A 112,971-nucleotide genomic window follows, 5' to 3' on the forward strand; every position below is an offset into this window, starting at 1 on the left:
CCCTGACCCGCGACGTCCGTGACCTGGGCGGTCAGCCGGTGGCGGCGAGCGCCGCGTACGCGCTGCCGTTCCCGGTGCCGGACGCGGCGGCCGCGGTGCGGCTGGCCGCCCGGCTGGAGGAGCGGGTGGCCGGGGTGTACGCCGACCTGGTGCGGGCGGCGACCGGCGAGCGGCGCGGCTCGGCCGCCGGCGCGCTGCGGGAGGCCGCGGTGCGGGCGGTGCGCTGGAGCGGGGAGAGCGTAGCCTTCCCTGGGCTCGCCGAGCGGTCCTCCGGCGAGGAGACCGGCGCGGCCGGTGCGACGCCGTCGGCCTCCGCCTCGGTCACCCCGTGACCGCGCAGATGTCCGTACGACAGGACCCGGACCGAAGGGAACGACTCGCGCATGGCTTTCGAACCGCCGCAGCGCCTCGTACGGGCGCTCGGTGAGACGGCACCGGCCGGGGACGACTGGCTGGCGAAGCTGCCCCGGACGGCCGAACGAGCCGTGGCCGGGCGCGAGTTGACCGTGGAGCGGGTGCAGGTGCCGGGTGGCCGCAGCAGCCTGGTGGTGCTGGTGCGGCGGGCCGACGGCACCCCCGCCGTGCTGAAGCTGGCCCCGCCGCGCGCCCGCCCGGAGAGCGAGCGGGCGGCCCTGGCGCACTGGGGCGGCCTGGGTGCCGTACAGCTTCTCGAAGCCGGCACGGAGCAGTCGGAGGAAGGGGTGCTGCTGCTGGAGCGGCTGCACCCGGACGTGTCGGTGCGGTCACTGCCGGAGGCGAAGGCGCTGCTGGAAGCGGCGGGCACGCTGCGCCGGCTATGGGTCGAGCCACCGGCCGGCCACGCCTTCGAGAGCGTCGCGGAGCGCACCGGGCGGCAGGCGACGGCGATGCGGGCGGGCGCGGAGGCCGCCCCGGAGGTGGCACCGCTGGTCGACGCGGCGCTCGCGGCCCGCGAGGTGCTGCTGGCGGAGCCGCCCGAACACCGTTTGCTGCACGGCACGTTCCGGCAGAGCAAGGTGCTCGCCGGCGAACGGATGCCGTGGCTGGCGGTGGGCCCGGACCCGGTGGTCGGCGAGAGCGCCTTCGATCTGGCCCGGCTGGTGCGGGACCGGGTGGAGGACCTGATCGCCGCACCGTCCGGCCCGGCCGTCGTCCGGCGCCGGATCAAGCGGCTCGCGGAGTCGCTGGAGGTGGACCAGGAACGGCTGCGGGGCTGGACGCTGTTCCGGGCGGTGGAGTCCGGGGTGCGGGCGCTGCGGGTGGGGCGGCCGAAGGACGCGGAGCTGTTGCTGGAGTTCGCCGGGTGGCTCTGAGGGCCGCACGAGAAGCCCCCTGAGACCTCCACTGGTCACAGGGGGCTCTCCTCGCCGCGGGCTTTTCTCGGCTAGGCCGTCAGGCGGGCGATCGCGTCCTCGACCGACAGCTCCTCGCGCTCACCGGTCTTGCGGTCCTTCAGCTCCAGGACGCCCTCGGCGGAGCGGCGGCCGGCGACCAGGATCTGCGGGACGCCGATCAGCTCGGCGTCGGTGAACTTCACGCCCGGGGAGACGCCGGCCCGGTCGTCGACCAGGACGCGGACGCCCGCGGCGGCCAGCTTCTCGGCGACGTCGAGGGCCAGCTCGGTCTGCAGGGCCTTGCCTGCGGCGACCACGTGCACGTCGGCCGGGGCGACCTCCTTGGCCCACACCAGACCCTTGTCGTCCGCGTTCTGCTCGGCGAGCGCGGCGACGGCACGGGAGACGCCGATGCCGTAGGAGCCCATGGTGACGCGGACCGGCTTGCCGTTCTGGCCGAGGACGTCGAGCTTGAGGGCGTCGGCGTACTTGCGGCCCAGCTGGAAGATGTGGCCGATCTCGATGGCGCGGTCCAGCTTCAGGCCGGTGCCGCACTTCGGGCAGGGGTCGCCCTCCTGTACGACGACGACGTCCACGTACGCGTCGGCCTCGAAGTCACGACCGGCCACGACGTTCTTGGCGTGCGTGTGCTCCTTGTTGGCGCCGGTGATCCAGGCGGTGCCGGGGGCCACGCGCGGGTCGGCGATGTACTTCACCTTCTCGCCGAGGCCCTGGGGGCCCACGTAGCCGCGGACCAGGTCGGGGCGGCCGGCGAAGTCCGCCTCGGTGACCATCTCGACGACGGCCGGCGCGAAGTGCGCCTCGACCTTGTCCAGGTCGACCTCGCGGTCCCCGGGCACGCCGACGGCGACGATCTCGCCGTCCACCTTGACCAGGAGGTTCTTCAGCGTGGCGGAGGCCGGGACGCCGAGGGAGGCGGCCAGGGTCTCGATCGTCGGGGTGTCCGGGGTGGGGATCTCCTCCAGCGCGGGCACGTCCGAGGCGTCGACGGGCCGCAGCGCGTAGGTGATCGCCTCCGTGTTGGCGGCGAAGTCGCAGTTCGGGCAGTCCGCGAAGGTGTCCTCGCCGGCCTCGGCGGGGGCCAGGAACTCCTCGGACTTCGAGCCGCCCATGGCACCGGCGGTGGCCGCGCAGATGCGGTAGTCCAGGCCGAGGCGCTCGAAGACACGCTGGTAGGCCTGGCGGTGCAGGGCGTAGGACTGGGCGAGGCCCTCGTCGTCGGTGTCGAAGGAGTACGAGTCCTTCATCAGGAACTCACGGCCGCGCAGGATGCCGGCGCGGGGGCGGGCCTCGTCCCGGAACTTGGTCTGGATCTGGTAGAGGATCACCGGCAGGTCCTTGTAGGACGTGCACTGGTCCTTGACCAGGAGGGTGAAGATCTCCTCGTGGGTCGGGCCGAGGAGGTAGTCGCCGCCCTTGCGGTCCTTGAGCCGGAACAGCTCCTGGCCGTACTCGTCCCAGCGGCCGGTCGCCTCGTAGGGCTCGCGCGGCAGCAGGGCGGGGAGCATGACCTCCTGGGCGCCGATGGCGTCCATCTCCTCGCGGACGATCCGCTCCACGTTGGAGAGGACCTTCTTGCCGAGGGGCAGCCAGCTCCAGATGCCGGCGGCCGTGCGGCGCACGTAGCCGGCGCGGACGAGGAGCTTGTGGCTGAGGACCTCGGCGTCCGCCGGGTCGTCGCGCAGCGTCTTCGCCATCAACTGGGACATGCGCTGGACCGGTGCGTTGGCCATGGTTCTCGTACTCCTGCCGGGTGGGGGTCCCCCGCTCGAGCGAAGCCGAGAGTGGGGGAGGTGTTGGCAGGAGGTTAGCCGGGCTGCCTGGGCCGGTGGAAATCGGTTAACGCCTGCGCAGCGGCAGGGGGGCGCCCATCACCGCGTACGGCCGCGGCGCGCTCGGGAAGTGCACCTGACGGGCGAGGTCCACATAGCCGAGCGAGTGGTAGAGGCCGCGGGCCGGGCTGTCGGTGTCGATCGCCGAGAGGATCGAGCGGGGTTCGGCGGCGGTGTCGGTGATCCTGGTGATCAGACGCCGGCCGATGCCGCGGTTCTGGTGGTCGGGGTGGACGTGGAGTTCCGTGATCACGAAGGAGTCGTCCAGCCAGAAGTCGTTGCCGCCCGCACGGAGGTAGGGCTCCACGACCGTCGACCACCAGTGGGTGCGCGAGTTCGGCATGCCGTACACGAAGCCGACGAGGTGGCCCCCGGCCGTCGCACCGAGGGCCCGTGCGCCGCGGTACTGCATGTGGCGCTGCACGATCTGGCGGCGTACGGCGACTTCGTCCGGACCCAGCCCGAAGGCCACGGCCTGGACGGCCAAGGCCTCGTCCACGTGGGCTGCGAGGTCCAGTGTGCCGATCACGAGGTCCATGCGGGGAGCGTACAGGGGGCCGCGCACGGCCGGGCGGGCGTGCGGAGGCCGGGCCCGACCGGTCCGGCCACGGTCCTAGGTCCCGCGGACGAAAGGCGGTTCGACCTCCCGGCCGATGAACCCGCCGCCGCGGCCACCTAGCGTCCTGTGTCATGAACACGGACAGCATGGGCGGCGACAGCCCTGGCACCGACGGCACCCTGGACGAGGCCTACGGCCGACTGCACCGGACCGGGCCGGAGTTCGAAGGGTGGCTGAGCAATCACGGCCCCATGGCCGTGGAGGCGATGGTCCGGCACGGGTACGCGCATCAGGTCCACCGCTGGCTGGACCACTACATGGACCGGCTGGACGAGCTGCCGCGCGGTCTGTCGCCGGTCACCGCCGACGACTGGCGCACGGCGCTCGGCGACCCCCACCGGCTCGGTGACTGGCTCGCGTTCTTCGCGCGGGAGGTCGTCGAACGCCCCTGGCGCGCCGTGCTGGAGACCTGGTGGCCGCGGCTGCTGCCCGGTGTCGCGGCCGGCGCCACCCATGGGGTGATCCGGACCGGCCACGCCGTCCACGCCCTGCTCGCGCACGAGGACGCTCCCCGGCTCGCCGAGCTCGGCCAGGCGCTCGGCTACTGGGCGGCGCGCTGGCAGCCGGTCCCGCTCACCGCCCCGTCCGGAGCCGCCGGGCCCGCCGCCGCCCTGGCCGCTGTGCCCCGGGTCCCCGACCAGAGCGCCGGCATCAACCACCGGCTGGGCCAGCTCTCCGGCCTGGCCGGATGGCCGACCGCGCTCGCCGCCCTGCGCCCGGCCGCCGACGCCGGGCAGGCCCGCGAGCTGCTGGCGGAGGTGACCACGGCAGCGGTGCTGCACTACCTCCCGAACGCACACGGCTCACCGGTGATGCTGGTGCACGCGGCGACCGCTCCGACGGCCGTGCTGCGCACCCTGCCCGCGCTCCCCCGCGCCCTGTGGGTGCCGAGCCTGGGCGCGGCGTGGGCCGCGAGCGCCGCCGTGACCGCGGCGTACGCCCCTGCCGAGCCCGCGCCGGCCGGGAGTCTGCCCGCCGCTCCCGGGACGGCGGACGAGGTGTTCGACCTGGCCGCCCGGCACGGGGACGAGCACGTCATCAAGCTCGCCGACACCTGCCTGGACGTGCACGCCCGCACCGGTCACCCGGAGGCGCTGGCCGCGGTGGCGCGCGCGGCGGCCCTGGTCGGGGAACCGGCCGGCTGAACCGTCCGCCGGAGCAGCACGCCCGCGACCGGGCGCCCGCGACCGGGCCCACCCCCCGAAAGGCCCGACCCCTGGAGGACCACCCCGAACCCGGCCGGCTGGTCGAGGAACCGGCCGTCCGAGCCGCCCGCTAGAACAGCACGCTCATGAACGCGCCGACCTCCTGGAAGCCGACGCGCCGGTACGTCCGCCGCGCCGCGGTGTTGAAGTCGTTCACGTACAGGCTCACCACGGGGGCCACGTCCGTGAGGGCGTGGCGCAGCACCGCCGCCATGCCGGGCGCCGCGAGGCCGACCCCCCGGTACTCGGGGGCGACCCAGACGCCCTGGATCTGGCAGGCGTGGCGGGTCGCCGCGCCGATCTCGGCCTTGAACACGACGCGGCCGTGGTCGTCGAGACGGGCGAACGAGCGCCCGGAGCCCACGAGTTCGGCGACCCGGGCCTGGTAGAGCAGGCCCCCGTCGCCCGCCAGCGGCGAGACGCCGACCTCCTCGGTGAACATCGCCACGCACGCCGGCATGATCGTCTCCATCTCGTCCTTGCGGACGCGGCGGACGTAGGGATCCGGGGCGATGTCGGCGGGCATGCGGTCGGTGACCATCAACGGCTGGTGCGCGCGGACCTCGCGGGCCGGGCCCCAGTGGGGCTCCAGCAGGCGCCACAGCGCGCCGGTGGATTCGGCGGGGCCGACGATGGAGGAGCAGCGGCGGCCGGCCCGCCGGGCGCGGTCGGCGAAGGCGCGTACGGCGCGCGGGGTGGCGCAGATGGGGACGAGGTTGGCGCCGGCGTAGCACAGGGACGTCAGCATGCCGTCCTCGTACCAGCCCCACATCTCGCCGCCGAGGCGCCAGGGGTCGAGACCCGCGACCTGGACCCGGGCGGAGACGAAGGCGTTGGCGACCGGCTCGCGGTCGAGGACGGCGAGCGCGGCGTCGAGGTCGCTCGGTTCGAGCACCCGGGAGGTGGTCTGGGTCAACACGTATGGCGCCTCACCCTGGGGTTCTGCTGGTCCCGGCACTTTACCTCGCAGGATGATGACCTGCTCCGCGGTGCGGGACGAGATCCTTTCCCCCCGGGCGCGGGGACGGCCGAGTCCCGCCACCAGGGGTGACGGGACTCACGGCGAGTGGGTGCGGGCGCCGGCCCGCGGGGCTCCCGGTCGGTGCGTACGGCGTCAGCCCGCGACCGAGACGGACGGCTCGCCCGACTCCACGCCCTCGTCCTGCATCTGCTCGGCCAGCTTCATGGCCTCTTCGATGAGGGTCTCCACGATCTTGGACTCGGGGACGGTCTTGATGACCTCGCCCTTGACGAAGATCTGGCCCTTGCCGTTGCCGGAGGCGACGCCGAGGTCGGCCTCGCGGGCCTCGCCCGGGCCGTTCACCACGCAGCCCATGACGGCGACGCGGAGCGGGACGTCCATGCCGGTCAGGCCGGCGGTGACCTCTTCGGCGAGCTTGTAGACGTCGACCTGGGCGCGGCCGCAGGACGGGCAGGAGACGATCTCCAGGCCGCGCTGGCGCAGGCCGAGCGACTGGAGGATCTGGAGGCCGACCTTGACCTCCTCGGCGGGCGGGGCCGACAGGGAGACGCGGATCGTGTCGCCGATGCCCTGGCTCAGCAGGGCGCCGAAGGCCACGGCCGACTTGATGGTGCCCTGGAACGCCGGGCCGGCCTCCGTGACGCCGAGGTGGAGCGGGTACTCGCAGCTCTCGGCGAGCTGCCGGTAGGCCTCGATCATCACGACGGGGTCGTTGTGCTTGACGGAGATCTTGATGTCCCGGAAGTCGTGCTCCTCGAAGAGGGACGCCTCCCACAGCGCGGACTCGACCAGCGCCTCCGGGGTGGCCTTGCCGTACTTCTGCAGCAGGCGCCGGTCGAGGGAGCCGGCGTTGACGCCGATGCGGATCGGGGTGCCGTGCTCCTTGGCGGCCCGCGCGATCTCCTTGACCTTGTCGTCGAACTGCTTGATGTTGCCCGGGTTCACCCGGACCGCCGCGCAGCCGGCCTCGATGGCCGCGAAGACGTACTTGGGCTGGAAGTGGATGTCCGCGATGACCGGGATCTGCGACTTGCGGGCGATGGTGGCGAGGGCGTCGGCGTCGTCCTGGGTGGGGCAGGCGACACGGACGATCTGGCAGCCGGACGCGGTGAGTTCCGCGATCTGCTGCAGGGTGGCACCGATGTCGGACGTACGGGTCGTGGTCATCGACTGGACCGAGACCGGCGCGTCTCCGCCGACCGCCACGCTTCCGACCTGGATCTGCCGGCTCTTCCGGCGCTCGGCGAGCTTGGTCGGAACGGACGGCATGCCGAGAGAAATCGCAGTCATCTGCTGTGCAACCCCAAGTCGTGGATCAAGGTCCGGTCCCGTGAACAGCGGGCTCCAGGCTTCGAGATTACGGCACGGGTCTCTGCGCGGGCACATCCCACCCGGCAAACACACCCGATGGGGGGCGGCCCGGAACCGTGGGGTTCCGGGCCGCCGCGAACGGCCGACGGCTACGAGATTTTGACCGGGTTAACGACGTCCGCAATGAGGACCAGGATCGTGAAGCAGACGAAGATCCCGGCCACCACGTAGGCCACCGGCATGAGCTTGGCCACGTCGAACGGGCCGGGGTCCGGGCGGCGCAGCACCCGGGCCACGTTCCGCCGCAGGGCCTCCCACAGGGCGCCCGCGATGTGCCCGCCGTCGAGCGGGAGCAGCGGGAGCATGTTGAACAGGAACAGGGAGAGGTTGAAGCCGGCGAGCAGCATCACGAACATCGCCACCTGCTGGGAGGCGGGGATGTCCAGGGTGGCGATGTCGCCGGTGATGCGGGCCGCGCCGACGATGCCCACCGGGGAGTCCGGCTCGCGCGGGCCGTCGCCGAAGGCGGCGTTCCACAGGGCCGGGATCTTGCCGGGGATGGCGGCGAGGGAGTCGACGGCGTCGCCGACCCGGTCGGTCATCCAGGTCACGGACTCGCCGAAGTTCTGGTGGACGACGCCGGTGGCCGCGCTGAAGCCGAGGAAGCCGGCCTTGACGTACTTGCCCTCGACGTAGCTGCCGCTCGAGTCCTTCTCGGTGACCAGGTTCGTGGTGATCTTCGCGTGCAGGGTCTCCTGGTGGCCCTTGCGGTCGACGACGATCACCACGTTCTTGCCGGCGCTGTCGCGGATGAGGTCCGAGAGCGTGTTCCAGTCCTTCGTCGGCACGCCGTCGAAGGAGACGATCTTGTCGCCGGCCTTCATGCCCGCCCGGGCCGCCGGGGACGCCGGGTCGGACTTCTTGCAGCTGTCGCGGTGCTCGCTCTGCGCGATGGAGCAGGGCGAGACGGCGGCGACGGTGGTGGTCTGCTGCTGGATGCCGAAGCCCATGAGCACGGTGAAGAACAGGCCGATCGCGAGGATCAGGTTCATGAAGGGGCCCGCGAACATGACGATGACGCGTTTCCACGGCTTGCGCGTGTAGAACATGCGCGTCTCGTCACCCGGCTGCAGCTCCTCGAAGGCCGCCGAGCGGGCGTCCTCGATCATGCCGCGCCACGGCGAGGTGGAGCGGGCGGAGACCCGGCCCTCCTCGTCGGGCGGGAACATGCCGATCATGCGGATGTAGCCGCCGAGGGGGATGGCCTTGATGCCGTACTCGGTGTCGCCCTTCCTCCGCGACCAGACGGTCGGGCCGAAGCCGACCATGTACTGCGGCACACGGATGCCGAACAGTTTGGCCGTGGACAGGTGCCCCAGCTCGTGCCAGGCGATCGAGACGAGCAGGCCGACCGCGAAGACCACTATGCCGAGGATGAACATCAAGGTCGTCATGCACGCGCCTCCGCGGTCGCCGTCGTGGCTGTGAGTTCGCGGGCCCGGGCCCGCGCCCAGGTCTCCGCTTCGAGGACGTCCGACACGGTGAGTGAAGTTCCCCGGGCCGGGGTGCCGTGCTCTTCGACCACCCGGGTGACGGTCTCCATGATCCCGTTGAAGGGCAGCGCGCCGCGGCGGAAGGCCTCGACGCACTCCTCGTTGGCCGCATTGAACACCGCCGGGGCCGTGCCCGCGAGCTGCCCCACGTGCCGGGCGAGGTTCACCGAGGGGAAGGCCTCGTTGTCCAGCGGGAAGAATTCCCAGGTGGAGGCCTTGCTCCAGTCGAAGGCGGGAGCCGCGTCGGGGACGCGCTCGGGCCAGCCAAGACCGATGGCGATGGGCCCGCGCATGTCGGGGGGCGTCGCCTGGGCGATCGTGGATCCGTCGGTGAACTCGACCATCGAGTGGACATACGACTGGGGATGCACGACCACCTCAATGCGGTCGAAGGGAATGTCGTAGAGGAGGTGCGCCTCGATGACCTCCAGGCCCTTGTTGACGAGGGTCGCGGAGTTGATCGTGATCACCGGGCCCATCGCCCATGTGGGGTGGGCGAGGGCGTCCTCGACGGTGACGTTCGCCAGCTCGGCCCTGGTCCGGCCGCGGAAGGGGCCGCCGGAGGCGGTGACGACCAGCTTGCGGACGTCGGCGCGGGTGCCGGAGGCGAGGGCCTGGAAGAGGGCGGCGTGCTCGGAGTCGACCGGGATGATCTGGCCGGGCTTGGCCAGCGCCTTGACCAGCGGGCCGCCGACGATCAGCGACTCCTTGTTGGCGAGCGCGAGGGTGCGGCCCGCCTCCAGGGCGGCGAGCGTCGGCGCGAGGCCGATGGAGCCGGTGATGCCGTTCAGCACGGTGTGGCAGGCGGAGCCGGCGACCTGGGTGGCCGCGTCCGGTCCGGCGAGGATCTCGGGAACCGGCTCCCCGGCGCCGTACTGCGCGGCGAGCGCCTCGCGCAGGGCGGGTACGACGTCCTCGCGGGCGACAGCGACGGTCCGCACCCGCAGCCGGTACGCCTGCTCGGCGAGGAGGGCGACGCGGCCGCCGTTCGCGGACAGGGCGGTGACCCGGAAGCGGTCCGGGTGGCGCAGCACGAGGTCGATGGCCTGGGTGCCGATGGATCCGGTGGAACCGAGGATCACCACGTCCTTGGGGCCGTCCCCGGCGGCGGGGTCGTAGACGAGGTGCGGATCGGCGAGGGGTGCCGGACGGGCAGGGCTGTCGGTCATCCCCCCATTGTTGCCGCAAGCGGTGACCGCCCGTGCGACCCGGGTGGCGGGCCGCACGGGAACGTGAGTCCTCGGGGCAATTTCACATCGGAGGAACCCTCCCATCCAGTGACGAAACCGCCGTACTGAATTCAGGGGAGGCCGTTGCGAAATCACGCACCCGCGCACGGCGGAGATGGCATCCTGCCCGGTGCGGCCCGTCGAGCGGGCCAGAACGGGGAGGACCCATCACGATGAACCGCATGCGCACGGCCGCGACCGCCCTCACCACGGTCGGACTCGTCACCGCCGCCCAACTCGGTCTGGCGGGAGCGGCGTCGGCCGCGACCGCCGCGCCGGCGAGCAGCGGCTGCCCGGTCGACCTGGTCTACCCGAGCCGGTTCTCCGTCGACTCGCACGGCTGGGTGACGAACGGCGGCCTGTACTTCGGCATCAGGAACAAGAGCACGGCCAAGAGCTTCTCGAAGGTCACGTTCACCGTCACGGACGTGAAGAACATCCGCTTCGGCGCGGCCACGCCCACGGGCGGCAAGGTCACCCACAAGACGTCGAAGACCGTCTCCGTGTACACCTCGACGCTGAAGAAGAAGGCGAGCCTCGGGATCAAGGTGCGCACGCACCTGCTCAACTTCCGCACCTACCGGGTGAAGTTCACCCTGCACGGCTCGGGCTGGACCTGCTCCGTGGACCAGGGCACCTGGGGAGCCTGACCCCAGGTGTCCTGGTCCCGTCGAGGGGACTAGGCGCCGAAGGGGCGGCGCGCGTTGTCACGGGTGGCCGGTCCGGGGGTCGCGTCGGCGATCCACGGGCCGTCCTCGGACGGGTCGACGATCCCGTCCTCCAGCCAGGTGTAGGCCCCGCCGAGGACGCCCCTGACCACGTTGCGGTCCAGTTCGTCGGTGTTGGTCCACAGGCGGCCGAAGAGCTCCTCGACCCGGATGCGGGACTGGCGGCAGAAGGCGTCGGCGAGCTGGTAGGCCTCGCGGCCGTGCTCGCCCTGCCGGCGCAGCCGCTCGGCGCGGACGCAGGCGGCGCTCATCGCGAACAGTTCGGCGCCGATGTCCACGATCCGGCCGAGGAAGCCCTGCTTGGTCTCCATCCGGCCCTGCCAGCGGGACATGGCGTAGAAGGTGGAGCGGGCGAGTTTGCGGGCGGTGCGTTCGACGTAGCGCATGTGCCCGGAGAGATCGACGCCGTGTTTGAAGTCGCTGTACGACGTGGGAAGCTGACCGGGGCCGGCGACCAGCTTGGGAAGCCACTTGGCGTAGAAGACGCCCGCGTTCGCGCCGGCCTTCGCCTTGTCCGTCAGGGACTTGTCGGGGTCGATGAGGTCCCCGGCGACGGAGAGGTGGGCGTCGACGGCCTCGCGGGCGATCAACAGGTGCATGATCTCCGTCGAGCCCTCGAAGATGCGGTTGATGCGCAGGTCGCGCAGCATCTGTTCGGCGGGGACGGCCCGTTCGCCGCGCGCCTTCAGGGACTCCGCCGTCTCGTAGCCGCGGCCGCCGCGGATCTGGACCAGTTCGTCGGCCATCTTCCAGGCCATCTCGGAGCCGTAGAGCTTGGCGAGGGCGGCCTCGATGCGGATGTCGTTGCGGTCCTCGTCGGCCATCTGCGAGGACAGGTCGAGGACGGCTTCGAGGGCGAAGGTGGTGGCCGCGATGAAGCTGATCTTGGCGCCGACGGCCTCGTGCAGCGCGACCGGCTTGCCCCACTGCTCGCGCTCCGCCGACCACTCGCGGGCGATCTTCAGACACCACTTGCCGGCGCCGGCGCACATCGCGGGCAGGGAGAGCCGGCCCGTGTTGAGGGTGGTGAGGGCGATCTTCAGGCCGGCGCCCTCGGGGCCGATGCGGTGGGCGGCCGGCACCCGGACCTGGTGGAAGCGGGTGACGCCGTTCTCGATGCCGCGCAGGCCCATGAAGGCGTTGCGGTTCTCGACCGTGATGCCCTCCGCCGTGGCCTCCACCACGAAGGCGGTGATGCCGCCCTTGTGGCCCTCGGACTTCGGCACGCGTGCCATGACGACGAGCAGGTCGGCGACCACCCCGTTGGTGGTCCACAGCTTCACTCCGTCGAGGACGTAGTCGTCGCCGTCGGGCACCGCCGTGGTGGCGAGGCGGGCCGGGTCGGAGCCGACGTCCGGCTCGGTGAGCAGGAAGGCGGAGATGTCGGTGCGGGCGCAGCGGGGCAGGAAGGCGTCCTTCTGCTCCTGGGTGCCGAACATCTTCAGCGGCTGCGGTACGCCGATCGACTGATGGGCGGAGAGCAGCGCGCCGACGGCGGGGCTGGCGGAGCCGGCCAGGGCGAGGGCCTTGTTGTAGTACAGCTGGGTGAGGCCGAGGCCGCCGTACTTGGGGTCGATCTTCATGCCGAGGGCGCCGAGCTCCTTCAGCCCGGCCACGACCTCGTCGGGGATGCGGGCCTCGCGCTCGATGCGGGCGCCGTCGATCGTGGACTCGCAGAAGGCGCGCAGCTTGGCGAGAAACTCCTCGCCGCGCCGGACGGATTCGGGGTCCGGGAGCGGATGGGGGTGGATGAGGTCGAGCCGGAAGCGGCCGAGGAACAGTTCCTTGGCGAAGCTGGGCTTGCGCCAGTCCTGTTCCCGGGCGGCCTCCGCCACCTGGCGGGCTTCACGCTCGCTGACGGTGGTACGTGGGGTGGTGGTGGCGGACATGGGGGCTCACCTCACCGCTGAGAGGGACGACTGGGATGGTTCACTACCGACCAGTGCTACTGGATCGTTGGTACCCGAAACGGGCCGACCCCACCACCCCTGGCGCGTCCGATCGGCCGATGCGGTGTGTCCGGCGCGCCACGGAAAGAAGCTGTCGAAGCGCTTCAGAAAGCTTCGAGAGCTGGATGGTCACCCTCGCCGAGGCCGCCCAGCCCGCCGGAGTCTCGGCGAGCACGGTGAGCCAGGTCCTCAGCGGCAAGCGGTCCGTCTCCACCACCACCCGGCAGCGGGTCGAGCAGAGCATCCGGGAGGTGGGCTACCACCCGAACGCCGGCGCCCGCGCCCTGGCCGGCAAACGGTCGAACATCATCGCGCTGATGACCCCGCTGCGCACCGACATGTACGTGCCGGTGATGATGGAGATCGCCATCGCGGTGACCCCCACGGCCCGGACGCACGGCTACGACGTCCTGCTGCTCACCGGCGAGGAGGGGCCCGACGCGGTGCGGCGGGTGACCGGCAGCGGTCTGGCCGACGCCATGATCCTGATGGACGTCGAGCTGGAGGACGAGCGGCTGCCGCTGCTGCGGGATACTGACCAGCCCTCCGTCCTCATCGGTCTGCACGCCGACACCACCGGACTGACCTGCGTGGACGTGGACTGGAGCGCGACGGGCGCACTGTGTGTGGAGCATCTCGCGGGGCTCGGGCACCGTGACATCGCTGTCATCGGCGAGGCCCCGGCCGTCCACGAGCGGCACACCGGGTTCGCCGAGCGCACCCGGGACGGACTCCGCTCCCGGGCCCGCGCGTCGGGTGTCCGGGTGCTGCACCGGCCGTGCGAGGGCGGGTACGACGCGAGGGCCCTCACCCTGGCCCGGGTCTTCGACGAGCGGCCCGGGGCCACCGGGTTCGTGGTGCGGAACGAGTCGGCGGTGGAGCCGCTGCTCGCGCCGCTGCGCCAGCAGGGCCGGGCCGCGCCCGAGGACGTGTCGGTGGTGGCGATCTGCCCGGACCAGGTCGCCGTCCAGGCCTCGGTGCGGCCGACCTCGGTCGCCGTGCCCGCGCAGAAGATGGGCCGGCATGCCGTGGAGCACCTGATGGCCAAGCTGGACGCGCGGGGCAGCGACGAGGTCGTGCTGCCGGCGCCCGAGCTGACGGTACGGGCGAGGTCGGGACCGGCGCCGGCCGCGTCCTGACCCGCTCCGCACTGCGGTCCCCGATCCGGCGGGGCACACCTCTGCCTGCTTCCCCTGTCTGCACTCCTCGCTTCAGGAGCACGCCCTGAACCAGCATGCCGTCGCACAGCCCGAGGTCAGCCTCGCCCACTCCTCCCCCACCGTGGGCACCTTCCGGGAACGGGACGGCGCGCCGGAGTGGAGCGGCCGTCAGGAGACGCTGCGGATCGAGCCGTGGGGTCCGGGCGCGGTCCGGGTGGTCCGCGAGCTGGAGGGGCCGGGCATCAAGCTGGTGGTGTCCGTGTGGCCGTCGGTGTCCCCGGTGTCGGAGAACCACCAGCTGATGGAGCAGCGCGGGTGGTTCATCGGCACCCGGTACGGTCCGACGGCGCACGCCGACCTGGTACGCGTCGGACGCGGACCTGCCGAGCCTGCTGGACTACGACGTGATCGGCAGCCGTCAGACGTACCTGTAGTTCGAGGGCGCGCCCCTCTTCCCCTTCGGCCACGGCCTCCCACGCGTCCTTCGCCTGTGCCGGCCTGACGGCGCGGCCGAGGGCGGCACGCTGCGGGTGTCCTGCACGATCACCAACTCCGGTGACCGTCCCGCGGACGAGGTGGCCCAGCTCTACGCACGCGCCGTGGCCCCCTCGGCGCCCCGCCCGCGCCGCGAACTCCTGGCCCACCGCCGTGTCACTCTCATCCCCGGCGAGCGGACCGAGGTCTCCTCGAAGTCCCGCTCGCGGCGCTGGAGTTCTGGGACGTGGCCCGGGGCGGCCGACGCCTCGAACAGGGCGCGTACGACGTGCTGGTCGGCGCGTCGAGCGACGACATCCGCCTGCGGACGACCCTCGTCCACGACGGGGAGCCGCCGGCTCCGCGCCCGGTGGTCCGACGCGGCCTGGCGGGCGCGGACTTCGACGAGCAGACGGGCATCGCGATCGTGGACCGGACGAAGGCGGCGGGCGACGCGGTGACACCGGCGGGGAGCGGCACGGGCGAACTGATCCACCGCGGGTGCGACTTCGGCACAGGGGTGACCGGACTGACCGCACAGCTCGCGGGCGAGGGCACCCTGGACCTCTCCCTGGACGACGGCCCGGTCCTGGCGCCCCGCACCCTCGGCACGCCCACGGCGGACGCCTACGCCTCCACCACCCTCACGGCCCGCTTCGCCGCCGAGGGCGTGCACGACGTCCGCCTCGGGCTGCGCGGAGCCCTGCGGCTCGCGCACGTCGGGTTCTCCGGTTGAGGGTCCGGAAGGGGCCGGCGAAGGAAGGGGCCCGGCACCGCGGGACAGCGGTGCCGGGCCCCTGGGTCAGCCGCCCGACGTTCTCAGAACCGATCCGGCGTCAGCTGTGACGGGCTGCCTTCGCCAGGGCGGGTACGAAACGGAGGGCGTCGAGCGTGCCCACGCCCGTGGCCATGTCGTAGCCCTTGACGGCCTTGTAGCCCTTGACGCCCTGGTAGGTGTTGTCGGTGCCGTCGTTGACGTCGACGACGCCCGGGGCCTTGTGCTGGGCGAGGGTGTAGAGCGCCTGGTTGATGTTGCCCAGGCGGTGGCCGGCGGCCTGGTCGGCGAGGGCGACGATGCCCGAGAAGAGCGGGCTCGCCTCGCTGGTGCCGCCGCTGACGTCCCAGCCGGTGGCGGTCGGGTCGTAGCTGGAGTACACCCAGGCACCGCCGTTGACCGCGGCGGCCATCGAGATGTCCGGGGTGCCGCGGCGGGTGCCGACGACCTTCTTCACGCCGTCCTGGAAGGACGGCCGCGTGAACACGTGGGACTGGCCGCCGCCGCTCGCGCCGTAGTCGTTGTACACGCTGTCCGGCTTGACCCGCTCACCCTTGTCGTCCAGGTGGAGCTGCGTGCCGCCGATGGAGGTGACCAACGGGTCGGAGGAGGGCCAGGAGTTGACCCGCTTCTTGTAGTAGGTCTTGCCGTCCAGCTGCATGTCGGTGGCGCCGCCGTCGCCGGAGGAGGCGAGGACCGTGACGTGCTTGCGGTTCGCGTCCTGGAAGGCGTAGCGCAGGTTCTTGAGGCTGGAGAAGTCGCCCTTGCCGAAGCCCGGGAAGGTGTTCTCCGTGGCGCCGAAGCTCTGGCTGATGACGTCACCGACGCCCTGGTCGATGAGGTGCTTCTCGGCGCTCATCATCTCCGGCAGACCGGTGGTGCCCTCGGTCTCCGCGACCGCCGTCTCCACGAGCACGATCTTCGCGCCCGGCGCCACGGCGTGCGCCATCTCGACGTCCAGCGTGGTCTCGCCGGCCCAGCCGGTCATGTCGGCGTCCTTGGGGTCCCACTTGGGGAGGTGGCCCCACTTGACGACCTTCACCTTGGTGCTGGGCAGGCCGAACTGCTTGCTGTAGACGTCGAGGTCGTGCTGGACGGTCGGGGAACCGAAGGAGTCGACGATGACGATCGTGCGCCCCTTGCCCGTGATGCCCTTCTTGTACAGCGGGTTCAGGTGGTACGCGGTGCGGTACTGCAGCGGGGTGTAGCAGTTGATGTGCCACTTGCTCTGGCACTGCGCGATGGGCAGCGGGCTGGCCACACCGTGGACCAGGGTGTGCCCCGCGACGGCCGGTGCCGCGAAGGTGTGCGGTACGCCGACGGGCGCGGCGCTGGTGGCGCCGGCCGAGGAGGTGGTCGCCAGCGCGGCGGCCACGAGTGCGGCGGTAGCGACCGCGGAGGCCGCGACGCCGCGCCCGGTACGGGCTATGTGCATGAAATCCCCTGAGTGGTCCGGAGTCGGACGTGATGGTCGAGACGCATCCCATCGAGTGAGTCATGCACAGAACAAGACTATTGACCGGTCGATGCCGAATCCTTTACCCGGCAAGAGTAAATCCCGGCCGAAGGCCGGGGAAGCGGCGGGGAAAGAGGGAAACGGCCGGAGCCCCCGCACAGTAGGCTCCGGCCGTTCCGTTCTGACCTGTCCGTGGCAGGTCAGAGCGCGAGACCGGTGAGAACCAGCACGCGCTCGTAGGTGTAGTCCTCCATCGCGAACCGCACGCCTTCACGGCCCACACCGGACTGCTTGGCGCCGCCGTACGGCATCTGGTCGGCGCGGTAGGACGGGACGTCGCCGATCACCACGCCACCGACCTCCAGGGCACGGTGGGCGCGGAAGGCGACCTGCAGGTCGTGGGTGAACACACCCGTCTGAAGGCCGTACTTGGAGTCGTTGACCGCGGCGAACGCCTCGGCCTCGCCGTCCACCTTCTGCACGGTGAGGACCGGTCCGAAGACCTCCTCGCAGGCCAGCGTCACGCCGGCCGGTACGTCGGTGAGGACGGTCGGCGCGTAGGAGGCGCCGTCGCGCTTGCCACCGGCGAGCAGGGAGGCGCCCGCGGCGATCGCCTCGTCCACCCAGGACTCCACGCGCTTGGCGGCGTCCTCGCTCACCAGCGGGCCGACGTCCGTCGCGTCGTCGCTCGGGTCACCGGTGACCTGGGCCTCGACGGCGGCGACGACGCGCGGCAGCAGCCGGTCGTAGACGGAGGCGTCGGCGATCACGCGCTGCACGGAGATGCAGGACTGGCCGCCCTGGTAGTTGGAGAAGGTCGCGATGCGGGTCGCGGCCCAGTCCAGGTCGGCGTCGCTCGCCCAGTCGCCGAGGACGACGGCCGCGCCGTTGCCGCCCAGCTCCAGGGTGCAGTGCTTGCGCGGCGCCGAGTCCATGATCGCGTAGCCGACCTTGTCGGAGCCGGTGAAGGAGATGACCGGCAGGCGCTCGTCCTGGACGAGGGCGGGCATCCGGTCGTTCGGCACCGGGAGGATCGACCAGGAACCGGCCGGCAGGTCGGTCTCGGCGAGCAGCTCACCGAGGATCAGGCCGGAGAGCGGGGTGGCCGGGGCCGGCTTCAGGATGATCGGGGCACCGACGGCGATGGCCGGGGCGACCTTGTGGGCGCACAGGTTCAGCGGGAAGTTGAACGGCGCGATGCCGAGCACGACACCCTTGGGGAAGTGACGGGTCAGCGCCAGGCGGCCCTGGCCGCCGGCGTCGGTGTCGAGGCGCTGGGCCTCGCCGCCGTTGAACCGGCGGGCCTCCTCGGCGGCGAACCGGAACACGGAGACGGCACGGCCGACCTCACCGCGGGCCCACTTGATGGGCTTGCCGTTCTCGGCGGAGATCAGCTGGGCGATCTCCTCGGTGCGCTCGGCCAGCCGCTTGCTGACGTGGTCGAGGGCGGCGGCGCGCACGTGCGCCGGGGTGGCGGCGAACTCGTCCCGGACGGCGTACGCGGCGGCCACGGCCTCCTCGACCTGGGCGTCGTTCGGCACGCCGACCGTGCCGACGAGCCGGCCGTCCCACGGGGAGGTGACGTCGAAGGTGTCCTCGCCGGTGACCTGGCGGCCGGCGAGCCAGAAGGCGGTGGAAGTCATGTGCGCGTCCCGGCCTTTCCGCGTTGAGGGGTGTGCTTGGCTTTCGTGCTCCACGGTAGGGGCGGGGCGGCCCGAGGTCGTTTGTCCGAGTCGTAGCAGTCGGGGCGAGGGGCACTACGGAATGGCGGGATGACCGGCGCCGGTGGTCACTCCGGCGAGGTCGCCTTCAGGGCCAGCCACAGCTCCATGCGGACGTCGGGATCGTCCAGCGACCGTCCCAGGATCTCCTCGACCCTGCGCATCCGGTACCGCAGGGTGTGCCGGTGCACCCCGAGGTCCGCCGCGGCCGCGTCCCACTGCCCGTGCCGGGACAGCCACGCCCGCAGCGAGGCCACCAGGTCCCCCCGCCCCGTCGCGTCGTGCTCGTGCAGCGCCCGCAGCAGCCCGTCGGCGAAGGCCTTCACCGCGTCGTCGGCCAGCAGCGGCAGCACCGAGCCCGCGGCCAGCTGCTCGTGCTCCACCAGCACCCGCCCCCGCCGCCGTGCCACGGACAGCGCCTGCTCGGCCTGTTTGTAGGCGGCCGCCGCGGCGATCGGGCCGGTCGGCGCGGACAGGCCGACGACCAGCTCCTCCTCGTCGGCACCCGCCGGCTCGGGCACCGCCCGCGCCGCCTCCAGCGCCGCCGCGTACTCCGTGCACGCGGCCACCGCCGCTCCGCCGTCCGCGGCCAGCACCACCAGCCGCTCCCCCTCGGGCACGACCAGCACGGCCTCGCCGGAACGCGCCGCGGCGGACTCCACGCCCTCCGCGAGCCCGCCCAGCAGATCACCGCCCGCGTCGGCGGCGAGCGCTGCGGCGGCGCTCGGCCTGGCGCCGGCCACGGCGGGCGCGGGCACGCGCCCCCGGGCCTCCGCGTGCGCCCGTGCGGCCGTGCCGGACGCCGACTCGGCGACGATCATCCGGAACGGCGCGTCGAGCAGCCCGCCGTACAGATCCCCGGCGACGGCCCGGGCGTGGTCCGGCTCCCCGGCGAGCAGCATGCGCAGCACCGCCGTACCCACGCGCTGCTCGGCCGCGTGCAGCGAGCGGGAGCGTTCCGTGGTCAGGGTGAGCAGGGCGATGGCGGAGTGGACGGCGTACCGCTCGGCGGTGCCGAGGGCGGCGGCCGTACCGACGGCGAGGGCCGCGCGCGGGCGCCGGCCCGTGCCCAGCGAGTGCAGCTCCACCCGGTCCTCGTGCTCCGGTCCGCCGACCACCGAGGACGCGGGGGCGGGCCGCTCCCGCAGCCGCTCGACCTCCGCGGTGAGCCGCCCGGCCCGCCGGCCGGCCCACTCCGGCGCGGCGGCGACGACGGCGCCGGAGGCGTCGTACAGCGCGGCCCAGCCGTCGACCTGCCCGGCGAGCACGGTGAGCACCCCCTCGGGGCCGGAGTTCAGGGCCTGTTTGGTCAGTTCGCGCTGGGCGGCGAAGCCCGCCGTGACCGCCCGGTACTGGTCGGCGGCGATCGCCGCGGACACGGCCTTGCTGATCGCGAGGAAGGGGGTGCGCCGGGGCACCTCCAGCAGCGGGAGCCCCTCCTCGGCGCAGGCGTCGACGAGGGGTCCCGGCGTCTCCTCGTAGTTGACCCCGACGGCGAAGCCGAGCCCCACGACGCCCGCCCCGACCAGCCGCCGTACATAGCGGCGCATCGCCTCGGGGTCCTCGGCGTCCAGCTTGAGGGCGGTGACGAGCAGCAGCTCGCCGCCCTCCATGTAGGGCACGGGGTCCGCCAGTTCGCTGACGTGGGCCCAGCGCACGGGCACGTCGAGGCGGTCCTCGCCCGCGCGCACGGTCAGCTTCAGCGCGGAGTGGTGGACGAGCGAGGCAAGCGTCGGGGGCATGAGGCCTTCACGGTGAGGGGACACGGAGCGGGGTGCCAGGTTCCCGGGTCCGAGGGATCCGGGGATCGCGGTGATCTCTTGGCCGCCGCGTATGAACGGCCTACGCCGATTCTGCCTCACCGTACGGTCAGCCGCTGGACCTCCGCCCGCTCCCTCCGCATGCTCCGCCGCCCGCTTCTCAGCCCCGCAGATCCACCAGCAGCGGCGGAGCGTGCTCCCCCTGCACGGTCGTCAGCGACAGCACCGCGTGGCCCGGCGGCACCCCGTGCGCCAGCTCGGACGCCGACCAGCGCTCCCGCTCCACCTGGCGGACGGTGACGGCCCGTGCCGTCGGCGCCTGGCCCGTGATGACCCGGCGCAGCATGTGCACGGCCTTGCCGGCCGGGGTCTCGGCGATGATCTGCCGGTCGGTGACGTCCCGGGTCTCCGTCCACTCCTTGCCCCACACCTCGGCGAAGTCCTGCCCGTCCCAGGGGGTGAGCCCCGACAGCGCCATCCGGCAGCCGGTGGCGCCGAGCAGCGGACCGCGCAGCGGCCGGGGGGCGTCGTCCAGGGTGCGCAGGGTGAGCACCACCCCGGCGTGGGCCGAGCGCAGTCGCTGGACGGCGCGGACCGACTCCGGGGTGACGACTCCGGTGGCGTCGTCCAGCAGCAGGCAGGCGAACAGCGAGCGGTCCTCCCGTACCGCCACGCTCGCCGTGAACTGGGCGAGCACCAGCCGGGCGAGGATCCGGGAGGCGTCGGCGTGGCCGCGCTGGGGCAGGTCGATGCGGACCCGGACCGGGTGGTCGAGGGCCTTGAGGGAGAACGGCCGGGTCTGCCCGGAGGTGTCGAAGAAGGACGCGAAGGCGGGCCGGTCGAGCAGCGCGATCCGGTCGGCGAGCACGCTGCCGACGTCCCCGGGGTGGGCCATCTGCCGCTCGCGGGCGTCGAGTTCGCGCAGGAGTGATTCGTGCCCGGTGTCCGCCAGCGCCTTGCGCAGCGCGGCCAGCGGGCCGGGCGTGCCGTCGAGGAGCTGGCGGAGCTCGGGGACGGAGGGGAAGCGGCCGTGGACGGCCTTGTAGGGGCCGAGCAGCTGGGCGAGGACGGTGGTGGAGCGGCGGCTGTCGCTGCCCGGGTGCGGGTCGGCGAGGTCGCCGACGAGGGCCTCGGCCAGTATGGCGGCGGCCTCGTCGGGATCGGTGGTGCCGCCGTACAGGTCGAGGTCGTGGACGGACTCCGGGTGGCCGATGCGTACGACGACGTCGTAGGCCTCGGCCGGGCCGAGGCCGGCGCCCGCCGCGCCGACCACCACCACGGACGCGCGGCCGGCGAGGGCGTGCAGGCACAGGGACTCGGCGAGCGGCCGTACCACCGAGCCGGTCTTGCCCGAGCCGGCCGGGCCGACGGCGAGCAGCGAGGTGCCGAGCAGGTCGGGCCCGAGGCCGAGGCCGGCGCCGCGGTAGTGGTACGGGTTGCGGGGGTCGTCGGCGGCGGTGCCGAGCCGGACCTGGCCGGTGAGCAGGTCGTGCCGGGCGTGCCGGGCGGGCAGGTCGCGTTCGCCGGAGGGGTGCAGACAGGCGGCGGAGCCGTCCTTCAGCACGGCGCCGGTGAAGGTGGCGAGGCTGTGCCGGCCGGACCGTACGCCCTGCCAGGCCCGCTGGATCCGGGCGTGGTCGACGTCCCGCATCAGCCCGGCCCTGGCCTCGGCGGCCAGCCGCTCGGCGGCGTCGTGGGCGCCGGCGTGGCGCAGCTGCGGCCATTCGGCGGGGTCCTGCTCGGGCGCGGGCGGACGCTCGGCGACCGGCAGGGCGGGACGCCAGGCGGGCGGGCCGTAGCGGCGCCAGACCTCGCCCCAGCGGCCGAGGCGGCCGACGACGAGCAGGATCGCGAGGCCGATGAGGCTGTAGTAGCCGTACCAGAGGAAGGCCTGGGAGACGCTGCTGTCGCTGTTGCGCCAGGAGTCCGGGACGAGCAGGTCGAGGGGGAGCACCCACCAGCTGCCGAGATAGCCGTTCCACAGCAGCGACCACACCAGCCAGCCGACGAGGAACGCGATCAGCGCGCCGCTGATCAGCTGCCGGGCGGGGGTCTGGGCGGGTTCCTGGGCGGGCCGCGGCCGGTGCCCGAGGCGCCACACACCGGGGGCCGCCTCGGGGCGGGGGGTGCGCAGCCAGGTCAGGAAGGCGGAGCCGTCCGGTTTCGGCGGTGCGCCGGGGGGCACCGGGGGCATGGGCGGCACGGCGGAGCCCTCGACCGGAGCCGCTGGGCGTGGCACCGGATTCGCATGCGTACCGCGCACGTCCCGCGTCCCGTCGCTGTCCATCGGTCTTGCCCCCTGACCAGCCGTTCCGTCCACCGTCAGCGAGCCAATCTAACGCCCCTGCAGGGCGAGTTCACCGCTTACGCGGCCGAGAACCCGGCCCGACCGTGCGCACCCGACCCGGACGGCTATGTCCACCAAGGACAATGCGGGGCGCCGACAACGCCCACATGGAGCATGCCCACCCTCCGCGCCCGGCCCTAGCCTGCGAAGAAAGATAGGTAAGCGTCCGAAAAACGCCTCACCGGAACCGCCCGGGACCTACCCGGACCGCCCGGGACCGCCCGGTACGCAAGATCATCAGGGAGCCCCCATGACCGCACTTCCGCAGGAGCGCCGCGTCGTCACCGCCATCCCCGGCCCGAAGTCGCAGGAGCTGCAGGCCCGTCGTACCGCCGTGGTCGCCCAGGGCGTGGGCTCCGTGCTGCCGGTCTTCACCACGCGCGCGGGCGGCGGCATCATCGAGGACGTCGACGGCAACCGCCTGATCGACTTCGGTTCCGGTATCGCCGTGACCTCCGTGGGCGCCTCCGCCGAGGCCGTCGTGCGCCGTGCCTCCGCCCAGCTGGCCGACTTCACCCACACCTGTTTCATGGTCACCCCGTACGAGGGCTACGTGGCGGTCGCCGAGGCCCTCGCGGAGCTCACCCCGGGCGACCACGCCAAGAAGTCCGCGCTGTTCAACTCGGGCGCCGAGGCCGTCGAGAACGCCGTGAAGATCGCCCGTGCGTACACCAAGCGCCAGGCGGTCGTCGTGTTCGACCACGGCTACCACGGCCGGACCAACCTGACCATGGCGCTGACGGCCAAGAACATGCCGTACAAGCACGGCTTCGGTCCGTTCGCCCCCGAGGTCTACCGCGTCCCGGTCGCCTACGGCTACCGCTGGCCGACCGGCCCGGAGAACGCGGGCCCCGAGGCCGCCAAGCAGGCCATCGACCAGATCACCAAGCAGGTCGGCCCGGACAACGTGGCCGCGATCATCATCGAGCCGGTCCTGGGTGAGGGCGGCTTCATCGAGCCGGCCAAGGGCTTCCTGCCGGCGATCAGCCAGTTCGCCAAGGACAACGGCATCGTCTTCGTCGCCGACGAGATCCAGTCCGGCTTCTGCCGCACCGGCCAGTGGTTCGCGTGCGAGGACGAGGGCATCGTCCCGGACCTGATCACCACCGCCAAGGGCATCGCCGGCGGTCTGCCGCTGGCCGCCGTCACCGGCCGCGCCGAGATCATGGACGCCGCGCACGCCGGCGGCCTGGGCGGCACCTACGGCGGCAACCCGGTGGCCTGCGCCGGTGCGCTCGGCGCCATCGAGACGATGAAGGAGCTGGACCTCAACGCCAAGGCGAAGAACATCGAGGCGGTCATGAAGTCCCGCCTGGGCGCCATGGCCGAGAAGTTCGACATCATCGGTGACGTCCGTGGCCGCGGCGCGATGATCGCCATCGAGCTGGTCAAGGACCGCGCCACCAAGGAGCCGAACCCCGAGGCCACCGCCGCGCTGGCCAAGGCCTGCCACGCCGAGGGTCTGCTCGTCCTGACCTGCGGCACCTACGGAAACGTGCTGCGCTTCCTGCCCCCGCTGGTCATCGGCGAGGACCTGCTGAACGAGGGCCTCGACATCATCGAGCAGGCGTTCGCGCGCATCTGAGCAGCAGGTCTGCACCTCTGAAGGGCGCCTGCGGCAGGCCGTGTGAAGAACGTGTGCGAGGTGGATGACGGGACGCGATTCCGTCTGCCCAACCGACTCGGCCTGCCGTAGGTTCTACCCAGATGAGAGATACACCCCGCCCACAGGGGACTGTGGGCGATCTCAGGACGGGGCCTCCCCAGCTTCGACCTGGTCGTGCCCTCGCGCACACAACCGGCGCCTGACGGCTCCGGGATCTCCTCACCGATCGGACGGTCGCCGCCCCAAACCCCCCGGGGCGCGCGACGTTCCGATCCGGACGGCCGCCTCGGAACGCCCCCCCCTGTTCCGGGGCGGCCGACCTCCTTCTCCGATTCCGACACCGGACCTGCCAAGCTGAGTGCCGTGTCGACCCCAGCCCGCCGCGCGCTGCCCCTCCTCGGGGTCCCGGCCGTCCTCTTCGCGCTGATCACCTCGCAGGTGGTGTCCCACGGTCCGCTGCTGCGTCTGGACGCCCGCGTCAGCGCGGCCCTCGTCCGTCCGGACCGGTTCTCCGGGCTGCTCTCCGACCTCGGCGACATCCAGGTCGCCGTCCCCGTGCTCGCCGCGGCCGTGCTCCACGCGGCCTGGCGGGGCCGCACCGCCGGTGTGGACCGGTGGTGGCTGCCGCCGCTCGCCGCGGCCCTGCTGATGGCGCTGCTCCCGGCGATCGTCGTCCCGCTGAAGGACTGGACCGCCCGGCCGGGGACCCCCGTGGTGCCACCGGCCGTCGGCTACTTCCCGTCCGGCCACACGGCGACGGCCGCCGTCGCCTACGGCGCCGCCACCCTGCTGCTGCTCCCCTGGCTCCGGACGGCCTACGCCCGGCGGGAGCTGGTCATCGGCTGCGCTGTCCTCAATGCCGGCGTCGGCTTCGGGCTGGTCCGGCACGGCTATCACTGGCCGCTGGACGTGGTGGCCAGCTGGTGCCTGTGCACGGTACTGCTGACCGTCCTCGCGCTCGTCCTCCGCCTCGGTCTCGGCCTCGGTGACGGCCTCGGCGTCAGCCGAAGTACGCGTCGAAATTCCTCTGGAACTCCCAGTTCGCGTAGCGGTCCCAGTTCACCGACCACGTCATCAGGCCCCGCAGCGCCGGCCAGGTCCCGTGGGTCGTGTACGAGCCGCAGTTCGTCCTCTTCGTCAGACAGTCCAGGGTCTTGGTGACCTCGGACGGGGAGACGTAGCCGTTGCCCGCGTTGATGGACGCCGGCATGCCGATGGCGACCTGGTCGGGGCGCAGCGGCGGGAAGACGTTGTTCTGATCGCCGGCGACCGGGAAGCCGGTGAGCAGCATGTCGGTCATGGCGATGTGGAAGTCGGCGCCGCCCATGGAGTGGTACTGGTTGTCCAGGCCCATGATCGGGCCCGAGTTGTAGTCCTGGACGTGCAGGAGCGTGAGGTCGTCGCGCAGGGCGTGGATCACCGGGAGGTACGCGCCGCAGCGCGGGTCCTGGCCGCCCCACTTGCCGGTGCCGTAGTACTGGTAGCCGTTCTGCACGAAGAACGTCTCCGGGGCCATGCTCAGCACGAACTTGGAGCCGTACTCGGCCTTCAGGGTCTTCAGGGCCGAGATGAGGTTGACGATCACGGGCGTCGTCGGGTTCTTGAAGTCCGTGTCGTTCGTGTCCAGGGACAGGGAGTGGCCCTCGAAGTCGATGTCGAGGCCGTCGAGGCCCCAGGTGTCGATGATCTTCGAGACGGAGGAGACGAAGGCGTCGCGGGCCGCCGTGGTGGTCAGCTGGACCTGGCCGTTCTGGCCGCCGATCGAGATCAGCACCTTCTTGCCGGCGGCCTGCTTGGCCTTGATCGCGGCCTTGAAGTCGGCGTCGCTCTCCGCGTTCGGGCACTCGGTGACCGGGCAGCGGGTGAAGCGGATGTCGCCGGAGGTGGCCGAGGTGGGTTCGCCGAAGGCCAGGTCGATGACGTCCCAGCTGTCGGGGACGTCGGCGAGACGGGTGTAGCCGGAGCCGTTGGCGAAGCTCGCGTGCAGGTAGCCGACGAGGGCGTGCGCCGGCAGGTCGGCCGAGCCGCCTCCGCCGCCGCTGCCGGCGCTGGTCGTCGCCGTCACGACCGCGGATCTCGCGGATTCGCCGGCGTCGTTGCTCGCGGTGACCTGGAAGCCGTACGCCGTCGAGGCGGACAGCCCGGTGACGGTGGCCGATGTGCCGGTCACCGTCTGGACCTTCACCCCGTCGCGGTAGACCGCGTAGCCGGTGGCGCCGGTGACCGCCGACCAGGACAGGGCGACGGAGGACGAGGTGACTCCGGTGGTCTTCACTCCGGTGGGTGCGGCGGGCGGCTGTGCGGTGGTGCCGCCGTCCGGGCCGACCAGGGAGATGTCGTCGGCGTAGTAGGTGCCGGTGCCGTACCAGCCGTGGGTGTAGATCGTGACCTTGGTGGTGGCGGGTCCGGTGCGGAAGGTGGTGCTAAGACGCTGCCAGTCGGGGGCGGACTGGGTCCAGGTGGAGACGTCGGTGGTGCCGGTGCCGTTCGCACCCAGGTAGACGTAGGAACCGCGGACGTAGCCGGACAGGGTGTACTGGGCGTCGGGCCGGACGGTCACCGTCTGGCTGCACTGGGCGTCGTCGCTGCCGGCCGGGGTCGCCCGGAGCGCGGTGCTCCCGGTGTGCACGGGCGAGCCGACCGTCGTGCCGGCCGTGCAGGTCCAGCCGGTCAGGCCGGACTCGAAGCCGCCGTTGGTCGCGACGTCCGCGTCGGCCGCCCGGGCGGCCGACGAGAGCGCGGTGATGCCGGGCACGGCCAGCAGGGCGGCCGTGAGCACGGCGAGGACGGATCCGGGACGTCGTACGCGCGGGGCGCGTGGGGTACGTCTGGCGCGGTCCACAAGGGCCTCCGGGGGCAGGGGAGTTGGAGGAGCGGAGCGCACACAACTTGGTCCAGACCAATCCTGTTGTCAAGGTGTCGCGGCGCTATCCGTCCTCGCTCCCGCCCCTGGCCGGGCCGGCGGCGGCCTCGTGCATCGCCAGCTCCAGCAGGGCCGGGTCGGTCAGCGTGGCCGCCCCGTCCGGCGGCACCAGCCAGCGCACACCCCGGGTGGGCCGGCCCGGGTACGGCACGACGATCCAGGTGCCGGCCCCGGCGGTGCGGATGCCGGTGCCGAGCCAGCGGGCCGCGGTGCCGGGCGGCACGAAGAACCCGACGCGGTTGTCGCCGAAGTCGACGAGCACCGGGCCGGGCCGGTCGAGGACGCGGGTGAGCACGTCCAGGGTCGGGTAGCCGAGGTCCCCCGGCAGGATCAGGACGTCCCACGCCTTGCCGGCGGGCAGCAGGGTGACCCCCAGGGGGCTGCGCTCCCACTCCCAGCGGCAGGCGTCGGGGTCCGGTGCCACGGATGCGAGCCATTCGACCGCCGTCTTCGCCCCGGTCATCGCAAGGCCTCCCTCTCTCTTCTCCGTGCGACGCGGTCGCGTCAGGAGGAGAGAGGGAGGTCTTCCGGGGGCATTACGCGGGTTCCAGGCTCCCTTTGGAGTGAACCGGGTCACCCTCAGCTGTCGAAGCCCAGCCCCAGCCGGTCCATCGTCCGCAGCCACAGGTTGCGGCGGCCGCCGTGCGCGTCCGCGCGGGCCAGGGACCACTTGGTGAGGGCGATGCCGGTCCAGGCGAACGGCTCCGGCGGGAACGGCAGCGGCTTCTTACGGACCATCTCCAGCTCGGTCCGCTCGGTCCGCTCGCCGTCGAGCAGGTCCAGCATCACGTCCGCGCCGAAGCGGGTCGCGCCCACGCCCAGCCCGGTGTAGCCGGCCGCGTACGCGACGTTCCCCTGGTGCGCGGTGCCGAAGAACGCCGAGAAGCGCGAGCAGGTGTCGATCGCGCCGCCCCAGGCGTGGGTGAAGCGGACGCCCTCCAACTGCGGGAAGCAGGTGAAGAAGTGGCCCGCGAGCTTGGCGTACGTCTCCGGCCGGTCGTCGTACTCGGCGCGGACCCGGCCGCCGTAGTGGTGGATCGCGTCGTAGCCGCCCCACAGGATGCGGTTGTCGGCGGACAGCCGGAAGTAGTGGAACTGGTTGGCGCTGTCCCCCAGCCCCTGCCGGTTCTTCCAGCCGATCTCCGCCAGTTGGTCGGCGGTCAGCGGCTCGGTCATGAGCGCGTAGTCGTAGACCGGGACGGTGTAGGAGCGCACGCGGCGCAGCAGGCTCGGGAAGATGTTGGTGCCGAGCGCGACCTTGCGGGCGCGGATCGCGCCGTAGGGGGTGCGTACGGCCATCCCGGCGCCGTAACTCTTCAGCGTCAGCGCGGGCGTGTGCTCGTACACCCGCACGCCCAGCTCCAGGCAGGCCTTCTTCAGGCCCCAGGCCAGCTTCGCGGGGTGCAGCATGGCCACGCCCCTGCGGTCCCACAGGCCCGCCTCGAAGGTGGGCGAGTTCACCTGCTCGCGCACGGCGTCGGCGTCCAGGAACTCGAAGCCGTCGGCGAGGCCCTTCTCCTCCAGCTCCCGGTGCCAGTCGCGCAGCCCCCAGGCCTGGTAGGTCTCGGTGGCCACGTCGATCTCGCCGGTGCGCTCGAACTCGCAGTCGATGCCGTGCCGGGTGACCGCGGCCTCGATCTCGTCGAGGTTGCGCCGGCCCAGCTCCTCCAGCTTCCGGATCTCGTCGGGCCAGCGGGCCATGCCGTTGGGCAGGCCGTGGGTGAGGGAGGAGGCGCAGAAGCCACCGTTGCGGCCGGAGGCGGCCCAGCCCACCTCGCGGCCTTCCAGCAGGACCACATCGCGCTGCGGGTCGCGCTCCTTGGCATTGAGCGCGGTCCACAGGCCGCTGTAGCCGCCGCCGACGACCAGCAGGTCACAGGTCTCGGTGCCGGTCAGGGCGGGCTCGGCGGCCGGCTTGCCGGGGTCTTCCAGCCAGTACGGGACCGGCTGGGCTTCGGAAAGAGAGGCGATCCAGTTGTCTTTGCCACGGCTCATGGCGCTTGGGGCCATGATTTCAACTCCCTACAGAGGACTGCCGGAAAGGCCTACGCCTTTTGCTTGTTCCGGCGATTGCTGATGAGCATCGAGGTCAGGACGAACAGCACGGCGACGAGGAACATGGCCGTCCCGATCACGTTGATCTGGACGGGCGTGCCGCGCTGGGCCGAGCCCCAGACGAACATGGGGAACGTGACGGTCGAGCCCGCGTTGAAGTTGGTGATGATGAAATCGTCGAAGGAGAGCGCGAAGGACAGCAGCGCGCCCGCGGCGATTCCGGGTGCCGCGATCGGCAGGGTGACCCGCAGGAAGGTCTGCACGGGGCCGGCGTACAGGTCCCGGGCGGCCTCCTCCAGGCGCGGGTCCATCGACATCACGCGTGCCTTGACCGCGGTAACGACGAAGCTGAGACAGAACATGATGTGGGCGATGAGGATCGTCATGAAGCCGAGCTGTGCGCCCATGTTGAGGAACAGGGTGAGCAGCGAGGCGGCCATGACGACCTCGGGCATCGCCATCGGCAGGAAGATCAGCGAGTTCACGGCGCCGCGGGCCCGGAAGCGGTAGCGGACCAGCGCGAAGGCGATCATCGTGCCGAGGACGGTCGCGCCGATCGTCGCCCAGACGGCGATCTGCAGGCTGATGGAGAGCGAGCCGCACAGGTCGGCGACGCCGCACGGCTGCTTCCAGGCGTCCAGGGAGAAGTGCTGCCACTCGTAGTTGAAGCGCCCCTTCGGCTTGTTGAAGGAGAACACCGTGACGATGACGTTGGGCAGCAGCAGGTACGCGAGCGTCAACAGACCGGCGATGACGACGAGACGGCGCTTGAGCCAGGTGACGGCGGGCATCAGACCAGATCCTCCGTCCCGGAGCGGCGAATGTAGATCGTGACCATGGCCAGGATCGCGGCCATGAGGATGAACGAGAGGGCCGCGGCGGTCGGGTAGTCCAGGATGCGCAGGAACTGCGTCTGGATGACGTTGCCGATCATGCGGGTGTCGGTGGAGCCGAGCAGTTCGGCGTTGACGTAGTCACCGGCCGCGGGGATGAAGGTCAGCAGCGTGCCGGAGACGACGCCCGGCATCGACAGCGGGAAGGTGACCTTGCGGAAGGTGGTCCAGGGCTTGGCGTACAGGTCGCCGGCCGCCTCGTGCAGCCGTCCGTCGATCCGCTCCAGCGAGGTGTAGAGCGGAAGGATCATGAACGGCAGGAAGTTGTACGTCAGACCGCAGACGACCGCGAGCGGCGTGGCGAGCACGCGGTCGCCGGCCGTCCAGCCGAGGAAGTCGGTGAGGTCCAGGACGTGCAGCGAGTTCAGGGTGTGCACGACCGGGCCGTTGTCCGCGAGGATCGTCTTCCAGGCCAGGGTGCGGATCAGGAAGCTGGTGAAGAACGGCGCGATCACCAGGACCATGAGCAGGTTCTTCCAGCGGCCCGCGCGGAAGGCTATGAGATAGGCCAGCGGGTAGCCGAGCAGCAGGCACAGGACCGTCGCGGCGGCCGCGTAGAAGACCGAGCGCAGGAACTGTGGCCAGTACTCGCTGAGCGCGTCCCAGTAGGTCGCGAAGTGCCAGGTGACCTTGTAGCCGCTCTCCAGGGAGCCCGTCTGCACGGACGTGGAGGCCTGGTAGATCATCGGCAGTGCGAAGAAGACGACCAGCCAGAGCAGGCCCGGCAGCAGCAGCCAGTACGGGGTGAACCGGCCGCGCTTGCGCGGAGGCTTGTTCTCCTCGGCGGCGGGGGCGAGAGGCGGGGGCGCCTCGGTGAGCGTCGACATCAGGCGGCTGCCTCTTCCTCGGTGCCCGCGTCGATGTCCTGGGCCGCGTCCAGGCCGAAGGTGTGTGCCGGGCTCCAGTGCAGGACGACGTCGGCGCCGGGGACGAGCCGGCCGTCGCGCTCGACGTTCTGGACGTACACCGACAACTCGTCGCAGACGGGGCTGTCGATCACGTACTGCGTGGAGACGCCGATGAAGCTCGCGTCGGCGATCGTGCCGGTGAGGCGGTTGCGGCCCTCGGGGATCTCGCCCGCGTCGTCGGCGTGCGTGAGGGAGATCTTCTCGGGGCGGATGCCGAGCAGCACCTTGCCGCCGGCCGTCGTCGGGGCGGCACATCGCGCCTCGGGCAGCACCAGCTTGCCGCCGCCCGCCTTGAGCACGATGTCGTCGCCGTTCTTCGTGTCGACCTCGGCCTCGATCAGGTTGGAGGTGCCGAGGAAGTTCGCGACGAACGTCGTCTGCGGGTTCTCGTACAGGTCGCTCGGCGAGCCCAGCTGCTCGACGCGGCCCGCGTTCATCACGGCGACCGTGTCGGCCATGGTCATGGCCTCCTCCTGGTCGTGCGTGACGTGCACGAAGGTGATCCCGACCTCGGTCTGGATGCGCTTGAGCTCCAGCTGCATCTGGCGGCGCAGCTTGAGGTCGAGGGCGCCGAGCGGCTCGTCGAGGAGGAGCACCTTCGGGTGGTTGATCAGGGCGCGGGCGACGGCGACGCGCTGCTGCTGGCCACCGGAGAGCTGGTGCGGCTTCTTGCGCGCCTGCTCGCCGAGCTGGACCAGCTCCAGCATCTCCTCGACCTGCTTCTTCACACTCTTGATGCCCCGTCGGCGCAGGCCGAAGGCGACGTTCTCGAAGATGTCGAGGTGCGGGAAGAGGGCGTACGACTGGAAGACCGTGTTCACCGGCCGCTTGTACGGCGGCAAGTGGGTGACGTCCTGGTCGCCGAGGCGCACGGTCCCGGAGGAAGGTTCCTCCAGGCCGGCGATCATGCGCAGGGTGGTCGTCTTGCCGCAGCCGGAGGCGCCGAGCAGGGCGAAGAAGGAGCCCTGCGGCACGGTCAGGTCGAGCGGCTGCACGGCGGTGAAGCCGTTGTCGTAGGTCTTGCTGATACCGGAGAGGCGGACGTCGCCGCTGTTGTCTGGTGTCGTCATCGTCGTCACGCCCCTGTGAGCTTCGAGAACTTGGTCTGGTAGGCCGTCTCTTCCTTCTGCGTCAGCGCGCGGAAGGCGTGGGACCTCGCCTGCATGGCCTTGTCGGGAACGATCAACGGGTTGCTCGCCGCCGTTTTGTCGATCTTCGCAAGGTACGGCTGCACCCCCGCGACGGGGCTCACGTAGTTGATGTACGCGGCGAGCTCGGCGGCCGGATCGGGCTCGTAGTAGTAGTCGATGAGCCGCTCGGCGTTCGTCTTGTGGCGCGCCTTGTTGGGGATCAGCATGTTGTCGGTCGACGTCATGTAACCGGCGTCCGGGATGATGTAGCCGACGCGCGGGTTGTCCGACTGGAGCTGGACGATGTCGCCGCCCCAGGCCACGCACGCGGCGAGGTCGCCCTTGGCGAGGTCCGAGGTGTAGTCGTTGCCGGTGAAGCGGCGGATCTGGCCTTTGTCGACGGCCTTCTGGAGGCGGGCGATCACCTTGTCGTAGTCGTCGTCGGTGAACCTCGCCGGGTCGATGCCCATGTCGAGCATGGTCATGCCGACGCTGTCGCGCATCTCCGTCAGGAAGCCGACACGCCCCTTGAGCTTCGGGTTGTCGAGCAGGTCGGAGATCGACTTCACCTCGACACCGTCGAGCGCCTGCTTGTTGAACGCGATGACGGTCGAGATGCCCTGCCACGGGTACGAGTAGGCCCGGCCCGGGTCCCAGTCGGGGTCACGGAACTGTTCCGACAGGTTGGCGAAGGCGTGCGGCAGGTTCGAGGCGTCCAGTTTCTGGACGTACCCCAGCCGGATCATGCGGGCGGCCAGCCAGTCGGTGAGGACGATGAGGTCGCGGCCGGTGTCCTGGCCGGCGGCGAGCTGCGGCTGGATCTTGCCGAAGAACTCGTCGTTGTCGTTGATGTCCTCGGTGTACTTGGCCTGGATCCCGGTCCGCCGGGCGAACGCGTCCAGCGTGGGATGGCGCTTGCCCTTGTCGTCGACGTCGATGTACTCGGGCCAGTTGGAGAAGTTGACGACCTTCTCCTTGGCCGAGTGGTCGTCGGCGGACACGCCGCCCTGCGTCCGGGTCGCCGCGGGGATCCCGCAGGCGCTCAGCGCCCCGAGTCCGCCGGCCGCGAGCGCACCGCCCGCAGAGGCGCGCAGCAGCGACCGACGCGTCAGGGCGGCCCGGCCGGTACGGAGGCTGCGCCGCATCGCGGCGGCTTCGACCGGCGTCAGACGGTCGGGCTCGAACTGCTCCATGCGTGGTGCCTTTCGGGAGGGAGGGGTCGGTCGGCCTGGTCGAGGGCCATCGTCACGCCCGGCGGCAGCCGGTCAAGCGGCTGCTACCGGTCCCCGAAGATCGTGCGGTGCCAGTCCTTCCTGGCCACCGCCGTGTTGTCGAACATTACGTGTTTGACCTGCGTGTACTCCTCGAAGGAGTACGCCGACATGTCCTTGCCGAAGCCGGAGGCCTTGTAGCCGCCGTGCGGCATCTCACTGATGATCGGGATGTGGTCGTTGATCCACACACAGCCCGCCTTGATCTCGCGGGTGGCGCGGTTCGCGCGATAGACGTTGCTGCTCCACGCGGAGGCGGCCAGGCCGTACGGCGTGTCGTTGGCCAGCCGGATCCCCTCATCATCACCGTCGAAGGGCAGCACGACCAGTACCGGGCCGAAGACCTCGGACTGGACGATCTCGCTGTCCTGCGCCGCGTCGGCGACCAGGGTGGGCCGGTAGTAGGCGCCGTTCTCCAGCTCGCCCTTCGGCACCTCGCCGCCGGTCACCACACGCGCGTAGGCACGCGCCCGGTCCACGAAGGCGGCGACGCGGTCCCGCTGGACGTGTGAGATGAGCGGCCCGAGGTCGGTGCCGGGGGCGAAGGGGTCGCCCAGCCGCACGGTCTCCATCAGGGCGGCGGTCCGCTCCACGAAGGCGTCGTAGAGCGGGCGCTGCACGTACGCGCGCGTGGCGGCCGTGCAGTCCTGCCCGGTGTTGATGAGCGCACCGGCGACGGCACCGTGGACGGCGGCCTCGAGATCGGCGTCGTCGAAGACCACGAAGGGCGCCTTGCCGCCCAGCTCCAGATGGAGCCGCTTGACGGTGGCGGTGGCGATCTCGGCGACGCGCTTGCCCACGGCGGTGGAGCCGGTGAAGGAGGTCATGGCGACGTCGGTGTGCCCGATCAGGTGCTCACCGGCTTCCCTGCCGGTCCCGGTGACGATGTTGATCACACCGTCGGGGATGCCGGCGTCGGTGGCGGCCTGGGCGAAGAGCAGGGAGGTCAGCGGGGTCAGCTCGGCCGGCTTCAGCACGATGGTGTTGCCCGCGGCGATCGCCGGGAGGATCTTCCAGGCGGCCATCTGCAGCGGGTAGTTCCAGGGCGCGATGGACCCGACGACACCGATCGGCTCGCGCCGGACGTAGGAGGTGTGGTCCCCGGAGTACTCACCGGCGGACTGCCCCTGCAGATGCCGGGCGGCGCCCGCGAAGAAGGCGGTGTTGTCGATGGTCCCCGGTACGTCGAACTCGCGGGTGAGCTTCAGCGGCTTGCCGCACTGCAGCGACTCCGCGCGGGCGAAGTCCTCGGCACGCTCGGCCAGCACTGCGGCGAACCGGTGCAGCGCGTCGGAACGCTCGCCGGGGGTGGCCGAGGACCAGCCCGGGAAGGCATCCCGGGCGGCGGCGACGGCCGCGTCGACGTCGTCGGTGCCGGCCAGTTCGTACGTGTACACCTCCTCGCCGCTCGCCGGGTCGACCACGGCGTGGGTGCGGCCCGAGGTGCCCTTGGTGAGGCGACCCGCGATGAACTGCGCGCCGTCGGCGAAACGGTCCTGTGCGGGGAATCGTTCCGGGGTGGCAATACCCGGGTTGTGCATGTCGCTCTCCTCCGCCGTGCGCCCCGTCCCGGGGGGCGGGTGGCGTAGCTCCAGCTCGATTTGAGTGCCGATCCTGACAGAGCAATAGGACTCCAACAAGTGATTCCGTTGTTGCCTTTTGGTTACGCGACGGAATCTGTCGACCAGGTGTCGAGTCGGAAGGGAAAAGGGCGGACGGACTGTCAGTGGTGCCTGCCAGACTGGCGTGCATGGGGAAGATCGACGGGGTGGATGCCCTGATCAGCGAGGTCCGGGCAGGGGCCCGGGTCAAGTACCTGCACTTCTGGGGGCACCGGCCCAGGCCCGACGGCAGGATCGGCACGAGCTGCCTGAGTCAGTGGTGGCCGTCGCCCTTCGTGGTGGACGGGGTGCAGTACGCCACGGCGGAGCACTGGATGATGGCGGAGAAGGCGCGGCTGTTCGGGGACGCGGAGGCGGAGCGCCGGGTGCTGGCCGCGGGGCATCCCTCGCAGGCCAAGAAGGCGGGGCGGCTGGTCCGTGACTTCGACGAGGCGATATGGCAGCGGGAGCGCTTCCGGATCGTGGTCGAGGGCAGCGTCCACAAGTTCGCGTCGGACGACGATCTCCGGCTGTTCCTGCTGAACACCGGCGACCGCGTCCTGGTGGAGGCGAGCCCGGTGGACCGCGTGTGGGGCATCGGCCTCGCAGCGGACGACGAGGCGGCATCGGACCCGGAGCAGTGGCGCGGCCCGAACCTGTTGGGCTTCGCGCTGATGGAGGCCCGCGAACGGCTGGCGGGGGCGGGGGCCTGAGGCGGCGGAGCGGGGGCCCGCGAAAACCCGGGCCCGGGAGAATCAGGGCCCGGGAGAGTCAGGGTTCGCAAGGGCCGAGGCCCGAAAGGGCCGGCCTTGGGGCCGGCCCCTGTGACGCTGCTGGTGCGGCGGGCGCCAGGGTCGTCAGAACGTGCTGGCGCTGCCCATGATGCTGGCGAAGATCGTCAGACCCAGCACCGGCAGGATCACCGTGGCGACGATCCCGCAGACCAGGCCCGCGGTGGCCGCGCCCTTGTTGGTGGCCTCACCACGATTGGCCTTGCCCCGGCCGATGGCACCGAAGATGATCGCGAGGATGCCCAGGATCACGCCGAAGAACCACAGGAAGACCGTGAGGCTGCAGACCACGCCGATGATGCCCAGCACCAGACCCGTGGTCCCCATTCCGTTGCTCGGCTGCATCGGCATGCCGTAGCCGGGGGCCTGCGGGTAGCCCACGGGCGGAGCCGCCGGGTAGGACGGACCCGACTGGGGGTAGCCGTAGCCGGGAGCCGGCTGCTGCGGGGGCTGGTTCGGCGGGCCGAACCCGGGTGCGGGATTGGTGTTGGACATGAAGTGGTCTCCCCTCCGGTGATCTCAAGGCATCGTAATGGCCGGATAAGGAGCGCAGGACACGTTTTCGCAGGCCGGTACGGAAGGGCCCGGACCGGCGCCGGTCTCAGCGGCCGGTCGCGACGGTCGCCGAGAGGGTGTGCGCGGAGCCGTAGTAAGGGTCGGGTTCCGAGTCGTGGTCCTTGATGGCGGCCGTGATGCCGATCGCGAGCAGGACGATCACGGCGATGCCGATGACGATGCCGATGACGCCCATGATCAGACCCGCCTGGGCCTGGCCGTGGTTGGTGGCCTCACCGCGCTCGGCCCGCCGGCGGCCCTTGACGCCGAAGACCACCGCGAGGATGCCGCAGATCACGGAGACCACGCCGTACAGGCAGAACAGGCATATCGAGAGGATGCCGAGCACCAGCGCCGCGACGCCCATGCCGTTCTGCGGAGCCATCGGCATGCCGGGCCAGCCGTAGCCCCCGGGGTAGCCGTAACCGCCGGGTGCGGGCGGGGCGGCCATGGCCGGGCCGGAGGGCGCGATCGGCGGGGGCGGCACCGGGTCACCGCCGGCCGGGACGCCGCCGGGCATGCCGAAGCCGGGGGCGGCGGCACCGGGCGGGGCGTACCCGGGTGCCGCCGGGCCGGGCGGGGCGAAGCCGGGCTGCGGCGCGGGCACGCCGAAGCCGTCGGACGGGAAGGAGGCCAGCGTGGCCTGGTCGTGCACGGACGGCTGCGCGGCCGGGGGCTGTCCCGGCGGCTGGTCCTGCACCCGGGGCTTCTTCTCCAGCGACGTCCGCTCCTCGGGCGGCGCCCACGGGTCGTGGTCACCGGCTCCGGCGGCGCCACTCGACTGCGTTTCGTCCGTCACGTGCGGATCCCCCTCGGTCGTTCGTGCCGCCATGCTACGACCTCGCTCGTACGGCATCACCGCCCGGTCCTCCCCCTGTTCCCACCGGCGACCCGCACCACGGCACCCGCGTGCCTACGATGTGCGTGGCCACCGATCAGCCGATCACCCGCGCCGCGCCCGACAGGGCCCGTCGGCGCCCTGCCCGGGGAGGACCCCTTGACCGACAGCAGCTCCGTACCCGCCGCCGGCACGGCCGACCGCGATCTGCGTGCCTTCATCGCCGGGCTCCCCAAGGCCGAACTGCACGTCCACCACGTCGGCTCCGCCTCCCCCCGGATCGTCTCGGAGCTGGCCGCCCGGCACCCCGACTCCAAGGTGCCCACCGACCCCGAGGCCCTGGTCGACTACTTCACGTTCACCGACTTCGCGCACTTCATCGACGTGTACCTGTCCGTCGTCGACCTGATCCGCACCCCGGAGGACGTCCGGCTGCTGACGTACGAGGTCGCCCGCGATCTGGCCCGCCAGCAGGTGCGGTACGCCGAGTTGACCATCACCCCCTTCTCCTCCACCCGGCGCGGCATCGACGAACTGGGCTTCATGGCCGCGATCGAGGACGCCCGGAAGGCCGCCGAGGCCGAGTTCGGCACCGTGCTGCGGTGGTGCTTCGACATCCCCGGCGAGGCGGGACTGGAGTCCGCCGAGGAGACCGCCCGCCTCGCCACCGACGACCGGATCCGCCCGGAGGGCCTGGTGTCGTTCGGGCTCGGCGGGCCCGAGATCGGTGTGCCCCGGCCGCAGTTCAAGCCGTACTTCGACCGGGCCGTCGCCGCCGGTCTGCACTCGGTCCCGCACGCCGGCGAGACGACCGGCCCGCAGACGGTGTGGGACGCCCTGACCGAGCTGCGCGCCGAGCGCATCGGGCACGGCACCAGCTCCGCGCAGGACCCGAAGCTGCTCGCGCACCTCGCCGAGCACCGCATCCCGCTGGAGGTCTGCCCGACCTCCAACATCGCCACCCGCGCGGTGCGCGCCCTGGACGAGCACCCGATCAGGGAGTTCGTCGAGGCGGGTGTGCTGGTCACGATCAACTCGGACGACCCGCCCATGTTCGGCACCGACCTGAACAACGAGTACGCGGTGGCCGCCCGCCTCCTCGACCTGGACGAGCGGGGCCTGGCCGACCTTGCCAGGAACGCGGTGGAGGCGTCCTTCCTGGACGCGGCGGGCAAGGCGAGGATCGCGCGGGAGATCGACACCTACACCGCCGGGTGGCTCGCCCCCTGACACACTGGTGGCCATGCAGACCGTGACCGCCGTGGCCCACCGCGGCGACCCCTACCGCCTCCGCGAGAACACGATCGACTCGCTGCGTTCCGCGCTCGACCGGGGCGCGGACGCCGTCGAGGTCGACGTACGGCTCACTCGTGAAGGCGTTCCCGTACTGCTGCACGACGAGACGCTGCGGCGGCTGTGGGACCTCGACCGGCCGTTGCGCGCGCTGTCCGCCGAGGAGTTGCGCGGGCTCACGGCGGGCGGTGTGCCGACGCTGGCGGAGGCGCTGGCCGCGACCGGGGACAGCCGGGTGATGGTGGACCTGTGCGGGCGGGTCGACCGCCGGCTCGTCGACCCGGTCGTGGACGTGGTCCGGCAGAGCGGGGCCCGGGACCGCGTCTACTACACCGCGGGCGCCGAGGCCATGCTCGCCGTCCGCGCCGCCGACCCGGCCGCCGAGATCGCCCTGACCTGGACGAGCCTCGCCCCGCCGCGGCCCGCCCTGCTCGACGTGATCCGCCCGCGCTGGCTCAACTACCGCTTCTCACTGGTCGACCACGATCTCGCCGCCCGCGTCCACCACGACGGCTACCTCGTGTCCGTCTGGACCCCGGACACCCGCCGCTCCCTGCGCCGTCTGCTGGACCTGGGCGTCGACTCGATCACCACGAACCGCGTCGACGTGCTGCACGCGCTGCGCGCTGCGGGCGCCCCGCTCCCGTAGGGGTCGTCCCGTACCAACTCCCCTATGTGCACGGGGGTTTCCTGGGGGACACACCGGGGTCGGGCACCCTCCTCGGCGACGATCCGGGCGGCTGCGCGGGACCAGAGGATGATCACGTCTCTTCACCCCGATCCCCTCAAGGAGCCCCGCATGCGCCGAAACAGCCGCTCGACCCTCCTGGCCGCCGGTCTCGTCCTCGCGCTGGGCGCCGGCCCCCTGGCCGCACCCGCTTTCGCCGCGGCCGACCGGCCGGCGACGAGCACGGCGGCCGGCACGGCGAGCAGGGCGGCGGGCGGCACGACGACCACGCCGGGCGGCGCACCGGGCCGTACGGCCACCGGTCCGGACGCGGAGGCGCTCTCCGCCGCGCTCGCCGGTCTGCCCGACCATGACGCCACGGCCGCGCTGATCCGCGTCGGCGGCGACGGGACCTGGCGTGGCACGGCCGGGGTGCGGGACGTCCGGAGCGGGGCGCCGGCCCTGGCGAACGCCCGCTTCCGGGCCGGTTCGGTGACGAAGGTGGTCACGGCGGCGATCGTGCTGCAACTCGCCGCCGAGGGGCGCATCGACCTCGACGGCACGGTGCAGCACTATCTGCCGGGACTGCTCACGAAGGACTTCGGCCCGATCACCGTACGCGAACTGCTCAACTACACCAGCGGCCTGAAGTCGGGCGCCTCCCTCGGAGACACCGTCGAAGAGGGCTACCCGCACCGCTTCGAGACGCTGACGCCCCGGCAGGTCGTCGAGGCCTCCGTCGCGAAGGGCCCGGCGTACGCGCCCGGGGAGCACCAGGACTACGACAACATCCACTACACCGTCCTCGGCATGCTCATCGAGAAGGTGACCGGCGACTCGTACGCGCACCAGGCCGAGGTGCGCGTCTTCCGGCCGCTCGGCATGCGGGACAGCTCGTTCCCGGTGGGCGCCGATCCCCGTATCCACGGTCCGCACAACCGGGGTTATGACTGGATCGACGGCAAGCTGGTCGACGTGACCGACTGGAACATGTCCGACCGGTTCGCGGCCGGCGACCTGATCTCCACGACCGCCGACCTGGAGCGGCTGCTGGTGGGCTTGTTCCGCGGCCAGGTGGTGCCGCAGCCGCAGCTGAAGGAGATGTTCACCGTGCCGGACGTGCCGGGGGCGCGCTACGGCGCGGGGCTGGAGCGGTTCGAGCTGAACGGCAAGGTGATCTGGGGCAAGACCGGCTCGCGGCCGGGCTATGTCACGGTGATCGCCGCAACCCCCGATCTGTCCCGCACCCTGGTGATGTCGGTCGACTCGACCGATGCGAAGGGTCCGGGGCAGGAGGCCGCGACGGAGCGTTTCGCGTTCCCCGCGTTCAACCGCTGACGCACGCGGCACTCAGCCGCTGACGGCGAGGGCTGGAGGAGCGGGCGGTGCGCCGAGCGCCTCCAGCCGCTTGATCTTCCGGCGGACGACGTACAGCGGGACGACGCCGAAGACCCCGAAGGACATGTCGATCAGGCTCCACCAGAAGGGGATCCCCCGGATCGGTCCGCAGACGAGGGCCAGCGGGACGATCCCGGCGCAGGCGATCATCCCGAACTCGACCACCCAGATGTTGCGGACGGGGTCGCGGTACGGCCCGTAGAAGGCGACCGCGATGACGAGGTGGGCGAACGCCAGCCAGTCCATGCCGTAGAGGACGAACGGGTACTCGGCGTCGACGGTGTCGAGCCCGTCGCGCACCCGGGAGATCCATCCCATGAGCCCGGGCAGGTGGTCCGGCACGGACAGCGCGCGCAACGCGCTCTCGGTCCAGTGCAGTTCGTGCACCAGCGGAAAGGCGGTCGCCCCGCTGAGCACCAGACACACCACGAAGAGGGCCAGCCACACGCGAATGCCCTTGAGCAGGGCGGCTCTGTCGCTCATGGCAGCAGCGTACGCCGAAGTTGAACGTGTTCAAAAGCGGGATCCGGCAACAGACCCGGAAGTGCACAGCGTCGACACGCCCGTCCGGATCCGGCCGATACGGAGGATGTCCGCACATCTCTCGGTGAGTCACTACGAAATTCCCGGACATAGCAGTAAATTGCCGCCCACCTCTTCGAGATGTCACCGGCGGACGGGGCCCCAGGATGAGCACGGACGACCGCGCCGCGGTGACGACCGGCATCGCAGCGTTGCACGCGTCGCCCGGACGTGCCGGGCCCGGCCGGCTGGGGCTGGTGACCAACCACACCGGTGTCCTGCCCGACCTGCGTCCGGCCGCGGCCGCCCTGCTGGAGGCGGGCGCGCGCCTGGTCGCCCTGTTCGGTCCCGAGCACGGGCTGTACGGAACCGGCCAGGCCGGCGAGAGCGAGGCCGCCAGGACGGACCCCGACACCGGTCTGCCGGTCCACGACACCTACCGGTGCAGCGGCGAACGCCTCGACAAACTGCTGATCGACAGCGGCGTCGACGCCCTGGTGTACGACCTCCAGGACATCGGGGCCCGGTTCTACACCTACGTGTGGACCATGTGCGACCTGATGGTCTCGGCGGCACGGACGGGCGTACGGTTCGTCGTCGCCGACCGGCCGAATCCCCTCGGGGGGCTCGTCAGCGAGGGCCCGCTGCTGGAGGAGGCGTGGGCGGGCTTCGTCGGGCGCGCCCCGATCCCCGTCCGGCACGGCCTCACCTGCGGCGAACTCGCCCGGCACCTCAACGCCACGGCCGTGCCCCGCGTGGCGGGCGACGCGGTCGACCTGACGGTGATCGAGGCCGTCGGCTGGCGGCGCGCCCTGCACGCGGAGGACACCGGTCTGCCGTGGGTCGCGCCCTCGCCGAACATCCCGACGCCCGTCACCGCCGCCGTCTACCCCGGCACCTGCCTGTTCGAGGGCACGAATCTCTCCGAGGGCCGCGGCACCACGCAGCCCTTCGAGATCGTCGGGGCCCCGTACATCGACGCGCGGCTCGCACCCGCGCTCACCGAACTCGCCCTGCCCGGAGTCCACTTCCGTGATCTGCGGTACGTACCGACCTTCCACAAACACGCCGGACGGCCGCTGCGCGGGGTCCAGCTCCACCTCACCGACCGCGAGGCGTTCGCTCCCGTGCGCACCGCCGTCGCGATGCTCGCCACGCTGCGGCGGCTGTACCCGGACGACTTCGCCTGGCACACCGTGGACGGCGGCGCCGAGGGGAGCGGCCACCGTCACTTCATCGACCTGCTGTGGGGGTCGGACCGGTTGCGGCGCGCCGTCGACGCGGGCGACGACCCGTCGGCGCTGTGCGACCCACCGGCGCCACCCGCGCGGTGGGCCGGCGACGATGCACTGCTCTATGCCTGAGCGTCCTGCCCCACCGCGCGCACGGTGCGGGGAACGGCGGCCCCGACGATGACCGATCGCACGACGCCGTCCCGGGCCGGGGTACGCGGCTTCCGCACGGGTGACGGCCCGCAGCTGGTCCGGGCGTGGCGGCGCAGCGCCCCGGCCGACCCGATCACCGCGGACCGCTTCCGCTCCCTGGTGCTGCTCGACGCCAACTTCGACCCGGCGGGCCTCAGGGTGGCCGTCGAAGGTGACCGTGTCGTCGGCGCGGCCTACGCGGTGCGCCGGCTGACGCCGCTGGCGGGCAGCGACCTGGAGCCGGAGCAGGGCTGGATCCCGTTCTTCTTCGTCGACCCGGCCGCCCGCGGACGCGGCCTCGGCCGCCGGCTGCTGACCGACGCCCTCGACTGGCTGCACGGCCACGGCCGCACCCGGGTGGACTTCTCGTCGTACACCCCGAACTACGTCCTCCCCGGCCTGGACGCCGCGGCGTACCCGGAAGCGGCAGGGCTCCTCGCGTCCCTGGGCTTTCGCACGCTGTACGAGGCGGCGGCGATGGACCGCTGCCTGGTCGGCTATCGCCTGCCGGACGAGGTGGCGTGCCGCTCGGAGGAACTGACGGCGCTGGGACACCGGTTCGCCACCCCGTCCGACGACGACCTGGTGGACCTGGTCGCGCTCGCCGGGAACCACTTCAACCCGGACTGGGCGCGCGCGATCCGCCAGTGCCTGGCCGCGGGCACGCCGCTCGACCGGATCGTCGTCGCCCGGGACCCTGCGGGCCGCCTGGTCGGCTGGGCGATGCACGGCGCGTACGAGTCGGTGGACGAGCGGTTCGGCCCGTTCGGTGTGCTGGAGGAGATGCGCGGCACCGGACTCGGCAAGGTCCTGCTCCATCTGGTCCTGGAGCGGATGCGGGCGCGCGGTGCGCACTCGGCGTGGTTCCTGTGGACCGGTGAGCGGTCCCCGGCGGGCCATCTGTACCGCAAGGCCGGCTTCACCACGACCCGGGTGTTCCGCGTGCTGCGCCGGGAAGCCGGCCGAGGGGCCGCCCGATGACCCCGTCCCGCCGTACCGGCGGACTGACCCGCCGTCATTTCGCGCTTGCGCTCCCCTCGGCGCTGCTCGTCTCCGGATGCGCCGCGCCGCACCGGGGCACCGGGCGGCCCGGGGACCCGATCGTCCTCACCCTGCTCTCCCACTACGCGAGCGGGGAGCTGAAGCAGGCGCTGCAGGGCCCGGTCGACGAGTGGAACGCCACCCACGAACGGGTCAAGGTGCGGACGGAAGCGGTCGAGTTCACGGACCTGCTGACCACGTTCATGGTCCGGCAGGCCGCCGGCCAGGGCGCCGACCTCCTCCACCCGTACTGCCTGTGGAACGGCCAGCTCGTCCGGGCCGGAGTGCTGCGGGCCGCCCCGCCCGAGCACGCCGAGGAGATCAGGCGCGGCTACAGCGAGGCCGCGGTCAGCTCCTCGTCGGTGAAGGGCACGGTCTACGGCTACCCCACCGAGGTGCAGACCTACGCCCTGTACTACAACAGGCGGCTGCTGCGCGCGGCCGGCATCGACGGCCCTCCGCGCACCTGGCGGGAACTGGAGGACGCGGCCCACCGCACGGCCAGGCGGGACCGGTACGGCAACACGCTGGTCCAGGGGTTCGGGCTGTCGGCCTACGACGACTCCACCACCGTCGGCCAGACGCTGGCCCTGCTCAACGCCGCCGGAGGACGGTTCGTCTCCCCGGACGGCAGGAGCACCGCGATCGACTCGCCGGCCGGCCGGGCCGTGTTCGATCTGGAACACCGCCTCGTCGCCGAGGGGGCGAGCGCCCCCGGCGTCAACGTCTACAAGGCGTTCGCGTCCGGGCAGGTGGCCATGGTGATCAGCGCCGGCTGGTGGACCGGGAGCCTGAAGGAGGTGATGGGCGGGGACTACCGTGACGTCGGTGTCGCGCCCGTACCCGTCCCCGAGGCGGACGGCAGACGCGCCACGCTCTCCACCGGCTTCATGCTCGGCGTCAACACGGCCAGCAGGCACCCGCGCGAGGCCTGGGAGTTCCTGCGCTGGCTCAACTCCGGGAAGCAGGCCGTGAAGAGCGGCGGCAAGAGCGCGTCGGCGACCCGGATGAGCGCCCTGCAGGTGTCGGTCGGCTCCCTGACCGGCCGCGCCGACGACATGCGGACGCTGCTGGGCGCGGGCGGCGATCCGAACCAGCGCCCCTTCCTGGACGCGCTGTCCTACGCGGTGCCGGAGCCGAACGGGCCGGGCGCGCAGCAGGCCAAGTCGCTGCTGCGCAAGAACATCGAGGCGCTGTGGACCGGTCAGCAGTCGGTCGACGAGGCCCTGCGCACCGTCCGCCGTCAGGTCGACCAGGAGGTGGCGCGCTCATGGTGAACACCCTGGCGCCGAAGGCTGCCGACCGGGCGGCGGCCGGCCCGCGGAGCGCCGGAGTCGCCGTCGGCCACCGCGGCCGGACCCGGCGCCGGCAGACCGTCGTCGCCTACCTCTTCCTCGCGCCGACGCTGCTGTTCTTCGCCGTCTTCCTGTTCCTGCCGCTGGGTTTCGCGCTGCTGCTGTCGATGTCCCGCTGGGCAGGGTTCGACCTCGGCGACATCGACCCGGTCGGCTGGGACAACTTCGCCGGGCTCTTCGCGGACGGCTCGACGTTCCTGGCACCTGTCCTCACCAACACGCTGCTTTTCGCCCTGGGCACCGTGGCGCTCGCACTCACCGGCTCCCTGCTCATCGCGACCTGCATCGACAGACTCCGCTTCCAGGGCCTGTGGCGCACCCTGTACTTCCTGCCGATCGTCACGACCGTCGTCGCCGTCGGCAACGTGTGGAAGTACATGTACGAGCCGGGCGGCCTGGTCAACGGTGTCCTGAACGCCGTCGGACTCGGCTCGGTGGCGTTCCTGCAGGACCCGGACACCGCGCTGCCCTCGGTCGTGGTCGTCCAGGCCTGGGCCTCGGTCGGCTCGGCGATCCTCGTGCTGACCGCCGGTCTGAAGTCGATCCCCGAGTCGTACTACGAGGCCGCCGCGCTCGACGGCGCCGGACCCGTCACCGTCTTCTGGAGGATCACGCTGCCGCTGCTGCGGCCGTCCCTGCTGTTCGTGTGCGTCACCCAGTTCCTCACCGGGCTGCAGTCGTTCGCGCTGATCGTCGTGATGACCCAGGGCGGGCCGGGTGACGCGACCGACGTGGCCGCGCTGGAGATGTACCGGCAGGCCTTCTCCTACGGCGACTGGGGCACCGCGAGCGCCGCCGCCTTCGTGCTGTTCGTGGTGGTCCTGACGGTCACCCTGGTGCAGTTGTGGATCTTCCGGCGCAAGGGGGAGGACGCATGATCCGCCGCCGTTTCCCATGGCTGTCGTATCTGCTGGTCGTGACCGGGGCCGGGATCACGCTGGTGCCGTTCCTCGACATGGTGATGACGTCGTTCAAGGGTCCCGGTGAGGCCGGCACGTTGCCGTACCGGTTCCTGCCCGAGGCGTTCGACCTGTCCAACTACCGGGCGGCGATCGACCAGCTCGATCTGCCGGTGCTCTTCCGCAACAGCGTCGTCGCCACGGGCCTGATCACCGGATCGGTGCTGCTGACGTCGTCGCTCGCCGGCTACGCGCTCGCCAAACTCCGCTTTCCCGGCCGGGACTTCGTCTTCCGCCTCGTCCTGTCGACGATGATGTTCCCGCCGTTCCTCTTCTTCATCCCGCACTTCCTGATCCTGGTGCACTGGCCGCTGGCGGGCGGCAACGACCTGTCGGGACGCGGCGGGGCGGGCCTGACCGTCAGCATCGTGGCGCTGGCCGTGCCGTTCCTCGTCAGCAGCTTCGGGATCTTCCTGACGCGCCAGTTCATGCTGTCGATCCCGGACGAGGTCCTGGAGGCCGCGCGCATCGACGGGGCCGGCGAGTTCGCCGTGTGGTGGCGGATCGTGCTGCCGCAGACCAAGCCGGTCCTGGTGACACTCGGACTGCTGACCTTCGTCGACGCCTGGAACGAGTACATCTGGGCCCTGCTCGTCTCGACCGCCGACCCGGACGTGATGACCCTGCCCGTCGGCATCCAGCTCCTGCAGGACCACGTCGACCCGACCCGCACGCTCCCCATCGTCATGGCCGGCCTGGTCCTGAGCATCCTCCCGGTCCTGGTCCTCTTCCTGCTGCTGCAGAAGCACTACATCCGGGGGGTCATGCTGAGCGGTCTGAAGTGAGCGGACCGCAGCGGTGCGACGAGGATGCCTGGTCGGCAGCGGGCACAGATCAAAGAGATGGTCGGCACTTTGGTGCAGCGCAGGTCACGAGGGGTGTCGCAGCGCGCGAAACGACAGGCCACGGTGATCTCATGCCTCCGTCCACCACTCGTGATCAGGTGGAGAAGGCCATCAAGACATCGGAAAGGGCTACACCCCTTGATCACTTTCCAGTTCACCGTGCGCCCCGACCAAGGCGCCCCCCACGGGTTCGATATGGGCGACATGGTCGTCACCGGCGATTTCGGCACGGTCGACTCGGCGGGCCACGTCCCCGATCAGGGCATGATGATCTACCTCTCGGTCGTCCAGTTGCTGGACGACCTGCGCGAATTCCTGGCGGGCGACGCCCGCGTGCTCAGCTACATCGGCTCCGATACGTCGTTCAATCTTGTGGTGAGACGAAACAAAGAGGGTATGTCGGTCGCAGGCAAGAATGGCGTCATCGCCCGGACCACCGCTCCGGAGCTGACCTCCACTGTGCTGCACGCGGCGGAGGATCTTGGCCGCAGCCTTCCTCCGGAGGACTCGGTCAGATTCGACTGGGAAAACGCCATCACTGATTTCCGCCTCCTTGTACCAGATGCCAACCTGACGACGGGACGTCGGGAGTCGAAACCGGGGACACCGCGACACATCTCCATTTCCCGGCATCACGGTACGCGAGTGGCCCGACGCGGGTCTGGGTCTTGACTCGACTGCACCTGAGCGAGGAGGAGTGGGGGATTCGCGTGTCGCGGCCGTCGTCGTCGGGAGCGAAGTCACACAGACGGAGGCCCCTCTGGCGGACAAGCACCACGGCTATGTGCGCACTCCGCTGACCTGGATCGATCCCCTCGGTCTTTCCCCCCTGCAACTATGGCACCGACGACTTGTACCAGGCGGCCACCACCGTCAAGAAGGGCCAACTGTCGCCGGCCGGCAGAGCTTTGCAGAAACACGGTGACCCAAGCCCTGGCAATCTGGCCAAGCGGGGTCAAGCTGATGTCGATATGCACAATTTCGGCAAGGTCACCAATAGCGAGCGGACCGAGATCGCCAATGAGATGATCCAGGACATACTCACCGACCCACATGTGGTCGAGGAGGTCAACACCGCGGCGTCATCTCAACACGGTGGCATCACACGGGACTTCAGGGTTCCCGGAGGCTGGGGCGCCCCATGGAGTTGGCGTGGGGGTCAGCTCACTTTCGAAGGATTCCTTTAATGGTTGGGCAGCACGAGGCCGAACCGGCCTATCGGGCAGAGGACTTCGTCGCAGACGGCGCACTGCGGGACGTCTGCGTCCTCGACACCACGATCGACGACTGGCGGCGCATGTTCGACGGGCTGCGCGCGGTCCCGGGGCACCACGTCCTTGCCTGGACGCTCTCCGGCATGACGGAGAGCGGCGCCTTGGACGCCTCTGCCGTGTGGTCCCGACTCGAGCTGGGTTCGGAGGAATCGGCGAGCCTGGCCATCGACGTCGACGGTGTGTGGTTCACCTGCTTGGGATGAGAGCCCGAAGACCGGAGGACGACGCGCACTACCAGCCGAGGGCATTCCGTTGTCGACGGAGCCCTTCCCCATGCCTGTTTCCTCGGCACCACCCTCGACGACGGGTGGCGTCGGGGGCCGTACCGTGTCACGGCCTGTCTGCCGGGAAAGGCAGAACGAACCGATCTCGGTGCCAACTAGAAATCCTTGAGTGCCAACCGTAAATCCTCGCCACACCTGACGGCGCGCCGGTCACAACCCGACGATCTTGTTCCACCGCTTGGCGAACTCCACCCGCTCCGTGGACGTGATGTCCCGGGCGATCGCGAGGCGCTCGCGCATGGTGTCGTTCGGGAAGATCAGGGGGTTGTCGGCGAGGGCCGCGGTGTCCTTGTCCTTCGAGGCCGCCAGGACCTCCTTGGCCGCCGGCACCGGACAGACGTAGGTGACCCAGGCGGCGAGGTCCGCGGCGACCTCGGGATCGTAGTAGTAGTCGATCAGGCGCTCGGCGTTGGCCTTGTGGCCGGCCCGGTTGGGGATCATCAGGGAGTCCGACCACAGCTCGGCGCCCTCCTCGGGCACGAGGAAGCGGATGTCGGGGTTGTCCGCCTGGAGCTGGATGACGTCGCCGGAGTACGCCTGGCAGGCCAGCACGTCCCCGCTGACCAGGTCCTTGGTGTAGTCGTTGCCGGTGAAGCGGCGGATCTGGCCGTGGTGTATCTGCCGCTCCACGTCGTCGCAGACGCGGTGGAAGTCGTCCGACGTCCACCGGGTGATGTCCACGCCGTTGCCCTGCATCAGCAGCGCGAACGACTCGTCCAGGCCGGACAGGAGGGTCACGCGGCCCTTGAGGTCGCTCGCCCAGAGGTCCTTGACGTGCCGGATGTCACGGCCGAGCTTCTTGCGGTTGTAGGCGATGCCGGTGATGCCCGACTGCCAGGGCACGGTGAACCGGCGGCCCTTGTCGAAGGCCGGCGTGCGCAGCAGCGGGTCCAGGTACTTCGCGACGTTCGGCTGCCGGGCGCGGTCCATCTGCTGCACCCAGCCCAGCCGGACGAACCGGGCGCACATCCAGTCGCTGATGACGATCAGGTCCCGGCCGGTCGACTGGTGGTTCATCAGCGCGGGGCTGATCTTGCCGAAGAACTCGTCGTTGTCGTTGATCTCCTCGGTGTAGTTCACGGAGATCCCGGTGCGCTTCCCGAACGCCTCCAGCGTGGGCCGCCGGTTGGGGTTGTCATCGTCGGTGTCGATGTACAGCGGCCAGTTCGCCCAGGTCAGCCTCTTGTCGGTGGCCGACTCGTCGGCGACTGAGCGGTCGCCGGGCCCGACGTAGGCGGCGGGCACCCCGCAGCCGGCCAGGGCACCGAGTGCGGCGGTGCCGCCGAGTGCGCGCAGGAGGGAGCGGCGGGACGTCACGGAGGGACGCGAGGAAGTCTGGGGCACCCAGGAAGGATGCCGTCCCGCGCGGCGGACGGACAATCGACGCTGCGTCGAGCAAGTACCGGCCTCCCCGACACCTTGTCGATCAGTCCCGTCGACGCAGCGGCCCCGGACGGGGAGGTGAACCCGTCCGGGGCCGCTGCCGCGCCTACCGGTGCCCGCGCGTCCGCCGGCGCGCTGCTTACGCGTCGAGCGACGTCATCACGTGCTTGATCCGCGTGTAGTCCTCGAACCCGTACGCCGACAGGTCCTTGCCGTAGCCGGACTTCTTGAAACCGCCGTGCGGCATCTCGGCGACCAGCGGGATGTGGGTGTTGATCCACACGCAGCCGAAGTCGAGCTTCTTGGACATGCGCATCGCGCGGGCGTGGTCCTTGGTCCACACCGAGGAGGCGAGGGCGTACTCGACGCCGTTGGCCCACTCGACGGCCTGGTCCTCGTCGGAGAAGGACTGGACGGTGATGACCGGGCCGAAGACCTCGTTCTGGACGATCTCGTCGTCCTGCCTCAGGCCGGAGACGACGGTCGGGGCGTAGAAGTAGCCCTTGTCGCCGACCTGCTGGCCGCCCGCCTCGACCTTGGCGTGGGCCGGGAGACGGTCGATGAAGCCGGAGACCTGCTTGAGCTGGTTCGGGTTGTTCAGCGGGCCGAAGAGGACGTCCTCGTCGTCCGGCTGACCGGTCTTCGTCTCGGACGCGGCCTTCGCGAGGGCGGCCACGAACTCGTCGTGGATGGACTCCTGGACGAGGACGCGGGTCGCGGCCGTGCAGTCCTGGCCGGCGTTGAAGAAGCCCGCGACGGAGATGTCCTCGACGGCCTTGGCGATGTCGGTGTCCTCGAAGACCACGACCGGGGCCTTGCCGCCCAGCTCCAGGTGGACCCGCTTGACGTCCTTGGAGGCGGACTCGGCGACCGAGATGCCCGCGCGGACGGAGCCGGTGATGGAGGCCATGGCCGGGGTCGCGTGCTCGACCATCGCGCGGCCGGTGTCGCGGTCGCCGCAGATGACGTTGAAGACGCCCTTGGGCAGGATCGAGCCGATGATGTCGGCGATCAGGACGGTGGAGGCCGGGGTGGTGTCCGACGGCTTCAGGACGACCGTGTTGCCCGCGGCGATCGCCGGGGCGAACTTCCACACGGCCATCATCATGGGGTAGTTCCACGGCGCGACCTGGGCGCAGACGCCGACCGGCTCGCGGCGGATGATCGAGGTCATCCCGTCCATGTACTCACCGGCCGAGCGGCCCTCGAGCAGTCGCGCCGCGCCCGCGAAGAAGCGGATCTGGTCGACCATCGGCGGGATCTCCTCGGAGCGGGTGAGCCCGGTGGGCTTGCCCGTGTTCTCCACCTCGGCCGCGATCAGCTCCTCGGCGCGCTCCTCGAACGCGTCCGCGATCTTCAGCAGGGCCTTCTGCCGCTCGGCGGGGGTGGTGTCGCGCCAGGCCGGGAAGGCTCGGGCGGCGGCCTCCATGGCGGCGTCCACGTCCGCCTGCCCGGACAGCGGCGCGGTCGCGTACGCCTCGCCCGTCGCGGGGTTGACCACCTCGGTGGTCCGTCCGTCGGCGGCGTCCCGGAACTCACCGTCGATGTAGTTGCGCAGACGACGCAGCTCGGTGCTCACTGCCGGCCTCCTGATCTGGTTCGAGGGTTGAAGCTGTCCAGCCCGTCCAGCCTGCTGCGGCTGTCCGATGGCTGAGACACCCCACCCTAATCGGCACACCCACGTTTTCAACACCCCCACCGCGATCGGATCTGCGAAATCCGCACGCACCGACCCTTCAAACAACGAATTTCATCGATCGAGGGTTGCAAAACTATCGAGACGTCGTGCAGAGTGAGGTCGTGGCCAGTCGAAGCGCAGACCAGAGGGACTCGTCCCGCGAGTCCAGGAACGGCAACAGTCCCCAGCTGGACGCCGTCTCCCTCGCCATCATTCAGCAGCTCCAGGAGGACGGCCGCCGGCCGTACGCCGCGATCGGCAAGGCCGTCGGCCTCTCCGAGGCGGCCGTGCGCCAGCGCGTCCAGAAGCTGCTGGACCAGGGCGTGATGCAGATCGTCGCCGTCACGGACCCGCTCACCGTGGGCTTCCGCCGGCAGGCGATGGTCGGCATCCACGTCGAGGGCGACGTCGAGTCGATCGCGGACGCGCTGACCGCCATGTCGGAAGTCGAGTACGTGGTGATGACCGCGGGCTCGTTCGACATCCTCGCCGAGATCGTCTGCGAGGACGACGACCACCTGCTGGACGTCATCAACAAACGCATCCGGGCGCTGCCCGGCGTGCGCTCCACCGAAAGCTTCGTCTACCTGAAGCTGAAGAAGCAGACCTACATGTGGGGAACCCGATAACCGTGACCCAGAAGGACCTCAGCCGCACCGCGTACGACCACTTGTGGATGCACTTCACCCGCATGTCCTCGTACGAGAACTCCCCCGTCCCGACCATCGTCCGGGGCGAGGGCACCTACATCTACGACGACAAGGGCAAGCGCTACCTCGACGGTCTCGCCGGTCTGTTCGTGGTCCAGGCCGGTCACGGCCGTACGGAACTCGCCGAGACCGCGTTCAAGCAGGCCCAGGAGCTGGCCTTCTTCCCGGTGTGGTCCTACGCCCACCCCAAGGCCGTCGAGCTGGCCGAGCGTCTCGCCGACCACGCCCCGGGCGACCTGAACAAGGTCTTCTTCACCACCGGCGGCGGCGAGGCCGTCGAGACCGCCTGGAAGCTCGCCAAGCAGTACTTCAAGCTGCAGGGCAAGCCGACCAAGTACAAGGTCATCTCGCGTGCGGTCGCCTACCACGGCACCCCGCAGGGTGCCCTGTCCATCACCGGTCTGCCGGGCCTGAAGGCCCCCTTCGAGCCGCTGGTGCCGGGCGCGCACAAGGTCCCGAACACCAACATATACCGCGCGCCGATCTTCGGTGACGACCCGGAGGCCTTCGGCCGCTGGGCCGCCGACCAGATCGAGCAGCAGATCCTCTTCGAGGGCCCGGACACCGTCGCCGCGGTCTTCCTGGAGCCGGTGCAGAACGCCGGTGGCTGCTTCCCGCCGCCGCCCGGCTACTTCCAGCGCGTGCGCGAGATCTGCGACCAGTACGACGTGCTGCTCGTGTCGGACGAGGTCATCTGCGCCTTCGGCCGCCTCGGCACGATGTTCGCGTGCGACAAGTTCGGCTACGTCCCGGACATGATCACCTGCGCCAAGGGCATGACCTCGGGTTACTCCCCGATCGGCGCCTGCATCGTCTCCGACCGGCTCGCCGAGCCGTTCTACAAGGGCGACAACACCTTCCTGCACGGCTACACCTTCGGTGGTCACCCGGTGTCGGCCGCGGTGGGTCTCGCCAACCTCGACCTGTTCGAGCGCGAGAACCTCAACCAGCACGTGCTCGACAACGAGGGCGCCTTCCTGCAGACCCTGCAGAAGCTGCACGACCTGCCGATCGTCGGCGACGTCCGCGGCAACGGCTTCTTCTACGGCATCGAGCTGGTGAAGGACAAGAACACCAAGGAGTCCTTCAACGAGGAGGAGACCGAGCGCGTCCTGTACGGCTTCCTCTCCAAGGCCCTGTTCGACAACGGCCTGTACTGCCGTGCCGACGACCGCGGCGACCCGGTCATCCAGCTCGCCCCGCCGCTGATCTCCAACCAGGAGACCTTCGACGAGATCGAGCAGATCCTGCGCGCCACCCTCACGGAGGCGTGGACGAAGCTCTGATCATCCGACTGGATGATCGCCACCGGCCCCGGTGCCGTCCGTTCGAGTGGGAACGGCGGCCCGGGGCCGTGTGCTGTCCGGCCTCCGCGTACCGGCTGCCTAGCGTTCCAGTGACCGATCGGCCCAGCCTTCGTTCCCCCGGACGAGGGAACAGGCACGGGGAAACGGATCAGAACCGAGGAGTACGCCCATGGAGGCCCAGCCGGACAGCGACGTGCTCTGGGCACGCTCCCTGCACTTCATCCACCCCGACGGCTCCCCCGGACTCTCCGGGGTCTCGCTGGGGGTGCGGGAGGGCGAGATCCTCGCCGTGAGCGGTCCCCGCGGCAGCGGCAAGACCACCCTGCTGCGCTGTCTGTCCGGCCTGGCGCCGGTGCGGCACGGCGAGGTGTGGTTCAACAGCGTGCCCATGCACACCCTCGGCCCGATGCGCCGGGAACGGCTGCGCCGCGACCGCTTCGGCTGGATCGACCCCGAGCCGGTGCTGGTCCCCGAGCTGAACGTCTGGGAGAACGCCGCACTCCCCCTGATGCTGCGCGGGACGGGCCGCCGCCGGGCCAAGGTGGCCGCGCTGGAGTGGCTGGAGCGGCTGGACGTCGGCGACAAGTCCCGCCGGCGCCCGCACGAACTGCAGCAGGCCGAACGCCAGCGGGTGTCGATCGCCCGGGCCCTGGCCACGACACCGACGGTCCTCTTCGCGGACGAGCCCACGGCGCCCCTGCACCGCGCCGACCGCACCCTCGTCCTGCGCACCCTGACCACGGCCGCCCGCTCGCACGGCATCACCGTGGTCCTCGCCACCCACGATCCCGACACCGCCGCCCTCGCCGACCGCACGGTGGCCCTGCTGGACGGCCGGCGCGTGGCCACCGTGCACCTGCCGGACGCGCCCGACACGGAAGGCCGGGCCGCGTGCTCGCTCTCCGCCTGACCCGCGCCGCCCGGCCCGCCGTCCAGCTGCGCCGCCTCCTGGTGGCCGCGGCCTCGGCGGGCACCGGCTTCCTCCTGCTGTCCTGCCTCGGGTACGCCCTGAACCACCCCGACGCCGCGGACGCCGCAGCGCTGCGGCTGGCCTGGTGCGCGCTGCCGCTGGCCACGACGGTGTACTTCGCGCTCGCCGTGGCCCGCACGGACCCCGCCACCCGGCCGCGCACCGGCCTGTCCGCGGTCGGCCTCGGCCCGGGCCGCCTGATGGCGATCTCCTCCCTGACCACGGCCCTGTCCTGCACCCTGGGCTCGCTGCTGGCCCTGCTGTTCTTCCTGCACCTGCGGGGCGACCTCACGGGCATGCCCTTCGACGGCGCGGCGGCGGACTTCCTGGCACCGGAACACCCCCTCCCCGTCGCGGGGACCCTGACCCTGCTGGCCCTGCTCCCGGTCGTCGCCTCGACGACGGTGGCGCTGGCCCTCCGCCCGAGAGACCCCCGCCCCGCCCCCAAGGGGCTGCGCGGATTCGGCCGCTTCGGCGCCTACGGCACGGCGGTGCAGCGGGAGACGTTCGGCGCGTACGGACGATTCGGCGCCCGCTCCGGCCCCCGCCGGGCGGCGCAGGCACCGGCGGCGACACCCGGTGACGGCGCGCAGTCCCCTCCGCATCCCGCGGGCGGTGGTACCGCTGTGGCGGCGCCCGTCCCGGAGGTGGACGGCACCGTGCCGGCACCGGAAGGCGAGACCGACCCCGAACCCCCGGTCCCGGACACGCCGTCCGGCCCCGAGCTCGCGGTCCCGGGCACCGCGTCGACGACCCCCGCCGGCCTCCCCTGGGGCATCGCCCTCCTCGCCGCGGGGCTCGCCGTCCAGGCCTACACCGGCCGCACCGCCTCCACCGCCCCCGCTCTCACCCTCCCGGCCGAAGCCGTCACCGTCCTCCTCGGCTGGCTCCTCACCGCCACCGGCCTGGTCCTCGCCTCCCCCGGCCTCACCCACCTGTGCGGCCGGCTCCTCCAGTCCGTCCACCCCGGTGCGCTCCGCCTGCTCGCCGGACGGGTCCTGATGGCGGAGGCCCCCCGCATCGGCCGCCCCCTCGGTGTGGTCTGCGCGGTCGCCTCCGCCGGGTACGCCATGACCGCCCTGTACGCCGGCGCCGCCCCGTCCTTCGGCCCGTTGAGCACCCTCGGCGCGCTGCTCGTCATCGGCTGCACGGTCGCCACGCTCCTCACGGCCGCGATCGAGGCCCGCCAGTGCCGCGCCGACACCACCGCCGCCCTGCTCCGCCTCGGTGCGACGACCATGATGCTGCGCGGTGCCACCACCCTGCGCGCCGCCGCCCTGCTGGCTGTGTTCGGCCCGCTCACGCTCGGGGTCGCCACGCTGGCGGCGCTGCCCCTGGAGCACTGAGCGGGCCGGCGCGAAGAACATCTGCGGCCACCGATGAGTTCGGTGCGGACCGCCGGTCTACCCACCGCACACGACAACGCCGCACGATGCCCGACGGGAGCGACCCCATGTACCAGCAGATGATCTTCGTGAACCTGCCCGTGAACGACCTCGACGCCTCGAAGAAGTTCTTCACGGAGCTCGGCTACACGATCAACCCGCAGTTCAGCGACGAGAAGGCCGCTTCCGTGGTGATCAGCGACTCCATCGTCGCGATGCTCCTCACCAAGCCCTTCTACGCGACCTTCACCAAGAAGCGGATCGCGGACGCGACGAGCACCAGCGAGGTGCTGATCGCGCTGAGCGCGGAGAGCCGCGAGAAGGTGGACGAACTGGTCGACAAGGCGATCGCGGCGGGCGGTTCGGCCAGCGGGGAGACGCAGGACCACGGGTTCATGTACGGCCGCTCCTTCGACGATCTCGACGGCCACACCTGGGAGGTGATCTGGATGGACCCGGCCGCGATCGAAAGCTGACCCTCCCGGCCGAACGGACGTGCCAGCATGGGCGGGTGCATCCGATACCCGCCCAGCCCCACCGCGCCGCCCACGACCGCGAGATCGAGTCGCTCGCCGAGTTCGACACGGTCGTCGCCGAGCACGGCTCGCTCAGCCGATTCCGTGTCCAGGCCGTCGACCTGACCGACCGTACGGACGTGCTGCTCCGCCTCGACGCCACGGACGCCGTCTTCCTCGGCTGCGAGATGGCCCCCGAGGCCGCCGCCCACGTCCGGTCGGCCGGCGCCCTGGTGTTCCCGCCGGTGCCCGGCCTCCCCTTCGACCCGTACCGGGGCTTCGTCTACACACCCGACGAGCTGTTCGAGTCGCTGCGGGCGGACTACGGGGCGACCCCGGACGCGCGGTCCTACGCCTGGTTCCAGCGCACGAAGGCCGACGGTGACGTCTTCGCCTCGATGCTCCGCGCGATCCACGACGACGCGGTCTCCGACGCGCTGGACGAACTCCTCGTGGATGCCCGCGTGGTGGGGGTCATGGGCGGTCACGCGATGTCCCGGGGCACCGCCGCCTACGCCGGTGCCGCCCGGCTCGGCCGCGAGCTGACCCGCGCCGGGTACACCGTCGCCACCGGTGGCGGGCCGGGCGCGATGGAGGCGGCGAACCTCGGTGCGTACGCCGCCCCGTTCGCGGACGACATGCTGGAGGAGGCGCTGCGGATCCTCGCCAAGGCGCCCTCGTTCCGGCCGTCCGTGACGGACTGGGCGCGGGCCGCCTTCGAGGTCCGCGAACGCTGGCCCGGCGGCGGCGCGTCGGTGGGCATCCCGACCTGGTTCTACGGCCACGAGCCGCCGAACGCCTTCGCCGCGCACATCGCGAAGTACTTCGCCAACGCCACCCGCGAGGACGGCCTGTTGGCCCGCTCCACCGCCGGGGTGGTCTTCCTGCCGGGTGCCGCCGGCACCGTACAGGAGATCTTCGACAACGCGACGCCGAACTACTACGAGTCGCGCGGCGAGCCGACCCCGATGGTGCTCGTGGACCGGGAGCACTGGACGCGCGAGCTGCCGGCCTGGTCCCTGTTGCAGTCGTTGGCACGGGGTCGGGCGATGGAGTCCCGTATCGCCCTCGTTGACCGGATCGAGCAGGCGACCGAAGAGATCAAACGTATCGGCGGTTAATATGCGGGTAAAGTCAACGGCCGTGCATGGCATATGCGTTGACACTCCTTATGGAGCGCTTATAGACCTGTGAGCCTCCTGGGGGTGCTGGGGCCTCACCTCACCGAACGCCTCACATCCCCCATAGCCCCCCGCAGTTATGCACTCTGTAAAGGACAAACGTTGTCCATAACTCGTCGTAGCGCACGCCGTTCCGTGCGCGTTCTGGGTGTCGCCTCCGCCTCGGCCGCGGTCGTGCTCGGTATGTCCAGCTCCGCGCTGGCATGCAACATCCGCGACTTCAAGGCCGAAGCCAAGTGCGACGGCGACAAGGGCGTCATCGTCGTCACCGACACCGACGCCTCCGCCAAGGACGCCACCGTCACCGTGTTCCTGCAGGGCGCGGGCGGCGTCGAGACGAAGGTGGGCGAGCAGGAGGTCAAGGGCTCCGCCCAGGGCACCCCGGTCACCTTCCCCGAGGAGTGGAAGCCGAGCGCGACGTACCGCGTCCACGTCACGGCCGGCCACATCGTCGACGAGGACATCAAGCCCGACCTGGTGACCCCGTCCACCGCCTGCAAGACCGAGAGCCCCACCCCGACGGGATCGGCCTCCACGACGCCGAAACCGTCCCCGTCCACGTCCGCCCCGGCCGAGTCTGCGACCCCGACCCCGTCGGCCTCCGAGTCCAGCTCCGCCCCGGCGGGCACCTCGAGCAACGCGCCGTCCCCGGCGGCCGGTGACTCGAACCTCGCCGAGACCGGTGCCAACTCCAACACCGGTCTGATCGCCGGCGTCGCGGCCGCCCTGGTCGTCGTCGGCGGTGGCGCGGTCTTCTTCGGCATGCGCCGCCGTGGGTCGCGCGACAACGGCTGACGACTCACCCACCGCACGCCACCGCGGCCCGTCCTCCTATCCCCAGGGGACGGGCCGCGGCCGTGTCTCGGCCGAAGGGCGCGCGTCTCGGCGAAGGACGTGTGCTTCAGCCTGAGGACGTGTGTCCCGGCGAAGGGACCTGTGCCTCAGCCGAAGGTCGTGTGCTTCAGCCAGGACTCCAGCACCTCGCGCTCGCCGAGGATCTCCAGGCCCGGGGTGTCCAGCGGAAGCCGGCGGTAGAAGGCGAGCAGGACGGGGGTGAGCGGCCCGCGCAGGGCGACCGTGGCCTTCTCGTGACCGCGCCGCCAGCCGACGCCGTCCTCGCCCAGCTCGACGAACCACTCCGCGTTCAGCTCCGGGGCGGTGTCGGTGGCGTGCAGATGGATGCTGCGACCGGGCCCGCGCAACTTCTCGGCCCACTCGCGCGCCCCCGAGCGCTGCACCCACTCCACGAGCTGCAGCCACTCGTCCAGCGCGTCGGCGGCGATGTCGGGCGCGACCTCGTAGGGCGCCCCGACGGTGAGCGCGGCGTCCGCGCGGTGGATGGTGATCTCGCAGGCCATCCGGCGGGCCCAGAACCCGCTCGTGGCCGCGCCCGTCCAGGACCACACCTTGGCATCCGGTCCGGCCTCGCGCAGCGCTCCGACGACCAGCTCGCCCGTCTCGGCCAGCCACGCGTCCAGGGCCGCGGCGTCACCCTGGGCCTCGGGACCGCCCCCGAGCGGAACCTGCTCGGTCGGGAGGTGCTCCTGGGCCCGGGTGCGGACCAGGGCGGCCGCCCAGCGCAGGGCACCGCCCATGTGCCGCACAAGCCGTTCCAGCGACCAGTCCGGGCAGGTCGGCACGGTGGCCGACAGATCGGCGGCAGAGGTCACCAGGGCCCTCAACTGGTCCACCTGGTGGGAGATTTCGTCACAGTAGCGCTCGTGCGCGAGGAGTGTCATGAGCTCACCCTAGAAGCAGGATGATCAGCAGAGGCAGGGTGTTCAGTCGAGCACGACGATTTCCGGCGCGTCGAACTCCACCCCCACCGCGGCGCCGACCTCCGGCGCGTCCCGCAGCGCGCAGGCCGCCTCCAGGCGCGGGGCGTCCTCGGGTTGCAGATGGACGGCGACATGGGTGCCCTGGAAGGTGCGGGCGGTCACCGTGCAGGGCAGGCCCTCGTCGGCCCGCACGAGCCGGACGCCGGCGGGCCGGACCAGGAGCGTGCGCTCCCCCTGCGCGGAGCCGTCGGGCACCGGCAGCTTGCCCCAGGGGCTGACCGCCGCCGCCCCCACGACGGTCGCCGGAACCACGTTGTCGAACCCCAGGAAGCGGGCTACGAACGCGTCGGCGGGCCGCTGCCAGACCTCCAGGGGCGTCCCTGACTGCGCGATCCGCCCGTCCCGCATCACCACCACCCGGTCGGCCAGCGCGAACGCCTCGCCCTGGTCGTGCGTCACGGCGAGCACGGTCGTCCCCAACCTGCCGAACAGCTCGCGCAGTTCGACCACGAGCCGCTCCCTGAGCGAGCGGTCGAGCTGGCCGAGCGGCTCGTCCAGCATCAGCAGCCGGGGCCGGGGCGCGAGCGCGCGGGCGAGGGCCACCCGCTGCTGCTCACCGCCGGACAGCCCGGCCACGGCCCGTCGGGCGGCCCCGGGCAGCCCGACGAGCTCCAGCAACTGGCCCACCTCGGCGTCCCGTTCGCCCTTGGCCACGCCGTGCATCCGCAGCCCGAAGGCCACGTTGGCGCCGACGTCCCGCTGCGGGAAGAGCTGGTGGTCCTGGAACATCAGGCCGACGCCCCGCTTGTGCGCGGGCACGCCGGACTGGTCGCGGTCGTCCAGCAGGACCCGCCCGGAGCCGAGGGGCTGCAGTCCGGCAACCGCCCGCAGCAGGGTCGACTTCCCGCTGCCGCTGGGCCCGAGGACGCACACCACCTGGTGCTCGGCGACGTCGAGGTCGACGGCGTCGAGCACGGCCCGGCCGCCGAGGCGCACGGTCGCGGCCTTGAGGCTCAACAGCATCAGAACTCCCCCGTCCGGTCGATGCGCAGCCGCTCCAGCAGCAGCAGCGCGGCGGCGCACACCACCATCAGAATGGTCGAAAGGGCCATCGCCTGGCCGTAGTTGAGGTCTCCGGGACGGCTGAGCAGGCGGGCCACGGCGACCGGGAGCGTCGGACTGTCGGGCCGGGCGATGAACACGGTCGCCCCGAACTCGCCGAGCGAGACGGCGAACGCGAACCCGGCCGCGACCAGCAGCGCCCGCCGCACCAGGGGCAGGTCCACCTCGCGCCACACCCGCCAGGGCGAAGCCCCGAGCACGGCGGCGGCCTCACGCAGCCGTCCGTCGACCGCGCGCAGCACCGGCAGCATGGTCCGTACGACGAAGGGGGCGCCGACCAGCGCCTGCGCGAGCGGTACCAGGAACCAGGACTGGCGCAGGTCCAGCGGCGGCTTGTCGAGAGCGATCAGAAAGCCGAAGCCGACGGTCACGGCGGACACGCCGAGCGGCAGCATCAGCAGCGCGTCGAAGCCCCGCACCAGTCTCCCCGCGTCCCGGCGGGCCAGCGCGGCGGCGGCGAGACCTCCGATCACCAGGGCGATGGCGGTGGCGGCGACGGCGTACTGGAGCGAGGTCCACACCGCGTGCACGGGCGCCACCAGGAACGTACCGCCGTCGGCGTTCGTCAGCGCCCGGTAGTAGCCGAGGCCGGGCGCGTCGAGGGAGCGCCGGACGAGGACGGCGAGCGGCAGGACGAGGAGCAGCGCGACGGTGACGAGCACCCCGGCGAACAGCACCCACTGTCCGGCGCCGCGCGGCCGGCGCGCGGTCGACTCCGGGGCGACGAGCCGCAGGGCGCTCTCCCGCCGCCGTACGGTCCAGGCGTGCACGACGAGGATCGCGCCGACGGCGACGAACTGGACGAGGGTGAGGACGGCGGCCGTCGACAGATCGAAGACCTCGGAGGTCTGCCGGTAGATCTCCACCTCGAGGGTGGAGAAGGTGGGGCCGCCGAGGATCTGCACGACGCCGAAGGAGGTGAAGGTGAACAGGAACACCATCAGCGCGGCAGCGGCCACGGCGGGCGCGAGCGCGGGCAGGGTCACCTTCCGCCAGGCTCGTACCGGCGAGGCGCCCAGCATCCGGGCGGCCTCCTCCTGGCGGGGGTCGAGCTGGGCCCACAGCCCGCCCACGGTCCGTACGACGACCGCGTAGTTGAAGAAGACGTGGGCCGTCAGGATCGCCCACACCGTGGTGTCCAGCCGTACGCCCCACAGCTGGTCCAGCAGCCCGCCGTGCCCGACCAGGGCCAGGAAGGCGCTGCCCGCGACGACGGTCGGCAGCACGAACGGCACGGTGACCACGGCCCGCAGCAGCTGCTTGCCGGGGAAGTCGAGGCGGGCGAACACGTAGGCGGCGGGCAGCGCGAGCACCAGGGTCAGCGCGGTGGAGGCGAGCGCCTGCCAGGTGGTGAACCACAGCACGTGCCGGATGTCCGGCTGCATGACCACGTCCGCGATCCGCCCGAACTGCCAGGCGCCGTCGACCTTCAGCCCGCGGGCGACGATGGCGGCGACGGGCCAGGCGAAGAACAGCGCGAAGAACGCGACGGGCAGGGCCATGAGCCCGAGCCGCGCCGCGCTCCCCGTACGGCCCTTCCGGTCCGCTACTTCAGTACGAGCGAGGTCCACGACTTGACCCACTGGTCACGGTTGGCGGCGATCCTGCCGGGCGCCATGGTCTCGGGGTGCCGGGCGGCCGGGCCGTACTCGGTGAACTCGGCGGGCACCTCGGCGCCCCGCACCACCGGGTAGACGTACATGTTCAGCGGCATGTCCTCCTGGAACTCCTTGGAGATCAGGAAGTCGATGAACGCCTTGGCACCCTTGGGGTTCCGCGCGTTGCCGAGCAGTCCGGCGAACTCGATCTGCCGGAAGCAGGTGGCGGTGGCGACGCCGGTCGGGGCGGTGCCGGGCCGCTTCTTGGCATAGAGCACCTCGGCGGGCGGCGAGGAGGCGTACGACACCACGAGCGGGCGGTCGCCGCCGGCCTTCTTGCCCCCGGTGGAGCCGGAGAACTCCTGGGAGTAGGCCTGCTCCCAGCCGTCGACCACCTTGACGCCGTTGGCCTTGAGCTTCTTCCAGTAGTCCTGCCACCCGTCGTCCCCGAACTGCGCGGCGCTGCCGAGCAGGAAGCCGAGACCGGGCGAGGAGGTCGCCGCGTTCTCGGTGACGAGGAGGTTCTTGTACTGCGGCTCGGCCAGGTCGGCGAAGGTCTGCGGCGGGGTCAGCTTGTGCTTGCTGAACCAGGCCTTGTCGTAGTTGACGCAGATGTCGCCGTAGTCGACGGGCGTGACCCGGTGCTCGTCCTTGTCCAGTTGGTACGGGGCGCCGACCTTGTCGAGGCCCTTGGCCGTGTACGGCTGGAACAGCCCATTGTCGAGGGCGCGGGAGAGCAGGGTGTTGTCGACGCCGAAGAAGACGTCGCCCTGCGGGTTGTCCTTGGTCAGGATGGCCTTGTTGACGGCCTGGCCGGCGTCGCCGTCGTCGAGGACCCTGAGCTTGTAGCCGGACTGCTTCTCGAAGTCGCGCTGCACGTTCTTGGAGACGGCCCACGAGTTGTGGCTGACCAGGGTCACGGTCCTGGAGTCCGCGGACGACTTGCTCTCGACGGAACCGCACGCGGACAGGCTGATCAGGCCGAGCCCGACCGCCACGGCCACGAAGGTCTTGTTCTGCACTGGATGTCCTCCTGGGGTTGGCCAGGAAGAGACGCGGCCCTGCCCGGCCTTCCCAACGAAGAGGCCGGGCAGGGCGCAACAGCTTGAGTGATGACCGAACTCCCTACCCAGAATGACCTGGGCGAGGTTCAGAGGGTCTGCGGCCCTGTCCGCCGCACTCTCAGCGCTGTGGCGCTCCCCTGTCGGAATATGAAGATGTGTGGACCCGGCAAGATTACCGCTCGGTGGCCGCGAGCTGACCACAGGCTCCGTCGATCTCCTGACCACGGGTGTCCCGGATGGTGACGGGCACACCATGGGCCGCGATGGCCTCCACGAACGCCTTCTCGTCCTCGGGCCGCGAGGCGGTCCACTTCGAGCCCGGCGTCGGGTTCAGCGGAATGAGATTGACGTGCACGGGCTTGCCCTTGAGCAGCCGGCCGAGCCGGTCACCGCGCCACGCCTGGTCGTTGATGTCGCGAATGAGCGCGTACTCGATCGACAGCCGCCGCCCGCTCTTCTCGACGTACTCGAACCCGGCGTCCAGCACCTCGCGCACCTTCCACCGCGTGTTCACGGGGACGAGGGTGTCGCGCAGCTCGTCGTCGGGGGCGTGCAGGGAGATCGCGAGCCGGCACTTGAAGCCCTCGTCGGCGAACCGGTGGATGGCCGGCACGAGCCCGACGGTGGACACGGTGATCCCGCGCTGGGACAGACCCAGCCCGTCCGGCGTGGGATCGGTGAGCGCCCGGATCGCACCGACGACCCGCTTGTAGTTGGCGAGCGGCTCACCCATCCCCATGAAGACGATGTTGGACAGCCGCGCGGGCCCGCCGGGCACCTCTCCGTCCCTGAGCGCCCGCATCCCGTCGACGATCTGGTGGACGATCTCGGCGGTGGACAGGTTCCGGTCCAGCCCGGCCTGCCCGGTGGCGCAGAACGGGCAGTTCATCCCGCATCCGGCCTGCGAGCTGATGCACATGGTGACCCGGTCCGGGTACCGCATCAGCACGGACTCCACGAGGGTCCCGTCGAACAGCCGCCACAGCGTCTTACGGGTCGTCCCCTCGTCGGTGGACAGATGCCGTACGACGGTCATCAGCTCCGGGAACAGCGCTTCCTGCAGCCTGCCGCGCGACCCGGCGGGGATGTCGGTCCACTCCTCCGGGTCGTGCGCGTACCGCGCGAAGTAGTGCTGCGAGAGCTGCTTGGCACGGAACGGCTTCTCCCCGACCTCGGCCACGGCGTCCTTGCGCTCGGCGGGCGAGAGATCGGCGAGATGCCGCGGCGGCTTCTTGGCTCCGCGCGGGGCGACGAAAGTGAGTTCTCCGGGTGCAGGCATAACCCTTCCAGTGTGGCAGATCAACTCTGGGGACCCAGGCCAGAGCGGGGTGCGGGTGGTCACCCGCGGGTGCCTACTGTCAGCGTTGGTCTGCCTCGCACGGCCCAGGGACGGCCCAGGACTCGGTCAGCCGTCGGCCGGATGTGTCCGGGTGGCGGCGCTCTCGCCCGTCATTCCACCTGCTCCGGAGCGACCGGGAGCTGTTCCCTGCAAGGCCACGTGAAGGTGCGGTCGGGTTCGAGATGGGCGTCGCCCCAGTGAATGGCAGGGATGCCGGTCTTTCGGCGTGCCCGATCCGCATGCGCATCGAGGGGCCCGGTTCGGTGCCACACCGGGCAGGGCCCACAGATCGTTGCCGGTCTTGCGGATCAGCGGGACAGCGTCGGCTGTCAGGCGAGGCTTTCCAGGCCGAGCTTGGCCAGGCGCGACCGGATGGCGCTGGGCTTGCGGCCGAACTGCTTCCCGAGGGTGTCGTAGTCGCGCTCGCCCTGCTGGTAGAGCACGAGGAGGCGTGCGTCGTCCTCCGCCGACCAGGGGTTGCCCATCTGCGGGTAGCGAGCCCGCAGCTCTTCCGGCGACTCCCGCCGCCTGCCGGACTCGCCCTGAGGACAGACGGAGTCGATGATGTCCAGCGGGAACCCTGCGACGTGGGTGCCTGCGAGCCAGAGGTTCAGGTGGCCGTCGTCGAAGGTGATCCGGTCGGCTTGGACCGTGACCGCTCGGCGAAGGACGTCGCTGTCGTCCGGATCCTGCTGGTAGTCGGTGAACGCCAGACGGAACGCTGTGCGCACGGTGGATTCCCCCATGCGGTCATTCTGGCGTGGCCTCGGCAGATGCGGGAGATCGTTTTTCGCCCATGCCCGCGGCACGGACCCGCACCGCGCGGGCTGCGGAGGGCGCCCGACGGCATGCCACGCGACACGCTCACGCCACCGGTGAGCTGTGAAGTTCTGCTGACGAACGGTCGGGTTTCCTGGTCGGGGCTTGTCGCGGGCTCCGGCCCTCGCGTAACCAGATGAGCCATGAACCTTTTCGGCCGCAACTCCTTCCACCGACGCACGCAGCCGTCCGCCGCCCCCGTGGCGACCGCCGCGCCGGCGGGCACCGGTACCGCCGTACTGCCCGATCCCGGCCTGGCGGACCTCACCGGCGAGTGGCTGATCGATCCCGCGCACAGCAGGATCGGGTTCTCCGTGCGGCACGCGATGGTGACGACGGTGCGCGGTGCCTTCGCGGAGTACGAGAGCCGCCTCTATTTCGACGGCCGCGACCCGGTCCGTTCCCGCGCCGACATCGTGCTGTACACGGCCAGTGTCGACACCGGTGTGGAACAGCGGGACGCCCATGTGGTCGGCCGGCAGTTCCTCGATGCGGCGACCTACCCGCGGATGACCTTCACGAGCACGTCCGTGGGCCTCGCGGGCACCGACGTCTACCGCATGACCGGCGATCTCACCATCAAGAACACCACCCGCCCCGTCGATCTGGAACTCACCTACATCGGCCATGTGACCGACGCCTTCGGTGACGAGCGGGTCGGCTTCGACGGCACCACCACCATCAACCGGACCGACTGGGGTCTCACCTACGACGCCCGGCTGGCCCAGGGCGGGACCATGGTGAGCGAGAAGGTGCGCCTGCAGTTCGACATCGCCGCCATCCGCGTCACCTGAGGCCGCCCTACCCGGCCGGCCACGACAAGGGCCCCCGTCCTGCACCGAGGACGGGGGCCCGAAGCCGTGCGAACACGCGGGTCAGGCGGAGCCTACGAAGATCACCAGCAGCAGCCACACCACCGGCGCCGTGGGCAGCAGCGAGTCGAGCCGGTCCATGATGCCGCCGTGGCCGGGGAGCAGGGTGCCCATGTCCTTGATGCCCAGGTCACGCTTGATCATGGACTCGCCGAGGTCACCCAGCGTGGCGCTCGCCGCGACCGCGAGGCCCAGCAGCAGGCCCTGCCACCAGGTGCCGTCGTCGATGAGGAACTGCATGCACAGCGCGCCCGCGACCATCGCGAACAGCACCGCGCCCAGCAGCCCCTCGCGGGTCTTGCCCGGGCTGATGCGCGGCGCGAGCTTGTGCTTGCCGAACCGCCAGCCGACCGCGTAGGCACCGGTGTCGCTGACCACCGTCAGGAGCAGGAAGGTGAGGACACGCCAGGGGCCGTCGCCGGCCGTCAGCATCATCGCGACGAACGTGGCCAGGAAGGGCACGTAGAACGCCGCGAAGACGCCGGCCGTGACGTCCTTGAGGTAGCCCTCCGGTGGTTCCGTCATACGCCAGACCAGGACCGCGAGAGCCGTCAGCGCCATGGCGACCCACGCGCCCTCGGCGCCGCGCACGTAGCCGGCGACGACCATCGCCGCACCGCCGACCGCGAGCGGGACGAGCGGCGCCTTGATGCCCTTGCGCTCCTGCAGCCTGCTGGTCAGCTCCCACAGGCCGACGACCACGGCGACCGCGATGACGCCGACGAACACGGCCTTGACGATGAACAGCGAGGCGACGATCACCACACCGAGCCCGACGCCGACTCCTATGGCCGCGCTCAGGTCACGGCCCGCGCTCTTCTTCTGCGGCGCTGGCGCCGGCTGCGGGGCGTCGGGCATGGGCTCCGGATTCTGGGTCGGCTGCGGGATCGGCTGCTGCGTGGGCTGCGGGGCGGGCTGCGGGATCGGCTGCTGCGTCTCGTACCGGGGCTGCGGCTCGTACGTGGCGTAGGAGTGCTGCGGCTCGTAAGAGTGCTGCGGCTCGTAAGAGTGCTGCGGCTCGTAAGAGTGCTGCGGCTCGTCCCGGAACAAGGGGCCGCTCAGCCGAGCGGCCCCCCGGTCGTCGTCCTGGCCTGCGCCGTACTCGTTCGCGCCGTACGCGGGTCCGTCGGGCACGATGGGCATGGGGCGAGTCCGCTGCGCCTGAGGCGCATCGTACGCGGGACCCGCCGGGACGGCCCCCTGGGCAGGCTGGGCAGGAACACCCTCACCGGGCGCCCAGTGGCCGGCCTGCCCCGCCGGTGGCGGCGCGCCCCAGGAAGAGTCGCTCATCAGACTTCGAGCAGCTCCGCTTCCTTGTGCTTCAGGAGCTCGTCGACCTGGGCGACGTACTTCGCCGTCAGGTCGTCCAGCTCCTTCTCCGCACGGCGGCCCTCGTCCTCGCCGACCTCACCGTCCTTGATCAGCTTGTCGATGGCGTCCTTGGCCTTGCGGCGCACGGAGCGGATGGAGACCTTCGCGTCCTCACCCTTGCCCTTGGCGACCTTGATGTACTCGCGGCGGCGCTCCTCGGTGAGCTCGGGGAACACCACACGGATGATGTTGCCGTCGTTGCTGGGGTTGACGCCCAGGTCGGAGTCGCGGATGGCCTGCTCGATGTTGCGCAGCGCGCTCTTGTCGAACGGCGTCACGACCGCCATGCGCGGCTCCGGCACGGAGAACGAGGCCAGCTGGTTGATCGGCGTCGGGGCGCCGTAATAGTCGGCCACGATCTTGTTGAACATCGCCGGGTGCGCACGGCCGGTGCGGATCGCGGCGAAGTCCTCCTTGGCGACCACGACGGCCTTCTCCATCTTCTCCTCGGCCTCGAGGAGGGTCTCTTCGATCACCACTTGCTCCTGCGTGTCTTGAGTGAGGCCCGGCTGCGGTTCCTGAAGTCGGAGCGGCGGCCGGCTGCGTCGCGTCTTCTTCCTGCACGGTTCCCGACCGGCAGGACATTGTCCATCCCCCGGCCCGGGTCCGGCCCCGTTACAGGGCCGGAGACCACGGCCGGGTTGATGCCGGGTCAGCCGCGGCCGACCTGGTCACCCACCAGCGTGCCGATCTTCTCACCCTTGACGGCACGAGCGATATTGCCCTCCGCGAGCAGCTCGAACACCAGGATCGGAAGCTTGTTGTCGCGGCACAGCGTGATCGCGGTGGCGTCGGCGACCTTGAGGTCACGGGTGATGACCTCGCCGTAGCCGAGGGCGTCGAACTTGACGGCGTCCGGGTTGGTCTTGGGGTCGGAGTCGTAGACCCCGTCCACGCCGTTCTTGCCCATGAGCAGCGCCTCGGCGTCGATCTCCAGGGCGCGCTGGGCGGCGGTGGTGTCGGTGGAGAAGTACGGCATGCCCATACCGGCGCCGAAGATGACCACGCGGCCCTTCTCCAGGTGGCGCACGGCGCGCAGCGGGATGTAGGGCTCGGCGACCTGGCCCATGGTGATCGCGGTCTGCACCCGCGAGTCGATCCCCTCCTTCTCCAGGAAGTCCTGGAGGGCGAGGCAGTTCATCACGGTGCCGAGCATGCCCATGTAGTCGGAGCGGGCCCGGTCCATGCCGCGCTGCTGGAGTTCCGCGCCGCGGAAGAAGTTGCCGCCGCCGATGACGACCGCGACCTGCGCGCCGTCCCGGACGACGGCCGCGATCTCACGGGCGATCTTGTGCACCACGTCCGGGTCCACGCCCAGGCCCCCACCACCGGAGAAGGCCTCTCCGGACAGCTTCAGCAGAAACCGCCCGTGTACTTTGCCGTCGTCGCTCTTCTGGGCCTTGGTGGTCATGGGAGATCCCGCCTCTTTCACGTGTTGCACATACGAAGAAGGCCATTGCCGGTGGGGTCGCTTTTCGCTCCCATACGCGGCAATGGCCTCCTCGTCAGATCTGCTGCCGTCCGCCACGCGCCAGGGTATGGCGGTGTGCGCGGACGACTGCTGTCGACCCTATCGAGAATTCCCCGCGGGTCGCGCGTCGATCGCGGTACGGACGACTCAGATGCCGACCTTGATGCGCGAGAAGCGCTTCAGGGTGACACCGGCCTCGTCCAGCACCTTCTGGACCGACTTCTTGTTGTCCAGCGCGTACGGCTGGCCGAGCAGCGTGGCGTCCTTGAAGAAGCCGTTGAGACGACCCTCGACGATCTTGGCGATCGCGGCCTCGGGCTTGCCCTCGGCGCGGGTGGTCTCCTCGGCGATGCGGCGCTCGGACTCGACGACCTCGGCCGGGACCTCGTCCTTGGAGAGGTACTTCGGCGCGAAGGCGGCGATGTGCTGGGCGACGCCCTTGGCGACCTCGGCGTTCGGCTTGTCCAGCTCGACCAGGACACCGATCTGCGGGGGCAGGTCGGGCATGGTGCGGTGCATGTAGGCGGTGACGTAGCCGTCGGAGAACTGCGCGAAGCGGTCCAGGACGATCTTCTCACCGAGGTTGGCGTTGGCCTCGTCCACGAACGCCTGGACGGTCTTGCCGGCCTCGATCTCGGAGGCGAGCAGGGCCTCGATGTCGGCCGGGGAGGTCGCGGCGACGTGCTCGGCGATCTTGTTGGCGACGGCCTGGAACTTGTCGCCCTTGGCGACGAAGTCCGTCTCGCACTTCAGCTCGACCAGGACACCGGTGGAGTTGTCGTCGGCGATGATGGAGACCACGGCGCCGTTCTCGGCGGAGCGGCCCTCGCGCTTGGCGACGCCCTTCTGGCCCTTGATGCGCAGCGCCTCGACGGCCTTCTCGACGTTGCCCTCGGCCTCGTCCAGCGCCTTCTTGCAGTCCATCATGCCGGCGCCGGTGAGCTCACGGAGCTTCTTGACGTCGGCGGCGGTGTAGTTCGCCATGAGTCTGTGAGTCTTTCTCGAAGTCTGGAAGATCTTCAGATCAGCACGGTGTGCGCTCCACATCTGAGCGCGGAGCGCGTACGGCGCGCCGACCTACGGGTGAACAGCGGGGGCGGACTTCACCGCGCCGGAGGCGCTGTCGGTTGCCGCCCCCGCCGTCGACGCTGAGGTCAGGCCTGCTCGCCCTCGGCGGCCTTCTCGCCCTCGGCAGCCTTCTCGCCCTCGGCGGCCGGAGCAGCCTCCGCAGCCGGAGCAGCCTCCGCAGCCGGAGCAGCCTCGGCGGCCGGGGCCTCCTCGGCCTTCTTCTCGCCCTCGAGCAGGTCGCGCTCCCACTCGGCGAGCGGCTCGCCCGCGGCCTTCTCGCCCTTGTCGCCGGTGGCGACGCCGGAACGGGCGATGAGGCCCTCGGCGACGGCGTCGGCGATCACGCGGGTGAGCAGGGTGACGGAGCGGATCGCGTCGTCGTTGCCCGGGATCTTGTAGTCGACCTCGTCGGGGTCGCAGTTGGTGTCGAGGATCGCGACGACCGGAATGTTGAGCTTCCGGGCCTCACCGACGGCGATGTGCTCCTTCTTGGTGTCCACGATCCAGACGGCGCTGGGCACCTTCTGCATCTCGCGGATACCACCGAGGGTCTTCTCCAGCTTGGCCTTCTCGCGGGAGAGGACCAGGAGCTCCTTCTTGGTCAGACCGGAGGCCGCGACGTCCTCGAAGTCGATCTGCTCGAGCTCCTTGAGGCGCTGCAGACGCTTGTAGACGGTCGAGAAGTTGGTGAGCATGCCGCCCAGCCAGCGCTGGTTGACGTAGGGCATGCCGACGCGGGTGGCCTGCTCGGCGATGGCCTCCTGCGCCTGCTTCTTGGTGCCGACGAACATGACCGTGCCGCCGTGGGCGACGGTCTCCTTGACGAACTCGTAGGCGCGGTCGATGTACGACAGCGACTGGAGCAGGTCGATGATGTAGATGCCGTTGCGCTCGGTGAAGATGAAGCGCTTCATCTTCGGGTTCCAGCGACGGGTCTGGTGACCGAAGTGGACGCCGCTCTCCAGCAGCTCCCGCATCGTGACGACGGCCATGGCCGTATCTCCTTGAGTTTCTCGGTTGTGCCGCGGATGCCGGACGGCTCCCGCGCCTGACGCCCGTGGTGCGCCGTGCCACGAAGGACCGAGGGGCGCTGACACCGGCTTGTGATCACCAGGTATCGGGGCGTGCGAAGTCGACCCGGTGACCCGGATCGCCAGAAGAAGTGTACGGGACCGGCGGGGCACCGGGTGACGCCGCTCTCCACAACCGGGGAGTGGTCCACAGGCTCGGCCGTGACCGGCGCGAGTGCGGGACGGTGTGTCGCATGCGACGACTCCTGCGAAGTGCCTCTCCACGGCCGGGTCGGCCGGGGCTGCTGCCGACCGCACTGCCGGCTGCCCTCCTGGTCGCCCTACTGGCCGCTCTCACCCCTCTGGCCTGGGCCGGCGCCCCTCCCCCTGCCCCGGCACCGCCCCGCCCCGCAGGCGCTCCGGTCCCGGCGATCGGCCGCGCCTGGCCGGTCGGCGTGCGGCCCCTGGTGTTACGGGGCTGGGAGCCACCGGCGACGGTGTACGGCCCCGGGCACCGCGGCGTGGACCTGTCCGCACCGCCCGCCGCGCCCGTCCGTGCGGTGGCGGCCGGCCGGGTGACCTTCGCGGGGCGGGTGGCGGGGCGGGGCGTGGTGTCGATCGCCCTGACGGGCACGGACCTGCGCACGACGTACGAGCCGGTGACTCCGTCGGTGCAGAAGGGGGACGACGTGGGGCCGGGCGGGGTGGTGGGCGTGGTGGAGCAGGCGGGGTCTCACTGCGGGACGACGACATGCGTCCACTGGGGGCTGCTGAGAGGGAAGACCTATCTGGACCCGCTGTCCCTGCTGCCTGCGTGGCTGCTGGGGAGGGGGCCGTCGAGGCTGCTGCCGGTCCTGCCGTAGCTGCGGGGCGACTGCCGGCCATGCTTCGGCCGCGGGCACGTCGTGGCAGGTCGCGGGTCCCTCGCGCTCCTGGCGGAGCCGCGGTTCCGTCGGGCTCTCCGCTCCGCCGCTGCGGGCAGACGCGCAACCCCGCCGACGCGGGCGAGCCAGGCCGACCCGGCTCGGTCGCGGCACCGGGCACTCTCCTGGCCCCGGCAGGCGCGGCCCGCCTCCGCTCAACCACAGCCGCAGCCGCAACTCAGCCCTGCACACCCCGCAAAGCCATGCCCACAGCCGCCTCGGTCACCGCCGCCGGCTCCTCCGCACCGAGCTCGATGCGCCGCACCGCCGCGTCCACGACCCCCTGCAGCAGCATCGCCGCCAGCCGGGGCTGCGCATGCCCCATCTCCCCAAGGGCCTCCACGATCATCGCGACAAGGCCCCCGTGGGCGGCCCGGATCTTCTCCCGCGCCCCGGCGTCCAGCTCGCTCGCGGAGATGGCGACGACCGCCCGGTGCCGCCGGTCCCCGACCAGCGCCAGCTGCTGCCGCACATACGCCTCGACCTTGCCCTCGGCCGAGTCCGCGTGCTCCATGGCCGCGGCCACCTCCGCCACCCACAGCGGGAAATCGACCTCGCACAGCTCCTCGACCACGGCGGCCCGCGACCGGAAGTACTCGTACACGGACGACCGCGCCAGCCCCGTCCGCTCGGCCAGCGCGGGAAAGGTCAGCGCTTCCGTCCCGCCCTCGGACAGCAGGGACCGAGCCGCGTCCAGCAGGGCGGCTCGCTGCATCGACCGGTGCTCGGCCACGGAGGCCGCTCGAATCCTTGGCACGTGAAACACTTTACGGACGAGCCCGGCCGAACGGGAGCGACTCAGCGCCCGAAGCTCGCCAGCTTGGCCCTCAGCTGCAGCACCGACTTGGTGTGGATCTGACTGACCCGGCTCTCGGTGACGCCGAGCACATTGCCGATCTCGGCGAGGGTCAGCCCCTCGTAGTAGTACAGCGTGACCACGGTCTTCTCCCGCTCGGGCAGCGTGTTGATCGCCCGCGCGAGGAACCTGCGCAGCTCCCGGTCCTCGGCCACCTCCACCGGATTGTCGGCGGCGGTGTCCTCCAGCGTGTCCATGAGGCTGAGCCGGTCCCCGCCCTCGCCGCCGACATGCAGCAGCTCCTCCAGCGCGACCACGTTGGCCAGCGACAACTGGCTGAACACGGCGTGCAGTTCGTCGACCTCCATGCCCAGCTCGGCGGCGACCTCGACCTCGCTCGGAGTGCGCCGCAGCCTGGCCTCCAGGGTGGCGTAGGCCCGCTCCACGTTGCGCGCCTTCTGCCGTACCGAGCGGGGGATCCAGTCCAGCGCCCGCAGCTCGTCGATCATCGCGCCGCGGATCCGGGTGATCGCGTACGTCTCGAACTTGATCTCCCGGTCGATGTCGAACTTCTCGATGGCGTCGATCAGCCCGAACACCCCGGAGGAGACGAAGTCGGCCTGCTCCACGTTGGGCGGCAGTCCGACGCTCACCCGGCCCGCGACATATTTCACGAGCGGCGAGTAGTGCAGGATCAGCTGCTCCCGCAGGCGGTCGTCCCCCGTCGCCTTGTACGACCGCCACAGCTCGTCGAGCGTCGACGGAGCGGGCGGCCGCACGCTGCCACCGTCGCGGGCGGCTGGGGGGATCGCCGCCCGGTCGGACCCGGAGGTGTGCTGGGGCATTCGTCGCCTTGTGCCGTTCTGCTGTGAAGTGCCATGAAGTGCAGCGAGGTGCTGTGAAGTGCGAGGGAGTGGGCGCGGGTGGGGTTCGTGGGCGGAAGTGGGCTGCCTGGGTGAGCTGTCGGTCCGGTGTCGAGTTGGCCGATCTGTGTCGGCGCCTTCGTGAGCGTAGCGTGACTGAGGTGTCGCGGTGTGCGAACGAAGTGGCCTCACCCTTGGGCGGGGCTCTCCGGCCGGTCCGGTGACCGCGCTGCGCAGCTCGCTCTGTGTGACCGGCCGGGGCCACCAACTCCGGGAAACGTCAAGGGCGTCGGGGGTTCCCCCGGACGGCCGAACACGCTCGGTCAGCATGAGCCGCGGCCTTCCCGGACCGACATCACCGCCTGGCGTGTCAACTTCCAGCCATCGCCGTGTCGTTCGACGTAACCAAGTGCTCGGAGTTCGTACAGTCTGGCGATCGCCTCGTCCCGGGTGGTCCGCGCGCCGAGCGCGAGCTCCTCGGCGGGGACGGCTCAGTCGCCGGGCAGGGCGGCGAGAACGGCCCGGGCCCCGGGTTCCAGCAGGTCGCGCGGGAGCACGGGCCCTCGCCGGACCGGCGCCAGGTCACCGATGTCACCCACCAGTTCGACGACTTCCGCCGCGTCGGTGACCAGGGCGGCCTCTCCGCGGAGCAGTTCGTGCACACCGGCGGAGAGAGCGCTGGTGACCGGCCCCGGCACGCCCATGGCGAAGCGGCCGAGGCGCTGTGCGGCCCGCGCGGTGGACAGCGAGCCGCTGCGGCAGGCGGCCTCCACGACGACGGTTCCCCTGGTCAGGGCGGCGATCACGCGGTTGCGGAGGAGGAACCGGCTCGGGGTCGGATGGTCGCCCGGCGGCAGTTCGCCGATCACCAGTCCCTGTTCCGCGATCCTGGCGATCAGGGCGGTGTGGCCGCGTGGGTAGGGCCGGTCGACGCCGCAGGCCAGGACGGCGACGGTGGCTCCACGCGCGGCGAGGGCACCTCGGTGGGCGGCGCCGTCGATGCCGTACGCGCCGCCCGACACCACCACCCAGCCGCGCTCGGCGAGGCCGGCGGCGAGGGTGGCGGCCACATGGGCGCCGTACTCGGTGCAGGCGCGGGCCCCCACCACGGCGACGGATCTGAGCGCCCACATGCGCAGGCTGGGCCCACCGCGCACCCAGAGCCCGAGGGGCCGGGCGTCCCCGAGGTCGTCGAGCTGCCCGGGCCACTCGGCGTCCCCCGGGTGGACGAAGCGGGCGCCGGCCTCCGCGGCGGCGGCGAGGTCCCGCTCCGGCACGGCTCGCCGGGCCCGCTCGACGAGTCCCGCCCAGCGCACCCCGCTCACCCCCGGCAACGGCTCCCCTCCCCCGCACAGACGCCGTACCACCGCCGCGACCCCCCGCTCCCGCACCCACCGGCCCGCGGCCTCGTCCCCCGGCTCGATGACCCGGGCGAGGAACACCCGTCCGAGCAGCTCGTCGCCGGCCTCCGCGCCGCCGGTCACGTCAGCGCCCCGATGGCCATCGGCACCCCTCGGGGCACCCCCGTGCGCAGTTGCAGGGCCAGGGCGACGTCGGTGGCGTCCGGGCGGTCGTGCCCGACGAGGTCGGCGACCGTCCAGGCGACCCGCAGCACCCGGTCGATGCCGCGGGCGGTGAGCACGCCGCGCTCCAGACTGCGTTCGGCCTCGTCCATGGCACCGGCCACGGGCTGGTACCGGCTGCGCAGCTCCCGGCCGGGCAGGTCGCTGTTGGTGCGCCACGGCGTTCCGGTGAGGCGGGCCGCCGCGCGCTCGCGGGCCTGCCGCACCCGGGCGGCCACGGTCGCCGTGGACTCGCCCCGGGCGCCGGGCTCGGTGAGCTCGGCCCGGGTCACCGGATCGACCTCGACACGCAGGTCCACCCGGTCCAGGAGCGGCCCGGAGAGCCGGGACTGGTAGCGGCGGATCGTCGCGGGCGGGCATTCGCAGAGGGAGTCGCGCAGCGAGAAGCGTCCGCAGGGACAGGGGTTGGCCGCCAGCACCATCAGGAAGCGCGCCGGGAACCGGACCACGCCGGCACTGCGGGCGATGACGATGTGTCCCGACTCCAGCGGCTGTCGCAGGGCGTCGAGGGTCTGGCCGTGGAACTCGGGTGCCTCGTCGAGGAAGAGCACGCCGCGGTGGGCGAGGGAGACCGCGCCGGGGCGTGCGATGCCCGGACCGCCTCCGACGAGTGACTGCATCGTGGCCGAGTGGTGCGGGGCGCAGTAGGGAGCGACGTCGATGAGCGGCTTGCCGGGCGGCAGCAGCCCGGCCACCGAGTGGACAGCCGTCACCTCGAGCGACTCCTCCCTCGTCAGCCGGGGTAGGACGGCGGGCAGCCGTTCGGCGAGCATGGTCTTGCCCGCGCCCGGCGGTCCTTCGAGGAACAGGTGGTGTCCGCCTGCGGCGGCCACCTCCACTGCCGTGCGGGCCGAGGTCTGGCCCACGACGTCCGCGAGGTCGTGGTCGAGGTCGTGCCGGGCGGCGCCGACGGTGTGCATGCCGGTGGCGGCACCGGTGCCGGGTACGCGCAGGCCGGCCAGCAAGGGGTCCGGGCGTCCCTGCTCGTCCGGCTCCTCCTCCGGGACGGGCTCCTCGGTGAGGACCGCGACGAGCTGCCGCAGGCTGCGGACGCCGAGCACCGACACCCCCGGGACCAGTGAGGCCTCCGCGGCGGCGCACTCCGGGACGACCACCTGCTCGTAGCCCGCGTCCGCGGCGGCCAGTACCGCGGGGAGGATGCCCCGCACGGGCCGCACCCGGCCGTCCAGGCCCAGTTCCCCGATCATGACGATGTCGGCGAGGACGCGGGGGTCGATCCGCTCGGCGGCGCCGAGCACCGCGCAGGCGACAGCCAGGTCGAACCCGGAGCCGGCCTTGGGCACGGACGCGGGGCTGAGTCCGACGGTGAGCTTCTTCTGCGGCCACTCGCCGCCCGAGTTCACCACCGCCGCCCTCACCCGGTCCCGGCTCTCCGTCAGGCTCTTGTCCGGGAGGCCCACCAGGGTGAAGGCCGAGACGCCCGGTTCGAGGTCGGCCTGGACCTCGACGACCACTCCCTCGACGCCCACCAGGGCGACCGAGCAGGTACGGGCGAATCCCATGTCAGGCCACCCCCCGCGCGTGCTCGACCGAAGGGGCGCCCCGGTGGGGCAGCAGGACGCCGATCAGGTCGATGCGGACGCCGCCCGGCGGGGCGCCTCCATGGGCCTGGATCCAGCGTTCGGCGAGGGCCAGCAGGCGCTGCGCCTTCTCGGGGGTGATCGCGGCCATCGGGTGCTGGAAGCCGCCGCCCCTGCGGGTCTTCACCTCGCAGACGACGAGCGCGTCCCCGTCCCGCGCCACGATGTCGATCTCACCGGACCGTCCGCAGCGCCAGTTGCGCTCCAGGATGGTCATACCGGCCTCGGCGAGCCGCCGGGCGGCCAGATTCTCGCCGTACCTGCCGAGTCCACTGCGTGCCTTGCTCATGTCGGCACCACCTCCGGCGCCAACCGTCACGCATCAGACCCCAAGATGTTGATCTTGGTGAGCTACTCGGCGGTTGTGGAAAACCTCGTCACCCGCCACAGTCGTCCGTCACCCGCCCGGAAGCTCCAGGTCGCTCTTGTTGAGCTCCTCGATGTTCACGTCCTTGAACGTCAGCACCCGGACCTGCTTCACGAAGCGGGCCGGCCGGTACATGTCCCAGACCCAGGCGTCGGCCATGGAGACCTCGAAGAAGACCTCGCCCTGGACCGAGTGCACCTGCATCTCGTAGTCGTTGGTGAGATAGAAGCGACGCTCGGTCTCGATCACGTATTTGAACAGACCGACGACATCTCGGTACTCCCGGTAGAGCTTCAGCTCCATCTCGGTCTCGTACTTCTCGAGGTCCTCGGCGCTCATGGCATGTTCCCCTTCAGCCGTGCGATCCCACCATTGTGCGCCAGTCCCGGGAGTCCTCAGACGATTTCCGTGTCGAGGGTCACGGGCCCGGCCGGGGGACCTTCGTCGAGCAGCCTCTGCAGCAGCTCGGCGAGTCTGGTCGGATACACCGTCTCATGTGCCCGGGTCAGTTCCTGACACGTCCACCAGCGCGCTCCGGCGACGCTGCGCCGCTCCAGCTCGGTCAACCCGGTCGCCGCGGTCGCCGTCTGCGTCGTACGGGCCAGGTAGTACCACTCGTCCTGGTCCCAGCGGCGGCCCGCGAACGGGAAGGAGCACCGGCGCCGCCAGAGCACGGGGCCGAGTTCGACGTCGGTGATGCCGGTCTCTTCGGCGAGTTCCCTGAGGGCGGCCTGCTCGCGCGTCTCGGCGCCCTCCAAGCCGCCTCCGGGGGTGAACCACCAGTCGTCGGCCGGGTCCTCCGGTTCATGACCGTGGAGCAGCAGGATGCGGTCCTGCGGGTCGAGCAGCACCACCCGGGCCACCTTGCGCAGCCCGCCCTCGTACGACTCCCCCGCCGACGGCTCCCCGAGGGTCTCGCAGGACGCGTGCGACGCGTACGTCGCACCGTCCGTCCGCGGGGGCTCAGCGGACACCGGCAGCCTCCGGGCGGGCCGCACGGGCCCGGGACCCGCCCAGCCGCTTGGCGATGGGGCCGTAGGCGCCGCCGGCGAGGACCAGGACGGCACCGACGACGATCAGCAGCTCGATCGTGCGCAGCGGGCCGGGCTGGGACAGGGTGCCCAGGGCCTCGAAGCCGGTGGGTCGCTTGAGCGTGCCCTTCCAGGGCCACACGACGGCGTCCACGCGTGCGGTGACCGCGTCGCGCGAGACGGTGCCCTTGGCCGCGTCCGTGAGGTGGGCCGTGGAGTCCAGGGAGCCCTGGCGTTCGTCGCCGAGGAGGAAGAGCCGGCCCTTCGGCACGGTCACCGTGGGGAAGTTCTGGTTCTCGGCGAGGCTGCCCTTGGGCAGGTACGGCTCGTCGATCTGCTTGCCGTTGACGGTCAGCTTGCCGTCGGTGCAGCAGGAGACGGTGTCGCCGCCGACCGCGACCACGCGCTTGACCACCTTGGCGCCCGTGACCCAGGTCTTGTCCTCGAAGACGACGACGTCACCGCGCTTCACCTCGCCGCCGTCGACCTTCTGCGCCAGCACCCGGTCGCCGGCGTCGATGGTGGGGGTCATGGAGCTGGTGGGCACGGTGTACGGGCGGTAGGTCACCGCTGCCCAGCCGAACCCACCGAGGAACAGCACCAGGCCCAGCGCGACGGCCAGGCTGGACAACCTGCCACCCCAGTCGACCCCGGTGTTTCCCCCACCACGCCCGGTTTTTGTCATGCCCACTCCCGATGTCGCGCTCCGCGCAGAGCACCATATCGCGCCATGAGAACAACGGGGGCGGGGGGGGGGCGGGGGGGGGAGACGGGGGGGGGGCCCCCCCCCCCCCCGGGGGGCGCGCGGGGGCGGGGGGCCCGGCGCCCCCCCCCCCCCCCCCGCCCCCCCCCCCCCCCCCGCGCGGGGGGGGCGCGGCCGCCCCCCCCCCCCCCCCCCAACCACCCCGCCCCCCCCCCCCCCCCCCCCCCCCCCCCCCTTCTCGTCGTACGACGGCCGGCTACGCCTCGCGGCGGTGCCGGCCTCCCGTGGACTCGCCGCCTTCCGCCGCGGCCGACGCGGCCCGGCGCTCCTTCTCGGCCTGCTCCTCGGCCTCCATCTCCGCGAACACGTCGATCGGCGCGGGCGCCTTCGCGAGGAAGACCCAGGTGAGCCAGACGGCCAGCAGGAACGGCGGGATCTTCAGGGCGATCAGGACCCAGCCCAGCTTGGTGGTGTCGGACCACCAGTACAGCGGGAAGAGGATCGCGCACTTGGCGAGCAGGATCAGACCCCAGGCCCAACTGGCCTTCGCGTACGCCCTCTTGCGGCCGGGGTTGCGGGTGCGCCAGGAGAGGTTCTCCTTGAAGACCGGGCCGAGGATGAGACCCATCAGGGGCACCCCGGCGACGGTCGTGACGATGTACGCCAGCGCCAGGCCCAGCGTGTAGAGCATGCCGGGGAGGTAGAAGTTCTTGGCGTCGCCGGTGAACATCGCGAACGCGACGCCGAAGGCCACGCCGAACACACCGCTGAAGGCGTGTTTGACGGTGTCCTTCATGGCCAGCCGGACGACGACCAGCAGCAGGGAGACGACCAGCGCGGCGATCGCCGACACGTGCAGGTTCTTGTTGACCGTGTAGATCGCGACGAACAGCAGGCCCGGCACGACCGTCTCGACCATGCCACGGACACCGCCGAACGCCTCGAACAGCGCGGCCTCGGTCACCGCACGGGCATCGTCCGACGGGCTGCTGTCGGTGTCTTGGGTCGGCTTGTCGAGGGACGTCACCGGCTACTCCCGTCCGAGGGGTCGCAGTTCGTATTTCGGGTTGAACAGCACCCGGCGGCCGCGGCTCATCGAGATCCGGCCCGATGCGATCAGCTTGCGCCCCGGTTCTATGCCCACGATGGAACGCCTGCCGAGCCACACCACCTCCAGCGCGGCCGTGCCGTCGAACAGCTCGGCCTCCAGCGCCGGGACTCCGGCACGCGGACGCAGAGTGACCGTGCGCAAGGTACCAGTTACGGTGACGATCTGCCGGTCATGGCAGTCACCGATCTTGACGCAGCCCGCGGTCTCGGCGTCCTCGCGCAATTCCTCGGACTCCAGGTCCTCCTGCGACGAGGAGAGCCGGTCGAGCATGCGCCGGAACCGGCCCGCCGGCTTTTCCGAACGAGGAACAGCAGTCATACCTGAAGCGTACCGGGGTGCACCGAGGGCGCCGTAGCGCAGCTCACTTCTCGAACCGGTACCCCATCCCCGGCTCCGTGATGCCCCAACCCCCGGGGGACAACCCCCGGACCCCCGGCCGCAACCCCCGCAGCTCACTTCTCGAACCGGTACCCCATCCCCGGCTCCGTGATGAAGTGCTGGGGATGCGAGGGGTCCGTCTCCAGCTTCCTGCGCAGCTGGGCCATGTACACCCGCAGGTAGTTGGTCTCCGTGCCGTACGACGGCCCCCACACCTCCTGCAACAGCTGCTTCTGGCTGACCAGGCGGCCGGTGTTGCGGACCAGCACCTCCAGCAGGTGCCACTCGGTCGGGGTGAGCCGGACGTCCTTGCCGGCGCGGTTGACCTTCTTGGCGGCCAGGTCGACGGTGAAGTCCTCGGTCTCCACGGTCGTGACGTCGTCCTCGCCGGGCCCGACCGGCTCGGCCCGGCGCACCGCGGCCCGCAGCCGGGCCAGCAGCTCGTCCATGCCGAAGGGCTTGGTGACGTAGTCGTCGGCGCCCGCGTCCAGCGCCTCCACCTTCTCGTCGGAGGAGTGGCGGGCCGACAGGACCAGGATCGGCACCCGCGTCCAGCCGCGCAGGCCCCTGATCACCTCGACGCCGTCCATGTCGGGCAGCCCCAGGTCGAGGACGACGACATCGGGATGGCGGGAGGCGGCGAGGTCGAGGGCGGTCCTGCCGTCCGGGGCCGAGTCGACCTCGTACTTGCGCGCCTTGAGGTTGATCACGAGGGCCCGCACGATCTGCGGTTCGTCGTCGACCACGAGCACCCTCGTGGGGGTCTGGGGGGTCCCCCCATCCGGGCTCAGCATAGGGTCTGCCTTTCTGATTCTGCGATGTCCTCCCCCGCGGGAAGGGATTCGGGACGCGACTCCGCCGCACGGAGGCTGAGGACCATGGTGAGTCCGCCGCCCGGCGTGTCCTCGGCGTTGAGGGTGCCGCCCATGGCCTCGGCGAAGCCCCGGGCGACCGCGAGGCCGAGCCCGACGCCGGCGCCGCGCGGAGCGTCACCGTACCGCTGGAAGGGCTCGAAGATCCGGTCTTTCGCCTCGTCCGGCACGCCCGGCCCGCGGTCCACCACCCGCACCTCGACCCGGTCGGCTATGGCGCTGGCGGAGACCAGCACCCGGCAGCCGCGCGGACTGTACTTGACGGCGTTCTCCACCAGGTTGGCCACGGAACGCTCCAGCAGCCCCGGGTCGACGGCGGCCATCGGCAGGCTCTCGGGCACGTCCAGCTCGACGCTGTCCTCGGGTACGCCCCCCAGTGCCATCGGCACGACCTCGTCCACGTCTATCTCGCGGATGAGCGGAGTGACGGTGCCAGTCTGCAGACGGGACATGTCGAGGAGGTTGCCCACGAGGTGGTCGAGCCGGTCGGCGCCCTCCTCGATGCCCTCCAGCAGCTCCGCCCGGTCCTCCTCGGACCATGCCACGTCGTCGGAGCGCAGGCTGGAGACGGCGGCCTTGATGCCGGCCAGCGGGGTGCGCAGGTCGTGGCTGACGGCGGCCAGGAGGGCGGTGCGGATGCGGTTGCCCTCGGCGAGCGCGCGGGCCTGGTCCGCCTCCTCCTGCAGCCGCCTGCGGTCCAGGGCGACGGCGGCCTGCGCGGCGAAGGCGGCCAGCACCCGGCGGTCCTCGGCGGGCAGCACGCGGCCGGTGAGCGCTAGCGCGATGTGGTCGCCGACCGGCATGTCCACGTCGGCGTCCTCGGGCCGCTCCAGCGGGGGCCCGAACCCGGCGCGTCCGGCAGTGGTCCACGGTTCGACGTCGCCCGCCCGCTCCAGCAGCGCGGCCGACTCCATCCCGAAGGTCTCGCGGACCCGTTCCAGCAGCTCCTCCAGGCTGGTCTCGCCGCGCAGCACGTTCCCGGCGAGGAAGGAGAGGATCTCGGACTCGGCGCGCAGCCGGGCGGCCTGGTGGGTGCGCCGGGCGGCGAGGTCCACCACCGAGGCCACCGACATGCCGACGCCGAAGAAGATCGCGATGGCGACGATGTTCTTCGGGTCGGCGATCGTCAGGCGGTGCAGCGGCGGGGTGTAGAAGTAGTTCAGCAGCAGCGAGCCGAACGCCGCCGAGGCCAGGGCGGGCAGCAGGCCGCCGAGCAGCGCCGCCGCGACGGTGACGGCCAGGAACAGCAGCATGTCGTTGGCGAGGCCGAGGTCGACGGTGTTCAGCAGCACCGCGAGGACCGCGGGGCCCACCAGGCCGATGCCCCAGCCCCAGACGATCCGGGCCCGGCCGAGGCGTGCGCCCCGGGCGACGGGCAGTCCCCGGCCCTTGGCGACCTCCTCGTGGGTGACGATGTGGACGTCGAGGTCGGGTCCGGACTCGCGGGCGACGGTGGCGCCGACGCCGGGCCCGAAGACGTACTGCCAGGCCTTGCGGCGCGAGGAGCCGAGCACGATCTGGGTGGCGTTGACGCCCCGCGCGAAGTCGAGCAGGGCGGCCGGTATGTCGTCGCCGACCACGTGGTGGAAGGTGCCGCCCAGGTCCTCCACGAGGGTGCGCTGGACGGCCAGTTCCTTCGGGGAGGCGGACGTCAGCCCGTCGCTGCGGGCTATGTAGACGGCGAGCACTTCCCCGCCGGCGCCCTTCTCGGCCAGCCGCGCGGCCCGGCGGATCAGTGTGCGCCCCTCGGGGCCGCCGGTCAGCCCGACCACGATCCGCTCCCGTGAACCCCAGATCTTGGAGACCCGGTGTTCGCTGCGGTACTCGTTCAGGTACTCGTCGACCCGGTCGGCCACCCAGAGCAGAGCCAGCTCGCGCAGGGCGGTGAGGTTGCCGGGGCGGAAGTAGTTGGACAGGGCCGCGTCGACCTTGTCGGGCTGGTAGATGTTGCCGTGCGCCATGCGGCGGCGCAGCGCCTGCGGGGACATGTCGACCAGCTCGATCTGGTCGGCCCGCCGTACCACCTCGTCGGGGACGGTCTCGCGCTGCCGCACCCCGGTGATCGACTCGACGACGTCGCCGAGTGACTCCAGGTGCTGGATGTTGACGGTCGAGATCACGTCGATGCCGGCGGCGAGCAGTTCCTCGACGTCCTGCCAGCGCTTGGCGTTGCGCGAGCCCGGGATGTTCGTGTGGGCCAGTTCGTCCACCAGGGCGACGGCGGGGGCGCGGCGCAGCACGGCGTCGACGTCCATCTCACCGAAGGTGGCATCCCGGTACTCCAGCTGCTTGCGCGGCACCTGCTCCAGACCGTGCAGCATCACCTCGGTGCGGGGCCGGCCGTGGTGCTCGACGAAGGCCACGACGCAGTCGGTGCCCCGTTCCACCCGGCGGTGCGCCTCGGACAGCATCGCGTAGGTCTTGCCCACGCCCGGTGCCGCACCGAGGTAGATACGAAGCTTGCCGCGTGCCATGGCCCCATTGTCTTCCCGTAACTGCCGCCTACGCAGCGTCGACCTTACGGCCAACAATCGCGGCATACGGGACAGGGCGACGGGGCGCGGGCAACTTTGACGCAACCCTGATGAGCCGGACGGCTCACCTCTCGGTGATCTCGCCGTCGCGCAGCTCCAGCACTCGGTCGGCCAGGTCCAGCAGGGTCGCGTCGTGGGTGGCGACCAGGGCGGTGACCTGCTCGCTGTGCACGACGGCCCGCAGCAGCTCCATGACGGCGTGTCCGGTCTCGGCGTCGAGCTGGCCGGTCGGTTCGTCGGCGATGAGCAGGGCGGGCCGGTTGGCGAGGGCGCGCGCGACGGCGACCCGCTGCTGCTGGCCACCGGACAGCTCGGCCGGCCGCTGGGCCGCGTGCCCGGCGAGTCCGACCAGCGCGAGCAGCAGCTCGACGCGCTCCTCGCGCGCGTGCGGGTCGGCGCGGCGCAGCCGCAGCGGTACGCCGACGTTCTCGGCGGCGGTGAGGACCGGGATGAGCCCGAAGGACTGGAAGACGAACCCGATCCGGTCCCGGCGCAGCCGCAGCAGCTCGCCCTCGCCCAGCTCGCCCAGCTGCAGCCCGTCCACCTCGACCCGCCCCCGATCAGGTGTGTCGAGTCCGCCGACGATGTTCAGCAGGGTGGTCTTGCCGGACCCCGAACGCCCCTTGAGAGCGACCAGCTCCCCCCGCCCCACCTCCAGGGAGACCCCACGCAGCGCATGCACGGCCGCGGCCCCCCGCCCGAACGACTTGTGCACGCCCTCGACCCGCACCATGGTGCCGGTGACCACCTGCGCCACAACGCCTCCCCCATCGACGGGACGTCAGTATCACCGGTCGGATCACCGCGCCGAAAGGGGCGCGGGGAACTGCGCGGGCAACAACGGCGAAACCGCGCCCGGCCGACAAGGAACGCCCCCTGGCGGCGCGACCGCAAAACGGGCCGCACCTCGAAGGCACGGCCCGTACATCCTGCTGAACCCGGTGGAGCGCCTAGCGGACTTCCGTGATCTCCGGGCCCCGCTGCAACTGCCCCATACCCCCGGAGAAGCGCGAGCCCTCCTCCTGCTGGACCCCTTCGGGGACCATCTGCGCGTCGTTGGGCAGCTTGAGGACGATCGGGTCGCGGGGCGCCATCGGGCCCTCGCCGCGGACCACGACCGTGTCGCGGAAGATCTGTTCCAGCAGACCGGCGGCCTGCGGCTGCACCGCGCCCTGCCCGGAGATCACACCGCGCAGGAACCAGCGCGGGCCGTCCACGCCGACGAACCGGACGACCTGGAAGCCGCCGGTGCCGTCGGGAAGCTGCACCGGAACCTGGGCACGCAGTTCCCAGCCGAGCGGTCCCTCGACCTCGTCGACGATGCCACCCTGCTGCGTGATGCCGGCCCCGATCTCCTCGCGGACCTCGCCCCAGATGCCCTCGCGCTTGGGGGCGGCGAACGCCTGGAGCTGGACGGCGCTGTCCCGCAGGACGACGGTCGCGGCGACGATCGCGTCGCCGGCCACCTCGACCCGCAACTCCATGCCGTCGACGCCCGGGATGAACAGCCCGCCGAGGTCGACACGGCCCTCGGCCGGGTCGCGCACCTCGCTGCTGTCCCACGGCCCGTCGGGCCGCGGTTCGGGCTCCAGCCGGACGCGCTCGCGCTCGGCCTCCACTTCCTCGTCCGCCTCGGTGTCGACGCTGTCGACGACCTGCTCGGCCTCGCCGGCCGCGTCCTCGGCGGCACCCTTCTTGTTGCGACGTCCGAACACGTCACTGTCCTTCCCGGTCGGATACGACCGAAGCGTATCGATTCCCACCTGTCGGGCCCCCATCGGCGGCCCGACCGCTTGTGCCGCTCGCGTCGCCCACCGCGGCATGGCCACCGGTGGACCCGAAGCCCCCCTCGGCCCGCGCCGAGCCGGGAAGTTCCGCGACCTCCTGGAAGCGGACCCTCTCGACCTGCTGGACGACCAGTTGGGCAATCCGGTCGAAGCGCTCGAACCGCACGCGCTCGCGCGGGTCGAGATTCACCACGATCACCTTGATCTCCCCACGGTACCCGGCATCAACCGTCCCCGGGGCATTCACGAGGGCGACACCGCAGCGGGCGGCGAGGCCGGAGCGGGGATGCACGAAGGCCGCATACCCCTCCGGGAGGGCGATCGACACCCCCGTGGGCAGCACGGCCCGCTCTCCGGGCCCCAGCTCGCACGCCTCGGTGGTGCGCAGATCGGCCCCGGCGTCCCCGGGATGCTCGTACGCCGGAAGCGGGACGTCGGGGTCGACGCGCCGGATCAGTACGTCGAGAGGATTACTCACGGGTTCACCTCGAAGGCACGGGCGCGCCGGATCTGGTCCGGGTCGCTCATGGCGGCCCGGATCTCCTCCTGGCGGCCGTGGTCGATGAAGTGGTCGACCTTCACCTCGATGAAGAGGGCGTCGGCGCGGACGGCGACGGGACCGTCGGGGGCGCCGACGCGTCCGGTGGCGGTGGAGTAGATCTTCCGCCCGGCGACGGCGGTGACCTCGGCCTCCAGGTACAGCGTGGTGCCGACGGGCACGGGCCGCACGAAGTCCGTCTCCAGCCGTCCCGTCACGGCGATGGTGCGCAGCAGCCAGTTCAGCGAGCCGAGGGTCTCGTCCAGGGCGGTGGCCAGCACTCCGCCGTGTGCGAGGCCCGGGGCGCCCTGGTGGGCGGGCTGGACGGTGAACTCGGCGGTCAGGGAGACGCCCTCACCGGCCCGGGCCTCCAAGTGCAGCCCGTGCGACTGGCCGGGGCCACATCCGAAACAGTGTTCGTAGTGGGCACCGAGAAGTTCCCCGGGCGCGGGCGCGTCGGGGTGCCGTACCGGTTTCAACGCGTCGGCGGGAGGCTGAAGGCTTGCGGAACTACCACTCACAGGCGCAGACCTTACCCGCGCGTCGGGGACATCCGGATCCCGTGCCAAGCTTGGCTGCATGCAGCTCTCCGCCACCCCCTACGAAGAACGCCTCACCGCCCCCCGCTCGTGGTGGCTGATCAGCTTTCTCGTGGGCGTCTCGTTCGCCCTCATCCTGCTGCCGTTCGGCACCCTGCCGCTGCTGGGCGGGCTGGTCGGCGGTACGGCCGCGGCGGCGGTGGTGGCCAGCGCCTACGGCTCCCCGCGCATCCGTGTGGTGGGCGACTCGCTGATCGCGGGCGAGGCGAGGATCCCGGTGGCGGCGCTGGGCGAGTCGGAGGTGCTGGACGCGGAGGAGGCCCGCGCCTGGCGGACGTACAAGGCCGACACCCGCGCCTTCCTGCTGCTGCGGGCCTACATCCCGGGGGCGCTGAAGGTGGAGGTCACCGATCCGGAGGACCCCACGCCGTACCTGTACCTGTCGACGCGGGAGCCGGAACGGCTGGCGGCGGCGATCGAGGCGGCCCGGGAGGCGCACGCCCAGAGCTCTCCGGAAAGCTAGAGCTCTCCGGGAAGATCGCTCAGCTTCAAGGGCTCCGCGGGCTCCTCCAGCGGCGGCAGCTCCGGCAGCTCGTCCCAGGGGACCTGGGTCTTGCGCAGGTCGGTCCGGATCCGGGCGGCGAGTCTCTTGGTGTCCCGGCGGTTCATGACGGCCCCGACCGCGGCGCCGACCATGAACGGCATCAGGTTGGGCAGGTCGCGGACCATCCGCTTCATGATCTGCTGGCGCAGTTCGCGCTTCATGCGGCCGCCCAGGGCCGCGTCGTACGTCGACGGCTTCATCACGTCGATCCCGCGCTCCCCCGACCAGGAGGACAGATACGCGGTGCTGCGGGTGGTGAGGTTGCCCCGCGGTCGTGCGCCGTAGACCTCGTGCAGTTCGGCGATGAGCTTCAGCTCGATCGCGGCGACCCCGGTGATCTCCGCGGCCAGCTCGGTCGGCATGGCCGGCGGTACCGGCAGCATCGCCGCGGCCCCGACTCCGGCTCCGATCGTGGAGGTCCCGGCCGCCGCGCCCGCCACGAGCTTGTCGGCGATCCCCTCGGGCCCGAGCCCCGGGAACTGCTTGCGCAGGGTGGCGAGGTCGCGTACGGGGATACGCGGGGCGATCGCGATGATCCGGTCCGCGAGGTACGCCAGACCCTCTCGGGCGCGGCTGCCGCCCCTGCGGGCCCCTTCCCGGGCCATGTACCGGGCTCTGTCACGCACCACCGCCGCCCGTCGCCTGGCGACGGGCGCGGGCTGCCGCTGCGGCGCCGGGTGGTCAGCCCGGTCGGCCGCGGCTTCGAGCGGGGCCACCGCTCCCGGTGAGCCCCGCTCGTCGTCACGCGCGCCGTGTGGGCCGTCGGACGGCCCTTCGTCCGCCTTCCCGAGGGAGAAGCGGCGCTTCCGAGGAGGGGTCGAGCCAGACACGGCCGACCCGTCCTCAGTCGCAGTCGCGGCAGATCGGCTGACCGTTCTTCTCCCGGGCCAGCTGGCTGCGGTGGTGCACCAGGAAGCAGCTCATGCAGGTGAACTCGTCCTGCTGCTTCGGCAGGACCCGGACGGCCAGCTCCTCGTTCGAGAGGTCCGCCCCGGGCAGCTCGAGGCCCTCTGCGGCCTCGAACTCGTCGACGTCCACGGCGGACGTGGACTTGTCGTTCCGCCGCGCCTTCAGCTCTTCCAGGCTGTCCGAGTCGACGTCGTCGTCGGTCTTGCGTGGAGTGTCGTAATCGGTTGCCATATCGCTCTCCCCCTCTGGGTGTCTGCGGTGTCTCCAGCGCACGTAACGCGTGAGAGGCCGGACTTGTGCCCGACCTGAGGCGGAGATTTTGCCTCACATCAAGGTCTGTTACTCAATCGACACCCAACCCGACCCCTCAAGTGTGATCGGCTTGGATGGCGGAGAGGACCGTACACGGTTCGAATGTCGCACCTCAAAGGCGCCTCACCGTGTACTTCCCGTGATCATGAGCCCTGAAAACCAGGACTTTCCCGGCTTTCCACCTTCTGTCATGATCACGGAGAGTACATGGCCGAAAATCCGCCCATGTGATTGATCACACAGTAAGAACCGTGTCGGGCGGTCCGAAAATTCCGCGCGGAGCGAACACGGCCCCGCGTGTGTCGGTCCGTGTCACATCGGCAGGGTGACGCGCATCACCAGACCGCCGCCCTCGCGGGGCTGCGCCACGATGTGGCCGCCGTGCGCGCGGGCCACGGACCGGACGATGGACAGGCCGAGGCCGACGCCCTTGTCGCTGCCCGTCCGCTCGGTACGCAAACGCCTGAAGGGCTCGAACAGGTTGTCGATCTCGTACGCCGGCACCACCGGTCCGGTGTTCGTGACGGTCAGCACCGCCTGTCCGTGCCGGACCTCGGTGTTCACCTCCACCCAGCCGGACTCGGCCACGTTGTAGCGCACCGCGTTCTGCACCAGGTTCAGCGCGATGCGCTCCAGCAGCACGCCGTTGCCCTGCACCACGGCGGGCTTGCGCTCACCACGGATCTTCACGCCCTTGGCGTCGGCCTCGGCGTGCACCTGGTCGACGGCCTGGGTGGCCACCTCGGCCAGGTCGACGGGTTTGCGCTCGACGATCTGGTTGTCGCTGCGGGCGAGCAGCAACAGGCCCTCCACCAGCTGCTCGCTGCGCTCGTTGGTGGCCAGCAGCGTCTTGCCGAGCTGCTGCAGCTCCACCGGCGCGCCGGGGTCGGACAGGTGCACCTCGAGGAGCGTGCGATTGATCGCCAGCGGGGTGCGCAGCTCGTGGGAGGCGTTGCCGACGAAGCGCTGCTGGGCGGTGAAGGCCCGCTGCAGCCGCTCCAGCATGTCGTCGAAGGTGTCGGCCAGCTCCTTCAGCTCGTCGTCCGGGCCGTCCAGCTCGATCCGGCGGGACAGGTCGGAACCGGCCACCGCGCGGGCGGTGCGGGTGATCCGGCCGAGCGGGGACAGCACCCGGCCGGCCATCGCGTAGCCGAACGCGAAGGCGATCACGGCGAGGCCGAGCAGGGCCAGCAGCGAGCGGCTGAGCAGGTTGTCCAGCGCCGCCTGGCGCTGCTGGTCCACGCAGTGGGCGATGATGTCGTTGAAGTCGGACAGCGGCAGCCGGGTGGAGTTGATCGCGGTGATCGCCGGGCAGTTGTCGCTGGTGACCTTGATGTCGGTGCCGCCGGCGATCTTGAACAGCGGCTGGTTGCCGGTGCTGATCGCCTGGGCGGCGAGCAGGTAGATGATCGACAGCAGCAGGATGCCGGCGATCAGGAACATGCCGCCGTACAGCAGCGTCAGCCGTATGCGGATGGTGGGGCGCAGCCACGGGAAGGGGGGCTGCGGCTTCCTGGGGTCCCAGGTGGGCTTCGGTGGCGCCTGTGGCGGCGCGGGGGTGGTGGCCACGGGATCAGATCCGGTAGCCGGAGCCGGGGACGGTCACGATGACCGGCGGCTCGCCCAGCTTGCGGCGCAGGGTCATCACCGTCACACGCACCACGTTGGTGAACGGATCGGTGTTCTCGTCCCAGGCCTTCTCCAGCAGCTGCTCCGCCGAGACCACGGCGCCCTCGCTGCGCATCAGCACCTCCAGCACCGCGAACTCCTTCGGCGCCAGCTGGACCTCCTTGCCGTCGCGGAAGACCTCGCGGCGGTTGGGGTCGAGCTTGATTCCGGCCCGCTCCAGGACCGGCGGCAGGGGCACGCTGGTGCGGCGGCCGAGGGCGCGCACGCGGGCGATCAGCTCGCTGAACGCGAACGGCTTGGGCAGATAGTCGTCGGCGCCGATCTCCAGACCCTCGACCCGGTCGCTGACGTCGCCGGAGGCGGTGAGCATGAGCACGCGCGTGGGCATGCCGAGCTCCACGATCTTGCGGCAGACGTCGTCTCCGTGCACGAGCGGGAGGTCGCGGTCGAGGACGACCACGTCGTAGTCGTTGACGCCGATGCGCTCCAGGGCGGCCGCACCGTCGTACACGACGTCGACGGCCATGGCCTCCCGGCGCAGTCCGGTGGCCACCGCATCCGCGAGCAGTTGCTCGTCCTCGACGACGAGTACGCGCACGTCGCTTGTCCTTCCTCATGTCCACCCGCGTAGCGCGCCGTGAGCGCGTGCGGGCAGGGGTGTTCGTGGGGTGTGACCTCCATCCTGCCCTTTTCGGCCGTAAGTCGGCTGTAAGGCGGGTTGCGGACCGTACGGATCGGCGTCCTGGAGCGGGAATGCGGGATTTTCTCCGGCGGTTGAGGTTTCCGGGAAAGGGAGCGGGGGGAGGACGGCTTTACACCCCGCGATCACGCTCTGCATGTGCCGCAACACCATGTGGTACTCCGCGATCCGCTTCGCAGAGTGGGCGTGGGTGTCCGGCACCGTCGCCGCCCGGCTGGGCAGCGCTGGGCACCTGCGAGAGCCGTGATCGCCTCTTTTCCCCAGGCACACCCCCGTGCCACCGACCCACGACCCTGGACGAGGGGGCGCAGCATGGACGCTTTCACCGCAGGACTTCTGCAGCGCATAAGGGCGACCGAGTCCGACCTGTCGCGGGCTCGTGACGAGGGCGACGACTTCCTCGTCGAGGTGGAGCAGGCAGAGCTCGACGACCTGCGCCGCCTCGCCGCCGAACATGGTGTGGAGGTCACCGCGTCACGCGTCTGATCGGCTCTGAAGCGCAAGAAGGGACCCCGGCGAATCCAGCGCCGGGGTCCCTTTGCGTCGTCAGGATCACGTCGTACGGGTCGCGTCGTACAGGTCACGTCGACGGGTCCCGGCCCCGTCTCAGTCGTGCCAGGCGCCGAAATCCTCCAGCAGCCGCTGGAGGGGCTCGAAGACGCCCGGGGTCCCCGCGACCGTCAGATCGCCCGACGGGCGCTCTCCGGGGCGTCCACCGGTCAGCGCGCCCGCCTCCCGGGCGATCAGATCCCCCGCCGCGTGGTCCCAGGCGTGCAGACCGCGCTCGTAGTAGCCGTCCAGCCGTCCGCAGGCCACGTCGCACAGGTCGACCGCCGCCGAGCCGCTGCGCCGGATGTCCCGCAGCAGCGGGATCAGCCGGGCCGCGACCTCGGCCTGGTGGGCGCGGACCGAGGAGACGTAGTTGAAGCCGGTGGAGACCAGCGCCTGGTCCAGCGGGGGCGCGGGACGGCAGGCGAGCGCGCGCTCGCCCTCCCACGCGCCCGTGGCCCACGCCCCCGCGCCGCGCACGGCGTGGTACGTCTCGCCGCGCATCGGAGCCGCGACGACCCCGACGACCGTCTCGCCGTCCTGCTCCGCCGCGATGGACACCGCCCAGGTCGGCAGGCCGTACAGGTAGTTCACCGTGCCGTCGAGCGGGTCGATCACCCAGCGGACGCCGCTCGTGCCCGGAGCGGAGGCGCCCTCCTCGCCGAGGAAACCGTCCTCGGGCCGCCGGCCCGAGATCAGATCGGTGATCAGTTTCTCCGCCGCGATGTCCATCTCGGTGACGACGTCGATCGGGCTGGACTTGGTCCTCGCGACGGACAGGTCGGCCGGGCGGCCGTCCCGCAGCAGCTCGCCGGCGCGGCGGGCGGCCTCGGTGGCCAGGTCGAGCAGTTCCCGGTGCAGGGGGTCGGTCACGGGTCTCCTCACGCGTAGGGGCTGTCGGCACCGGCGGCGGCCGGGCGGGGCGCGCGGGCGGGGCAGCAGCCGACCGGGCAGAGGTCGTGGCTCGCGCCCAGGGCGCCCAGGGCGCAGGGAGTGACCTCCTGGCCGCGCTCCACGGCGGCGCGCTCGGTGATCAGCTCGCGGATCGCGGCGGCGAACCGCGGGTCGGCGCCCACGGTCGCCGAGCGGCGCACCGGCAGGCCCAGCTCCTCCGCCTTGGCCGTGGCCTCGGTGTCGAGGTCGTAGAGGACCTCCATGTGGTCGGAGACGAAGCCGATGGGGGCCATCACGACGGCAGGGGCGCCGGCGCCGTGCAGCTCCTCCAGGTGGTCGCAGATGTCCGGCTCCAGCCAGGGGATGTGCGGCGCGCCGGAGCGGGACTGGTAGACGAGCCGCCAGGGGTGGGCGACCCCGGTGCGCTCGCGGACGGCGTCGGCGATCAGCTGGGCCACGTCCAGGTGCTGCTCCACGTAGGCGCCGCCCTCGCCGTGGGCCTCGACCGGGCCGGAGGTGTCGGCGGCGGACGTCGGGACGGAGTGGGTGGTGAAGGCGATGTGGGCGCCGGCCCGGACGTCCTCGGGGAGGTCGGCGAGGGAGCGCAGCACACCGTCGATCATGGGATCGACGAAGCCGGGGTGGTTGAAGTAGTGCCGCAGCTTGTCGATCCTCGGCGGTTCCACGCCCTCGGCCTGCAGCGCGGCCAGCGCGTCGGCGAGGTTCTCGCGGTACTGGCGGCAGCCCGAGTACGAGGCGTAGGCGCTGGTGGTGAGCACCAGGACGCGGCGGCGGCCGTCGGCGGCCATCTCGCGCAGGGTGTCCGTCAGGTACGGCGCCCAGTTGCGGTTGCCCCAGTAGACCGGCAGGTCCAGACCGTGCTCGGCGAAGTCCTTGCGCAGGGCGTCCAGCAGGGCGCGGTTCTGGTCGTTGATGGGGCTGACCCCGCCGAACAGGAAGTAGTGCTGCCCGACTTCCTTGAGGCGTTCCTTCGGGATGCCGCGCCCGCGCGTGACGTTCTCCAGGAACGGGACCACGTCGTCCGGGCCTTCGGGACCGCCGAAGGAGAGCAGGAGCAGGGCGTCGTACGGGGTGGCATCGAGCGCGTCTGGCATGCCTCGATCCTGCCACCCGGCTCTGACAGCCGGGGAACCGCCGAGTGAAGAGTCGGGTTCCAGTTGGTTTAGGGCGGTTTTTCCAGCCGTCGCGCGAGGTGCGTTTAGGGTCACCTAACTCGTAATCTGTACCAGCTGCATTCGCGCCTTACCGAGCCGTTCCGGAGACCACGTGCCCAGCCCTTACAGAGCCCTGTTCGAGATGCCCGGCACCAAGGCCTTCTCCGCCGCGGGGCTGCTCGGCCGGATGCCGCTGTCGATGATGGGCATCGGCGTGGTCACGATGATCTCCCAGCTCACCGGGCGGTACGGGCTCGCGGGCGCGCTCTCGGCCACCATGGCGCTGTCCGCCGCGGCGATCGGGCCGCAGATATCCCGGCTGGTCGACCGGCACGGGCAGCGCCGGGTGCTGCGACCCGCGACCCTGGTGGCCCTCACGGCGGCGGCCGGTCTGCTGCTCGCGGCGCACTTCGAGTGGCCGGACTGGGCGCTGTTCGTGTGCGCGGCCGGGATCGGCTCGGTGCCCAGCCTCGGCGCGATGATCCGGGCCCGCTGGGCGGCGCTGTACCGGGGCACCCCGAAGCTGCACACCGCGTACTCGTTCGAGTCGGTCGTCGACGAGGTGTGCTTCATTTTCGGCCCGATCATCTCCATCGGGCTGTCGACGGCCTGGTTCCCGGAGGCCGGACCACTGCTGGCGGCCTGCTTCCTGGCGGCCGGCGTCCTCTGGCTCACCTCGCAGCGCGCCACCGAGCCGGAGCCGCACCCCCGCGAGAAGCACGGCGGCGGCAGCGCCCTGCGCGCGGCCGGGCTGCAGGTGCTGGTGGCGACCTTCGTGGCGACCGGCACGATCTTCGGGGCGGTGGACGTCGTCACCGTCGCCTTCGCCGACGAGCGCGGCCACAAGGGCGCCGCGAGCGTGGTCCTCGCGCTGTACGCGGCCGGCTCCTGCGTGGCCGGCGTGGTCTTCGGGCTGCTGCGCTTCGCCGGCCGCCCGGAACGTCGCTGGCTGCTGGGCGTGGCGACGACGGCCGTGAGTATGATCCCCCTCCTACTGGTCGGAAACCTGCCGCTTCTGGCCGTGGCGCTGTTCGTTGCGGGGCTGTCCATCGCACCGACGATGATCACGACGATGTCCCTCATCGAAGAGCACGTACCTCGCGCGCAGCTCACCGAGGGCATGACCTGGGTGAGCACCGGCCTCGCGGTTGGTGTCGCGCTCGGCTCCTCCGTCGCCGGCTGGGTGATCGACGCAGCCGGGGCGCGCGCCGGGTACGGGGTTCCGGCGGTGTCCGGAGCCGTCGCGGTCGTGGTCGGTTTCCTCGGGTACCGCCGGCTCAGCAGGCCGGCCGCGGGTCGGGGAGGCACCGTTGAGCAGCACAGCGAGCGGGAAGAACGGCACCTGGCGTAACTGGGGCGGGAACGTCGCCGCACGGCCCGCCCGGCAGGTGGCGCCTGCCTCGGTGGAGGAGCTGGCGGCGGCGGTGCGCCGGGCACGCGAGGACGGCCTGAAGGTGAAGGCGGTCGGGACCGGCCACTCCTTCACGTCGATCGCCGCCACCGACGGTGTGTTGATCCGCCCTCAACTGTTGACCGGCATCCGCACCATCGACCGGGCCGCCATGACGGTCACGGTGGAGGCGGGCACCCCGCTCAAGCGACTCAACACGGCTCTCGCGCGCGAGGGCCTGTCGCTCACCAACATGGGCGACATCATGGAGCAGACCGTCTCCGGGGCCACCAGCACCGGTACGCACGGCACGGGCCGCGAGTCCGCCTCCATCGCCGCCCAGATCAAGGGGCTCGAACTCGTCACGGCGGACGGCTCGGTGCTCACCTGCTCCGAGAAGGAGAACCCGGAGGTCTTCGCCGCGGCCCGAACAGGCCTCGGCGCACTCGGCATCGTCACCGCGATCACCTTCGCCGTGGAGCCCCTCTTCCTGCTCACCGCGCGCGAGGAGCCGATGCCCCTCGACCGGGTGATCGCCGAATTCGATCAACTCTGGGCGGAGAACGAGCACTTCGAGTTCTACTGGTTCCCGCACACCGGCAACACCAACACCAAGCGCAACAATCGCAGCGCCGGCCCCGAGCAGCCCGTGGGGCAGCTGGCCGGCTGGATCGAGGACGAGTTCCTCTCCAACGGCGTCTTCCAGGTGGCCCAGTGGATCGGCCGCGCCGCCCCGGCCACCGTCCCCGCCATCGCGCGGATATCCAGCAAGGCCCTGTCCGCGCGGACGTACACGGACATCCCCTACAAGGTCTTCACCTCGCCGCGCCGGGTGCGCTTCGTGGAGATGGAGTACGCCGTCCCGCGCGCGGCCCTGACGCAGACGCTGCGTGAGCTGAAGGCCATGGTCGACCGCTCGGGCCTGCGCGTCAGCTTCCCCGTCGAGGTGCGCACCGCCCCGGCCGACGACATCACCCTGTCCACCGCCTCCGGCCGGGACAGCGCCTACGTCGCCGTGCACATGTTCCAAGGGACGCCCTACCAGGCCTACTTCACCGCCGCCGAGCGCATCTTCACCGCGCACGAGGGACGGCCGCACTGGGGCAAGGTGCACACCCGGGACGCCGAGTACTTCGCGCGGGTCTACCCGCGCTTCGGCGAGTTCACGGCGCTGCGGGACCGTCTCGACCCGGAACGGCTGTTCCAGAACGACTACTTGCGGAGGGTTCTGGGGGCGTAGCCGTCGGGGCGGAGCCGCTGGGCGCGGGAGCCGGGGTGGCCGGGGCACCGCTCGGCTCCGCGTCCGGGGAGCCGCTCGGCGCGGGCGTCGCCGAGTGCGCCGTACCGGTGTCACCGGATCCGGACCGGCCGCTCAAGCGCGAATCCGAGGAAGGCGCGGAGGGCGCTGAGGGTACGGAGGGCGACGGGGGTGTCGCGTGGTCCGGCGTCGAGGAGGACGGGCTCCGGCCGGTGACGGCGTCGCTGACCGTCGTCCCCCGGCCGCCGCTGAAGCTGTTGCCCGACACCAGTTCGTACGTGGTGATGCCGGCCATGGTCACCCCGAACACCAGGGCGGCGGCGACCAGCGGCCCTCTGCGACTCCTGACCCGCGCGCGGTAGACGGTGCCCTCGCCGAACTCACCCGGGGCGGTTGCACCTGCCCCTGCGGCCGTGCGGTCACCGCGGTCCGCTCCCGCAACTGTTCGCCGGTCCGCTTGAAGAAGTGCTGGAACAGCGTGCCCCCGCAGGTGGCGACCACGCTGACCACTCCCGCGCCGAGGATCGTGCCGTACACCCCGAAGTACGAGGCCAGTTTGGCCGCGACCACGGCTGCCAGCGCGCTGCCCGCGACCTGGGGGACGTTCAGGTCGATCCGCTTCCGACCCGCATCGGGCGTGTTACGCATACCCGGAACTTGCCTGCCTTTCCCGTGCTCGACCGACATGGATCGACCTACTGCACGAGAGAGGGACGTACAGGCGAAACCATTAGTTCCGTTTCTGGGGATTGCGTGAAGTTCGCCACGTTCATGATCGGTAAAACCGGTTGCCGACGGCCAAGTCGCATCCCTTGCCAGAAGTTGGGCGGCGCGCCAATCCACGCACGTGGTCCGAATGGAGTACTGTTGCGAGCCCTGGGTCCGGTCTCCCACCAGGGTGCCCGCGGCCTTGCAGGACCGCCGGGAGGGGGCTAGTTGCACAGGGTGACAGAGTTGGTCACTTAGCGTTGCGAACAGGTAACCGTGCCATAACGGCGGTCCAGGGCCCGCGCCCGACACGCCGGGCAACTCGGCAAGGTTGTGGCAGGCTGCACCCGGGCAGGCCACACTCGACTAGCGGAAGCAGCGACGCACGTGACGTCGGCAGGCACCACCCGGGAGGTCCCCATGCCCGAACTGCGTGTCGTGGCCGTCTCGAATGACGGCACACGGCTGGTGCTCAAGGCTGCCGACGCAACGGAGTACACCCTTCCGATCGACGAACGGCTGCGCGCCGCCGTGCGCGGCGACCGGCCACGGCTCGGACAGATCGAGATCGAGGTCGAGAGCCATCTGCGCCCCCGCGACATCCAGGCGCGTATACGCGCGGGTGCCACCGCGGAAGAGGTCGCACAGCTCGCCGGCATCCCCGTCGACCGGGTACGGCGCTTCGAGGGTCCCGTGCTGGCCGAGCGCGCCTTCATGGCCGAGCGGGCCCGCAAGACCCCGGTCCGCCGCCCCGGCGAGAACTCCGGGCCGTTGCTCGGCGAGGCCGTGCAGGAGCGGCTGCTGCTGCGCGGTGCCGAGAAGGACACCGTGCAGTGGGACTCCTGGCGCCGGGACGACGGCACTTGGGAGGTGCTGCTCGTCTACCGGGTCGCGGGCGAACCGCACTCGGCGAGCTGGACGTACGACCCGCCCCGGCGGCTCGTCCAGGCCGTGGACGACGAGGCGCGCTCGCTGATCGGCGAGTCCGACGACCTCGCCGTGCCGGAGCCGAGCTTCCCGTTCGTCCCCCGCATCGCCCGGCTGCCGCGCGAGCGTTCGATGGACCGCGCCCTGGATCGGAGCGACCGCGAGCGGCCGAGCCTGCCCGCGCAGGCCTCCGAGCCCGCCGAGGAGAGCACCGGCGAACGGGACTCGCTGACCAGCCTGCTGGAGGCCGTCCCTAGCTTCCGGGGCGACCTCGTGGTCCCGGAACGCCCGTCGGAGACCCTGGAGGAGCCCACCGAGGAACCGGCCGCGGAAGAGCCTCCGGCGCCCGCCGCATCGGCCGGCTCGGCCTACGCGGACGTCCTCATGCCGCGCTCCGTCGGCAGCCATCGAGACCGGCTCATCGGTGCCACCGACCGCCAGGCCGAGGCCGACGGTGTCCGCCCGGGCCGCCGCGCCGCCGTCCCGAGCTGGGACGAGATCGTGTTCGGCACGCGCCGCAAGAAGCAGGAATAGCACGGCCACGGCGGAGGGCAGGGGCACGCGCGCGTGCCCCTGCCCTCCGCTGCCGTCACTGCGGGTCCGCGCCCACCGCCACCGGGCGGGACGGGTCCGAGGACCACTCGGACCAGGAACCGACGTACAGCGCCGCCGGGACGCCCGCCACGGCCAGCGCGAGCACCTCATGGGCGCCGGACACGCCCGAACCGCAGTAGACACCCACCTCGGCGTCCCCGGAGACGCCGAGCGCCTTGAAGCGGTCCCTCAGCTCCGCCGCGGGCAGGAAACGGCCGTCGGGGCCCACGTTCTCCGTCGTCGGCGCGGACACCGCGCCCGGGATGTGCCCGCCGACCCGGTCGATCGGCTCGACCTCGCCCCGGTAGCGTTCGCCCGCGCGCGCGTCCAGCAGCACACCTGTACGGGCCAGCGCCGCCGCCGCGTCCGCGTCCAGCAGACCCGCGCCCGGAGCCGGCGCGAAGTCGCCCTCGGCCGGGGCGGGCACGTCGGTGGACAACTCGCCCCCCCAGGACGGCAACCCGCCGTCGAGAACCCGCACGTCCGGGTGACCCGTCCAGCGCAGCAGCCACCACGCGCGCGCGGCCGCCCAGCCCTGTCCCCCGTCGTACACGACGACCGGCCGGCCGGCCGACACGCCCGCACGGCGCATCGCGGCACCGAACTCCGCGAGGTCCGGCAGCGGGTGCCGGCCGTGCTCCCCGGGCGCGGAGGCCAGTTCCCGGTCCAGGTCGACGAAGACCGCGCCCGGGAGGTGACCGGCCGCGTACTCGGCCCGTCCGTCGAAGGCCGGCGCGCCCGCCGCCTTGGCCAGGCTCAGCTGCCAGCGCACGTCCAGCAGCGTCGGCGGACGCTCCCCGGCCAGGTCATGTGCGAGTTCGGTTGCGGTGATGATGGCTGTCATGGCGTCCATCCTTACGCCAGGGGTGGCCGCGGCGTCCAGGTCCGGCTACTCTGCTCGGCCGGACAGGCTCGATCACGCGTCGTAAGGGATCGAGTGCATGCTGTACAACCGACAGGCACCCGTCGGACATCGCCAGGAAGCGGCGAAAGGCGTCAGATCGGGCATCCTTCCGGATACGGTGCCGGGCCGCGGCGCGACCTGGCACGCGGCACCGCGGAGGATGCGGGCACCGGCACGGGCGTACACGCCGGCGGCGTGGACACCCCTTCCGGGGAGCGGAAGCGACACGGCCACCGTGAGGGGCGGCCGGGGAGAGAGTGATCGATGACCGAGGCACGGGAGTCGGCCGGTCCGCACGCGCGGCGCGTGCCCGGCACGCCCTGCTGGGTGAGCCTGATGGCGCACGGGCTGGCCGCCACCGAGGAGTTCTACGGTGAGCTGTTCGGCTGGGAGTTCCGGCCGGGCCCGCAGCAGCTCGGCCCGTATGTGCGGGCGCTGCTCGACGGGCACGAGGTGGCGGGCATGGGCCAGCTGTCGCCGGACCACCGGCTGCCCATCGCCTGGACCCCGTACCTCGCCGCGGACGACGTGGACCACACGGCCGACACCGTGCGGGAGTGCGGCGGTACGGTCGCGGTCGGCCCTCTGGACGCCGCCGAGGCCGGGCGGATGGCCATCGCCGCCGACCCTTCCGGTGCGGTCTTCGGCATCTGGCAGGTCGCCGCGCACCTCGGCACGACGCTCACCGGGGTGCCCGGGACGCCCGCCTGGAACGAGCTGATCACGTTCGAGACCGAGAGCGTCGCCAAGTTCTACGAGACCGTGTTCGGCTACGAGAAGGAGCCGGTGGTGTCCGCCGACTTCGACTACGTCACCCTGCACCTGGAGGGCAGACCGGTGGCCGGCCTGCACGGCGTGGGGCACGCGCTGCGCGACCGGGGACCGCACTGGCAGACGTACTTCGAGGTCGGCTCCGTCGAGGCGGCGCTGCGGCAGGTCGCGGACCTCGGCGGACGAATCCTCAGGCAGACCCACGACAGTCCACACGGCCGCATCGCCACGGTCGCGGACCCGGAGGGCGCGATGTTCTCGGTGATCGAGAACCCGCACTGAGCGGCCGGGCGGATTACCGGCGAGACGCGGCCGGGACGATCACGGGCGGGACGATCACGGGCGCGACGCGGCCGGCCCGTCACCGGTGGACGCGGCCGGGCAGGAGCACTGGTAGGCGCCGGCGGGACCCGGCCGGATCGGGCGATCACCGGTAGGGCGCGGAAGGACCGGAACACCGACGGGACACGGCCGGGCGATCACCGGCGGGCCGTGCTCGGCTCGGGAAGCCGGTGGAGCGACCTCGGCCAGGACACCGGTGGAACGCACTCGGCCGGGACCCGGCAGGGCGTACTCGGGCCGGGGACAGCTCAACCCAGACACCAGTACGCCTTCCGCCGAGGGCACCTTTAAGGCGCACGTGGGCAGGGCGCACTCGGGCCGGACACCGCCGCGAGGCACTCGCGTCGGAGAGCCGACGGGACACGCCCGGGTCGCCCCCACCGGCAAGGTGTGCTCAGGCCGGGGACACCGGCAGGACGTCCGGGGAGAGGGCCGCCGCGTGGGCCGACGCTGCGGTCATCCGGCGGCGGTGGTGGCGGCGGCAGAGCACCTCGTAGCCGACCTCTCCCGCGGAGTGGTTGACGTCCCCCACGACCACCTGGGCGCCCTCGACCACCATCTCGCCGCCGATCGTGCGGGCGTTGTGCGTGGCCCGGGCGCCGCACCAGCACAGCGCCTCGACCTGCAGCACCTCGATGCGGTCGGCGAGCTCCACCAGGCGCTGCGAGCCAGGAAAGAGCTTGGAGCGGAAGTCGGTGGTGATACCGAAGGCGTAGACGTCCAGGCCGAGATCGTCGACCACGCGCGCGAGCTGGTCGATCTGCTCGGGCCCGAGGAACTGCGCCTCGTCCGCGATCACGTAGTCCGCGCGCCGTCCCTGCGACAGGTGGTCCACCAGGTAGGTGTACAGGTCCTGGTCGTCCGCCACCTCCACCGCGTCGGTGACCAGGCCCAGCCGGGAGGAGAGCTTGCCCTCGCCCGCGCGGTCGTTCCGGGTGAAGATCATCCCGACGAGGCCCCGCGCCGAGCGGTTGTGCTCTATCTGCAGAGCCAGCGTGGACTTCCCGCAGTCCATCGTTCCGGAGAAGAACACCAGCTCGGACATGAGGAGTTGAACACCTTTCGGCACAGGGCGGAGGGGACGGGAGCGGGACGGGCGGGCTTCAGGAGCGTACTTCGAGCAGCGGGACCAGCTGCTCGGCGGGGGTCATCGAGCCGTGGTTGCCGACCAGCCCCGACTCCTTGGGCTCCCGCTCCGACGCGATGATCAGGACGTCGTCGTACGCGGCCGCGATGACGTCCCCGAGCCGCGGGTACACCCGCTCGTCGATGTGCGGCCCGAACCAGCCGGCCGCGATCGCCTCGTCCCGCGAGGCCACCCAGAACTGTTCGCCGAGCACCTCGCGCCAGCAGGTCAGGACGTCGTTCTCGGCGCCCGGGACCGCGTACACGTGCCGTGCCCGGCCCTCACCGCCCAGCAGGGCGACCCCGGCGCGCAGCTCCCAGTCCTCGTCGAAGTCGATGCGGTGCTGCTCGTCGAAGGGGACGTCGACCATGCCGTGGTCGGCGGTGATGTAGAGGGCGCTGCGCGGCGGCAGCTGCTCGGCGAGGCGCTGGGCGAGCCGGTCGACGTTCATCAGCTGGCCGCGCCACGTGTCGGAGGCGACGCCGTACCGGTGTCCGGCGCCGTCCAGCTCGGCGTAGTACGTGTACACCAGCGAGCGGTCCCCGGCGGCCAGTTGCTCGGCCGCGAGGTCCATGCGCTCCTCGCCGGTGAGCCGGCCGTGGAAGGTGCCGCCACTGAGCGCGATCTTGGTGAGCGGGGTGTGCTGGAAGGTGGGCGAGGACACCTGGGCCGCGTACACCCCGGCGTCCTGGGCCAGCTGGAAGACGGTCGGGTACGGCTGCCAGGGGCGCGGCTCGGTGTACGGCTGCCAGCGGAGCTGGTTCATCAGTTCGCCGGTGGCCGGATTCCGCACGGCGTACCCGGGCAGGCCGTGCGCGCCGGGCGGCAGGCCGGTGCCGACGGAGGCGAGGGAGGTCGCGGTGGTCGCCGGATAGCCGGCGGTCAGCGGGCGGCCGGTGCCGCCGCGCGACGTGCCGAGCAGCGAGGTCAGGAAGGGGGCCTCGTCGGGATGGGCGCGCAGCTGCTCCCAGCCGAGCCCGTCGATCAGGAAGACACAGACCCGGTCGGCCGCTGTCAGTTCCGTGATCGTGGCGGTCAGACCGGGGACGCCCATCCCTGCGGCCAGCGTGGGCAGCAGGTCGGCGAGGGAGCCGGTGCCGTACTCGGGCAGCGGCGCGGTGTCGAGGGCGAGCGGTTCCGGGTGGTCCCAGGCGGAGAGCTGGGACATCACCGCGTCAGGTCCGCGGTCGCCTCGGAGATGGCCTGCGCGAAGGCGAGCGCCTGGCGCACCGTCTCCGGGCCGTCCCCCGCCTCGCTGACACGCAGGCTGAGGTCGTCCGCCGTGGAGTTGCCCGTGTAGCCGTGGTCGGCGTCGCAGTTGGGGTCGCCGCAGGCGGCGGGCTCCAGGTCGATGCGGCTGACCGCCCCCCAGCCGATGGTCAGCACGACCTCGCGGGGCAGCGTGCCCGGCGTGTACTGCTCCGGGTTCGCGACCACGCGGCTCACCACGACCGAGGAGATGCGACCGATCTTCACGGACTCGGTGGAGGTGGTGGCGTACGGCGTCGGAGAGGTGCTGTCGGCGGCCTGCTCGTCGGTGTGGCTGACGATGAAGCGGTTGCCGGTGAGGACCAGCACCGTCACGTGCCGGCGGACCTCGTTCTGGTCGAACGTCGTCTCCTGGTGGACCAGGTACGACCGGATGGGCTCGCCGCCCACAGCGGCCTCCACCGCCTCGGCCACGAGGGCCGGGTAGTAGCCGCTGCGCTCGATCGCCGCGCGCAGCCCCTGGGTCGTCGTACTGGTCTTGGCCATGGCGTCCATCCTAATCCGTGGGCAAGGGCGGTCCGGGCCAGTCACGGGGACCGGGGACGGCCTGTGCACGCGCGCGCGGGGACCTGGGGACGAACCCATGCCGGCTCTCCGGATCCTCCGCGGCGATCAGGCAGGAGACGGGCTCCGTGACGCCGCCGTTCGCTTCGAACGCGACCACGACGGGTGGTGTCTCACCCAGGGTGCGCCGCAGCCGGCCCGTCTCCTCGCCGGTGAGCTCCCGGAAGAGGGGTTCCTGGAAGGCGGCGGGGCACGAGACGAGGCCCGCGTCGGCGAAAACGGCCTCCGGGCCGTGATGCCCCGTGAGGTCGTACCCCGCGGCCGGCCGCGGCGGCCCGGCGTCCCGGACGATCACTTCCCGGTCCCACCGGTTGCCCTCCGGCAGCCGGCGCCCGGCGATCTCCATGCCCTCCCCCTCCCCCGCTCAATAGGCCGGCATCGTGCGCGGGCCCAGGTCGTCCCGGGCCGGCGGGGGCGCGAGCCGTACCGTGGCACCGAGGACGCTCGCGCCGTGCGGGGCGACGACGACCGGCTCCAGGGTGACCGCGACGACCTCCGGGTGGTCGTCGACCAGCCGGGACACACGCAGCAGCAGCTCCTCCAGCGCCGGCGTGTCCACGGGCGTGGAGCCACGCCAGCCGAACAGCAGCGGCGCCGTGCGGATCGACCGCACCAGCGAGGTCGCCTCCCGGTCGGTGACCGGTATCAGCCGGTGCGCCATGTCCCCGAGCAACTGCGAGGCGGCCCCGGCCAGCCCGAAGGACAGCACGGCGCCGGCCGCCGGATCGATCACGGCGCGTACGACCGTGTCGACCCCGCGCGGTGCCATGCCCTGCACCACCGGCCGCAGCTCCTCCGGCGCGCCGAACAGCTCCGTCAACTCGGCGTACGTGCGCCGCAGTTGTTCCTCGTCCGCCACGTCCAGGCGCACCCCGCCGAGGTCGGCGCGGTGCCTGAGGTGCGGGGCGGTGGCCTTCAGGGCGACCGGGTAGCCGAGGGCGCGGGCGGCCTCCGCAGCGGCGTCCGGGGTGGGTGCGGGCAGCGCGCGGCGGACGTGGATGCCGTACTTGCCGAGCAGCCGGCAGGTCTCCGCATCGGAGATCGTGAGCCCTTCCCCGCGGGCGAGCAGCTCGGCGATCAGCCGCGCGGCGCCCTTCTCGTCGATGTCCTCGTACTCGGGCACCTTCCCGGGATCGACCGCCTCCCGCCGCCACTGCCCGTACTTGACGGCTTCGGCGAGCGCCCGAACGGCACGCTCGGCGGCGGGGTAGGCGGGGATGAGACGGCTGCCTTCCGGAGGGGACACGCGTACGCCGTCGGCCTCCTCGGGAGGCTCAGTCCTCGCGGCCGGGCCACTGCCGCCCACCCGTCCCGTGGCGCGGAGGGACGGGGCACCGCCCTCGGTGCCGGGCGCCCTCTCGACGGCCGCGGGTGCCGTACTCGCCGCGGCCGACAGCGCCTGCGCCAGTCCCCCGAGCTCCACGTGCACCACCAGCACCGGCTTGCCCGGAACCGCGGCCGCCGCCGACCGCAGCGCCTCCGCCAGCTCCGCGTCGCCCGGTGACGCCTCCCCGATCGCGGGGATCGCCGTGACGACGACGGCGTCGTTCGTATCGTCGGCCAAGGCCTGCCCCAAGGCCCGGTGGAAGTCCTCCGCCGTCGCCCCGGTCGTCAGGTCCACCGGATGCACCGGCCGCAGCCCCTCCGCGAGACAGCGGTCGTACGTAAGCACCCCCAGCGACTCGGAGTTGCCCAGGATCGCCACGCGCGGCCCGGCCGGCAGCGGCTGGCGGGCGAGCAGCAGCCCCGCGTCGACGAGTTCGGTGATCGTGTCGACCCGGATCACCCCGGCCTGCCGCAGCAGCGCGGACACGGTCGCGTGCGGCAGCCGCGTCGCCCGTACCGCGTGCCCCTGCGGTGTCGTCCCGGTCCCCTGCACCACGACCAGCGGCTTGGCCGCCGCCGTCCGCCGGGCGAGCCGGGTGAACTTGCGGGGGTTGCCGATGGACTCCAGGTACATGAGGGCGACGTCGGTCTCGGGGTCGTCGTACCAGTACTGCAGGACGTCGTTGCCGGAGACGTCGGCGCGGTTGCCCGCGGACACGAAGGTGGACACGCCGGTGACCCCGGTGACCCCTCCCCCGCGCCGGTGCAGCCGGGACAGCAGGGCGATGCCGATGGCGCCGGACTGGGCGAAGATCCCGATGCGGCCGGGCCGGGGCATCTCCGGGGCCAGGGACGCGTTCAGCCGGACGTCGGGGGCGGTGTTGATGATCCCGAAGGCGTTCGGGCCGATGATCCGCATCCCGTACGTGCGCGCGTGCCGGACGAGGGCCCGCTGCCGCTCCCGCCCCTCGGGCCCGCTCTCGGCGTATCCGGCGGCGAGGACGACGAGCCCCTGGACGCCGTGTTCACCGCACTCGGCGACCACCGCGGGCACGTGATCGGCCGGTACGGCGACGACGGCGAGGTCCACGGGACCGTCGATGTGCCGCACCGAGCGGTGGGCGGGCACCCCGTCGACGTCCTTCAGGTCCTCGGGGAAGGCCTTGTTCACCGCGTGCAGCCGGCCCGCGTAGCCGGCGGCGCGGATGTTGTCGAGGACGCTGCGGCCGACCCCGCCGGGGGCGCGGCCGACGCCGACGACCGCCACCGAGCCGGGGGCGAGGAGCCGCCGTACCGAGCGGCCCTCGGCGCGCTGCTCCCGCGCGCGCTGGACGGCGACGGAGCGGTCGGTGGGCTCGAGGTCGAACTCCAGGCGGACGACTCCGTCCTCGAAGCTGCGTTTCTGGGTGTAGCCGGCGTCCGTGAACACCTTGATCATCTTGGTGTTGGCGGGCAGCACCTCGGCGGCGAAGCGACGGATGCCACGCTCGCGCGCGACGGCCGCGATGTGCTCCAGCAGGGCGGAGGCGACCCCGCGGCCCTGATGGGCGTCCTGCACCAGGAAGGCGACCTCGGCCTCGTCCGCGGGAGACGAGGCGGGCATGCCGTCGGTGCCGATGCGGTCGTAGCGTACGGTGGCGATGAACTCGCCGCCGATGGTGGCCGCGAGTCCCACCCGGTCCACAAAGTCGTGGTGCGTGAAGCGGTGGACGTCCTTGGCGGAGAGTCGTGGGTACGGCGCGAAGAAGCGGTAGTACTTCGACTCGTCCGAGACCTGCTCGTAGAAGCTGACCAGGCGGTCGGCGTCATCAATGGTGATGGGCCTGATGCGTGCGGTGCCCCCGTCGCGCAGCACCACGTCCGCCTCCCAGTGGGCGGGGTACTGGTGCCGGTCCTGCCGGTCCGCCGAGGTCTGCATGGGCCCCAGAGTACGGCTCGCGTACGACAACGGCGCGAGGCAGTCTGTGGAGGACGGAAGTCGGAGCCGAGGCCGCGGCCCCGACGACACGACGGTGCGCGACGAAGGTCCGCATCGGGCACGCTTCACGTTGTGGGAAACTGGTCTAGACAACCCTGAAGACTGAAGGGCAGCAACACATGGCTGAGCGCCGCGTCAACGTCGGCTGGGCCGAGGGCCTCCACGCCCGTCCCGCCTCCATCTTCGTCCGAGCCGCCACGGCCGCAGGCGTCCCGGTGACGATCGCCAAGGCCGGGGGCAACCCCGTCAACGCGGCGTCCATGCTGGCTGTCCTGGGCCTGGGTGCCCAGGGGGGCGAGGAGATCGTCCTCGCCTCCGACGCCGAGGGTGCGGACGCCGCCCTCGACCGTCTGGCCAAGCTGGTCTCCGAGGGCCTCGAGGAACTGCCCGAGACCGTCTGAGTCACACCGTGAAGCCGCGTCACCCTTTTCGGGTGGCGCGGCTTTCGCGTATTCACGCCCGTCGGTGAATTAAGCACGGACGGGCAGGCCGACAGAGCCTGCGGTCACCGAATTCACGGCAGCAGGAAAAGGGCGGCGAAATATCCGGCCGCCGAATACCTTCTCTTTGTATACGGTGCCGGTGTTAATGCCGCCCACCCGACGTGTTTACGGCGTGTTGCGAAGTCCTCACACGCTCCGCGGCCCGGCGGAAGCGCAGCCGGTGCGCGGCCGCCGCCCGCTCGGTGTGCACGGCCGTGACCGCCCGCGCGCGCTCGCCGTCGCCGCGCGCCACCGCGTCCACGATCGCGCCGTGCTCCGCCCAGGACTCCACGGGGCTCGGCGGCGCCTCCACCGCGTACATCCAGGCGATCTTGTGACGCAGTTGGGTGAGCATCGCTGTCAGCGACGGGCTGCCGGAGGCCTGGGCGAGCGTCTCGTGGAACCAGCCGCCCAGCGCCCGCAGATCGGCGCTGTTGCCGCTCCTGGCGCGCTCCTGGCCGAGCCGGACCAGTCCGCGCAGCACCTTCAGATGGGCCTCGGTGCGCCGTTGCGCGGCCCGGGCGGCACCGAGCGGCTCCAGGAGCAGGCGCATCTCCATCAGGTCGGCGGCCTCGTGCTCGGTCGGCTCGGCCACGCACGCGCCCGCGTGCCGGCGGGTCACCACGAAGCCCTCGGCCTCCAGGGTGCGCAGGGCCTCGCGGACGGGGACGCGTGAGACGCCGTAGCGACGGGCCAGGACTTCCTCGGTGAGGCGGCTGCCGCGCTCATGGACACCGGCGACGATGTCGTCCCGGATCGCCGTGCACACCGAGTGCGCCGGAATACGCATGACCGACCTCCGCCTTAATCCCCGTGAAACGTCGACGATGGACGCGTGTTCTGTGACTCTATTGCAATGAGCCGGAATTTCCGACGGCGGGCCGTAATCCATGGATATTTTTTGGACACCGGGCCTGACGGAGAGGGCGAAAATACGGCGGAAGCCCCGGCTCGGTGAGCCGGGGCTTCGGAGAGGTACAGGCGGATCGCCGTCCGGTCGGTCAGACGTTCACACCGTGCTTGCGGAGGTAGGCGACGGGGTCGACGTCGGAGCCGTAGTCGGGCGTCGTACGCGCCTCGAAGTGCAGGTGCGGGCCGGTGACGTTGCCGGTCGCGCCGGACAGGCCGATCTGCTGGCCGGGGGTGACCTGCTGGCCCACCGTGACGCCGATGGAGGACAGGTGGCCGTACTGGGTGTACATGCCGTCGGCCATCCGGATCACGATCTGGTTGCCGTACGCGCCGCCCCAGCCCGTGGAGACGACGGTGCCGGTGCCGACCGCATGGACGGCCGTGCCGCTGGCGGCGTGGAAGTCGATGCCCGTGTGGTGGCCGGAGGACCACAGGGAGCTGCTGGCCTCGTAGCCGGTGGAGACGTAGGAGTGCGCTATCGGCGGGACGAAGGTGTTCAGCCGCTTGCGCTCGGCCTCGCGGGCGGCACGGACCCGGGCCTCGCGCTCCTGCTTGGCCTTCTCGGCGGCGGCCTTGGCGGCGGCCTCCTCGGCGGCCTTCTGCTCGGCGGCCTGCTTCTGGGCGGCGGCCTGCGCGTCGATGTGCTCGGCGATGTTGTCGCTCACGGTGAGCACCGGGGTGAGGCCGGTCTGCTCCGCGGAGTTCTCGGCGGCGAGGGCCGGGGAGGCGGCGAGGGTGCCGATGACACCGGTGGTGGTGAGGGCTGCGACACCGGCCGCCTGAGCGGTGGTGCGCTTGACCCGACCGGGCTTGCGGTGCTTCCCGGTGGCGCACATGAACGCCATGAAGTGGCTGGTCCTTTCCTTCCCTCTCGCCTACCGGGTTAGCTGACGGGTTCGGAGCAGGAAGGTCTCCTACGGGCTCCCCCGCTTCCGCGCGGGCGCCCGATTCACCCCAGGGACGGTGGGTCCCCGGCTCCCCTGGCTCGCGCCGTACGGGGACTCGGCGATGACTGTCCGGTGCCGCGGGTGCGGCGCACTGCCTGACGAACAGCCCGGACGACGCTAAGCGGGGCGGCTCTCGGACCTCAAACGCAACGGGTGTTTTGTAGCGCATCCCACAGCACAGACAGGCAACCTCCGCCTCAAATCGGGCATCTGAGGAAGCGAGTGGAACGACAAGGGCCCTGACGACCCGTAGGTCGTCAGGGCCCACGCGCGCGTACGGCGTGTGCGTGCGTGCCGCCGTGCCTGTCGCTGCCCGGCGGTCACGAACGCTACTCGGCGGCCACGACGGTGACTTCGCCGATGCCGAGGGCCTCGACCGGCGCCTTGATCTGGGCTGCGTCACCGACGAGGACGGTCACCAGGCGGTCCACCGGGAAGGCGTTCACCACTGCCGCGGTGGCCTCGACGGTGCCCGTCGCCGCCAGCTGCTGGTACAGCGTCGCCTGGAAGTCGTCGGGCAGGTGCTGCTCGACCTGGTCGGCCAGGGTGCTCGCGACGGCCGCCGCGGTCTCGTACTTGAGCGGCGCCACGCCGACCAGGTTCTGCACGGCGACGTCCCGCTCGGCGTCGGTCAGTCCCTCCGCCGCGAGGGTGCGGAGCACCTTCCACAGGTCGTCCAGCGCGGGGCCGGTGTTCGGGGTGTCCACGGAGCCGCTGATGGCGAGCATCGAGGCGCCGGTGCCGTCCGGGGCGGACCGCATGACCTGCCCGAACGCGCGCACGCCGTAGGTGTAGCCCTTCTCCTCGCGCAGCACGCGGTCCAGGCGGGAGGTGAGGGTGCCGCCGAGACAGTAGGTGCCGAGCACCTGGGCGGGCCACACGCGGTCGTGCCGGTCCGGCCCGACCCGGCCGATGAGCAGCTGCGTCTGGACGGCGCCGGGACGGTCCACGACGACCACGCGCCCGGTGTCGTCGGCGGTCACCGGCGGCACGGGACGGGGCTCGCCCGGGGTGCCGGTCCAGGCGCCCAGGGTGTCGCCGAGCAGCTCGTCCAGGTCGATCCCGGTGAGGTCGCCGACCACGACCACCGTGCCCGTGGCGGGGCGGACGTACCGGTCGTAGAAGGCGCGTACGGCGGCGGCGTCGATCTTCTCGACGGTCTCCTCGGTGCCCTGGCGCGGGCGCGACATGCGCGAGGCCGCCGGGAACAGCTCCTTGGAGAGCTCCTTGGCGGCACGGCGGGAGGGGTTGGCCAGCTCGTGCGGGATCTCGTCCAGACGGTTGCGGACCAGCCGCTCGACCTCGCTCTCGGCGAAGGCGGGTGCGCGCAGCGCGTCGGCGAGCAGGCCGAGGCCCTTGGCCAGGCGCGAGGCCGGGACCTCCAGGCTGAGCCGCACGCCGGGGTGGTCGGCATGTGCGTCGAGCGTGGCGCCCGCGCGCTCCAGCTCGGCGGCGAACTCCTCCGCGGAGTGCTTGTCCGTGCCCTCGGAGAAGGCCCGCGCCATGATCGTGGCGACGCCGTCCAGGCCCGTCGGCTCGGCGTCCAGGGGCGCGTCCAGCAGTACCTCGACGGCGACGACCTGCTGGCCGGGACGGTGGCAGCGCAGGACGGTCAGGCCGTTGCCGAGCGTGCCGCGCTCGGGGGCGGGAAACGCCCACGGCTTGGCCTCGCCGGGCTGCGGCTGGGGGTGGAAGTCCATGGTGGCGAGCTCGGTCACTTGGCCGTCTCCTCGTTCTCGTTTCCGGCCTCTACGGTCGCTTCCGACTCCGGGTCCTCGGGCACGTCGGCGTCCTCGACGGTCTCCGGGGACTTCGGCTCGTAGACGAGGACCGCGCGGTTGTCGGGGCGCAGCCGGGCCTTGGCGACCTCCTGGACCTCCTCGGGGGTGACCGCCAGGACGCGCTCGACGGCGGTGAGGGCGAGCTGCGGGTCGCCGAACAGGACCGCGTACCGGCACAGTTCGTCGGCGCGGCCGGCGACCGTGCCGAGCCGGTCCAGCCACTCGCGCTCCAACTGGGCCTGGGCGCGCTCCATCTCCTCGGGCGTGGGGCCCTCCTCGGCGAACCGGGCCAGCTCCTCGTCGATGGCGGTCTCGATGACCGGCACCTCCACGTCACCGGAGGTCTTCACGTCCAGCCAGCCCATGGAGGGCGCGCCGGCCAGGCGCAGCAGGCCGAAGCCGGCCGCGACGGCCGTACGGTCCCGGCGCACCAGCCGGTTGTACAGGCGGGAGGACTCGCCGCCGCCGAGGACGGTCAGGGCGAGGTCGGCGGCGTCGCACGCGCGCGTGCCGTCCTCGGGGAGCCGGTAGGCGGCCATCAGGGCACGCGCCGGGACCTCGTCGACGACGACCTCGCGCTTCTGCTCGCCGATGACCTCCGGCAGGGAGCCGTCGCGGGGCTGGGGCTTGCCGTCGTGGGACGGGATGGAGCCGAAGTACTTCTCGATCCAGGCGAGCGTCTGCTGCGGGTCGATGTCGCCGACCACGGACAGTACCGCGTTGTTCGGCGCGTAGTAGGTGCGGAAGAACCGGCGGGCGTCCTCCAGGGTGGCCGCGTCCAGGTCCGCCATCGAACCGATCGGCGTGTGGTGGTAGGGGTGGCCCTCCGGGTAGGAGAGGGCGGTCAGCTTCTCGAAGGCGGTGCCGTAGGGGACGTTGTCGTAGCGCTGACGGCGCTCGTTCTTGACGACGTCCCGCTGGTTCTCCATGGACTCGTCGTCCAGGGCGGCCAGCAGCGAGCCCATGCGGTCGGCCTCCAGCCAGAGGGCGAGCTCCAGCTGGTGGGCGGGCATGGTCTCGAAGTAGTTGGTGCGCTCGAAGCTGGTGGTGCCGTTGAGCGAGCCGCCGGCACCCTGCACCAGCTCGAAGTGACCGTTGCCCGTCACCTGGGCCGAGCCCTGGAACATGAGGTGCTCGAAGAGGTGAGCCAGACCGGTACGTCCCTTGACTTCGTGGCGGGAACCGACGTCGTACCAGAGGCAGACCGCCGCCACGGGGGTCAGGTGGTCCTCGGAGAGCACCACGCGCAGACCGTTGGCCAGGCGGTGCTCGGTCGCTGTCAGGCCCCCGGAGCCTGCCTCGGCTGTGGTCGTGTGACCCATGGGCATGTGCGTCCCTTCGCGAGCGGAGTCGGTTGTGCAAACCCCGGTTTTCCTGCCGTTCCTGCCACTGTATGCAACGCGCGCCGGACCCCGGCGGAGTTCCCGCGGGGCGTACGCCCACAGCGGATCGCGTAGCCTGCGTCAGGCGTGCCACGGAACGGCTCCTCGGCACCGGGGCGGACCGCACGGACCGGGTCGTGCCCGGGTTGTCAGTGCCACGGTCCACAATGGTCCGCGTCAGATCCGTCAGACGCTTCGAGCAAGAGCAGACGCTTTCAGCAAGAGCGAGCCGAAGGGTGCGCGTCCCGGAGGCGAGCGACCAGATCAGGAGGAGCCGGCAGCGATGGCCCGCCGCAGCACGAAGACCCCGCCGCCCGACGATTCGTACGAGGAGAAGATCCTCGACATCGACGTCGTGGACGAGATGCGTGGCTCCTACCTCGAGTACGCGTACTCGGTCATCTACTCACGCGCCCTGCCGGACGCCCGTGACGGCCTCAAGCCGGTGCACCGCCGGATCGTCTACCAGATGAACGAGATGGGCCTGCGCCCCGACCGCGCCTACGTGAAGTGCGCGCGGGTCGTCGGCGAGGTCATGGGCAAGCTGCACCCGCACGGCGACGCGTCGATCTACGACGCCCTGGTGCGCATGGCCCAGCCCTTCTCCATGCGCGTGCCGCTGGTGGACGGCCACGGCAACTTCGGCTCGCTGGGCAACGACGACCCGCCGGCCGCCATGCGGTACACCGAGTGCCGTCAGGCCCAGGCGACGAGCCTGATGACCGAGTCGATCGACGAGGACACGGTCGACTTCGCGCCGAACTACGACGGCCAGGAGCAGGAGCCGGTGGCGCTGCCCGCCGCGTTCCCGAACCTGCTGGTGAACGGCTCCTCGGGCATCGCGGTCGGTATGGCGACGAACATGCCGCCGCACAACCTCGGCGAGGTGATCGCGGCCGCCCGCCACCTGATCCGGTATCCGAACGCGGACCTGGACGCGCTGATGCGGCACGTCCCCGGCCCGGACCTGCCCACCGGCGGCCGGATCGTCGGTCTGGAGGGCATCCGGGACGCGTACGCGACGGGCCGTGGCACCTTCAAGATCCGTGCCACGGTCTCGATCGAGACGGTGACCGCCCGCCGCAAGGGCCTGGTCATCACCGAACTGCCCTTCGCGGTCGGCCCCGAGAAGGTCATCGCGAAGATCAAGGACCTGGTCAACTCGAAGAAGGTCCAGGGCATCGCCGACGTCAAGGACCTCAC

At 71.5% G+C, this 112,971-nt stretch carries 101 protein-coding genes, 4 pseudogenes and 2 riboswitches (2 of these 107 running past the window's edge); of the genes and pseudogenes, 36 read left to right on the top strand and 69 right to left on the bottom strand.

Annotation, left to right across the window (positions count from 1 at the left end; genetic code table 11):
• Positions 1-332: the 3' portion of a ferritin-like domain-containing protein gene (locus tag ACIHEJ_RS26915; RefSeq protein ID WP_400139209.1), read on the top strand. Its footprint begins 163 nt before the window's first position; the window shows 332 of its 495 coding nt (coding positions 164-495); the start codon falls outside the window, past its left edge; it ends in the stop codon at positions 330-332.
• 51 nt (positions 333-383) lie between these two features.
• Entirely contained in the window at positions 384-1,292 is a 909-nt protein-coding gene (locus ACIHEJ_RS26920; protein ID WP_400139210.1) for an aminoglycoside phosphotransferase family protein, read from the top strand.
• 71 nt (positions 1,293-1,363) lie between these two features.
• Here the strand turns inward: ACIHEJ_RS26920 and ACIHEJ_RS26925 are convergent, their stop codons facing one another.
• On the bottom strand, positions 1,364-3,067 hold the full coding sequence (locus ACIHEJ_RS26925; RefSeq protein WP_400139211.1) for a proline--tRNA ligase: 1,704 nt from the start codon (positions 3,065-3,067) through the stop codon (positions 1,364-1,366).
• Positions 3,068-3,173: 106 nt separating this feature from the next.
• Complete coding sequence (locus ACIHEJ_RS26930; RefSeq protein ID WP_400139212.1) at positions 3,174-3,704, bottom strand: GNAT family N-acetyltransferase; 531 nt, start codon at positions 3,702-3,704, stop codon at positions 3,174-3,176.
• A 152-nt stretch (positions 3,705-3,856) separates the two neighbouring features.
• Between ACIHEJ_RS26930 and ACIHEJ_RS26935 the strand changes: the two genes are divergently transcribed.
• A complete protein-coding gene (locus tag ACIHEJ_RS26935) occupies positions 3,857-4,930 on the top strand; it encodes a questin oxidase family protein (RefSeq protein WP_400139213.1) in 1,074 nt (357 codons plus the stop codon).
• Between the two features lie 130 nt (positions 4,931-5,060).
• On the opposite strand, the gene ACIHEJ_RS26940 is transcribed toward ACIHEJ_RS26935, so the two are convergent.
• From ACIHEJ_RS26940 to dxr, 4 genes are all read right to left on the bottom strand, one after another.
• On the bottom strand, positions 5,061-5,909 hold the full coding sequence (locus tag ACIHEJ_RS26940; RefSeq protein WP_400139214.1) for a GNAT family N-acetyltransferase: 849 nt from the start codon (positions 5,907-5,909) through the stop codon (positions 5,061-5,063).
• A 195-nt stretch (positions 5,910-6,104) separates the two neighbouring features.
• Positions 6,105-7,262: a flavodoxin-dependent (E)-4-hydroxy-3-methylbut-2-enyl-diphosphate synthase gene (gene ispG, locus ACIHEJ_RS26945; protein ID WP_400139215.1), complete on the bottom strand. Its 1,158-nt coding sequence runs from the start codon at positions 7,260-7,262 to the stop codon at positions 6,105-6,107.
• Positions 7,263-7,432: 170 nt separating this feature from the next.
• Complete coding sequence (locus ACIHEJ_RS26950) at positions 7,433-8,725, bottom strand: M50 family metallopeptidase (protein ID WP_400139520.1); 1,293 nt, start codon at positions 8,723-8,725, stop codon at positions 7,433-7,435.
• Positions 8,726-8,733: 8 nt separating this feature from the next.
• Positions 8,734-10,005, bottom strand: coding sequence for a 1-deoxy-D-xylulose-5-phosphate reductoisomerase (gene dxr, locus ACIHEJ_RS26955; protein ID WP_400139216.1), 1,272 nt, complete (start codon positions 10,003-10,005; stop codon positions 8,734-8,736).
• 242 nt (positions 10,006-10,247) lie between these two features.
• On the opposite strand from dxr, the gene ACIHEJ_RS26960 reads away from it, so the two are divergent.
• Entirely contained in the window at positions 10,248-10,715 is a 468-nt protein-coding gene (locus tag ACIHEJ_RS26960) for a hypothetical protein (protein ID WP_400139217.1), read from the top strand.
• A 29-nt stretch (positions 10,716-10,744) separates the two neighbouring features.
• Here ACIHEJ_RS26960 and ACIHEJ_RS26965 read toward each other — a convergent pair whose 3' ends face one another.
• Positions 10,745-12,682, bottom strand: a complete 1,938-nt coding sequence (locus ACIHEJ_RS26965) for an acyl-CoA dehydrogenase family protein (RefSeq protein WP_400139218.1) — start codon at positions 12,680-12,682, stop codon at positions 10,745-10,747.
• A 185-nt stretch (positions 12,683-12,867) separates the two neighbouring features.
• Between ACIHEJ_RS26965 and ACIHEJ_RS26970 the strand changes: the two genes are divergently transcribed.
• Complete coding sequence (locus tag ACIHEJ_RS26970; protein ID WP_400139219.1) at positions 12,868-13,881, top strand: LacI family DNA-binding transcriptional regulator; 1,014 nt, start codon at positions 12,868-12,870, stop codon at positions 13,879-13,881.
• A 189-nt stretch (positions 13,882-14,070) separates the two neighbouring features.
• On the opposite strand, the gene ACIHEJ_RS26975 is transcribed toward ACIHEJ_RS26970, so the two are convergent.
• The gene (locus ACIHEJ_RS26975) at positions 14,071-14,226 is read right to left on the bottom strand and encodes a hypothetical protein (RefSeq protein ID WP_400139220.1); all 156 of its coding nucleotides are present in this window, start codon (positions 14,224-14,226) and stop codon (positions 14,071-14,073) included.
• On the opposite strand from ACIHEJ_RS26975, the pseudogene ACIHEJ_RS26980 reads away from it, so the two are divergent.
• Positions 14,205-15,112 (top strand): annotated as a pseudogene (locus ACIHEJ_RS26980) (fibronectin type III-like domain-contianing protein); the annotation flags it as partial. The gene ACIHEJ_RS26975 and the pseudogene ACIHEJ_RS26980 sit on opposite strands and share 22 nt — an antisense overlap.
• 100 nt (positions 15,113-15,212) lie before the next feature.
• Here ACIHEJ_RS26980 and ACIHEJ_RS26985 read toward each other — a convergent pair.
• The 4 genes from ACIHEJ_RS26985 to ACIHEJ_RS27000 all read right to left on the bottom strand — a co-directional run bounded on the left by ACIHEJ_RS26985 (position 15,213) and on the right by ACIHEJ_RS27000 (position 22,375).
• Positions 15,213-16,586 (bottom strand): S8 family serine peptidase, encoded by a 1,374-nt coding sequence (locus ACIHEJ_RS26985; protein ID WP_400139221.1) that lies wholly within the window; start codon positions 16,584-16,586, stop codon positions 15,213-15,215.
• Between the two features lie 221 nt (positions 16,587-16,807).
• Positions 16,808-18,250, bottom strand: a complete 1,443-nt coding sequence (locus tag ACIHEJ_RS26990) for an aldehyde dehydrogenase family protein (protein ID WP_400139222.1) — start codon at positions 18,248-18,250, stop codon at positions 16,808-16,810.
• Positions 18,251-18,396: 146 nt separating this feature from the next.
• Positions 18,397-20,070: a PucR family transcriptional regulator gene (locus ACIHEJ_RS26995; protein ID WP_400139223.1), complete on the bottom strand. Its 1,674-nt coding sequence runs from the start codon at positions 20,068-20,070 to the stop codon at positions 18,397-18,399.
• Between the two features lie 178 nt (positions 20,071-20,248).
• Positions 20,249-22,375 carry an ATP-binding protein gene (locus ACIHEJ_RS27000; RefSeq protein WP_400139224.1) on the bottom strand — a complete coding sequence of 709 codons (2,127 nt, stop codon included), beginning with the start codon at positions 22,373-22,375 and terminating at the stop codon, positions 20,249-20,251.
• Between the two features lie 310 nt (positions 22,376-22,685).
• On the opposite strand from ACIHEJ_RS27000, the gene gabT reads away from it, so the two are divergent.
• On the top strand, positions 22,686-24,020 hold the full coding sequence (gene gabT, locus ACIHEJ_RS27005) for a 4-aminobutyrate--2-oxoglutarate transaminase (protein ID WP_400139225.1): 1,335 nt from the start codon (positions 22,686-22,688) through the stop codon (positions 24,018-24,020).
• Positions 24,021-24,689: 669 nt separating this feature from the next.
• Positions 24,690-24,941 (top strand): annotated as a pseudogene (locus ACIHEJ_RS27010) (phosphatase PAP2 family protein); the annotation flags it as partial.
• Between the two features lie 100 nt (positions 24,942-25,041).
• Here the strand turns inward: ACIHEJ_RS27010 and ACIHEJ_RS27015 are convergent.
• The 8 genes from ACIHEJ_RS27015 to ACIHEJ_RS27050 form a co-directional block, all read right to left on the bottom strand.
• Positions 25,042-26,883: a chitinase gene (locus tag ACIHEJ_RS27015; protein ID WP_400139226.1), complete on the bottom strand. Its 1,842-nt coding sequence runs from the start codon at positions 26,881-26,883 to the stop codon at positions 25,042-25,044.
• An 85-nt stretch (positions 26,884-26,968) separates the two neighbouring features.
• On the bottom strand, positions 26,969-27,427 hold the full coding sequence (locus tag ACIHEJ_RS27020; protein ID WP_400139227.1) for a hypothetical protein: 459 nt from the start codon (positions 27,425-27,427) through the stop codon (positions 26,969-26,971).
• A 116-nt stretch (positions 27,428-27,543) separates the two neighbouring features.
• Complete coding sequence (locus ACIHEJ_RS27025) at positions 27,544-28,974, bottom strand: NAD(P)/FAD-dependent oxidoreductase (RefSeq protein WP_400139228.1); 1,431 nt, start codon at positions 28,972-28,974, stop codon at positions 27,544-27,546.
• Positions 28,975-29,009: 35 nt separating this feature from the next.
• A complete protein-coding gene (locus ACIHEJ_RS27030) occupies positions 29,010-29,810 on the bottom strand; it encodes an ABC transporter permease (protein WP_400139229.1) in 801 nt (266 codons plus the stop codon).
• Complete coding sequence (locus ACIHEJ_RS27035; RefSeq protein WP_400139230.1) at positions 29,810-30,739, bottom strand: ABC transporter permease; 930 nt, start codon at positions 30,737-30,739, stop codon at positions 29,810-29,812. The genes ACIHEJ_RS27030 and ACIHEJ_RS27035 overlap by 1 nt, the downstream gene beginning before the upstream one ends.
• On the bottom strand, positions 30,739-31,890 hold the full coding sequence (locus tag ACIHEJ_RS27040) for an ABC transporter ATP-binding protein (protein ID WP_400139231.1): 1,152 nt from the start codon (positions 31,888-31,890) through the stop codon (positions 30,739-30,741). Before ACIHEJ_RS27040 ends, ACIHEJ_RS27035 begins: the two co-directional genes overlap by 1 nt.
• 5 nt (positions 31,891-31,895) lie before the next feature.
• Positions 31,896-33,143, bottom strand: coding sequence for a spermidine/putrescine ABC transporter substrate-binding protein (locus ACIHEJ_RS27045; RefSeq protein ID WP_400139232.1), 1,248 nt, complete (start codon positions 33,141-33,143; stop codon positions 31,896-31,898).
• A gap of 83 nt (positions 33,144-33,226) precedes the next feature.
• Entirely contained in the window at positions 33,227-34,762 is a 1,536-nt protein-coding gene (locus ACIHEJ_RS27050) for a gamma-aminobutyraldehyde dehydrogenase (protein WP_400139233.1), read from the bottom strand.
• Positions 34,763-34,971: 209 nt separating this feature from the next.
• Between ACIHEJ_RS27050 and ACIHEJ_RS27055 the strand changes: the two genes are divergently transcribed.
• Positions 34,972-35,535, top strand: coding sequence for an NADAR family protein (locus ACIHEJ_RS27055; protein ID WP_400139234.1), 564 nt, complete (start codon positions 34,972-34,974; stop codon positions 35,533-35,535).
• A gap of 144 nt (positions 35,536-35,679) precedes the next feature.
• Here the strand turns inward: ACIHEJ_RS27055 and ACIHEJ_RS27060 are convergent, their stop codons facing one another.
• Both ACIHEJ_RS27060 and ACIHEJ_RS27065 read right to left on the bottom strand, forming a co-directional pair.
• Positions 35,680-36,108, bottom strand: coding sequence for a DUF4190 domain-containing protein (locus ACIHEJ_RS27060; protein WP_400139236.1), 429 nt, complete (start codon positions 36,106-36,108; stop codon positions 35,680-35,682).
• Positions 36,109-36,214: 106 nt separating this feature from the next.
• Positions 36,215-36,967, bottom strand: coding sequence for a DUF4190 domain-containing protein (locus ACIHEJ_RS27065; RefSeq protein ID WP_400139238.1), 753 nt, complete (start codon positions 36,965-36,967; stop codon positions 36,215-36,217).
• A gap of 198 nt (positions 36,968-37,165) precedes the next feature.
• Here ACIHEJ_RS27065 and ACIHEJ_RS27070 point away from each other — a divergent pair, with 198 nt between their 5' ends.
• The 3 genes from ACIHEJ_RS27070 to ACIHEJ_RS27080 all read left to right on the top strand — a co-directional run bounded on the left by ACIHEJ_RS27070 (position 37,166) and on the right by ACIHEJ_RS27080 (position 40,304).
• A complete protein-coding gene (locus tag ACIHEJ_RS27070) occupies positions 37,166-38,236 on the top strand; it encodes an adenosine deaminase (RefSeq protein WP_400139240.1) in 1,071 nt (356 codons plus the stop codon).
• Positions 38,237-38,249: 13 nt separating this feature from the next.
• Positions 38,250-38,948, top strand: a complete 699-nt coding sequence (locus tag ACIHEJ_RS27075) for a glycerophosphodiester phosphodiesterase (protein ID WP_400139242.1) — start codon at positions 38,250-38,252, stop codon at positions 38,946-38,948.
• A gap of 150 nt (positions 38,949-39,098) precedes the next feature.
• The gene (locus tag ACIHEJ_RS27080) at positions 39,099-40,304 is read left to right on the top strand and encodes a serine hydrolase domain-containing protein (protein WP_400139244.1); all 1,206 of its coding nucleotides are present in this window, start codon (positions 39,099-39,101) and stop codon (positions 40,302-40,304) included.
• A gap of 12 nt (positions 40,305-40,316) precedes the next feature.
• Here ACIHEJ_RS27080 and ACIHEJ_RS27085 read toward each other — a convergent pair whose 3' ends face one another.
• Positions 40,317-40,847 (bottom strand): hypothetical protein, encoded by a 531-nt coding sequence (locus ACIHEJ_RS27085; RefSeq protein WP_400139246.1) that lies wholly within the window; start codon positions 40,845-40,847, stop codon positions 40,317-40,319.
• A gap of 206 nt (positions 40,848-41,053) precedes the next feature.
• On the opposite strand from ACIHEJ_RS27085, the gene ACIHEJ_RS27090 reads away from it, so the two are divergent.
• The 7 genes from ACIHEJ_RS27090 to ACIHEJ_RS27120 all read left to right on the top strand — a co-directional run bounded on the left by ACIHEJ_RS27090 (position 41,054) and on the right by ACIHEJ_RS27120 (position 47,987).
• On the top strand, positions 41,054-42,250 hold the full coding sequence (locus ACIHEJ_RS27090; RefSeq protein ID WP_400139248.1) for an exo-beta-N-acetylmuramidase NamZ domain-containing protein: 1,197 nt from the start codon (positions 41,054-41,056) through the stop codon (positions 42,248-42,250).
• Positions 42,251-42,298: 48 nt separating this feature from the next.
• Positions 42,299-43,291, top strand: a complete 993-nt coding sequence (locus ACIHEJ_RS27095; protein ID WP_400139250.1) for a GNAT family N-acetyltransferase — start codon at positions 42,299-42,301, stop codon at positions 43,289-43,291.
• Positions 43,288-44,628, top strand: coding sequence for an ABC transporter substrate-binding protein (locus tag ACIHEJ_RS27100; RefSeq protein WP_400139252.1), 1,341 nt, complete (start codon positions 43,288-43,290; stop codon positions 44,626-44,628). Before ACIHEJ_RS27095 ends, ACIHEJ_RS27100 begins: the two co-directional genes overlap by 4 nt.
• The gene (locus ACIHEJ_RS27105) at positions 44,622-45,584 is read left to right on the top strand and encodes a carbohydrate ABC transporter permease (protein WP_400139254.1); all 963 of its coding nucleotides are present in this window, start codon (positions 44,622-44,624) and stop codon (positions 45,582-45,584) included. Before ACIHEJ_RS27100 ends, ACIHEJ_RS27105 begins: the two co-directional genes overlap by 7 nt.
• Positions 45,581-46,450, top strand: coding sequence for a carbohydrate ABC transporter permease (locus ACIHEJ_RS27110; RefSeq protein WP_400139256.1), 870 nt, complete (start codon positions 45,581-45,583; stop codon positions 46,448-46,450). Before ACIHEJ_RS27105 ends, ACIHEJ_RS27110 begins: the two co-directional genes overlap by 4 nt.
• A 198-nt stretch (positions 46,451-46,648) precedes the next feature.
• On the top strand, positions 46,649-47,182 hold the full coding sequence (locus ACIHEJ_RS27115) for a hypothetical protein (protein ID WP_400139258.1): 534 nt from the start codon (positions 46,649-46,651) through the stop codon (positions 47,180-47,182).
• A gap of 514 nt (positions 47,183-47,696) precedes the next feature.
• Complete coding sequence (locus tag ACIHEJ_RS27120) at positions 47,697-47,987, top strand: hypothetical protein (protein WP_400139260.1); 291 nt, start codon at positions 47,697-47,699, stop codon at positions 47,985-47,987.
• Positions 47,988-48,218: 231 nt separating this feature from the next.
• Here ACIHEJ_RS27120 and ACIHEJ_RS27125 read toward each other — a convergent pair whose 3' ends face one another.
• Both ACIHEJ_RS27125 and ACIHEJ_RS27130 read right to left on the bottom strand, forming a co-directional pair.
• The gene (locus ACIHEJ_RS27125) at positions 48,219-49,412 is read right to left on the bottom strand and encodes an extracellular solute-binding protein (RefSeq protein WP_400139262.1); all 1,194 of its coding nucleotides are present in this window, start codon (positions 49,410-49,412) and stop codon (positions 48,219-48,221) included.
• Positions 49,413-49,590: 178 nt separating this feature from the next.
• The gene (locus ACIHEJ_RS27130) at positions 49,591-51,030 is read right to left on the bottom strand and encodes a gamma-aminobutyraldehyde dehydrogenase (RefSeq protein ID WP_400139264.1); all 1,440 of its coding nucleotides are present in this window, start codon (positions 51,028-51,030) and stop codon (positions 49,591-49,593) included.
• Positions 51,031-51,236: 206 nt separating this feature from the next.
• Here ACIHEJ_RS27130 and ACIHEJ_RS27135 point away from each other — a divergent pair, with 206 nt between their 5' ends.
• From ACIHEJ_RS27135 to ACIHEJ_RS27165, 7 genes are all read left to right on the top strand, one after another.
• Positions 51,237-51,758, top strand: coding sequence for an Lrp/AsnC family transcriptional regulator (locus tag ACIHEJ_RS27135; RefSeq protein ID WP_400139266.1), 522 nt, complete (start codon positions 51,237-51,239; stop codon positions 51,756-51,758).
• The gene (locus ACIHEJ_RS27140; protein ID WP_400139268.1) at positions 51,743-53,125 is read left to right on the top strand and encodes an aspartate aminotransferase family protein; all 1,383 of its coding nucleotides are present in this window, start codon (positions 51,743-51,745) and stop codon (positions 53,123-53,125) included. The genes ACIHEJ_RS27135 and ACIHEJ_RS27140 overlap by 16 nt, the downstream gene beginning before the upstream one ends.
• Before the next feature lie 190 nt (positions 53,126-53,315).
• Positions 53,316-54,056 carry an ABC transporter ATP-binding protein gene (locus ACIHEJ_RS27145; protein ID WP_400139270.1) on the top strand — a complete coding sequence of 247 codons (741 nt, stop codon included), beginning with the start codon at positions 53,316-53,318 and terminating at the stop codon, positions 54,054-54,056.
• Positions 54,038-55,462 (top strand): hypothetical protein, encoded by a 1,425-nt coding sequence (locus ACIHEJ_RS27150; protein ID WP_400139272.1) that lies wholly within the window; start codon positions 54,038-54,040, stop codon positions 55,460-55,462. The genes ACIHEJ_RS27145 and ACIHEJ_RS27150 overlap by 19 nt, the downstream gene beginning before the upstream one ends.
• Before the next feature lie 107 nt (positions 55,463-55,569).
• Complete coding sequence (locus ACIHEJ_RS27155; RefSeq protein ID WP_400139274.1) at positions 55,570-55,977, top strand: VOC family protein; 408 nt, start codon at positions 55,570-55,572, stop codon at positions 55,975-55,977.
• A 35-nt stretch (positions 55,978-56,012) separates the two neighbouring features.
• Positions 56,013-57,137 carry an LOG family protein gene (locus ACIHEJ_RS27160; RefSeq protein WP_400139276.1) on the top strand — a complete coding sequence of 375 codons (1,125 nt, stop codon included), beginning with the start codon at positions 56,013-56,015 and terminating at the stop codon, positions 57,135-57,137.
• 195 nt (positions 57,138-57,332) lie between these two features.
• Positions 57,333-57,992: an LAETG motif-containing sortase-dependent surface protein gene (locus ACIHEJ_RS27165; RefSeq protein WP_400139278.1), complete on the top strand. Its 660-nt coding sequence runs from the start codon at positions 57,333-57,335 to the stop codon at positions 57,990-57,992.
• A 146-nt stretch (positions 57,993-58,138) separates the two neighbouring features.
• On the opposite strand, the gene ACIHEJ_RS27170 is transcribed toward ACIHEJ_RS27165, so the two are convergent.
• The 6 genes from ACIHEJ_RS27170 to ACIHEJ_RS27195 all read right to left on the bottom strand — a co-directional run bounded on the left by ACIHEJ_RS27170 (position 58,139) and on the right by ACIHEJ_RS27195 (position 64,844).
• Positions 58,139-58,936: a maleylpyruvate isomerase family mycothiol-dependent enzyme gene (locus ACIHEJ_RS27170; RefSeq protein ID WP_400139280.1), complete on the bottom strand. Its 798-nt coding sequence runs from the start codon at positions 58,934-58,936 to the stop codon at positions 58,139-58,141.
• A 42-nt stretch (positions 58,937-58,978) separates the two neighbouring features.
• Positions 58,979-59,998 (bottom strand): ABC transporter ATP-binding protein, encoded by a 1,020-nt coding sequence (locus ACIHEJ_RS27175; RefSeq protein ID WP_400139282.1) that lies wholly within the window; start codon positions 59,996-59,998, stop codon positions 58,979-58,981.
• On the bottom strand, positions 59,998-61,599 hold the full coding sequence (locus ACIHEJ_RS27180) for an ABC transporter permease (RefSeq protein ID WP_400139284.1): 1,602 nt from the start codon (positions 61,597-61,599) through the stop codon (positions 59,998-60,000). Before ACIHEJ_RS27180 ends, ACIHEJ_RS27175 begins: the two co-directional genes overlap by 1 nt.
• Before the next feature lie 44 nt (positions 61,600-61,643).
• Positions 61,644-62,717, bottom strand: coding sequence for a thiamine ABC transporter substrate binding subunit (locus ACIHEJ_RS27185; protein WP_400139286.1), 1,074 nt, complete (start codon positions 62,715-62,717; stop codon positions 61,644-61,646).
• 82 nt (positions 62,718-62,799) lie between these two features.
• Positions 62,800-62,908: riboswitch (TPP riboswitch) on the bottom strand.
• Between the two features lie 23 nt (positions 62,909-62,931).
• Positions 62,932-64,038 carry a 23S rRNA (adenine(2503)-C(2))-methyltransferase RlmN gene (rlmN, locus tag ACIHEJ_RS27190; RefSeq protein ID WP_400139288.1) on the bottom strand — a complete coding sequence of 369 codons (1,107 nt, stop codon included), beginning with the start codon at positions 64,036-64,038 and terminating at the stop codon, positions 62,932-62,934.
• A gap of 389 nt (positions 64,039-64,427) precedes the next feature.
• Positions 64,428-64,844 (bottom strand): hypothetical protein, encoded by a 417-nt coding sequence (locus ACIHEJ_RS27195; RefSeq protein WP_400139291.1) that lies wholly within the window; start codon positions 64,842-64,844, stop codon positions 64,428-64,430.
• A 216-nt stretch (positions 64,845-65,060) separates the two neighbouring features.
• On the opposite strand from ACIHEJ_RS27195, the gene ACIHEJ_RS27200 reads away from it, so the two are divergent.
• On the top strand, positions 65,061-65,711 hold the full coding sequence (locus ACIHEJ_RS27200; RefSeq protein ID WP_400139293.1) for a YceI family protein: 651 nt from the start codon (positions 65,061-65,063) through the stop codon (positions 65,709-65,711).
• An 81-nt stretch (positions 65,712-65,792) separates the two neighbouring features.
• Here the strand turns inward: ACIHEJ_RS27200 and ACIHEJ_RS27205 are convergent, their stop codons facing one another.
• The 5 genes from ACIHEJ_RS27205 to rpsB all read right to left on the bottom strand — a co-directional run bounded on the left by ACIHEJ_RS27205 (position 65,793) and on the right by rpsB (position 70,691).
• On the bottom strand, positions 65,793-67,079 hold the full coding sequence (locus ACIHEJ_RS27205) for a phosphatidate cytidylyltransferase (protein ID WP_400139295.1): 1,287 nt from the start codon (positions 67,077-67,079) through the stop codon (positions 65,793-65,795).
• The gene (frr, locus tag ACIHEJ_RS27210) at positions 67,079-67,636 is read right to left on the bottom strand and encodes a ribosome recycling factor (RefSeq protein ID WP_039656445.1); all 558 of its coding nucleotides are present in this window, start codon (positions 67,634-67,636) and stop codon (positions 67,079-67,081) included. The genes ACIHEJ_RS27205 and frr overlap by 1 nt, the downstream gene beginning before the upstream one ends.
• A gap of 176 nt (positions 67,637-67,812) precedes the next feature.
• Positions 67,813-68,571, bottom strand: a complete 759-nt coding sequence (gene pyrH, locus ACIHEJ_RS27215) for a UMP kinase (protein ID WP_400139297.1) — start codon at positions 68,569-68,571, stop codon at positions 67,813-67,815.
• Positions 68,572-68,778: 207 nt separating this feature from the next.
• A complete protein-coding gene (gene tsf / locus ACIHEJ_RS27220) occupies positions 68,779-69,615 on the bottom strand; it encodes a translation elongation factor Ts (RefSeq protein ID WP_400139299.1) in 837 nt (278 codons plus the stop codon).
• 170 nt (positions 69,616-69,785) lie between these two features.
• The gene (rpsB, locus tag ACIHEJ_RS27225; protein ID WP_400139301.1) at positions 69,786-70,691 is read right to left on the bottom strand and encodes a 30S ribosomal protein S2; all 906 of its coding nucleotides are present in this window, start codon (positions 70,689-70,691) and stop codon (positions 69,786-69,788) included.
• Positions 70,692-70,963: 272 nt separating this feature from the next.
• On the opposite strand from rpsB, the gene ACIHEJ_RS27230 reads away from it, so the two are divergent.
• A complete protein-coding gene (locus tag ACIHEJ_RS27230; RefSeq protein ID WP_400139303.1) occupies positions 70,964-71,572 on the top strand; it encodes a peptidoglycan DD-metalloendopeptidase family protein in 609 nt (202 codons plus the stop codon).
• A 238-nt stretch (positions 71,573-71,810) separates the two neighbouring features.
• Here the strand turns inward: ACIHEJ_RS27230 and ACIHEJ_RS27235 are convergent, their stop codons facing one another.
• From ACIHEJ_RS27235 to ACIHEJ_RS27310, 16 genes and pseudogenes are all read right to left on the bottom strand, one after another.
• Positions 71,811-72,365, bottom strand: a complete 555-nt coding sequence (locus ACIHEJ_RS27235) for a TetR/AcrR family transcriptional regulator (protein WP_400139522.1) — start codon at positions 72,363-72,365, stop codon at positions 71,811-71,813.
• A gap of 65 nt (positions 72,366-72,430) precedes the next feature.
• Complete coding sequence (whiG, locus tag ACIHEJ_RS27240) at positions 72,431-73,273, bottom strand: RNA polymerase sigma factor WhiG (protein ID WP_400139305.1); 843 nt, start codon at positions 73,271-73,273, stop codon at positions 72,431-72,433.
• A 341-nt stretch (positions 73,274-73,614) separates the two neighbouring features.
• Positions 73,615-74,775 (bottom strand): annotated as a pseudogene (dprA, locus tag ACIHEJ_RS27245) (DNA-processing protein DprA).
• Positions 74,772-76,397, bottom strand: coding sequence for a YifB family Mg chelatase-like AAA ATPase (locus ACIHEJ_RS27250; RefSeq protein WP_400139307.1), 1,626 nt, complete (start codon positions 76,395-76,397; stop codon positions 74,772-74,774). Before ACIHEJ_RS27250 ends, dprA begins: the two are co-directional and overlap by 4 nt.
• 1 nt (position 76,398) lies before the next feature.
• Positions 76,399-76,764, bottom strand: coding sequence for a YraN family protein (locus tag ACIHEJ_RS27255; RefSeq protein WP_400139308.1), 366 nt, complete (start codon positions 76,762-76,764; stop codon positions 76,399-76,401).
• A gap of 108 nt (positions 76,765-76,872) precedes the next feature.
• Entirely contained in the window at positions 76,873-77,181 is a 309-nt protein-coding gene (locus tag ACIHEJ_RS27260; RefSeq protein WP_003965949.1) for a DUF2469 domain-containing protein, read from the bottom strand.
• A 56-nt stretch (positions 77,182-77,237) separates the two neighbouring features.
• Complete coding sequence (locus tag ACIHEJ_RS27265) at positions 77,238-77,714, bottom strand: NUDIX hydrolase (protein WP_400139524.1); 477 nt, start codon at positions 77,712-77,714, stop codon at positions 77,238-77,240.
• Positions 77,715-77,805: 91 nt separating this feature from the next.
• Positions 77,806-78,558 (bottom strand): signal peptidase I, encoded by a 753-nt coding sequence (lepB, locus tag ACIHEJ_RS27270; protein WP_400139310.1) that lies wholly within the window; start codon positions 78,556-78,558, stop codon positions 77,806-77,808.
• A gap of 274 nt (positions 78,559-78,832) precedes the next feature.
• Positions 78,833-79,603: a DUF3159 domain-containing protein gene (locus ACIHEJ_RS27275; RefSeq protein WP_400139312.1), complete on the bottom strand. Its 771-nt coding sequence runs from the start codon at positions 79,601-79,603 to the stop codon at positions 78,833-78,835.
• 3 nt (positions 79,604-79,606) lie between these two features.
• The gene (locus ACIHEJ_RS27280) at positions 79,607-80,005 is read right to left on the bottom strand and encodes an OB-fold nucleic acid binding domain-containing protein (protein ID WP_400139314.1); all 399 of its coding nucleotides are present in this window, start codon (positions 80,003-80,005) and stop codon (positions 79,607-79,609) included.
• A gap of 134 nt (positions 80,006-80,139) precedes the next feature.
• A complete protein-coding gene (locus tag ACIHEJ_RS27285; RefSeq protein ID WP_400139316.1) occupies positions 80,140-80,859 on the bottom strand; it encodes a response regulator in 720 nt (239 codons plus the stop codon).
• Positions 80,853-83,411: an ATP-binding protein gene (locus tag ACIHEJ_RS27290; protein WP_400139318.1), complete on the bottom strand. Its 2,559-nt coding sequence runs from the start codon at positions 83,409-83,411 to the stop codon at positions 80,853-80,855. The genes ACIHEJ_RS27285 and ACIHEJ_RS27290 overlap by 7 nt, the downstream gene beginning before the upstream one ends.
• Positions 83,412-83,535: 124 nt before the next feature.
• Positions 83,536-84,228, bottom strand: coding sequence for an ABC transporter ATP-binding protein (locus ACIHEJ_RS27295; RefSeq protein ID WP_400139320.1), 693 nt, complete (start codon positions 84,226-84,228; stop codon positions 83,536-83,538).
• A gap of 193 nt (positions 84,229-84,421) precedes the next feature.
• Positions 84,422-85,186, bottom strand: coding sequence for a DUF3710 domain-containing protein (locus tag ACIHEJ_RS27300; protein WP_400139322.1), 765 nt, complete (start codon positions 85,184-85,186; stop codon positions 84,422-84,424).
• A gap of 1 nt (position 85,187) precedes the next feature.
• Positions 85,188-85,736 (bottom strand): dUTP diphosphatase, encoded by a 549-nt coding sequence (gene dut, locus ACIHEJ_RS27305; protein ID WP_400139324.1) that lies wholly within the window; start codon positions 85,734-85,736, stop codon positions 85,188-85,190.
• Entirely contained in the window at positions 85,733-86,317 is a 585-nt protein-coding gene (locus ACIHEJ_RS27310; RefSeq protein ID WP_400139326.1) for a PaaI family thioesterase, read from the bottom strand. Before ACIHEJ_RS27310 ends, dut begins: the two co-directional genes overlap by 4 nt.
• 58 nt (positions 86,318-86,375) lie before the next feature.
• Here ACIHEJ_RS27310 and ACIHEJ_RS27315 point away from each other — a divergent pair, with 58 nt between their 5' ends.
• On the top strand, positions 86,376-86,858 hold the full coding sequence (locus ACIHEJ_RS27315; RefSeq protein ID WP_400139328.1) for a DUF3093 domain-containing protein: 483 nt from the start codon (positions 86,376-86,378) through the stop codon (positions 86,856-86,858).
• Here ACIHEJ_RS27315 and ACIHEJ_RS27320 read toward each other — a convergent pair.
• From ACIHEJ_RS27320 to ACIHEJ_RS27335, 4 genes are all read right to left on the bottom strand, one after another.
• Positions 86,855-87,769 carry a hypothetical protein gene (locus ACIHEJ_RS27320; protein WP_400139330.1) on the bottom strand — a complete coding sequence of 305 codons (915 nt, stop codon included), beginning with the start codon at positions 87,767-87,769 and terminating at the stop codon, positions 86,855-86,857. The genes ACIHEJ_RS27315 and ACIHEJ_RS27320 overlap by 4 nt on opposite strands.
• Before the next feature lie 13 nt (positions 87,770-87,782).
• Positions 87,783-88,079, bottom strand: coding sequence for a DUF4193 domain-containing protein (locus ACIHEJ_RS27325; RefSeq protein WP_005481602.1), 297 nt, complete (start codon positions 88,077-88,079; stop codon positions 87,783-87,785).
• Between the two features lie 393 nt (positions 88,080-88,472).
• Entirely contained in the window at positions 88,473-89,729 is a 1,257-nt protein-coding gene (locus ACIHEJ_RS27330; protein ID WP_400139332.1) for a sensor histidine kinase, read from the bottom strand.
• A gap of 4 nt (positions 89,730-89,733) precedes the next feature.
• Complete coding sequence (locus tag ACIHEJ_RS27335) at positions 89,734-90,387, bottom strand: response regulator transcription factor (RefSeq protein WP_003993508.1); 654 nt, start codon at positions 90,385-90,387, stop codon at positions 89,734-89,736.
• 414 nt (positions 90,388-90,801) lie between these two features.
• On the opposite strand from ACIHEJ_RS27335, the gene ACIHEJ_RS27340 reads away from it, so the two are divergent.
• On the top strand, positions 90,802-90,975 hold the full coding sequence (locus ACIHEJ_RS27340; protein WP_400139334.1) for a hypothetical protein: 174 nt from the start codon (positions 90,802-90,804) through the stop codon (positions 90,973-90,975).
• Between the two features lie 120 nt (positions 90,976-91,095).
• Here the strand turns inward: ACIHEJ_RS27340 and ACIHEJ_RS27345 are convergent, their stop codons facing one another.
• On the bottom strand, positions 91,096-91,911 hold the full coding sequence (locus ACIHEJ_RS27345; RefSeq protein WP_400139336.1) for an inositol monophosphatase family protein: 816 nt from the start codon (positions 91,909-91,911) through the stop codon (positions 91,096-91,098).
• 8 nt (positions 91,912-91,919) lie between these two features.
• Entirely contained in the window at positions 91,920-93,047 is a 1,128-nt protein-coding gene (locus ACIHEJ_RS27350) for a ferrochelatase (protein ID WP_400139338.1), read from the bottom strand.
• 172 nt (positions 93,048-93,219) lie between these two features.
• Between ACIHEJ_RS27350 and ACIHEJ_RS27355 the strand changes: the two genes are divergently transcribed.
• On the top strand, positions 93,220-94,458 hold the full coding sequence (locus ACIHEJ_RS27355) for an MFS transporter (protein ID WP_400139340.1): 1,239 nt from the start codon (positions 93,220-93,222) through the stop codon (positions 94,456-94,458).
• Positions 94,418-95,737 (top strand): D-arabinono-1,4-lactone oxidase, encoded by a 1,320-nt coding sequence (locus tag ACIHEJ_RS27360; protein WP_400139342.1) that lies wholly within the window; start codon positions 94,418-94,420, stop codon positions 95,735-95,737. The genes ACIHEJ_RS27355 and ACIHEJ_RS27360 overlap by 41 nt, the downstream gene beginning before the upstream one ends.
• Here ACIHEJ_RS27360 and ACIHEJ_RS27365 read toward each other — a convergent pair.
• A pseudogene (locus ACIHEJ_RS27365) lies at positions 95,661-96,403 on the bottom strand (hypothetical protein). The gene ACIHEJ_RS27360 and the pseudogene ACIHEJ_RS27365 overlap by 77 nt on opposite strands.
• A 480-nt stretch (positions 96,404-96,883) precedes the next feature.
• Between ACIHEJ_RS27365 and sepH the strand changes: the two are divergent.
• The gene (gene sepH / locus ACIHEJ_RS27370) at positions 96,884-97,924 is read left to right on the top strand and encodes a septation protein SepH (RefSeq protein WP_400139343.1); all 1,041 of its coding nucleotides are present in this window, start codon (positions 96,884-96,886) and stop codon (positions 97,922-97,924) included.
• 55 nt (positions 97,925-97,979) lie between these two features.
• Here the strand turns inward: sepH and ACIHEJ_RS27375 are convergent, their stop codons facing one another.
• On the bottom strand, positions 97,980-98,828 hold the full coding sequence (locus ACIHEJ_RS27375) for a sulfurtransferase (protein WP_400139345.1): 849 nt from the start codon (positions 98,826-98,828) through the stop codon (positions 97,980-97,982).
• Positions 98,829-99,152: 324 nt separating this feature from the next.
• Here ACIHEJ_RS27375 and ACIHEJ_RS27380 point away from each other — a divergent pair, with 324 nt between their 5' ends.
• Complete coding sequence (locus ACIHEJ_RS27380) at positions 99,153-99,941, top strand: VOC family protein (protein ID WP_400139347.1); 789 nt, start codon at positions 99,153-99,155, stop codon at positions 99,939-99,941.
• Between the two features lie 454 nt (positions 99,942-100,395).
• Here the strand turns inward: ACIHEJ_RS27380 and ACIHEJ_RS27385 are convergent, their stop codons facing one another.
• Genes ACIHEJ_RS27385 through ACIHEJ_RS27405 form a run of 5 tightly spaced genes read right to left on the bottom strand, consistent with a single transcriptional unit; the run spans position 100,396 to position 106,204 of the window.
• Complete coding sequence (locus tag ACIHEJ_RS27385; protein WP_400139349.1) at positions 100,396-101,046, bottom strand: thymidine kinase; 651 nt, start codon at positions 101,044-101,046, stop codon at positions 100,396-100,398.
• 58 nt (positions 101,047-101,104) lie between these two features.
• On the bottom strand, positions 101,105-102,295 hold the full coding sequence (locus tag ACIHEJ_RS27390) for an alkaline phosphatase family protein (RefSeq protein ID WP_400139350.1): 1,191 nt from the start codon (positions 102,293-102,295) through the stop codon (positions 101,105-101,107).
• Positions 102,295-102,891, bottom strand: a complete 597-nt coding sequence (locus ACIHEJ_RS27395; RefSeq protein ID WP_400139351.1) for a DUF5998 family protein — start codon at positions 102,889-102,891, stop codon at positions 102,295-102,297. The genes ACIHEJ_RS27390 and ACIHEJ_RS27395 overlap by 1 nt, the downstream gene beginning before the upstream one ends.
• A 1-nt stretch (position 102,892) precedes the next feature.
• Positions 102,893-103,306 (bottom strand): hypothetical protein, encoded by a 414-nt coding sequence (locus ACIHEJ_RS27400; RefSeq protein WP_400139353.1) that lies wholly within the window; start codon positions 103,304-103,306, stop codon positions 102,893-102,895.
• Positions 103,307-103,324: 18 nt separating this feature from the next.
• Positions 103,325-106,204 (bottom strand): GNAT family N-acetyltransferase, encoded by a 2,880-nt coding sequence (locus ACIHEJ_RS27405; protein WP_400139354.1) that lies wholly within the window; start codon positions 106,202-106,204, stop codon positions 103,325-103,327.
• A 179-nt stretch (positions 106,205-106,383) separates the two neighbouring features.
• Between ACIHEJ_RS27405 and ACIHEJ_RS27410 the strand changes: the two genes are divergently transcribed.
• Complete coding sequence (locus ACIHEJ_RS27410; RefSeq protein ID WP_014675499.1) at positions 106,384-106,665, top strand: HPr family phosphocarrier protein; 282 nt, start codon at positions 106,384-106,386, stop codon at positions 106,663-106,665.
• Between the two features lie 184 nt (positions 106,666-106,849).
• Here ACIHEJ_RS27410 and ACIHEJ_RS27415 read toward each other — a convergent pair whose 3' ends face one another.
• The 4 genes from ACIHEJ_RS27415 to ACIHEJ_RS27430 form a co-directional block, all read right to left on the bottom strand.
• Positions 106,850-107,536: a GntR family transcriptional regulator gene (locus ACIHEJ_RS27415; RefSeq protein WP_400139355.1), complete on the bottom strand. Its 687-nt coding sequence runs from the start codon at positions 107,534-107,536 to the stop codon at positions 106,850-106,852.
• A gap of 211 nt (positions 107,537-107,747) precedes the next feature.
• Positions 107,748-108,503 (bottom strand): M23 family metallopeptidase, encoded by a 756-nt coding sequence (locus ACIHEJ_RS27420; RefSeq protein ID WP_400139356.1) that lies wholly within the window; start codon positions 108,501-108,503, stop codon positions 107,748-107,750.
• A 12-nt stretch (positions 108,504-108,515) separates the two neighbouring features.
• A riboswitch (cyclic di-AMP (ydaO/yuaA leader) is annotated at positions 108,516-108,676 on the bottom strand.
• A gap of 258 nt (positions 108,677-108,934) precedes the next feature.
• Entirely contained in the window at positions 108,935-110,323 is a 1,389-nt protein-coding gene (locus tag ACIHEJ_RS27425) for a M16 family metallopeptidase (RefSeq protein ID WP_400139357.1), read from the bottom strand.
• Positions 110,320-111,714: a M16 family metallopeptidase gene (locus ACIHEJ_RS27430; RefSeq protein ID WP_400139358.1), complete on the bottom strand. Its 1,395-nt coding sequence runs from the start codon at positions 111,712-111,714 to the stop codon at positions 110,320-110,322. The genes ACIHEJ_RS27425 and ACIHEJ_RS27430 overlap by 4 nt, the downstream gene beginning before the upstream one ends.
• Before the next feature lie 337 nt (positions 111,715-112,051).
• On the opposite strand from ACIHEJ_RS27430, the gene ACIHEJ_RS27435 reads away from it, so the two are divergent.
• Positions 112,052-112,971, top strand: partial view of a DNA topoisomerase (ATP-hydrolyzing) subunit A gene (locus ACIHEJ_RS27435; protein ID WP_400139359.1) — the 5' portion only. Its footprint extends 1,540 nt past the window's final position; only the first 920 of its 2,460 coding nucleotides appear in the window; the start codon lies at positions 112,052-112,054; its stop codon lies beyond the right edge, outside the window.

The sequence above is a fragment of the Streptomyces sp. NPDC052301 genome (assembly GCF_044593395.1).
GTDB lineage: Bacteria > Actinomycetota > Actinomycetes > Streptomycetales > Streptomycetaceae > Streptomyces.

Coding starts and splice junctions, on each gene's coding strand:
- ACIHEJ_RS26920 (WP_400139210.1), top strand. CDS start 384: ATGGCTTTCGAACCGCCGCAGCGCCTCGTACGGGCGCTCGGTGAGACG.
- ACIHEJ_RS26925 (WP_400139211.1), bottom strand. CDS start 3,067: ATGGCCAACGCACCGGTCCAGCGCATGTCCCAGTTGATGGCGAAGACG.
- ACIHEJ_RS26930 (WP_400139212.1), bottom strand. CDS start 3,704: ATGGACCTCGTGATCGGCACACTGGACCTCGCAGCCCACGTGGACGAG.
- ACIHEJ_RS26935 (WP_400139213.1), top strand. CDS start 3,857: ATGAACACGGACAGCATGGGCGGCGACAGCCCTGGCACCGACGGCACC.
- ispG (WP_400139215.1), bottom strand. CDS start 7,262: ATGACTGCGATTTCTCTCGGCATGCCGTCCGTTCCGACCAAGCTCGCC.
- ACIHEJ_RS26950 (WP_400139520.1), bottom strand. CDS start 8,725: ATGTTCATCCTCGGCATAGTGGTCTTCGCGGTCGGCCTGCTCGTCTCG.
- dxr (WP_400139216.1), bottom strand. CDS start 10,005: ATGACCGACAGCCCTGCCCGTCCGGCACCCCTCGCCGATCCGCACCTC.
- ACIHEJ_RS26960 (WP_400139217.1), top strand. CDS start 10,248: ATGCGCACGGCCGCGACCGCCCTCACCACGGTCGGACTCGTCACCGCC.
- ACIHEJ_RS26965 (WP_400139218.1), bottom strand. CDS start 12,682: ATGTCCGCCACCACCACCCCACGTACCACCGTCAGCGAGCGTGAAGCC.
- ACIHEJ_RS26970 (WP_400139219.1), top strand. CDS start 12,868: ATGGTCACCCTCGCCGAGGCCGCCCAGCCCGCCGGAGTCTCGGCGAGC.
- ACIHEJ_RS26975 (WP_400139220.1), bottom strand. CDS start 14,226: ATGAACCACCCGCGCTGCTCCATCAGCTGGTGGTTCTCCGACACCGGG.
- ACIHEJ_RS26985 (WP_400139221.1), bottom strand. CDS start 16,586: ATGCACATAGCCCGTACCGGGCGCGGCGTCGCGGCCTCCGCGGTCGCT.
- ACIHEJ_RS26990 (WP_400139222.1), bottom strand. CDS start 18,250: ATGACTTCCACCGCCTTCTGGCTCGCCGGCCGCCAGGTCACCGGCGAG.
- ACIHEJ_RS26995 (WP_400139223.1), bottom strand. CDS start 20,070: ATGCCCCCGACGCTTGCCTCGCTCGTCCACCACTCCGCGCTGAAGCTG.
- ACIHEJ_RS27000 (WP_400139224.1), bottom strand. CDS start 22,375: ATGGACAGCGACGGGACGCGGGACGTGCGCGGTACGCATGCGAATCCG.
- gabT (WP_400139225.1), top strand. CDS start 22,686: ATGACCGCACTTCCGCAGGAGCGCCGCGTCGTCACCGCCATCCCCGGC.
- ACIHEJ_RS27020 (WP_400139227.1), bottom strand. CDS start 27,427: ATGACCGGGGCGAAGACGGCGGTCGAATGGCTCGCATCCGTGGCACCG.
- ACIHEJ_RS27025 (WP_400139228.1), bottom strand. CDS start 28,974: ATGGCCCCAAGCGCCATGAGCCGTGGCAAAGACAACTGGATCGCCTCT.
- ACIHEJ_RS27030 (WP_400139229.1), bottom strand. CDS start 29,810: ATGCCCGCCGTCACCTGGCTCAAGCGCCGTCTCGTCGTCATCGCCGGT.
- ACIHEJ_RS27035 (WP_400139230.1), bottom strand. CDS start 30,739: ATGTCGACGCTCACCGAGGCGCCCCCGCCTCTCGCCCCCGCCGCCGAG.
- ACIHEJ_RS27040 (WP_400139231.1), bottom strand. CDS start 31,890: ATGACGACACCAGACAACAGCGGCGACGTCCGCCTCTCCGGTATCAGC.
- ACIHEJ_RS27045 (WP_400139232.1), bottom strand. CDS start 33,143: ATGGAGCAGTTCGAGCCCGACCGTCTGACGCCGGTCGAAGCCGCCGCG.
- ACIHEJ_RS27050 (WP_400139233.1), bottom strand. CDS start 34,762: ATGCACAACCCGGGTATTGCCACCCCGGAACGATTCCCCGCACAGGAC.
- ACIHEJ_RS27055 (WP_400139234.1), top strand. CDS start 34,972: ATGGGGAAGATCGACGGGGTGGATGCCCTGATCAGCGAGGTCCGGGCA.
- ACIHEJ_RS27060 (WP_400139236.1), bottom strand. CDS start 36,108: ATGTCCAACACCAATCCCGCACCCGGGTTCGGCCCGCCGAACCAGCCC.
- ACIHEJ_RS27075 (WP_400139242.1), top strand. CDS start 38,250: ATGCAGACCGTGACCGCCGTGGCCCACCGCGGCGACCCCTACCGCCTC.
- ACIHEJ_RS27080 (WP_400139244.1), top strand. CDS start 39,099: ATGCGCCGAAACAGCCGCTCGACCCTCCTGGCCGCCGGTCTCGTCCTC.
- ACIHEJ_RS27085 (WP_400139246.1), bottom strand. CDS start 40,847: ATGAGCGACAGAGCCGCCCTGCTCAAGGGCATTCGCGTGTGGCTGGCC.
- ACIHEJ_RS27090 (WP_400139248.1), top strand. CDS start 41,054: ATGAGCACGGACGACCGCGCCGCGGTGACGACCGGCATCGCAGCGTTG.
- ACIHEJ_RS27095 (WP_400139250.1), top strand. CDS start 42,299: ATGACCGATCGCACGACGCCGTCCCGGGCCGGGGTACGCGGCTTCCGC.
- ACIHEJ_RS27100 (WP_400139252.1), top strand. CDS start 43,288: ATGACCCCGTCCCGCCGTACCGGCGGACTGACCCGCCGTCATTTCGCG.
- ACIHEJ_RS27105 (WP_400139254.1), top strand. CDS start 44,622: ATGGTGAACACCCTGGCGCCGAAGGCTGCCGACCGGGCGGCGGCCGGC.
- ACIHEJ_RS27110 (WP_400139256.1), top strand. CDS start 45,581: ATGATCCGCCGCCGTTTCCCATGGCTGTCGTATCTGCTGGTCGTGACC.
- ACIHEJ_RS27120 (WP_400139260.1), top strand. CDS start 47,697: ATGGTTGGGCAGCACGAGGCCGAACCGGCCTATCGGGCAGAGGACTTC.
- ACIHEJ_RS27145 (WP_400139270.1), top strand. CDS start 53,316: ATGGAGGCCCAGCCGGACAGCGACGTGCTCTGGGCACGCTCCCTGCAC.
- ACIHEJ_RS27155 (WP_400139274.1), top strand. CDS start 55,570: ATGTACCAGCAGATGATCTTCGTGAACCTGCCCGTGAACGACCTCGAC.
- ACIHEJ_RS27170 (WP_400139280.1), bottom strand. CDS start 58,936: ATGACACTCCTCGCGCACGAGCGCTACTGTGACGAAATCTCCCACCAG.
- ACIHEJ_RS27175 (WP_400139282.1), bottom strand. CDS start 59,998: ATGCTGTTGAGCCTCAAGGCCGCGACCGTGCGCCTCGGCGGCCGGGCC.
- ACIHEJ_RS27180 (WP_400139284.1), bottom strand. CDS start 61,599: ATGGCCCTGCCCGTCGCGTTCTTCGCGCTGTTCTTCGCCTGGCCCGTC.
- rlmN (WP_400139288.1), bottom strand. CDS start 64,038: ATGCCTGCACCCGGAGAACTCACTTTCGTCGCCCCGCGCGGAGCCAAG.
- ACIHEJ_RS27195 (WP_400139291.1), bottom strand. CDS start 64,844: ATGGGGGAATCCACCGTGCGCACAGCGTTCCGTCTGGCGTTCACCGAC.
- ACIHEJ_RS27200 (WP_400139293.1), top strand. CDS start 65,061: ATGAACCTTTTCGGCCGCAACTCCTTCCACCGACGCACGCAGCCGTCC.
- ACIHEJ_RS27205 (WP_400139295.1), bottom strand. CDS start 67,079: ATGAGCGACTCTTCCTGGGGCGCGCCGCCACCGGCGGGGCAGGCCGGC.
- pyrH (WP_400139297.1), bottom strand. CDS start 68,571: ATGACCACCAAGGCCCAGAAGAGCGACGACGGCAAAGTACACGGGCGG.
- tsf (WP_400139299.1), bottom strand. CDS start 69,615: ATGGCGAACTACACCGCCGCCGACGTCAAGAAGCTCCGTGAGCTCACC.
- rpsB (WP_400139301.1), bottom strand. CDS start 70,691: ATGGCCGTCGTCACGATGCGGGAGCTGCTGGAGAGCGGCGTCCACTTC.
- ACIHEJ_RS27230 (WP_400139303.1), top strand. CDS start 70,964: ATGCGACGACTCCTGCGAAGTGCCTCTCCACGGCCGGGTCGGCCGGGG.
- whiG (WP_400139305.1), bottom strand. CDS start 73,273: ATGCCCCAGCACACCTCCGGGTCCGACCGGGCGGCGATCCCCCCAGCC.
- ACIHEJ_RS27250 (WP_400139307.1), bottom strand. CDS start 76,397: ATGGGATTCGCCCGTACCTGCTCGGTCGCCCTGGTGGGCGTCGAGGGA.
- ACIHEJ_RS27255 (WP_400139308.1), bottom strand. CDS start 76,764: ATGAGCAAGGCACGCAGTGGACTCGGCAGGTACGGCGAGAATCTGGCC.
- ACIHEJ_RS27260 (WP_003965949.1), bottom strand. CDS start 77,181: ATGAGCGCCGAGGACCTCGAGAAGTACGAGACCGAGATGGAGCTGAAG.
- lepB (WP_400139310.1), bottom strand. CDS start 78,558: ATGACAAAAACCGGGCGTGGTGGGGGAAACACCGGGGTCGACTGGGGT.
- ACIHEJ_RS27280 (WP_400139314.1), bottom strand. CDS start 80,005: ATGACTGCTGTTCCTCGTTCGGAAAAGCCGGCGGGCCGGTTCCGGCGC.
- ACIHEJ_RS27285 (WP_400139316.1), bottom strand. CDS start 80,859: ATGCTGAGCCCGGATGGGGGGACCCCCCAGACCCCCACGAGGGTGCTC.
- ACIHEJ_RS27290 (WP_400139318.1), bottom strand. CDS start 83,411: ATGGCACGCGGCAAGCTTCGTATCTACCTCGGTGCGGCACCGGGCGTG.
- ACIHEJ_RS27315 (WP_400139328.1), top strand. CDS start 86,376: ATGCAGCTCTCCGCCACCCCCTACGAAGAACGCCTCACCGCCCCCCGC.
- ACIHEJ_RS27325 (WP_005481602.1), bottom strand. CDS start 88,079: ATGGCAACCGATTACGACACTCCACGCAAGACCGACGACGACGTCGAC.
- ACIHEJ_RS27340 (WP_400139334.1), top strand. CDS start 90,802: ATGGACGCTTTCACCGCAGGACTTCTGCAGCGCATAAGGGCGACCGAG.
- ACIHEJ_RS27350 (WP_400139338.1), bottom strand. CDS start 93,047: ATGCCAGACGCGCTCGATGCCACCCCGTACGACGCCCTGCTCCTGCTC.
- sepH (WP_400139343.1), top strand. CDS start 96,884: ATGCCCGAACTGCGTGTCGTGGCCGTCTCGAATGACGGCACACGGCTG.
- ACIHEJ_RS27375 (WP_400139345.1), bottom strand. CDS start 98,828: ATGACAGCCATCATCACCGCAACCGAACTCGCACATGACCTGGCCGGG.
- ACIHEJ_RS27380 (WP_400139347.1), top strand. CDS start 99,153: ATGACCGAGGCACGGGAGTCGGCCGGTCCGCACGCGCGGCGCGTGCCC.
- ACIHEJ_RS27385 (WP_400139349.1), bottom strand. CDS start 101,046: ATGTCCGAGCTGGTGTTCTTCTCCGGAACGATGGACTGCGGGAAGTCC.
- ACIHEJ_RS27390 (WP_400139350.1), bottom strand. CDS start 102,295: ATGTCCCAGCTCTCCGCCTGGGACCACCCGGAACCGCTCGCCCTCGAC.
- ACIHEJ_RS27395 (WP_400139351.1), bottom strand. CDS start 102,891: ATGGACGCCATGGCCAAGACCAGTACGACGACCCAGGGGCTGCGCGCG.
- ACIHEJ_RS27400 (WP_400139353.1), bottom strand. CDS start 103,306: ATGGAGATCGCCGGGCGCCGGCTGCCGGAGGGCAACCGGTGGGACCGG.
- ACIHEJ_RS27405 (WP_400139354.1), bottom strand. CDS start 106,204: ATGCAGACCTCGGCGGACCGGCAGGACCGGCACCAGTACCCCGCCCAC.
- ACIHEJ_RS27410 (WP_014675499.1), top strand. CDS start 106,384: ATGGCTGAGCGCCGCGTCAACGTCGGCTGGGCCGAGGGCCTCCACGCC.
- ACIHEJ_RS27415 (WP_400139355.1), bottom strand. CDS start 107,536: ATGCGTATTCCGGCGCACTCGGTGTGCACGGCGATCCGGGACGACATC.
- ACIHEJ_RS27420 (WP_400139356.1), bottom strand. CDS start 108,503: ATGGCGTTCATGTGCGCCACCGGGAAGCACCGCAAGCCCGGTCGGGTC.
- ACIHEJ_RS27430 (WP_400139358.1), bottom strand. CDS start 111,714: ATGCCCATGGGTCACACGACCACAGCCGAGGCAGGCTCCGGGGGCCTG.